Genomic DNA, 111,135 nt, shown 5'->3' on the forward strand with positions numbered 1-111,135 from the left:
TGACCACCGGCTCGCATCAGACAGCACCACATCCCACCCCATGCCCACCTCAACGAGCCCGCTGCCCACCCGTCACGGCAAAGACCGTTGCAGTACTAGGACGTCAGGTGCCTTGCCGTCGGACAAACGCTGTGCCCACGACATCTGCTGACACCTCGGAAGCACTGCCCGCGCTCCGCCATGAGCACGGCCGGCCTCCCAGGTTGCCGAAATCGGGCCATGGCTCCTACGGTGAGTCACGTGATGGACGAATCCACGCGCGCGGCACGGCTCCTGGATGCGCAAGCCAAGGCGGCGCTGCTGTTCGCGGAGGTCGAGGCACGCCGCCTGGTGACCGCCGGCCAGGGCGAACGCGCGGTCAGCGACCGGATCCGGGACCTGGCGAACGAGATGTTCGGAACCACGCACTACTGGCACAAACGCATCGTGCGGTCCGGGCCGAACACCCTCCTGCCCTACCGCGAGAACCCACCGGACCGGGTCATCGGCGCGGACGACATCGTCTTCGCCGACTTCGGGCCCATCTTCGAGGAGTTCGAGGCCGACTTCGGGAGGACCTTCGTCCTGGGTGACGACCCGCGCAAGCACCGCTTGCGCGACGACCTGTCGACCGTCTTCGCATCCGGACGGCGGGCCTTCGAAGCGGACCCGGGCATCACCGGCCGGCAGCTCTACGCCGAGGTTCAGCGGCTGGCCGCCGAGGCCGGCTGGCAGCTGGGGGGCTGGCACGTCGGCCACCTGGTGGGTGAGTTCCCGCCCGAGTACAACGACTGGGAGGACGTCGACTCCCACATCGTGCCCGCGAACGAGAAGCCACTGCGCCGGACGGACGAGGCGGGACAACCCCTGCACTGGATCCTGGAGATTCATCTCATCGACCGCGACGGGGGCTTCGGGGGATTCCACGAAGAGCTGCTGGATCTCTGAAGCGCACTGATGAAGGCCGGTTCCCGCAGCAATGTCACCGCCCGCGGGGGCGAACCCTGCCCGGGCGTCATGCAAGGTGAGCGCATAGGCTGAGCCGGAAAGCAGGCCGCGAGCAGGAGACGGAGAGAGGCCGCAGCCCTTGACCGCCGAGCAGTTCTCCGGGTCCGAAGCGTCCGGCCGTATCCCTCCGGGTCAGCGGCTTGTCCGGGGTTGGCCCGTCTCGCACTACGGCCCCGTCCCGCGTTTCCGCCCCGACCGCTGGAATCTGCGTGTCTTCGGCGCCACCGCCACCGGGGACCACCACGACTGGAATTTCGACCAGCTCGTCGATCTACCCCGCACCACGGTCGTCGCCGACCTCCACTGCGCGAGCGGCCCCAGCTCCATCGGACACGAGTGGTACGGAATCCCCGCCGCTGCCGTCCTGGACCTGGTCCCGCCGGCACCGGACGTCACGCACATCATGGCGTGGGCGGAGTACGGCTACTCCGCCAACCTGCGACTCGGCGACTTCACGTCGGCGCGGACCCTCATGGCCACGCACCGCAACGGCGAACCCCTCACTGCCGAGCACGGGTTCCCGCTGCGCTTGGTGGTTCCCCACCTCTTCGGCTACAAGGGCCCCAAATGGCTCCGCGGAATCGAGTACATGACGGCTGACCGGCGTGGGTTCTGGGAAGAGCGCGGTTTTCACAACATCGGGGATCCCTGGCGGGAGCAGCGCTACTCCTACGAGGAGCAAGAGGGCGACGGGCCGCAGCCGCACGGCGGCTAGTCCACCCGGGGCCGCAAGCTCGTGTCACGAACGGCTCAACGCGGGCTCCCGACGTCCGCGAAGGGGATCCGCGCCGACGGCCCCGCCTCCCCGCCGAACCGGTGCCGCCACAGCCCTTGTGCTTCCAGCCGGGGCAGGACGCCCTCGCCGAACCAGTACGCCTCCTCCAGGTGCGGATAGCCGGAGAGGACGAACTCCTCGATGCCGACCGCGGCGTACTCCTTGATGCGTTCGGCGACCTCGTCATGGCTCCCGACCAGCGCGGTGCCCGCGCCGCCGCGCACCAGGCCGATGCCCGCCCACAGGTTGGGGTGGATCTCCAGGCGTTCGCGGCTTCCGCCATGGTGCAGGGCGAGCATGCGGCGCTGGCCCTCGGACTCGCTGCGCGCCAGGCCGGCCTGGACGGCGGTGACGGTCCGCGGGTCGAAGCCGTCCAGGAGGCGGTCGGCCTCGGCCCAGGCCTGCGCGGAGGTGTCGCGCGTGATGACGTGCAGCCGGATGCCGAAGCGCAGGGTGCGTCCCTGTTCCGCCGCCAGTCGACGGATCCAGGCGACCTTCTCGGCGACCTGCGCCGGCGGCTCGCCCCAGGTGAGGTAGACGTCGGCGTACCGGGCGGCGACCTCGCCGGCCGCCGGGGACGATCCGCCGAAGTACACGTCGGGAACCGGATCGGGCACCTGGGCGAGCGTCGCGTTCTCGACGCGCAGGTGCTCACCGCGCAGGTCGACGGACTTCCCCTCCCACAGCCTCCGCACGATGTCGAGGAACTCACCGGTCCGCCGGTAGCGCGCGTCCTTGTCGAGGAAGTCGCCGTAGGCCCGCTGCTCGTGGCTCTCGCCTCCCGTGACGACGTTGAGCAGCAGCCGTCCGCCGGTCTGGCGCTGGAAGGTGGACGCCATCTGCGCGGCCAGCGTGGGCGAGACGAAACCGGGCCGGAAGGCCACCAGGAACTTCAGGCGTTCCGTGTGCTGGCTGACCATGGCCGTGGTCAGCCACGCGTCCTCGCACCATGCGCCGGTGGGGGTGAGCGCGCCGGTGAATCCGAGGTCCTCGGCGGCGCGGGCGATCTGGCTCAGATACGCGACGGTGGGCGGCCGGTCGCGGCCGGACCGGGTGGCGGGGGTGCCGTGGCCGCCGCCGACGACGTGGCGGCTGTCTCCGTTGGTCGGCAGGAACCAGTGGAAGTCGAGGGACACGTCAGTTCTCCGTTCGGGGTCGTCCGTCACAGCAGGCCGTGCCGGGGCGGCCTGGTGCCGTTCAGCACATGGCGGCCGATGTGCTGGACCTTCCAGCGGGGCGGGTCGTGCAGGGTGTGGGTGCGGGCGTCCCGCCAGAGGCGGTGCAGGCCCAGGGAGTCGAGCGCGGACCGGGTGCCGGAGACCTCGAAGAGGGCGCTCGCGACCTCGACCGCGGCTTCGCCCGCCACCACCTTGGCCGCGGCCACCGCGATCGACGCCTCGGCGGCCGAGTCGTCGGTCAGGTCGGCGCGGGCGGCGTCCACGGCCCTGGCCGCGGCGTCGAGCAGCGCGTCGGCTGAGCGGACCCGGATCGCCAGTTCGCCGAACCGCTGGATCAGCAGCGGGTCCTGGGCAGCGGTCCCGTGTCCCTCCTCGACGCTCTCGAACCACGGGCGGCTCTTGGTGCGGACGAACTCCACCGCCTCCGCCAGTGCCCCGAAGGCGATCCCGGCGTCAATGGCGGCGTGCAGCAACTGGGCGACCGCGCCGTGCAGTTGCGGCCCCTCGAAGGTGAGGTGGTGCGGCACGACCCGGTCCGCGTTGACGCGCACCGACTCCAGCCGGACCGTGCCGCTGGCGGTCGTGCGCTGCCCCATACCGTTCCAGTCGTCCACCACCGTCACACCCGGCGCGTCCCGCGGCACGTACGCCACGTGCAGCTTTTCGTCGTCGCCGCGGGCAAGGACGGGAATCCAGTCCGCGAACAGGGCACCCGTGGAGTAGTGCTTGACGCCGTCGAGCACGTACGCCCCGTCCGGCAGGCGCGCCAGCCGGGTACGGATGTCCTGCACGTGCTTGGTGCCCGCCTCGGACTGCGCGTTGCCGAACCGCTTCCCCCTCAGGACCTCGCCGAAGAAGAACTCCTTCTGCTCGGGCGTGCCCTGCCGGCGCAGCACATTGACGTACACGAAGTGGCTCTGCGGGATCTGGGCGAGGCTGGCGTCGGCGGCGGCCAGCAGCCGGAAGATCCGGGCGAGTGTCTCCGTGCCGACGTCGGCGCCGCCGAACTCGGCCGGCACCGTCACCGCGAGGATGCCGGAGGCGGACAGCCGCTCCAGCTCCGCGTACGGAAGCCGGCGCAGCGTGTCCCGCTCGGCGGCGCCTTTGCGGAAGTCGGCGGCCAGTTCGGTCGCGACGGCGAGGGCTTCGGCGGCGTCGGCTATCACCGTCACGGCGCTCACGCGGTGGCCGCCAGCCGGCTGGGACGTCCACCGAGCGCGAACGAGAACTGGTCCGTTACCTGGGCCAGCGCCTCGGCCGCGGCCGGCGCGACGGTCAGCGTGCCGTCGTCGCCGACCGTGATGTCCTTGTCGAGCGTGAACCAGCCCGGCGTGATGTGCGCGGGGTTCATGGAGCTCAGCACGGGCCGGAGCGCGTAGTCGATGGCCAGGACGTGGGCGGTGGTGCCGCCGGTGGCCAGGGGAAGGACGGTCTTGCCCGCGAGTGCGTACTGCGGGAGCAGGTCGAGCAGCGACTTGAGCAGTCCTGAGTAGGCGGCCTTGTAGACGGGGGTGCCGATGACGACGCCGTCCGCCTGTTCGAACAGGCGCGTGGCGGCGACGATCGCCGGATGCCCGAAGTCGGCGTGCAGCAGTGCCTCGGGCGGGAGGGTGCGGACGTCCAGTGGGACGGTCGTGTGTCCCTGGGCCGTGAGCCGGTGGTCCAGGTGGCGCAGCAGACGCGCGGTGCGGGACGTAGCGGAGGGACTTCCGGAAACAGACAGGACGGTCGCCATGCCGGTGCCTTTCCTTTCCAACGGGTCGGGTCGGTCGACGTCAGGGAGCGGTGCCGTGCTTCAGCGGCGGTGCCACTCCTCGGCCAGCAGCCGGTAGGAGCGCACGCGGTCGTCGTGGCCGTGGGTGATGGTGGTGACGATCAGCTCATCGGCCCCGGTGGCCTCTTCCAGCTGTTCGAGCTGGTCGGCGACGCGCCGCGGGGACCCGACGAACTGCGTCTCGAGGCGGTCGGCCACCAGAGCCTGGTCCTGCTCGGTCCATGCCTGGGCGCGTGCCTGTGCGGGGGTGGGGAACTCGATGGCGCCCTCGGCGGTGCGGATGCTGCGGACCCAGGGGCCGTAACCGGTGGCGAGTTCGCGGGCGGTCGCGTCGTCCTCGGCGACGACGACGTCGGCCGAGACGCTGATGTACGGCTTGTCGAGCACCTCCGACGGCTGGAACGCGGCCCGGTACCCGTCGACGGCCTCCAGAACGGTGCCGGGACTGACGTGGTAGTTCGCCGCGAAGCGGAGTCCGTTGCCGCCGGCGACCTCGGCGCTCTGGCCGCCGCTGCTGCCGAGGATCCACACCTGGAGGTCGGCGCCCTCACCGGGAACGGCGTGCGCCTCGATGCCGTCCGGGGAGCGGTAGGTGCCGCGCAGCAGCGCCAGGATGTCGTCGACCTGCTCCCCGTAGTCCTGGGACCGCGCGCCGGGCTGCTGGAGCAGTCGCTGCTGGAGTGCGATACGGGGTGAGCCGAGGAGGTGCCCGAAGGAGAACTTCGGCGGGATCCTGAGGCCGCCTGGCGTGCGTCCGTCGACGACGGGCGTCGTGGTCGGCAGCGGGCTGTCCGGGCCGGTGGGCGGGCGGCCTCCGGAGCGGCCCAGTCCCAGGTCGAGCCGCCCGGGGTGCAGGGCGTCGACGAGCCCGAACTCCTCCACGGTGGACAGGGCCGTGCGGTGGCCGAGTTGGACCGCCCCCGAGCCGAGCCGGATCGTGGACGTCGCGGCCGCCGTGAGGGCCAGGACCACGGCCGGGGAGGTGCCCGCGACACCGGGGTTGAGGTGGTGCTCGGCGAACCAGTAGCGGGCGTAACCGAACTCCTCGGCCTTCCGGGCGAGGTCGATGCTGTTGCGCAGCGCCTCGGTGGCGGTCGAACCGGAGGATATGGGAACGAGGTCGAGGACTCCGAGCGGTGTGCGCGACACGGTGCTTTCTCCTCAAGAACGGGCGGGCGACGGGCGGGTGGGTTCGGGCGCGCTCAGGGCGGGTGCCCAGGCAAAGGGCGGGTCGGGGATGTCGCGCCGCAGCACCGGGGCGACCTCGGACTGGAAACGCTCCAAGGAGGCGCGGTGCCGGTCACCGGTCAGTCCGCCCGCGTCGGCGTGGACGTGCAGGACCGTGTGGCCGAACTCCTCGTGGTAGCGGTGCACCTTGTCGACGACCTGCTGCGGGCTGCCGACCAGCGCCGAACTGCGCGCCACGAAGTCCTCCAGGGTCGCGAAGACCGGCTGGAGCCCGAGCTGCCGCTGGAACGCCAACTGCCCCTCGAACACGGGCCGGTAGTGCGCGAGCGCCTCCTGGGTCGTGCGGGCGACGTACAGGCCGGCCGTTCCCGCGCCGACGGCGATGCCCGCGGGGTCGTGGCCGTAGTGCCGCCGGCGTTCGCGGTAGTGGCGGATCAGCTCCGCGTACGGCTCGATGGGGTGGGAGACGTTCGCGGAGAACAGGGGGTCGCCGTAGCGGGCGGCGAGGTCCACCGACTCCTTGCTGGTGGCGCTGCCGTGCCAGACCCGGATCGCCCGTTGCAGCGGCCTCGGCCGGACCTCGGCGTCCTTCAGCGCCGGGCGGAAGCGGGTGTCGGCGGTGACCTTGTCCTGCCGCCACAGCCTGCGGAACACCTCGTAGCTCTCGGCGTTGCGGTCCCACTGGTCCTCGGGGGTGACGTGGAACAGTTCGCGCTGCGCGCTGCCGTTGCCCTTGCCGATGATCAGCTCCAGGCGCCCGCCGGACAGGTGGTCCAGCGTCGCGTAGTCCTCGTAGGCCCGTACGGGGTCCAGCAGGCTGAGTGTGGTCACGGCGGTGAAGAGCCGGATCCGCGAGGTGAGCGCGGCGATGTGGCTGAGCACGACCGGTGGCGAGGAGGAGAGGAACGGCCGCTCGTGCCGCTCCCCCACGCCGAAGCCGTCGAAGCCCAGTTCCTCGGCGAGCAGCGCGTTGTCCAGGACCTCGCGGAAGCGTGCGCCGGTCGGCTTCAGCACCCCGGTCACCGGGTCCGGGGTGTGCGCGATCAGGGTGATGGCCAGGAATCTCATGAGGCCGCCCGCTCGGCCGGCGGGACGTCGGGGTGGGCCAGGCCGAGGTGGTCGCGCAGCGTGGTGCCCTCGTAGTCGGACCGGAACACGCCCCGCTCCTGCAAGAGGGGGACGACCGTGTCGGCGAAGGCGTCCAGGCCTCCCGGGGTGATGTGCGGGACGAGGATGAAGCCGTCGGAGGCGTCGCTCTGCACGAAGTCGTCGATGGTCGAGGCGACCGTGGCCGGGGAGCCCACGAAGGACTGCCGGTTCCCCGTCTCGATGACGAGGTCGCGGATCGACCACTTGTTGGCGGCGGCCAGCGCCCGCCACTCGCGCGCGGTGGCCAGCGGATCGCGGTACATGCGGACCTGCGCGCGCCCCTGGGAGACGGTGTGCTCGCCGGGGTCGGGGTCGATGTCCGGCAGCGGGCCGTCGGGGTCGTAGCCGGACAGGTCGCGGTTCCAGACGAATTCCAGGTGCTTGATCGCGGTTGCCCCGCTGACCTGGCGGCGTCGCACCTCGTGGGCGATCTCCGCGGCCTCGGCGTCGGTGTCGCCGAGCACGAAGGTCGCGGCGGGCAGGATCAGCAACTGCTCGGGGGTGCGGCCGTACTTGGGGAGGCGGCCCTTGACGTCCCGGTAGAAGGCCCGGCCCTCGTTCAGCGTGCTGTACCGGCTGAAGATCGCGTCCGCGCCGGACGCGGCGAACTCGCGGCCCTGTTCGGAGTCGCCGGCCTGGAAGATCACGGGCCGCCCTTGGGGACTGCGCGGGACGTTGAACCGGCCCTGGATGTCGAAGTGCTGCCCCTTGTGGACGAAGGCCCCCGCCCCGGCGTCACTCAGGAAGACGCCCGCCGCCTGGTCGGCGACGACCTCGTCGCCGCGCCAGGAGTCGAAGAGTTCGCCGGCGGTGGCGAGGAACTCCCTCGCGCGCGAGTAGCGCTCCGTCTGCGGGAGGAAGCCGCCGCGGCGGAAGTTCTCGCCGGTGAAGGCGTCCCAGGAGGTGACGACGTTCCAGGCGGCACGCCCGTCCGACAGGTGGTCGAGGCTGGCGAACTGGCGCGCCACCTCGTAGGGCTCGTTGAAGGTGGAGTTGATGGTGCCGGTCAGACCGAGGCGTTCGGTGACGGCGGCGAGCGCGGCCAGGACGGTGAAGGTGTCGGGGCGGCCGACCACGTCCAGGTCGTGGATCCGCCCACCCTGTTCCCGCAGGCGCAGCCCCTCGGCGAGGAACAGGAAGTCGAACTTGGCCCGCTCCGCGGTCCGCGCGAAGTGTGCGAACGAGCTGAACTCGATGTGGCTGCCGGCCTCCGGGTCGCTCCACACCGTGGTGTTGTTGACACCGGGGAAGTGCGCGGCCAGATGGATCTGCTTCAGCGGCTTGCTCATGGCGTACAGGTCCTCCCGGTCAGGCGGTCGCGGCGGCGTAGCGGTTGGCGGGGCGGCCCATACCCAGCAGGCCGCGCAGGGTGTCGGCCTCGTACCGGGCGCGGAAGGCGCCGCGGCGTTGGAGTTCGGGGACGAGGCCCCGGGTGATCGCCGGCAGGTCGTGGCCGATCACGGCGGGGCGCAGCCGGTAACCGGTGAGTCCGGCGGCCTGCCACTCCAGCAGGAGGTCCGCGAGCGCGCCGGGGGTGCCCGTGAAGATCTTCGCGTCGCTGGTGTACGGGGACCCGGCGAGGCCGTCCAGGCGTTCCCTGCGGGCCCGGGCCGCGGCGGGGTCGTCGTCGAGGAAGACCACGAGGTCGCCGAAGATGTGCAAGGGCTCCCGCCCCCGGCCGGCCGCCTCCTGTTCGGCACGGATCTCGGCGACGACCGCGCTGGCCTGGTCGCCGTCGTGCGGGGTCACGTAGCCGATGTCCGCGGAGCGCGCCACGAGGCGGAACGGCACGGTGCGATGGGCGAGAGCGCTGACGACGGGCTGGCCCTGGGGCGGCCGGGGGGTGATGGAGGGTCCCTTGACGCTGAAGTGCGGGCCCTCGAAGTCGATGTAGTGCAGCTTGCTCGCGTCGATGAAGCGGCCGGTGGCGACGTCGCGGATCTCCGCGTCGTCCTCCCAGCTGTCCCAGAGCCGGCGGAGCACTTCGACGTAGTCGGCGGCCTCGTCGAAGAGGTCGGTGAGCAGTGCGTCGACGGTCGGGGTGCCGAGGTCGCCGGTGGCGAGGGCCGGGATCGTGCGTCGGCCGAAGTGCGCGGCCTCGTCGGGCCGTGCCGAGACCTGGACGCGCAGGCCGGCGCGGCCGGAGCTCACGTAGTCCAGCGTGGCGATGGCCTTGGAGAGGTGGAAGGGCTCGGTGTGGGTGGCGACCACGGTCGGGACGAGGCCGATGTGCCGGGTCAGGGGGGCGACGCGGGCGGCGACGAGGACGGCGTCGAGGCGGCCGCGTACCTGGTCGGTGCGTGTGTCCGGCTCGGTGGGGTGGGAGGACTGCGGGCCGAGGGAGTCCTCGATCGTCACGAAGTCCAGCAGTCCGCGTTCGGACTCGGTGACGACGTCGTGCCAGTAGCGGGCGGTGAGCAGTTCCCGGGGGCGGGACGCGGGCTCACGCCAGGCGGCCGGGTGCCAGCCGGCACCGTCGAGGGCCACGGCCAGGTGGAGTGGGTTGTCCGGGAGGGATGACGCGGGGTACGGCGAGGAGAAGTCCGAGGACACGGAGGGAGCCTTCCTGATCGACCACATGTCTCACCGGCCCTCGTCCGGAGGGCCGACGGCGGAGAAGGGGGTCAGGAACTACAGAGGGAGCCGGCGACGCGCTGCAGATCGATGTGCGCCCGGGAGTAGAGATGGACCCGGTGGATCCGGCGGGGTGGGACGGAGACCGTCGCGGGCACTCGGTTCGCTGTCGGCACGATCGTCACCTCCGCCGAGTACGGTCCGGGCAGGCGTCGAACCGCCTGCAGCGCTCCTTCCAGCACAACAGCGCTCATGCCCGACTCTGTTCCCCCGGAGCGCCCGGAGTGCGGACGATCAGGAACGTCGTGCGGCGGCGCAGAGTGAATCCGATGGACTCGTAGAGCCCGATCGCGCCGGAGTTGACGGCCGCCGCGTGCAGGAACGGGGTGTCCCCGCGGTCCCTGATGCCCGCGGCGACGGCCCGCACCAGCCGGGTCGCCAGGCCCCGGCCGCGTCGCGACGGATGCGTGCATACGGCGCTGATCTCCGTCCATCCCGGGGTCCGCAGCCGTTCGCCGGCCATGGCGACCAGCCGTCCGTGCTCCCGGATGCCGAGATAGGCCCCCAGCTCCACGGTCCGGGGAAGGAAGGGGCCCGGCTTGGTCAGGCCGACGAGGTCCAGGATCTCGGGCACGTCGGCGGGGCCGAGGGGTTCCGCCTCCGGTGCCGGCTCGGCGCGCAGCGAGGTGTCGACGAGCTGGACCCCTTCGCCGCTCTCGACGAGCTCCCACCCGTCGGGGATCGTGCGCGCCCCGCTGACCGCGACAGCGGCGCCCGCGCCGGCCAGGAGGGCCAGATCCTCCCAGGCCCTCGGATCGGCCGGGTCGGACAGCGCGGTGAACGGGGAGACGTCCGCGGGGTAGCGGGCGGCCAGGCCGACGCGTTCGGCGAACCGGGCGTGCGGACCGGTCAGTGCCGCCCATGCGGGGTTGTCGAGGACGTGCGGTGGCGCGGCCGGGCGCTGGGCGCGGTCCGCGGGGATGCTGAGGGACATGGCTGCCGGATCTCCGTACGGTCGTGCGGCGGACGGGGCGTCAGGAGTTGTCGAGCGGCAGGCCGGGCGGATCGACCTCCGAGGTGGCGACGGCCTCGTTGGACAGGTTCCAGGCGGCGAGCCACTTCGCGTACTGGCCGTTCTCGATCAGGTGGTTGATCGCGGCCGCGATGGGCTTCGCGAGGCCGCTGTCCTTCTTAGCGGTCGCGGCGATCAGGCCCTGCAGACTCGCGCCGGCGCCGGAGTACTTGCCCGCGTTGCGGGTGGGGTTCGGCGTGCCGGCGTCCTGGGTGATGTGGTAGGCGATGCCGGGATTGGGGCCGAAGTAGGCGTCGATCTTCTTGCCGCTGAGCGCCAGATAGGTGCTGTTGTTGTCGGGGAAGTACTTGACGGTCAGGTCCTTGCCCTCGCCCTGGAGCTTCTTGCGCCACTCGAGGAGGATCTTCTCCTGATTGGTGCCGGCGCCGACGGCGACCGTCCTGCCCGCGAGGTTCCGGTAGTCGTCCGCGAAGTCCCAGGTGCTGCTCTTCAGGACCTCGAACGCCAGATTGTCCTGCCGGTAGGAGGCGAACTCGTACTTGCGCTTGCGCTCCTCGGTGTCGGTGACGTTGGAGAACGCCACGTCGACCTTGCCGCTGTCGATGCCGACGAAGAGGTTCTCCCAGGTGGAGTTCTTCACCACGGGCTTGAGCCCGAGGACCGCGGCCACCAGCCGGCCGAGGTCGGGTTCCGCTCCGGTGAGGGTCCGCTGGTCGCTGCCGACGTACGCCAGCGGCGGGAATCCGGCCGGCAGCGCGCCGATGCCGACGACCAGCTCCCCCTTGGCCGCGATCTCCTTGGGCAGACCGGCGCTGATGGATGCCACCTCGGGCACCTTCAGCGTGGTCTCCTGGGCGGCGCCGTTGGACAGGCTGCCGACGGTGACCGTGCCGGCGGACGAGGAGCCTGAGCCGGTGGTGACGGACGTACCGCTGTCGTTCCCGCACGCGGCGAGTCCGCCGGTGAGGAGGGCGAGAACGCCGGCGGCCGTGACGGTACGGATGAGTCTGCCGCGAGGGCGGGGAAGGGTGCGCATGACCGTCCTTGGTCGTGGGTCGCAAGTGGGCGGGAAGAAGCGGCGGATCAGAGCACCTTGCTCAGGAACTCACGGGTCCGCTCGTGTTCGGGGTGGTTCAGCACCTGTTCGGGCGGGCCCTGTTCGACGATCCGTCCGTTGTCGAGGAAGACGATCCGGTCCGCGACCTCGCGGGCGAAGCCGATCTCGTGCGTCACGACCAGGAGGGTGGTGCCGCCGGTGGCCAGGTCCTTGATGACGGACAGCACCTCGCCGACCAGCTCGGGGTCCAGCGCGGACGTGGGCTCGTCGAAGAGGATGACGCCGGGACGGAGCGCCAGGGCCCGGGCGATGGCCACCCGCTGCTGCTGCCCGCCCGACAACTGCCTGGGGTACGCGTCGGCCTTGTCGGCGAGCCCCACCCGGCCGAGCAGGGTGCGGGCCAGTTCGCGGGCCTGCGGCCTGCGCAGCCTTCCGGTCGCCACGGGGGCGGCGGCCACGTTGTCCACCACGGTCAGATGCGGGAAGAGGTTGAAGTTCTGGAAGACGAAGCCGATCCGGCTGCGCTGGGTGAGGATGACCCGCTCGCTCAGCTCCCTGAGCCGCTCGCCGTGCCTGCGGACGCCGATCAGCTCGCCGTTCAGGCTGACGTGGCCGATCTCGGGCTTCTCCAGATGGTTGATCACACGCAGCAGGGTGGACTTTCCGGAGCCGGAGGGCCCGAGGACGACGGTGACCTCTCCCGGACGCACCGTCAGACTGACCCCGTCCAGCACCTGGTGGGCGCCGTACCACTTGTGCACGTCGTGGACCTCGACCGCGGCCGGCCGGATGTCGGTGCTCATGGAGTGGCCCCCGTCCGGATCCGGGCCGGCAGGTGGCGGAGCGCGGCACGGAGTTTCTGCACGGGAGTCGCGGGAACGATGCGCAGAGCGCCGCGCGAGTAGTACCGCTCGACGTAGAACTGGACGACGGAGACGACGCTGGTGAGGATCACGTACCAGACGGTGGCTACCAGCAGCAGCGGCACGATGTCGCCCGGGTAGGTGCTGCCCATGCTCTGCACCGAGCCGAAGAGGTCGAGCAGCGAGACGTAGAAGACCAGCGAGGTCCCCTTGATCAGGCCGATCAGCTGGTTGACGTAGTTGGGGACGACGGACCGCAGCGCCTGGGGAAGGACGATCCTGGCGAACTGGTAGCGCTTGGGCAGGCCGAGCGCCGCGGCCGCCTCGTGCTGGCCCTGGTCCACCGAGAGGATGCCGGCGCGCACCACTTCCGAGGCGTAGGCCGCTTCGTTGAGGCTCAGCCCGATGACGGCGACCACCATGTCGGTGGCGAGCCTGGACTCGTCGAAAGTGAGGAAGGCCGGGCCGAAGGGCACGCCGAGGCTCAACGTACGGTACAGAGCACTGAAGTTGTACAGGAACAGCAGCACGACGATCAGCGGGACCGACCGGAACAGCCAGGTGTAGGTCCAGCTGACGGCCCGCAGTACGGGACTGCCGGAGAGCCTGGCCAGCGCCAGCACGATGCCTCCGAGAAGACCGAGCACCGCGCTGTACGCCGTCACCTCCAGGGTGATGAGCAGTCCGTCGAGGATCACCGGGCGCACGAACCAGTATCCGAAGCGGTCCCATTGGAAGAAGGGGTTGCTCAACAGGCCGTGCCCGATCTGGGCGGCCAGGACGAGCACGACCGCCGTGGCGATCCACCGGCCGGGGCGGCGCAGGGGCAGCACCCGCTGTTCCGCCGGCGGTCGCGGTGCGGGACCACGCACGTCACCGGGCTCTTTCGCGGGCGCCCGGGCCGGTGGCGCCGAGCGGTCGGACACAGCGGTGCCGGGGGGTTCACTCATCGGGGACTCCAGCGGACGGGTGCACCCGGTCGCGCAGGCGACGGCCGACCGCAGGGCGAACGACACCTCGGCGGTACGGAGTGCACGGGGAGACGAGCGGAACGGGGCAGAACAGGCGGGCACACCCACCGCGTCAGCGGGAGGTGCCGGCGTTCAGGGAGTGATCGTCAGCCTTGACAGCGCGCGCGACAGGGCGCGGAACACAGGCGACACAGGGCACTGCTGACGCGGGCCAGACCGACGGGCCGCTGCGTGTACGCCGGGACGAGGCCGTGGCGCCGCCACGCTGCCGTCCCCGGGGTCGCGTACATCGCGTCACCGCCACCGTTCCGCCCCGCTCGGGGCCTCGCGCCTGCCGAAAAGTCGTCGGGACGGCCCGGACAGCCTTCCGCCTGGGAGGCGTTGGCGCGGCCGGCCTGAGCCTGCCGCCGACGTCCGGGACCGTTCTGCGGCGTAAGTTAGACACGGGCCGAAGAGAATGTCAACGACGCTGTCTCGCATGCCGGATGCCGCGGTGAGACGCCACTCGCCTTCTTGACGCGCCGCGTCCGGCGGCCCAACACTGGTGCCGACGGTCACGATTGTCAGCGCCCGTGGTGCCGTGTCGCGGCTCCCACGGGTCATCGGCCCCGGCCCGCTGACCGGCAACCCTCACATCGCGGTGGGGTGCCCCGGGTGACGACCTGGTCCCGCCGGCGCGGCGGGACAAGCGCGGTCCCGCGTCACGCGGGCCCCGAGCCGGGGAGGCGGACATGGCCACAGCACGGTCCGCGCTGCTCACCCGCCGGCTGCACATCGACTTCCTGCGTGTCTGCAGCGCGTTCGGCACGACCGGCTGACCTCGGCGAGTCCTCACGCAGTACCGACTCAGGGGCCGGGTGCGAGCACGCACCGGCCGTCAGCCGTCCCGCCCGCCGCTGCCCGAGGGCAACCGGGGGCCGCCACGCCCTGGAGAGCGCATGCCCGAGACGACGATCTCACGTGATCCCGGTTTCCCCGCGTCCTGTACCGCGCTGCCCCGCACGCCCCGTCCGGACCGCTTCCGCAGCCGGATCGGTGCCGACGCCGCCGGCGGCTTCTACCCGGCTCCGTGCCGCTACGAGCTGTTCCTTTCGGCGCGGTGCCCGCAATCGCGGCGGGTCGCCGTCACCCTCGACCTCCTGGGCCTCCGGGACACCGTCGTCACGACGGTCGTTCCGCCGGCGTCGCCCGACGCGGCCGCGCCCGCGGCATTGCGCGCGGCGTACGAGGCCACCTGGCACGGCTACGACGGGCCGCTCACCGTACCCGCCCTGTGCGACCGGTGGACCGGACGAGTCGTCAGCAACCACACCCCGGACATCCTCCGCGACCTCGCGGGCCGCCTGGGGGACGCGGCACGCCTGTGTCCCCTGGACCTTGTGACCGAGATCGGTGCGTTTCAGGACCTGGTGGAGCAGGACATCGTGCGCCCGGCGGAAGAGGCGGCCACGGGCGCACCTGCCGACCGTGCCCAGGCCCTGGAACAACTGCTCACCGCGCTCGGCCTGCTGGACCGCCGACTGGCATGCGGACCGGGCCCCTACGTCCTGGGCGAACGGCTGACCGCGGCGGACGTCGACCTGTGGGTCGCCCTGACGGACCTCACGGACGGTGTGCTCTCCCCGTACCGGCACCTCACGGCCTACGTCCGCCGCCTCCCACGGCAGTACGCGGCTTTCAGGTTTCCCCGGCCGGAGGAACGTACAACCCAGGGAGGCTGATGCCGCTCCCGGAGCACCCTCCGGACGGGCACCACTAGGGTGCTGGGTTCACAAGACCGCCGATGTCTCACGGGAGATCCACGATGCCGAACCCCATGGGGTCGACGTACGCCACCGTCCGACCGCGGGCGAAGGCCACCGAGGGAGCGGGCAGCAGGGCCACCGGTCCGGCCATGGTGTTCAAGCCGGTTGAGCCCGCCCCGGCGGTGGCGGCATGACCCGGCCGGCGGGCGGGATGCTGCACCACGTAGAGATCTGGGTGCCCGACCTGGAGCGGGCCGTCGCCTCCATGGGCTGGCTGCTGAAAGCCCTGGGGTACACGCTTTTCCAGAGCTGGGACGAGGGCCGCAGTTGGCGGCTCGGAGCGACTTACCTGGTATTCGAGGAGTCCCGCGCCCTGACCGCCGTCCGGCACGACCGGTGCCGGCCCGGACTGAACCATCTGGCGTTCCACGTCGAAGACCACCACACCGTGGAGAATCTGGCCTCCGAGGCAACGCGGCACGGCTGGAGCCTGATGTTTCCCGACCGCCACCCGCACGCCGGCGGCGAGCAGGCCTACGCCGCCTACCTGGAGAACACCGACGGTTTTGAGGTCGAGCTCGTCGCCGTCAACCCGTCGGAGCCGGACTGACGACGACCACCCGGGGCCGGAGGGACGTCAGCGCAACGGCAAGAAGATCGCCAGCGCGACGGAGGAGCCGATCAGGAACCCGACGACGGTCTGCGCGACAGTGTGGTCGCGCAGCACCACGCGGGACCAACCGACCGGTATCACCGCGAGGAGGAGGGGCACCATCGGTGCGCCGTAGACGGCGGTGAGTATGGCACCGGCCGCGCCGACCGCCGCGGTGTGACCGGACACCTTCCACCAGATCGTCACCAGGCCGCCGACCGTGAGTCCGCTCAGGATGGCCGCGACGAGCGCGGTGATTTCACGCGGTGCGCCCAGCAGAGCAAGAAGGAACACGCTGAGTACGGCGCAGGCGATCGCGGTCGCCAACGGGACCGCGCGCTGACGCCGGATCCGCACATGTACGTCCGTGAACCGTCCGGCCCGCACCCCGAGGACGACCACGGTCATCGGCACCCCGACGGCTCCCGCCGCCGCCCCCGCCGCCCAGGCGAGCCCAGAGCCGTGCCCGCTGTGCCACCCCACCGCGAGCAGCATCACGGTGAGGAGATACGCGGGTGCCAGGACGTCCGTGATGAGCTTGGCCAGGGACCGCACGGCGGGTCGCGGAGACGCGGGCCCTTCCTGCTCGAGGCGGACGGTACGGTCCCGTTCACGGATGATCACACCCGGCATTGTCGTACAGCGGAAATACCGCGCTTCAGCCGGGCCGCCCGCTGCTGGAGCACTCCACTCGGCGAACGCGCGTGACCGCCGGATTCTTCACTGAGGACCGCTCGCGTCAGGAAACGCGCGCTCGGGGTGGCAGCGGGGGCAGGGCGTGATGTCGGGCATCGCCAAAGCGATGCCGAGTTCGTTCTGGGAGAGCCAGCCGCCGGCCGCGTCCGGGCAGTCTCCCCGGTGGAGCACTGCACGGACGGAGCCGCCCTCGCCGTCCGGGAGATGCTGCAGGCGCCAGCCGGCCGAGCCCTCGGCGATCGGGCCGGCGCGGCGGGACGTAGCCGAAGGGGCGGCGGGTGGTGACGGCCCTTCGAGCTCGCGGATCCTCGCATCGACCGCGTCGAGCTGCAGTTGCAGGTACACACGGATGACCCGCAGCCGGTCCAGATCCGGAGGGAGGTCGCCCATGCGTTCGACGGTACGTTCGGCGGGCGTGTCAGGCCAGCGGGGCACCCCTCAGCTCCGCTGAGCGGGACCGCCCTCGAGGTGTGCCCGACGCCCCGCCGCACCCATGCCCGGCACCCGGGGTGACATCCCGCCGCGAACGGCGGACATCACCTGGGGCCCTGTTTGTGCGAAAGGGACACCGGTTACCCGGAGGCGACGGAGTTGCACGAGGACGAAGCTGGAGACATGCCATGGCCAATGAGCCGGGCCCTGTGAAGAAGATCGTCGACAAGGTGACGGAGGTGGCCGCCGAGCTCACCCCCGCGGGGCGTGCGGAGATCCCGGGGGTTCCGGCGAGCATGCCCCCCACAGTGGAAGAACCGGTCACCCCGCACGATCCGCTGCCGGCCAAGCCCGACCAGGCCGTTCCGACACCGCTCAGCGCGACGGGCCGCCCGGACGGGCCCTCCAAGACGGTAAGGGCCCAGGACGGGCCGTTCCTCACGAACGCGCAGGGCGCCCGTCTGCCGGACAGCGACCACTCGCTCAAGGCCGGACCGCGCGGCCCGGTGCTGCTCCAGGACCACCACCTGCGCGAGAAGGTCATGCACTTCGACCACGAGCGCATCCCGGAGCGGGTGGTGCACGCCCGGGGCGCCGCCGCGCACGGCGTCTTCCGCGGCTACGGCACAGCGACCGAGGTGTGCAAGGCGGCCTTCCTCGCCAAGGACGTCGACACGCCGGTGTTCGTGCGGTTCTCCACGGTCCTGGGCTCGCGCGGCTCGGCCGACACCGTGCGCGACACCCGCGGATTCGCCACCAAGTTCTACACGTCGGAGGGTGTTTTCGACCTGGTCGGCAACAACATCCCCGTGTTCTTCATCCAGGACGCGATCAAGTTCCCCGACGTCATCCACGCCGGCAAACCGCATCCGGACCGGGAGATCCCGCAGGCCCAGAGCGCCCACGACACGTTCTGGGACTTCGTGTCCCTGCACACCGAGGCCGCCCACCACACCATCTGGGCCATGTCCGACCGCGGCATCCCGCGGTCGTTCCGCACCATGGAAGGCTTCGGCATCCACACCTTCCGCCTGGTGAACGCCGACGGCGCCACGACGCTGGTGAAATTCCACTGGAAGCCGAAGGCCGGCGTGCACTCCCTGGTGTGGGAGGAGGCGCAGATGATCGGCGGCATGGACCCCGACTTCCACCGCCGCGACCTCGCCGACGCCATCGAGGCGGGCGCCTTCCCGCAGTGGGAGATGGGGATCCAGACCTTCCCCGACACCCCGGAGCAGACCTTCCAGGGGATCGACCTGCTGGATCCGACGAAGATCGTCCCCGAGGAGCTGGCACCGGTGCAGCCCGTCGGGCTGCTCACCTTGAACGCCAACCCCACCAACTTCTTCGCCGAGACCGAACAGGTCGCCTTCCACGTCGGTCACCTGGTGCCCGGTATCGACATCACCGACGACCCGCTGATGGCCGGACGTCTCTTCTCCTACCTCGACACCCAGATCACCCGGCTCGGCGGGCCGAACTTCGCGCAGATCCCGATCAACCGGCCGCACGCCCCGGTCAACGACATGTTGCGCGACGGCTTCCATCAGGACGCGGTGCACGTCGGTGCTGCTCCCTACAAGCCCAACTCCCTCGACGGCGGTTGCCCGTTCTTCGCCGGAGCCGAGGACCGCGGCTACATCGAGCACCCCACGCCGATCGCGGCGAGCGCCAAGGTGCGCGAGGCTCCGGCATCGTTCGACGACCACTTCAGCCAGCCCCGGCTGTTCTGGCACAGCCTGAGCGCCGTCGAGCGCGAGCACACCATCGCCGGCTTCACCTTCGAGCTCGGCAAGTGCTACGAGCAGGCCGTCAGGGAACGCGCCCTGAAGATGCTGGCCCACATCGATCCCTACCTGTGCCGGCAGGTCGCACAGGGACTGGGCCTGCCCGCCCCGGAGGCCGCGGAACCACTCGCCGACGTCCAGCCCAGCCCCGCGCTTTCGCAGGTCGGCCGCACCTGGCCGACCCCAGGCCGGGTCATCGGCATCATCGCCGACGGTGCGGCCGACCTGAGCGCTGTGGAAGCCGTCCGCCGCTCCGTGCTGGCCAACGGTATGGTCCCGCTGATCATCGGGCCCACCTGCGGCACCCTCACGCGACAGGGCGCCGATCCCGTCACGGTGCAGCGCAGCTTCGCCACGGCGCGTTCCGTGGAGTTCGACGCCCTGCTGCTGGCCGAAGCCCCCGGCCCGGCAGCCGATGCCCAAGGCAGCCGTGACGCGAAGGCAGGCGGCCCGTCTCCTGTCAGCGCCCCTGTCGACCCACGCGTAGTGCTGATGCTGCAGGAGGCCTATCGGCACGCCAAGCCGATCGGCGGCTGGGGCGCTTCGGACCCCGCCCTGCAGGCCGCCGGGATCGCCGTCGGCTCGGCCGGGGTCGTCACCGGCTCCGACGGCGAAGCGGTGCTGCGCGAGATCACCACGCTGCTGGGCGCCCACCGTGTCTGGGAGCGGTTCCCGGTCCCCTCGGATTCCGGCGCTGCCTGAGCACTCCGCCCCACCCTTCACGGCGGCGTCCTACCGCCCGGCACCCACCGGCGGCAGGACGCCGCTGTCCGACCGCGTGCCGGTACGCACCGCGCGATGCGCGCCCTCCCTCAACGGAGGGGGCTCTGGCGCCCGCGACGGCCCCGCGCGACGATGTAGACGAAATCGAGCACCAGCACCACGATGCCGATGATCAAGAGGTAGAACAGTCCGTGGGTGACCGCGCCGATCAGGCCCAGGACGACTGCCACGATGATGAGGAACAGGAAAAGCGCCATGTCCGTGCACCTCCTGGGCGCGGCGAATGCTGATCAGCGGCGGGCGAGCTTTCGTTCGCCGCCGGCGCCGGGCTGGTAGGCCATCTCGTAATACCGGAAGATCTCGATCTCCTGCTCCGCCGGCAGGATCTCGTCCGTCCCGATCGACGGGGCCTTCTTCACCAGCCCCTTGGAAAGTGCGACCCTGACGTAGCCGGGTCCCACCGTCACCTCGTCCAGGGGGACGAAGACCAGACGCTGCCGTGTGGGCAGGCCGGTACGGACCGTCGCCATGGCCGGTTCGTCGGTGGCCGTGTCCACGTAGACGGCCTCCAGCGCGCCGATCTTGTGACCCTTGGGGTCGACGACGTCGCGGTCGCGCCACTCGCGTATATCGGCTGAATGGATCATGTGCTGCTCCTTGCGGCCGCTTCCACCCGCAGCCCTATGAGGCCGCCGGACCGATTTCCCCTTCTTTGTCGCGCCAACCTTCGCCTACCCCCGACACGGGCGACAAACGGAACATCGGGCATCGGACCAGGGCAGGGCCCCACCACCACGTCACCTGTTCCAGTACTTGCTCAGCTGACCTTCCATGAACGGATGCGGACCCGCACTCACCTCGCCGGCGAAGGGATGTTCGAGGACGAGGACGAGCGTGAGGCTCAGACCCACCAGCAGGGCGATCGCGCCCACGAAAAGCAGCTGGACCTTGAGGTTCTCCACCCCGTAGAGCAGGCTGACGAGCATCACGATCAGCGCTCCACCGTAGGTGAGCACCTGCAGGAGAATGGGCAATTCCTGGGTCGCGGCCAGAATGCGGGTTCTTCGCTGCGCGGTCACATCGTTCAGCCGCTCGACCGACTCGCTGTAGAAGGCCTGCTCGGAAGCGCTTTTCGGCTCGTATTCCTGAAGGACTGCGTACAATCCCTCGAGCTTCCCCGAGGTCGCCTTGAGGCTGTTCTTCCCCTCGCGCATCAGCGGCCAGGCATCGTCCACGACGGCGTGGACGTAGCCCCCGATCGCCCGGTCCAGTTTCTCCTGCACGTCGTCCGGAAACGCATGCGCGTTGCGGGAAATGACCGCGAGATCCGTGGCCTCCGACGTCACCACGGCTTGCACCTGCTCGAGATCGGTCCACAAGGTCACGATGACGAAGGCGAGCACGATCCCGTAAATGGCGCCGAACAGTTCGAGTACCGTGCGGGACACATCATTGGTCACGCCGCTGATCAGCGCGGGAAACACACGGCGCGTCACCAGGCAGGCAGCGAGCGACACGACGACAACGCCGCCGACGATGAGGATCGCGAGGCTTGTCGTGTCCAGGTTGTTGAGCAGCCAGAGTCCCACACGGACGACCCTAGCCAGCGTGCGCGATCACCGCCTGTCGCCACGTCACCCACCCGGGCGGAGGCCGGAAGCCCGCCCCGCCGCACGGTTCAGCCAGGGGCCTGCCCAACTCCCTTGCCGCGGAGCATGATTGCCCATGACGTCAGCGATCCGCAGGGGGACATCATGCGCCGCTCCACGGTCACTGCCCTGGCCGCCGTCCTCGTGGCCGGAGCCGCCGTCGGCTGTACGGACAGCGGCGGCGGCCGGCACGTCGGCAAGAGGGAGAGATTCCTCGACGCGGCGCATTCGGCGCACTTCGAGAGCTGGGCGGAGAAGGGGCCCCCTGACGACGAGCTGGCTCCGTTCCCGCAGAAATGGTGCGATGCGCTGGCCGCCGGCCGCAGCACCGATGACATCCTCAATCCGAGAGTGCTGTATCCCAATGGGCCGCAGTGGGGCACGAAGCTGGAGGACGCGAAGAAGCTGCTCGTCCTCGGAGTCGGCGTGTACTGCCCGGAGATGAGCGCTCGGGTGGTGGAGGAGCTGGGTCCGGAGGACACGTCGTCACCGGTGGGCTGACGGCGGCGTGCGGGTCGGCGATGCACCGTCACGCCCGTCGGACGACCAGCACGGCGAGGTCGTCGAGGCGGTGCATCGCGATCGCGTCGTCGAGGATGCGGCCGGCGGTCTCGTCACAGCTGAGTCCCTCGCGGAGGGCCTGTGCGGCAAGGGTCCCGGTGCGCTTCAGACCGTCGTCGAGTGTGAGGTCCGGCGCTTCGACCACGCCGTCGGTGACCAGGACGAGCGCGGTGTCCTCGTCCAGGATGAAGATCTCCTGCGGGTAGTCGGCGTCCGGCATGATGCCCAGCACCGGCCCCACGGGCAGCGGGTGGATGTCAAAGCTTCCGTCGTCGTGCGCCCGCAGCAGGGGTACGTGGCCTGCGCTGGCGCCCGTCACCTGCCCGTCGCGGGGATCGATGTGCAGAATCGTGCAGCTGGCGAACCGTGACGCGCCCATCTCCACAAGCAGTTCGTTGGTGCGCGCCAGCACGGTGCCGGGGGCGGACTCGTGGGAGGCGATCGCGCGCATGGAGCCGCATATCCGTCCCATGCAGGCGGCCGCGTCCGCGTCGTGCCCCTGGGCGTCGCCGATCTCCAGGGTCACGGTGCCGTCCGCCACGGCGAAGACGTCGTACCAGTCGCCCCCGACGTCGAGGCCCGCACTGCAGGGCCGGTAGCGGGCAGCCACCTCCAGGCCGGGCAGGCGCTCGGGCAGTTTCGGCAGCATGGTGCGCTGGACCGCCGAGGCCAGATCGACACGGGCCTTCTGCGACCGGATCCGTTCCAGCGCCTGGCCCGCGAGCTCGGCCAGCGTGACCATGAAGGCACGCTCGTCGGGAGTCGGGTGGTGCTCCTTCCCGTACGCCACCAGCCACGCCCCGAGCGGCCGCTCACCGCCGGGCCCGAGGGGCGTGATCGACACGGCGCAGTCGGGCCCGGGCCAGTGCAGAGCCGGGTCGCCGGGAGAGGAGAGGCGGAGGTACTCGTCCTGGTCGGGGATGAACACCGGCGTGCCCGTACGCAGCGCCCGGGCCAGGGGGAGCCGGTCGTCCAGCGACACGTACTGCGAGGGAGCCGCGGACCGCCAGGCCGGCAGCCCCGCGTCCGTACAGAGCTTGATGTGCCGGTCGTCGACGAGCGCGAGCGCGGCGCCGGCGCCGTTGAAGGTCGCGGCGAGCCGGGTCAGCACGACCCGCTGCAGATCCTGCTCGGTGGCCGCGGTGACGAGCGCCGAGGCGAACTCGCGGATGCCGTCCGCGCGGCGCCGTTCCGCGCCCACGGCGGCCAGCATCTCCTGGCGGAGGGCTTCCTGGCGGGTGTCGTCGCGGATCGTGCCGAAGACCTGCTCCGGTCCGTCGAACCCCAATTGGATCCTGCGCGTCTGGCAGGCGAGGTCGTGCCAGTCACCGGACGCGCTCCGGAACCGCAGCGGCGTCCAGGGGTGGGTGTTCGAGTCCAGGAGCCGCCGCAGGGCACCCCAGTCGCCGGGGTGCACATGGCGCACCACCCACGGCAGCGACACCGAACCGTCCGGGATCAGCGCGCCGACGGCGTCCGCCCCTCCCATCCACTCGATCTGCCCCACCTCGGGCAGGTACGCGCACAGCCCCAGGCCGGCGGCCTTCGCCGACATCCCGTAGGGGATGAGCAGACTGCCCAGATCGTGGTGGACGTTGAGCGAGTGCAGCCACACCAGGGGCTCGCCCCCGGCCGCGGCCGTCAGCCGCGCCTCGACGAGGGTCACCACGGACACATTGCCGGGCTTGGGCAGCTCGAGCACCCGCATCGCCAGCCGCTGGTCCTTCGCGTGCTCGACGAGCCGGTGGACCGCGCTTCGCTGGCTCGCCGGGACCAGATCCCACATGCGACGGCCCACGATCCGGTCCACCGGCTTGCCGAGCGCTTTGGCCATCGGGTCGTTCAGGAAGCGAACGACACCGTCCGGGCACAGCAGCGCCGAGGCTTCCGCCCTCCGCAGAAGTTCGTCCGAGGCGTCCACCAGTCGCTCCCCGTGATCGTCACGCGATCACTCCACAGCTCCGGGTGCAATCGTGCTCCTCTCATTGTCCCAGAAGAGTGATGCGGGTCACATCCACGCAGGGAGGCCTCGGACGGACACGGTCGGTCACCGGCCGGACGGGGAGACTTGTCAGGGCGCGACCTGCGCACAGATGACATAGGCCACCAACCTGTTCGGCGCGGGGCCCGCCGGAATGGCGCCCACCGTCCAGGCCGTCGGGGTCGGTGCCCCGAACGGCCGGCTTTCCTGCGGGGTCGCAGCGAAGACGGTGGTGCCACCACCGGTGGCTGCTTCGCCCGCGGGGCAGCCGAACGTATGTGGATTGCCATCCGCGGGGAACTCCGTGGAAACGACATGGATCCCGGACAGACCCGGGGGTCCCGACGGTCCGGTAAGCCCACGCGGTCCAGTGGCACCGGCAGGCCCGGTCGGCCCCACCGCACCGGACGGACCGGCAGGGCCGCTCGGGCCCCTCGCACCGGCAAGGCCGGAGGGTCCCGCAGCACCGGACGGACCGGGAGGGCCGCTCGGGCCCGCAGCACCGGACGGACCCGGCGCGCCGGAAGGACCGGGGGGACCGCTCGGGCCCACGGCACCGGCAGGACCCACGGGTCCCGCAGCACCGGACGCACCCGGAGCACCCGAAGGGCCGGCGGGACCACTCGGACCCGCGGCGCCGGCAGACCCGGGAGGGCCGGACGGCCCGGCGGGCCCGGCAGGTCCGGGGGGTCCGGATGGACCCGGGCGGTCGGGCCGGTCCGGACAGCGACCGAGCGGGCTGGAGATCATGAGGCACGGACTCGCGGAGCTGCGCTCCGCGCTCTGCTCGACGGCGAGAGTCGCCGGTGTGCCCTTTCCGCTTCCCGCATACGCCATACCCGCCACCACGCCGGACGCGAGGATCGCGCTCCCGGCCAAGGACCAGCCGCGGCGACCCGACGCCGCGAACCTGGATATGCGCTTCACCACATCACCTCCACGGAAGAGGACCCGCGCAGAAGACGCGCTCCGGCGGCCCTGCCCCGGGAGGGTGGGGAACCGCCCCGCACGGCAGCGGGCCCTCAGCAAGAATCACTTCGCGGGGCGCGCCCTGCCTGTTCAGTAGCCACCCGAGTGATCGTCACGACGGGCCGCGCCGCCGCGCGGAGCCGGCATGCCGGCGGCGGGTGCGCCCGCCGCGCACCCACCGCTGGGTGAGGATCAGCCCTTGGCGGCGCTCTGCAGCATCTCGGCGAACGTGGTGACGTCCTTGGCCGGGGGCGCCTCGATGGCGGCGGTCCGGCCGTAGCCCGAGTACGTGATCGCCACCTTGGACGGGCCCTTGGCGGTCGTACCGGTTTCGAGCGTCTTGACGGCGAGGTCGTCGCCGCCGATCCACGCCTCGATCTTGACGGTGTCGTTCAGGCCGGTCGAGTGCAGTTCCTTGACGTAGGCGTCGCGTTCGTCCTTGGAGATGAGCTTCAGGACGGCGGTGTCCGCGGCGAGCTTCTTGATGTCCACGGTGCCCGTGTAGTGGGCGGTCTCGGCGCCGGCCACCTGCTCCTCACCGGCCTTGGCGAGGTCCGCGGCAGTGGACAGCGCGGCGAGCGCCGCGGCCGGGCCGTGCGGCAGGTCGTTCGCCGGGTTGTCCTGCCCGGCGGATCCGTCGAGTTGCAGCCACTTCTTGCCGCCTGCGGCTTCCGCCATCTCCCCCACGACCGGCAGGTACACGTGGCCGCTCGCCATGGTCATGTGCACCTTGCCGTCCGGGCCGGCCATGGCCTGGAGGTCGGCGTCGGAGCCGGGTGCCATGCTCAACTCGGCACCCTCGGAACCCGCCTTCCAGCTCAGCGTGCCTTCGGCCTTGGTAGTGCCGTCGGCCGGGTCGACGGAATCGACGGAGACCTTCGCGGACGCCTGCTGCTGAACCGCCTTCGCGGCGTTCTGCAGCCGTGCGGCCGGCGCGACCTCCTTCTGCGCCGGCTTGGCGCCCGAGCTCTGCGCCGGCTCGGCCGAGGACGTGTCCTGCGCGGCGTCACCGCACGCCGCGAGTCCGAACGTGAGCGTTCCGGCCACAGCAGCGGATGTCAGAAGACGGCTCATTCGCATAAAAAAGTTCCCTTTGGAAAGCAAAGTTTGTGCAAGATCAACGGCTGTGCACGATACATCAACCGTCGAACGTCCGAACGATCAAGGCTCCGCTCGCGCGGATCCGGCCGCCACCCCGGCATCCCCCGCTGCGACGGCCGGACGGACCCGGGCGCCGACGCCGGACGGCCTCGCCCCCGGCGAGCGGCCCCTGTGGGCCAGCCCGGCACAGCCCGGGACCCGTTGACGTCAAGAAGCGTCCGGTCGGCGGAGCGGTGAAGGGCCCCCGTACGGGCCGGAAACGGTTCGGAGTCAAGAAAGGGATCCCGTCCCGTCAGGGAATCGTCAGGGGATCTCGCTTGCGGCTGAGGCGTGGGCTTCAATGAAGCCGCTCGGTACCGGTCTCGGTATCGAACGTCAATGCCGGTGCCAGCGCGGTCAATTGACCGTGCACGCACCGTGGAGAGGAGTGGCCATGAAGATGATCCAGGCGATGGTGAAGAAGCTGAAGCCGGCCGAGAAGCTGGCGCGCAACGCGTGGCCCTACCACGTCATCTGATCCATCACCGCCGGTGGCGGGCCGATCCAGGGTTCGGCCCGCCACCGGCTGCGCCATGTCGGACGCACATTTGCCGACCGGCCCCGAGTTCTCTGCTTTTCGTGGGGAACGCATTCCCCTCGCCACCCCACCCACAAGGAAGCGGATTTCTCGTGGAAAAAACGATGACCACTGCGGCCCGCGACCATTCGGTCGTGTACGCGCCGCAGATTCAGGAGCTGCTGGCGAGAAAGGAAAAAGTCTTCCGGATCGACGCGACGACAGTGGGCGTGTCCGACGTGCAGCTGATCTCCGCCGTCGTCGCCGCGCGGCCCGTTCTGGCCTCGGAGCGCTCGGTGTTCAAGCCCGCCGCGGGCGCGGACATCGACCACGACAGCGCGACGCGGACGATTCGTGCGCTCGGGCAGGACGTCATCGCGGCGCTCCAGGCTCCCACTCCCCCGGCGCACCGGCTGTCCGGCCCGTGGCCCGACGCCGCCACCGCGTATCTGCGGCAATGGCTGTTCTCTTCGGACCCGCTGCCGGTCTCGCTGCTGTCCAAGCGCGGCGTCACCCGTTCCGACACGCTGTCCCGGATCGCCGACCGGGCCGCCACTGCCTGGCCGGGCGCCGACAACGGAGGCACGGCTCTGGCCCGGCAGATCCGGACCGCGCCGGACACCCAGGACAAGCGGCAGGCCGTCGCGCTGTACCGCCGCGCCTCCGCCACGCTCAGCGACGGTGTCGCCGCGCTGGCGACGAACGCCCTGTGGCTCATGAACCGCGCGGACCCGGAGGAGGTCGCCCGGTGCGGCCGCACCGCGGTGCTGTGGGAGACCCTTCGCCTCCTGCCGCCCGCGTGGATGCTCTTCCGTGCCGGCGGCGACGCCTATGCGCGGCTGCACCCCGCCATCGGCCCGCGGGACGACATCGCGCTCTTCCCGCTGCTGATGCACCGCGACCCGGAGTACTGGACGGACCCGCTGGTGTTCCGGCCCCAGCGATGGTCAGGGGTGGACGAGCCCGAGAGGACCCCGGGGTTCATGCCCTTCGGCTTCGACGGCGCGCGCTGCTGGGCGCGGCACATGGTCGTGCCCCTGGCCGAACGGCTGCTGGACGTCGCCCTGGAGCACCGGCTCACGATCCACGGCGCACAGCGGGGGACGCACGTTCCGCTGCGCCCGCTGCTGTCCGTCAGGTTCGAGGCGGGTGCCGCCCTATGAGCACGCCCTCGTCCACGCTGGCGGGCTGGGTCGGCGACGTCGGGACGTTCACCAGGGAGCGGTGGCAGCGCGGGCCCGCGTTCTTCACGCCGCAGAACGTCGTAGCGCCGTTCGGCCTCGGCGAGTTGGACGCCGCCTTCGACGGCGGGCTGCTGCGTACGCCGTACCTGGAGATGGTGCGCTCCGACAAGGTCGTCGTCCCGCCCACCGCGTACACCGCGCCCCGCGTGGTGCACGGCGCGACGTACGACGGCTTCGCCGACCGGGCGAAGGTCCTCTCCCTGCTGCGCGACGGGGCGACGCTGCTGCTGCGGCGCGTCGACCAGTGGCACCCCGCGACGGGCGAGCTGGTGGCCCGGCTGTCCGGGGAACTCGACCGCCGGGTCGAGGCGTTCTTCTTCGTCACCCCGATCGGCGGTCAGGGGCTGGCGGTGCACCGGGACGACGCCGACGTGTTCGTCCTCCAGGTCGCCGGACACAAGACCTGGTATGTCCACGACGCGCCGGCCGGACCCGACTGGGCCCCCGGGGAACTCGCCGACGACGAGCGCTCCCCGCGGCTGCTGCGCGGCGTCCTGGCTCCCGGCGACGTGCTGTACGTACCGCGGGGCTTCGCCCACCGGGCCGTGGGAGCCGCCGGGCTGTCGGCCCACCTGTCGCTGACGGTCCGCGACATCGGTCTGAGGGACCTCCGGTCGGCACTGGAACGGCTGGTGACCGAGGGCCTCGACCTCCCGGCACTGCCGCTGGGCGAGCCCGCGATCGCCGACGCCTGCGAGGCGCTGCTCACCCACTACCGGGCCAGGCTCGGGGCCGTCAGCGCGCAGGACGTGCGCGCGGCGGCGCGGGCACAGCAGGCGCACCCCCTGACCGGAACTGCCGGACACGCCGCGCCGGAAACCCTCGTCGAGGCGGCCCGCGCCTGGGAGACCGGATCCGCGGAGGCCCGGGTGGGCCTGGGGTCCGTCGGCCGCACGTGGCGCAAGCTGCGGGACGCCGCGAACGCCGAACGCTGAAGCGCCGCCGGCCCGCGTGCCGGCAGCCCCCCTCATCTCCGGAGACACCATGCCCGTCCATGTCACCGCGCTGACCGACCCCCACGCGACCGCCACCAGTCACCGCCTGGTGTGGCTGGCCTCCGACGACGACGGCATGCCCCTCGGTACGGCCTTCCTGCGCCTGTTCACACGGACCGGGCAGGAGCAGCTCGCCGATCTGCAACTCCACGTCCACGCCCAGGAGCAGTGCGAGGAGACCGGCATGCTCCTGCTGGAGCCGGCCCTTTCCGCCGCCCGCAAGCACGGCCGCCGCCGCGTGATCAGCCACGTCAGAGCCGACTCCCGGAGCGAACGGCTGCTGACCGCCCGTGACTTCCGCAGGGTGCTCGCGCTGACCTCCGCCCGCCTGCCCCTCCCCGTGGCGGACCCCGCCGCCCTGACCCGCTTCACCGAGGAGCCGCACCCGGGGTATCGCCTGGCGTCCTGGGACGGCATGGTCCCGGACCACTTGGCCGAGACGTTCGTCGCGTCACGCCACGCCATGAACGACACCCCCACCGGCGGGGTCGACTTCAGCGCCGTGCCGTGGAATCACGGCCGCGTACGCGCCGCGGTCGACGCCGTGGCGAAACGCGGGGACGTGCTGCACACGGTCGTCGCCGTCCACGTGGCCGACGAAACGATCGCCGGCTTCACCGAACTCGCTGTCCCCGGCGACGGCAAGGGCGACGCACGGCACTACGGAACCGCGGTCCTCCCCTCGCACCGCGGCCGCGGCCTGAGCCTGTGGATGAAGGCCGCCTCCATCCGCCACGCCGGGCTGCGGTACCCCCGCCTCGGCGGCCTGCTGACCGACACGGCCGACAGCAACCCGTACATCCGGCGCGTCAACGACCTGCTCGGGTACCGGGCCACGCACACGACGTACGAGTACCAACTCGACCTCGTGTCAGGCACATAGGGTGTCGGCATGTCGCTGGCTCAGATAGTCCTCTCGTCCGGTCGTTCGATCGAGCTCACCAAGCTGGTGATGTCCTCGACCTATGAGGGGATGCTGGAGGGCTACCCGTGCAAGCCGATCAACGAGATGCAGGTCCGCGGCCTCCAGCGGCAAGCCGAGCGTGCCTTCTCCTTCGCTCCGGTCCACCTTGTTCCGCCCTCCCCTGAGTACCCGGAGAGTGCGGCAGGCGCCTTCGGCCCTGTTGAGGTGCTGCCGGCCGTGGCCTGCATCGGCGTATTCCGCTCGACACCGGTCGATCCCGAGCTCGACCCGGTGCTGAACCGCTCCGCTCTCACCGTGGCCTGGTTCCAGCCCACCCCGGATGTCTTGTCGGGCGAGGAAACGGATCCCGCGCTGCGCGACCTTCCCTGGGAGGAACTGGCCGAGGACCACGAGCTCTGATGCGGTACCCCCTACGCTCAGCCGGCCCGTCCCGTCGTCGCGCGCGGCCGCACCGCCGGTTCGAGCAGTGACAACGTCCGCTGCCGCGCGTCGAGTCGGACGCGGATGCCGACAGGCATCGGCAGATTCGGGCCGGCATGCCCGAACTCGACGTTGCCCAGGACCGGGATGTCGCGGTCACCGAGGACGTCGAGGACTATCTCGGACAGGGTCGGGGACGCGCCGGGCTCGAGGCCACTGATCCCGCGCGGAACACCGACGACCATGCCGGCGATTCGATCGAGGATGCCGGAGTGGCGCAGCACCTGTAGGTAGCTCCACACGTACGATGCCAGGCCGCCCATCTCCTCCCAGAAGAGCACGGCGCCGTCGAACCGTTCGAGCGGCAGTGCCCAACGCGTCGCCTGCGCCAGCACGATGCGGTTGATCACCCCGCCGATGAGCCGGCCTTCGACACGACCGGGGCGCCAGCACTCCCAGGACGGGCTCGCTGGCAGCGTACCGATCGCCGCGGTGCTGGTCAGCAACGTGGAGTAGAGCCCAGCGAGTTCCGCCCGGCGCGCCATGGGCGCGGACTGCCAGTGCCCGCCGAAGCCGGGGACGGCCATATCGGCGTGGAAGCCGACCAGACCCGTGCGGGCATGGAGCACCAGATGAAGCAGCGAGATGTCGCTGTAGCCGAGGATCGGCTTGGGGTCCGCCATGACCGCCTCGACGTCGATCAGGTCGAGATAGCCGAGCGCCGTCTGGCCGCCGTCGCTCGCGACGATCGCGCGCACCTCGGGATCACGCAGAAGACCGTTGAGCTCCTCGGCGATCTCCGCCGGGGTGGCCGCGCTCCACCAATGGTGCTGCCCTGCTTCCAGCAGCGGAGCCCGACGGACGCGGAATCCCATCCGCTCGAGGACACCCACCGCCTGCTCGACGTTGGGCTCGTACGCGGCCGGCAGCGGGCCGGACAGCGATGCGATGACCACGAGGTCTCCGGGCCTCAGGGCACGCGGTCGAAGCAGTCGGGGCGGTGCGGAGCCGGTCACGGCGTCAGTGTCGCCGGTGCCCCTGGCGGGGTCACGCGATTTTCGCCGGTCGCGCGCCCCCGCCTCGGGTCCTTCTGCACACGGATGCGTCCTGGCTCGGGGCCGACGCCGCCCGGCGTCACGCCACCGGGGCGTGGAAGTCGATCGGGTACTGGAACTGCCAGGCGTTCTTCTCGGGCTTCATGAGCTTGAACATCGTCGGCAGCAGCGCGTCACGGACCACCCGGGCGACCGGGCCCGCGGCCTTGCGGGCGTTGGTGCGCGCGGTCTCCTTGATGATGCGCTCGACCCGGGGCCGGCGCAGGTCCTCGTAGCGGGTCAGTGCCTCGGGCAGGGGCAGGTCGCGCAGGCAGCGGGCGAGTTCGACGGCGCTCTCCGCGGCGAGCGAGGCGCCCTGGCCGGAGCTGGAGGAGGGCGCGTGGGCCGCGTCCCCGGTGAGGACCATCCGGCCGCGGCTCCAGCGCACCGACCGCGGCATGTTCTCGGTGCTGCCGGCGAAGAGCATCGTCTTGGGGTCGGTGGCCGCGAGCAGCGGCCCGGCCGGGGTGGCGTCGCCGTCGCAGAGCTCCGCCAGGTGCCCGAGCCAGTAGGCGCCGCCGCGTTCGCGCTGCTCGTTGACCGAGAGCGGTTGCGGCACCGGCAGGTTGATGAACCAGATGCCCGTGCCGTCGGCGAGGACCTGCCAGGCGAAGAAGCAGCGCTTGCCGAAGGTCATGTGCATCTTGCCGTCGGTGGGCGCGACGCCCGCGTCGGCGACCATCGCGCCGAACCCCGCGGTGCCGGCGAACTGCGGGGCGGAGGCGGCCGGGTCGATCAGGCGGCGGACCGTGGAGCGCAGTCCGTCCGCGCCGATCAGTACGTCCGCCTTCGCCGTGGTGCCGTCCTCGAAGTGCGCGGTGACACCGTCGGCGTCCTCGCTCGCGTCGACGATGCGCTTGCCGTAGACGGTGGTCACGCCCCGCTCCTCGGCCGCCTCGCGCAGGGTGCGGAACAGCTCCGCGCGGATCACGAAGCGCGTGGGGTCGATTCCGGGCAGCGTGCCGAACTCGGCAAGCTTCTTGCCGTTCCAGCTCTGCAGCACGATGCCGTTCATCTCGGTGCTGACCGCGCGGATCGCGTCGCCCACGCCGATCGCGTCGAACGCCTGGAATCCGTTGGGCGCGAGGCCCATGCCGCCGCCGACCTCGTCGGCCGGGCCGTCGTACGCCTCGAAGACCGTCGCCTCGATGCCCGCCTGATGCAGCGCCATCGCGGTGACCGGGCCGGCGACACCGCCGCCGATGACCAGTGCGGAGCGGGCCTTGCCGTTCGTCGTGCCAGTCGAGTTCGTCATGGATTGATAGTTGCACTGCAACTAGTCGCTAGTCAACTAGTTCGACCGTGGGTAGCATCGAACCATGAGTACAGCGCCCCGGAGTTCCCCCCTCGCCCTCACCGTCCTGGCCCTGCTGCACTACAAGCCGCTGCACCCCTACGGCATCCAGCGCCTGCTGAAGGAGTGGGGCAAGGACCAGGTCGTCAACGTCGGCCAGCGCGCCGGCCTGTACCGGACCATGGACCGGCTGCTCGGCGCCGGACTGATCGCCGTCCGCGAGACCGGCCGGGACGCGCAGTACCCGGAGCGCACGGTCTACGAGGTCACCGACGCGGGCAGCGAGACGGCACACCGCTGGCTGGACGAGATGCTCTCCACGCCGAAGCAGGAGTTCCCCGAGTTCCCCGCCGCGCTGTCGCTGCTGATGATGCTGACGCCGCAGGCGCTCCGCGATGCCCTGAGCCGCCGCGCCGAGGCCCTGGAGGCGGCCGTCGCCCGGCACGGGGCCGACCTCGCCCGGGAAGCGGACAGCGGGCTGCCGCGGATCGCGACGCTGGAGCTGGGGTACGTGCACACGATGGCGGCCGCGGAACTGGCATGGGTCCGCGGCGTGCTGGCCGACTTCGCGGACGGACGCCTGGCCTGGTCGCCCGAGGAACTGCTCGCGCACGCGGGCGAGGACGGGTGACCGCCGGCCGTCAGTGGGACGGCGGGGCGGTGGTGCGGCGCGGCACGAGGCCGGGAGAGAACTTGATCTGAGCGGTGGGGCGGGTCCGGTCGGCGATGCGGTCGATGAGGAGTTGGGCCGCGCTGACGCCGATGTGCCGGCCGGCCTGGTCGACGCTGGTGAGGGAGATGGGGCCCAGGGCGGCGAAGTTGGTGTTGTCGTACCCCGCGATGGAGATGTCCTCGGGCACCTGGAGGCCTGCTTCCGAGACGGCCTGCAGTACACCCATGGCGACGATGTCCGCGCCGGCGAAGACGGCGGTGGGCCGCGGCGACCTGGAGAGCAGTTGCTGTGCGCCCAGGTAACCGCCCTGCTGGGTGTAGGTGGTGGAGACGATGTCGATCTCGTCCTCGAGGCCGCGGGCCCGCATGGCCTGCCGGTAGCCGGCGGCCCGGATGGCGTTGGGCATCTCCTCGATGCGGCGCGGATCGGTCTCGTCGTGCTCGATGTGCGCGATGCGGCGGTGCCCGAGATCGGCGAGGTGGTCGACGACGAGCGCGGCTCCGGCCAAGTCGTCGTCGGAGACGGTGTCGTACGCGGCGGACTGGCCGTGCCGCCCGACCACCACGGTCGGCACGATGCCGGCGACGCGTTCGAGGTGGGACCGCGACGAGACGGGGGCGACCAGGATCATGCCGTCCATCCCGCGGTCGATCATGGCCTCGGTCACCTTGGCTTCGGCCGCTTCGCCGTTGCGTCCCGGCGCCATGAGGACCTGGTACTCGGTGTCCCACAGGGCGTCGGTGATCCCGTCGAGGATCTCGGGGAAGAACGGGTTGCGGATGTCGGGCAGCATCACCCCGACCGTGTAGGTCTGGCCGCGCATGCCCCGGGCCCCGGCGTAGGGACGGTATCCCAGGTCGTCTATCGCCTGACGGACCCTCGCACGCATCTGGGGGCTGGTCCCGTACGCGTTGCGCAACACCTTGGACACCGCGGTCGTGGACACCTGGGCATGCCGCGCGACGTCGACGATCGTGACGCGCTTGGACTGCGCGGGCGGTTCCATTCGTCTCCCTCCAGGACGTGAGGCGGGAAACGTTGCCCGTCGTGCGAACGACCCCTCAGGCGCTTCCCCGTCGCCGAACCGTACCGCCCACCACGGCGTTTCGGCAGCTCGTAGTGGAACTGAGCAAGCCCGGGTCTCCGAAACGGCTCCGTGTCGCGTCCGACGTCTTGACGTTGCGCCGCGGTCCTCCCTAGGGTCTGTCACACCTTTTGGGGAACGTTACCCATCGATTTGAAACGTTTAAGAAGGGGGGTGACGCCCGTGTCCACAGCCTCGCGCGATCAGCTGTCGCCACCGGCCCCCGCCGCCCCGGGGCGCCGCGTCGGCGGCCCGCGGGTCCGGCGTCACGCCGCTTCACCCTGGTGGTTCGCCGCCCCCGCGATGGTGCTGTTCGCCTTCGTCGTCCTCGTGCCGAGCGCCCGGGGCGTGTACTACGCCTTCACCGACTGGGACGGTCTCGGCCCGGACTTCTCGTTCGTCGGGCCGGCCAACTTCACCGGCCTTGCGCACGACCCGGACGCGGTGCAGGCCATCTGGCACACGCTGCTGATCGCGGTGTCGATCACGGTCGTCCAGAACGCGTTCGGGCTCCTGCTGGCGCTCGGGGTCAACAGCCTCATCGCGTCGCGCAACGTGCTCCGGGTCCTGCTCTTCGCGCCCGCCGTGATCACACCGATCGTGACCGCCTACCTGTGGCGCAACCTGCTCGGCCCGGACGGCGCGGTCAACAGCCTGCTCGGCGCGGTCGGCCTGGGCTCCCACGGACAGGACTGGCTCGGTGACCCGCAACTGGCCCTGTGGTCGGTCGTGGGCGTCGTCGTGTGGCAGTTCGGCGGATACTCCATGGTCATCTTCCTCGCCGGGCTGCAGTCGGTGCCGAAGGAGGTCCACGAGGCCGCCGACATCGACGGCGCCGGCCCGGTTCGCCGGTTCTGGTCGATCACCCGCCCGCTGCTGGCCCCGGCCTTCACCATCAACCTGATGCTGTCGGTCATCGGCGGGATCAAGCTCTTCGACCAGGTCTACGCCCTGACCGGCGGCGGCCCGGGCCACGCCACCGACACGCTGTCCACGCTCATCTACAAGGACGCCTTCACCCTGGGCGAGTTCGGATACAGCATCGCCCTCGCGGTCGTCCTCACGCTCATCGTGGCGGTGGCGTCGACCGGTCAGTACCTCGTGCTGGCCCGCGGCGAGAGGGCCGCCTCGTGAACCGCTACCGCAAGCGCACCCTGGCACTGGAACTGGTCATGATCGCCGTTGCCCTGGTGGTCGCCTTCCCGGTCTACGTCCTGGTCAACCTGGCTGTCCGGCCGGTGTCGGACAACTCCTCGCCGATCCGCCCGACGGCCTCGCCCACCGTCGACAACTTCATCCAGGCCTGGCGGCAAGGCGGCCTGGGCGGCGCGCTGTTCAACAGCGTGCTGGTCACCGCCGGCAGCGTGGCCGTCGTCCTGGCCTTGTCGTCGTTCGCCGCGTATCCGCTGGCCCGGTCGACCGCGCGCTGGTCGCGCGGACTGTTCCTGCTGGTGATGCTCGGGCTGGTCCTGCCCTTCCAACTCGCCGCGCTGCCGCTCTATCAGACGATGCGCGACCTGCGTCTGCTGGGCACTCCCTGGGCCCTGATCCTCTTCTACTCCGGCTTGCAGGTACCCTTCACCACCTTCCTCTACACCGGGTTCCTGCGCGCCCTGCCCCGCGAGTTCGAGGACGCCGCACTCATCGACGGCTGCACACCGGTGCAGTGCTTTCGCCTTGTGGTGCTGCCCCTGCTCAAACCCATCACCGTGACCGCGCTGGTCCTCAACGCCGTCGCGGTGTGGATCGACTTCTTCACACCGCTGCTGTACCTCAGCGGCAGCACCCAGCAGACCCTGCCCGTGGCGATCGCCGGATTCGTCGGCCAGTACGTCACCGACTGGAACCTTGTCTTCGCCGCCCTGGCGATCGGCATCGTGCCGGTCCTCGCCCTCTACTTCGCGCTGCAACGCAGCATCATCAGCGGCTTCGCCGGAGGGCTGAAGGGATGACCCACGCCGTGAACCCCTCGCTCCTCACCCCCTACGCGCCGCAGACGGAGCAGCGCACCGAACCCCTCGGGACGGGAGAGCGGCACCCGCGACTGTCCTGGAGGCTCCGCAGCCGACGCCGCGCTGCCGCCCAGAGCGCCTACCGCATCACCGTCGCGAGGCGCCCCTCGGATCTGGACGCCCCGAGCCTCCTGCTCTGGGACACCGGCCGCCGCACATCGTCCGACACCCTGCTGATCGGCTGGGACGGCCCGGTCCTGACCTCCGCCACGCGCTACCACTGGCGCGTGGAGGTCTGGGACGAGACCGGTGCCCGCGGAGGCAGTGCGCAGTCCTGGTTCGAAACGGGCCTGCTGCACCCGGACGACTGGACGGCCCAATGGGTGGGCCGGGACGTGGTCGACCTTCCGGCCTTCGACCCGCCCGAGAACGACGACCCGGAGAACTCGGCACTCCAGTCACCGCCCCTGCAACTGCGCCGCGCCTTCCGGGCACCCGGCCGTCCGCTGCGGGCCCGCCTGTACGCCACCGCGCGCGGCGTGTACGAGCCGCGGCTGAACGGCGCCCGGGTCGGCGACGCCGAACTCTCGCCCGGCTGGACCGAATACCACCGGCGGCTCCAGTACCAGACCTACGACGTCACGGGCCTGGTCACCGAGGGCCCCAACGTCCTGGCCGCCGTCGTTGCCGACGGCTGGTGGAGCGGATACGTCGGCTTCGACCCGCGGCGCGCGGCACAGCACTACGGCGAACGCCCCGCCTTCCTGGCCCAATTGGTGCTCGACTTCGCCGACGGCTCCCGACAGGTGGTCGCCACCGACCCGGAATGGACCGAGCGGCCGGGCGAGATCCGCGCCGCCGATCTGCTCATGGGACAGACCGTCGACGCCCGCCGCAGCACGCCCGGTTGGGACGCGCCGGGCCCGGAGCCCCTGGGCTTCTCCCCCGCCGCCGTCCTCGACACCGAGCCCGGCCCACTGGTCGCCGAACCCGACCACCCGATACGCGTCACCCAGGAGAAGCCGGCGATCGCCGTGCATCACCGTGGCCACGGCCGGTGGATCGTGGACTTCGGGCAGAACCTCGTCGGCCGGATCCGCCTGACCGTCCGCGACGCCGAGCCGGGCAGGCGCATCGTCCTGCGCCACGCGGAAGTCCTGGACGGCGGCGAGCTGCACCTGGACAACCTGCGCCGGGCCCGGGCCACCGACGTCTGCGTCACCGGCGGCGCGGGCACCGAGGTGTTCGAGCCGCAGTTCACCGTCCACGGCTTCCGGTACGCCGAGGTCGACCACTACCCCGGACACCTCGCGGCCGACGACGTGGTGGCCCGGGTGCTGCACAACGACACTCCCTGGACCGGGCACTTCGAGTGCTCCGATCCCACAGTCGGCCGGCTGCAGTCCAACATCGCCTGGGGTCAGCGCGGCAACTTCCTCGCCGTCCCCACGGACTGCCCGCAGCGCGACGAGCGCCTCGGCTGGCTCGCCGACGCGCAGATCTTCGCCCCGACGGCGAGCCGCAACGCCGACGTCTCCGCCTTCTTCGCCCGCTGGCTGCACGACGTACGCGACGGCCAGGGCGCCGACGGCGCCTTCCGCGACGTCGCCCCCGTCATGACGCTGGACCGCGAGGCGGCGCCTGCCTGGGGCGACGGCGCGGTGATCATTCCCTGGCACTTGTGGCGCACCTACGGCGACCGGCGCACCCTGGAGCGCTCCTTCGATGCGATGGCCGCATGGGTGGAGCACATCCGCCGGCACAACCCCGACCTGCGCTGGCGGCACCGGACCGGCAACTCCTACGGAGACTGGCTGCAGATCGCGGTCACCACCCCGCGGGACGTGCTGTCGACCGCGTACTTCGCCCGCAGCGCCGGGATCGTGGCCGACGCCGCGGAGGTCCTGGGGCGTTCGCGGGAAGCGGCACGGTTCCGGGAACTGCACGCCGCCGTCCGTGCCGCGTTCATCGAGTCATACGTCCACGACGACGGCAGCGTCGAGGGAGGGACCCAGACCGGCTACCTGCTGGCCCTGGGCTTCGGGCTGCTGCCGCAGCGGCTCGTGAGGGCCGCGGTCGGCCACCTGGCCGCCGACATCGAGAAGCGGAACACCACTTTGACCACCGGGTTCATCGGTACCGCCCTGCTCTGCCCGGTCCTGGCCGATCACGGCCGGGCCGATCTCGCGTACGCCCTCCTGCACCAGGAGGAGTACCCGTCGTGGGGGCACTCGGTCCGGCACGGCGCCACCACGATCTGGGAGCGCTGGGACGGATGGACCGCCCACGGCGGCTTCCAGTCCGCCGCGATGAACTCCTTCAACCACTACAGCCTGGGCAGCGTCGGCGACTGGCTGTTCGGCCGGGTCGCCGGCATCGACCAGGCGCCCTCGTCGGTCGCCTACGGCGAACTGCTCCTGCGTCCGCTGCCGGGCGGCCGCCTCACCTGGGCCCGTGCCGAACAGGAGACCGCCCGTGGGTTCGTCGCGTGCGGATGGCACCTGGCCGACGGGCTGCTGACCGTGACGTGCACCGTGCCTCCCGGCGCCACCGCCACGCTGCACATGCCCACGTCCGACCCCGGCAGCGTCCAGGAAGACGGAGCGCCCGCGGCCGGCCGGCCCGGCGTACTCGCCGTCGAACCGCACTCGGCAGGAGCCGCCGTACGGCTGGCGTCCGGCCACTACGCCGTCAGCGCCGCCGCCCCGGAACCGACTTGGCCGGTCCCCTCGTGATCGCCGCCCCTTCCCCGCGGGAGACACCATGAACAGACCCAGATCGTGCGCGCTGCTGGCGGCACTGACGGCTGCCGGCCTGCTGGCCGCCTGCAGTGGCGGCACCAATGCCGCAGGCGGGAACTCCTCTACCACCTTGACCCTTGCCTCGGTCGACCAGGGATCCATCGAGGACGTCGTCAAGGCCTTCGAGAAGGCCAACCCCGGCGTTGACGTGCGCTACACCACCAGCGGCGCCGACCAGTACCAGCAGCAGAACCGCACCAAGCTCGCATCCGGCACCGCACCGGATGTGATGTCGGTCTGGCCGGGCAACGGCAACCCCGCGGCCACCTACGTCCTGGCCAAGCCGGGATACCTCCTCGACCTCTCGGGACGGCCGTGGGCCGCCAAGCTGCCCGACGCGGTCAAGTCCGTCTCCCAGTACGAGGGGAAGACCTACAACGGGGTCTTCGGTCTCAACGGCATCGGCGCCGTGTACAACCAGGACGCACTGGACAGGGCAGGTCTCACCGCGCCCGGCACCTGGACCGAACTCCTGGACTTCTGCAACGACGCGAAGGCCAAGGGAACCCCCGCGTTCGCCCTCGGTATCCAGGACAACTGGGTCACCCAGCTCGTGCTCTACGCCCTGGCCGCCACCACCGTCTACGGCCCCGACCCCGACTTCGACCAGAAGATGCAGGCCGGCCAGGCCACTTTCGCGAACTCGCCGTGGATCACCGCCATGGCCAAGTACCAGCAGATGGACAAGGCGGGCTGCTTCCAGAAGAACCCGCTGGGCACCAGTTACGAGGCGAGCCAGGAACTCGCCGCCACGGGCAGGACGCTCGGCATCGTGCAGGGCAACTGGGTCATCGCGCTGCTCAAGGGCAAGAACCCGCAGGGGAAGTTCACCCTCAAGGCGCTGCCGGCCACCGACACGCCCTCGCAGTTCCTCATGCCCGCCGCGGCGGGCGCGGGCTACGGTGTCAACGCCAAGGCCAGGAACAAGGACCTCGCGGTGAAGTTCGTCGACTTCGTGATGTCACCGCAGGGCATGAACCTCTTCGTCACGGAGCAGGGCGGCCTTCCGGCTTTGGCGGACACCGGCTTCACCCCCGACCCGTCGCTGACCGAGCTCTCCGCCTTCCTCGGCGACGACCGCACCGTGCCCTTCATGGACCAGCTCTGGCCCCATCCCAAGGTGCAGCAGACCATGCTCAGCGGCCTCCAGGAGATCTTCAGCGACCAGTCCACCCCGGACAAGGTCCTCCAAGCCATGGACGCCGCCTACACGTCCGGCACCTGACAGACCACCGGCCGGCGCCCGAGGCGTCCCGGCCGGTTCGCCCCACCTCCGTACCCTTTCCTTCCCAGGGAGTTCGCACCATGATAATGAAACGATTCAGAAACGAGTCGGGCAGCCGCGGGCACCAGCGGCTGACCGTCGCCGTGGCACTGCTCGCCGCCATGGGTTCCGTCGCCGTGCAGGCCGAGGCCGCGGCACCCCAGGACCCTGCCTGGCACTCCTACGTCCTGGGGCCGGCCACCGCCCAGGTGCCCCCGGTCGACGTCGAGAGCCGGGGCACCGTCTCCCACCTCAACACCCTGGTCAAGGGGAAGGGACAGGCGACGACCCTGACGACGGTCGCCGGCGGCGCACCCGCGTCGGTGCTGCTGGACTTCGGCAAGGACGTCGCGGGCGCCCCCTGGTTCGACGTCACCGCGCTCAGCGGCTCCCCCACGCTCTCGCTGGCCACCTCCGAGGCCCGCCAGTACATCCGCACCCGCGCCGCCACCAGCCTCTCCACAGCGGCAGCCACCGGCGCCACACAGGTGACCGTCGCCTCGGCGGCGAACCTGGAAGTCGGCAACACGATCACCTTCGGCACCGGTGCGAGCGCCCAGACCCGCACCATCACCGCGTTCAACACCACGGCGCGAACCGTCTCGTTCACCCCCGCGCTGACCGCCGGCCTGCCGGCGCAAGCACCCGCGACGTCCGCGCCGGGCGCGCCCAGTTCTGATGAGTCCCGCAGCCTGGCGGGCGTCGGCGGCATCGACACCCTGCAGCCCACGGCGACCGGCCGGGTCTCCGGCAGCTACCACGGCGGCTTCCGCTTCGTACTGCTCACCCTGACCTCGCCGGGCAGCATCTCCCTCTCGGCCGCCGGTGTGGACTTCCAGGGCGTCCGGGCCACCCCCGCGGACTACAAGGGCTGGTTCCTGTCCAGCGACGACGAGCTCAACAAGATGTGGTACTCCGGCGCCTACACGCTGCAGCTGAACCTGAAGCCGGCCGGCCTCAACGGTCTGCTGGACCAGCGGATCTACGACGGCGCCAAGCGGGACCGCAGCATCTGGACCGGCGACCTCCTCGTCCAGGGCCCCACCGCGATGAGCACCCTCGGCGACCTGGGCGCCGGCTACGTGAAGTCCTCGCTCGACGTGCTGCTCGCCACCCAACGAGCGGACGGAGCCATCCCCGGCTCGCCCGACTTCAGCAAGGGCCGGAACCCGGCCGGCTCGCCGCTGTTCTACTCCAACAACTACTCCGGCTACGGCGCACGCGCCGTCATCGACTACTACCGGTACACCGCGGACCGGGACTACGCCGTCAAGGCCCTGCCCGCCCTGCGGGCCGAACTCGCCTACAACGACCGGTCCCTGACGGCGAACAACCTCGTGGCGTCGAACGACCGCGACTTCTGGCAGGCCAGTCAGACCGGCGAGGTCACCAAGTACAGCATCGACTACTACATCCTGCTCAAGGAGATGGCCTGGCTCGAGCGGCAGATCGGCTCCGCCGCCAATGCGGTCGCCGACGACGCCAAGGCCGAGGCGATCAAGCAGGCCGTCAACGCCAGGCTGTGGAACCCGCAGCTGGGCGCCTACGGACAGAGCAGCACCCACCCCGACGTGCTGGTCGAGGACGCCAACTCCCTCGCCCTGCAGTACGGCTTCGTCCCCGCCGACCGGCAAGCCAGCGTCCTCAACGCGCTCAAGACGCTCTGGACCCCGTACGGCGCCATCATGGGCCCCGGTCTGCTCGACCCGACGGGCCACACCATCGAGCCCTTCGGCAACGGCATGGAGACCGCGGGCCGCTTCACCGTCGGCGACGCGGACGGCGCTTTCGACCTGATGCGCCGCACCTGGGGGCCGATGGTCGACGAGGACAATCCGCTGTACACCGGAGGATTCTGGGAGTTCAAGAACAGCAACGGCGGCGTCAACCGCGCCACCGCCAGCCTCGCCCACGGCTGGGCCGCCTCCCCGACCGTCCAGCTCACCGAACAGGTCCTCGGCGTCAGCCCGGTCGACCCCGGCTACGCCACCTGGAACATCAAACCCCACACCGGAGACCTGAAGTGGGCCCAGGGCTCGGTACCGACGAAGTTCGGCGACGTCGCGGTGCAGTGGCAGTCCAACACCAAGACCGAGTGGTTCACCCTCCACGCCGAGACCCCGGAGACCACCGGCGGAACGATCTCCGTCCCCGTCGGTGACCGCGCCGCGGTCACCGTGAACGGCCGGACCGTGTGCACGGCAGGCAGCTGCACCGCCTACCAGGGCACCATCGCCGGCGGCTACGCCCAGCTCACCGTTCCCGGCGGCACGTACGACATCACCGTCAGCCGCGGCTGACGCATCACGGTCCGGTCCCCGCGCGTTCCTCCCCGCGCGCGGGGACCGGGTCCCTCCGGCGGCGCGCCACGGGGTCGGCGCCGGCAGCCCTCGCGACCGGGGTCGATCACCTACGATCGACAGTCAGCAAACCTGACATTTGTCACATAGTGCCATGAACAGCGCTTTTCGAGGGCGAGGCCCCCGTCCTGTTCGCGAACACGTGGCGGACCGGCCCAGCAAGGGAGTGACCCCATGACCCGCAGGCGTTTTCTCATCACGGGCGCCTCCAAAGGCATCGGCCGGGCCCTCGCCGAGCAGCTGGCCGAAGAGGGCCACACTCCGGTGGGCATCGCCCGCAGCGCGCCGAGCTCCTTTCCCGGCGAGTTCCACGAGGCGGACCTCGCCGACCGCGCGGTCACCGATCGGGTCCTGGAGGAGGTGCTGGGTACGGGACCGGTCGACGGCGTGGTCAACAATGTGGCCGCAGTGCGGCCCGCGCCCATCGGGGAGGTCGGGCTGCCGGACCTCGACGCGGTGCTCGACCTGAATGTGCGCACCGCGGTCCAGATCGTGCAGGCCGTCCTCCCCGGGATGACCGAACGATCGTGGGGCCGCGTCGTCAACATCACCAGTCTGGTCACCCTGGGCCTGCCCGATCGCACCTCGTACGGTGCGGCCAAGGGCGCGCTGGAGTTCCTGACGCGGGGGTGGGCCGGCGAGCTGGCCGCGCGGGGGATCACCGTGAACGCCGTCGCGCCCGGCCCCACCGAGACCGAGCTGTTCCAGGAGACCAACCCGCCCGGGTCGGTCTCGGCCGCCCGCTACCTGGCGACCGTGCCCATGGGGCGGCTGGGGCGCCCGGAGGAGCTCGCGGCCGCGATCGCCTTCCTGCTCTCCGACAGGGCGGGCTTCATCACCGGCCAGATCCTGCGCGTCGACGGCGGTGCGAGCCTCGGCCGCAATCGCGCCTGAGGACAGCCGCGGCAGGGGGCTCCGGGCCCGGCGGCGGCGTACGGCGCGCCGAGACCGTCGGGAAGGCGTCCGGTGACGTCCTTGATCAGCCCCGCGGTGCAGCCGAAGCCGGTCGCCATGGGCGCAGCAGAGCACACGCGCCCGGTGAGCCACGGGACGGCCGGCGGCGGGCCGGCTCCACCCAAGCGTGCGGCACCCACCCCCGAAGCTGTCACAAAAGCAACCACTCTCCGGTCTTTCGGGGCAAAGGCGGACAACCATCCGCCGTCATACCGCCGACACCTCCCCAGACCTCCGAGGGCAGCACTCGATGACCATGATGAGCAGCCGCGACGCAGTGACACTCGGTAAGCAGTTGAGCGCGTCCGACGACTTCGACACGGCCATCGCGCTGCTCGACGAGCGAGGGACAGTCGCCGCGTGGACCCACCCCGCCGAACAGCTCGTCGGGTACTCCGCCGGGGACGTCGTCGGCCGGTCCGCGGCACTCGTCCTGCCGTCCTTCACGGAAGCGACAACGACCGCGGCCTTCGTCGAGCGCTGCCGTGCCGAGAACGGCTGGTCAGGGACGACGGCCCTGCGCCATCGGGACGGCCGTGTGCTAGACGTCAGCGTGCGGATCACGATGGTGCGCGGGCAGAAGGGGACAGCCCGGTGGCTCGCGTCCATGACCGAGACCGTGCCATTGTCCGGGGACGCCGTGGACGGAACGGTGCGCGGGCCGCTCCTGGCCCGCGCACCGATCGCTGTCGGTATTCGCGACCGTCACCTGCGCTGCACCTATGTGAACGACATCGCCGAGAGCCACGACGGGGTCTCCCCCGACCGGCGGCTCGGAAGCCGGTTCACCGAAGCCGTGCCCGGTGCCAATGCCGAGGCGATCGAGGCGGTGATGCGGCAGGTCGTCCAGGGCAGTGACGCCAGGATCCACGAGTACCGGACTCGGGAGGAGACCTGCGGGGGCTCGGGCTCCCAGTACGCGGCCTCGTTCCAGTGCCTCCAGGGCGCCGACGGCGAATCGCTGGGGCTGTGTGTGATCAGCGCCGACGTCGCCGCGAGTCGGCAGGTCCGCGACCGGCTCGCCGTCCTCAGCCGGGCCAGCGCGCGACTGGGCAGCACCCTCGACACGATGCAGGCGGGCCAGGAGCTGGCCGACCTCGCCGTGCCCCTGCTCGCCGACTACGTCGCCGTGGACCTGGAGCACTCGGTCTCGTTCGGGGAGGAGCCCCCGCCCGGCGTCGCCCCGGTCGGCAAGCTCCCCACGTTCCGGCGGGCAGGGCTGGCTTCCCTCCGCCACGGCGTGCCGGAATCCCCTTGGGCGCGAGGCGAGTTGATCGAGGTGCCGGCCGATTCGCCCTTCACCGCGGCCGTGCGTGCCGGGAAGTCGCACATACAACCGGTCCTGGCCACCGCTGCCGGCACATGGGCCGACGACGTGCCGGACCTGGCGCACAGGGGCCGCGACCACGGCATGCACTCGATCATGGTCGTGCCCATCCAGGGCCGGCACACCCTGCTGGGCGTCGCACTGTTCGTCCGCACGACGGATCCCGCGCCCTTCGACCATGTCGATCTGCTGCTGGCCGAGGAACTCGTCGGCCGGACCGCCCGGACGCTGGACGCCGCCCGCCGGTACGCCAGTCGCCACACCCTCGCCCTCACGCTCCAACGCCACCTGCTGCCACGCCACTTGACGGGTGGCACGGCGGTCGACGTGGCGTCGCGCTATCTGCCCGCGGACGTGGACCACGGTGTGGGTGGCGACTGGTTCGACGTGATCCCGCTGTCGGGCGCCCGGGTGGCGCTGGTCGTCGGCGATGTGGTGGGGCACGGTCTTCAGGCCGCGGCGGCCATGGGCCGGCTCCGTACCGCCGTCCACACCCTCTCGGGCATGGAACTGCCGCCGGAGGAACTGCTGGCCCACCTCGACGACACGGTGCGGCGGCTGACCGAACAGGACGGCGATCCCCGGGACGGGGCCACACCGGTGGGGGGCGTCGCCACCTGCCTGTACGCCGTCTACGACCCGTCCACCCGCCGCTGCACCATGGCATCGGCGGGGCACCCGCCGCCCGTGGTCGTCGACCCTCAGGGGCGCTTCTCGTATCCCGACCTGCCCACCGGGGCACCTCTGGGTACCGGCCCGGGCGAACCATTCGAGTCCGTGGAACTGGAACTGGAGGAGGGAAGCCTCCTCGCCCTCTACACCGACGGCCTGATCGAAGCCGGCGGCCACGACATCGACGAGGGGATGCACCGGCTCGGCACCGCCCTCGCGCAACCGGGCCGGACCCTGGAGGACCTTTGCGACAACGCAACGCGGAGCGTGCCCGGCCGGACGCCGGGCGACGACGTGACGCTCCTCCTCGTCAGGACCGGATCGCTCAGCCCGAGCCGGGTGCTCTCCACGGCGCTGCCCAGTGACCGGTCGGCCGTGCGCAGCGCCCGGGACCTCGCGGCACGTCAGCTCGCGGAGTGGGGCCTCGAGGATCTCGAGGACGCGACGAAACTGATCGTCAGCGAACTCGTCACCAATGCGATTCGCCACACCTCCGGGCACATCGAGCTGCGGCTCATCCGGCACCAGGTCCTCACGTGCGAGGTGTCCGACGCCGGGCCGTGCATTCCGCGCCCGCGCCAGGCATGCACCACGGACGAGCACGGCCGCGGCCTGTCCCTCGTCACCAGCCTGTCCCGCAAGTGGGGCTCCCGTCCCGTCCCCGGCGGCAAGGTGGTCTGGGTCGACCAGGACCTCCCCGACGCGCGGCGCGCGGGCCTCAGCCGCTGACGGCCTCCGCGATCCGCCGGGCGGCCTCGGCGGGCGTGAGGTACGTGGTGTCGACGACCTCGGCCTCGGCGTGCAGCCATGTGCGGGCCGCCTCGGCGTAGGGCTCGAGATACCGCAGCCGGAAGGGCGAGGGGCCGAGCAGAGTGTCCCCCTCGATGCGGCCGCGAAGGGTGTCCTGGTCGGCATGGAGCACGAAGTGCCGTACCGGGACGGCGTGCCGCTCCAGTCCCGAGCTGATCTCGCGCCAGTACTCCTCGACCAGGACCGTCATGGGCACCACCAGAGTGCCGCCGGTGTAGTCGAGCACACGGCGGGCAGTCTCCACCACGAGCGGCCGCCACGGCGGCCAGTGCTGGAAGTTGTCCGTCGCGGGCAGCCCCGGCTTGATGTCCATGAGCGTCTCGCCGACCTTCTCGGCGTCGAACACCCGCGAATCCGGGATCAGTTGCTGCACCAGCCCACTGGTCGTCGTCTTGCCCGCGCCGTGGGTGCCGTTGAGCCATACGATCATGGGCCCCCACGCTAGTGCACTGGCCGGAAGCTTTCCTCATGTATTCGCTTTACCCAACAGCGAAAGCGAAAGCGAAGGCGACCAACCCGTATGCACACGACGGCACAACACGCAAGGCACCAGGACATTCGGGCAGTTCCTCGCCGAAAATGCGAAGGGATTGATGAAAGAGTAGTGTTTTCGAGGGCGCCAACACCGTGGATACACAATGCGTTGCGATAGTCACCGCTCGCAAGATCTGTCCGACGTGCTGGACAGCGCCTGGCCAGTGGGGCGAGAGGGGGCCCTGGATGAGCACGATCGAGATGCTCAGGTTCCGACGCGATCCGTTGGGGTTCATCGAGGACTTCTCTCACCGCAGTCCGTCGGGAGTATTCCGTCTGCCGTGGGGCACCTGGTGTGTGGGCGATTCGGACCTGGCGCTCATGGTGCTCCGCGACCCGGTCTTCAACGCGGAGAGGTCCACCTTCTTCGGGGACCTGCTGCCCTCGAGGTCAGCCCAGACCGAGTTCGGCCGCGCCGTACGAAAACTGATGCGGACGCGTTTGCCCGAATACCGGGACAACGTGGCCAGGGCCGTGGCGGGACTGCCCGAGACCAGTCATTGGCCGGCAGCCGGAACCAGGTTGGCGCACCAGTGCACTGCGGACATGCTCCTGCACCCCCATGTCTCACCACCGTTGCACCGGTTGATGGAGCACGCCGTACGCGTCGGCATATTGCTGCGCGCCCCCCGCCTGACGCAGCGGGCACGAGTGGAGATGCTGCGCCCGAAGCTGAAGCGAGCTCTGACCGAGCACGTGACACTTCGCCGGGAAGAAGGCATCCGCGCCGACGAGCCGCGCGACATGCTGGACACCGCGATCGGCGCGTGCCCCACCGAAGTCACCAGCCGTGCCCTGGCTGAGCTGTACTTGCAGATGTACTCGGCAATCGTCGAGACCGTCGGCCACTCGGTGGCGTGGTCACTGCTGCTGGCCTGCCTCCACAACACTCCGGGTTCCCCATGGCCATGGTCCGCCGACTGGATCGTCCGCGAGGCCGCACGCCACCGTCCGGTGGTCTGGATGGTCGGCCGCCCGGTCCCCCACCCCATCGAATTCGGCGGGATCTCCTTCCAGGCCGGCGCGGTCCTGTCTGTCAGCCCCTACCTCTTGCACCATGACACAAGCCGCTGGGCCCAGCCGGACATGTTCCGGCCGCAGCGCTGGGGCGAAACGGGTGAACACGGCCCCTACCTGCCCTACAGCGCCGGCCCGTTCATCTGCGCCGGAGCGGCGGTCGCGCACACCATGATCGTCGACACCGTGACCGCCCTCATGAGCGACGCACATCTCACTGTCACAGGCGGCAACATGTCCCCCTTCGTGACCAACGCCGCGATCTGCCGCCCCTTCGCCCTCCACCGAACCACCAAGACTCCCGCTCACACGCTTGAGAGGAGGTGAACAACCATGATCGCTGCTATCCGGCGCATCATCAGGAACACCCCCGTCTCCAACTGGGACCCGTCCTGGGGGTGACCCTGGCTGAGTGGCCTGCACGCCGAACGAAAGCGCGTGCAGGCCACTCGCCTTGACCCGCGACTCGGGTATGCCCGGCGAACTCTCCGGGTCTCGCGGAGGTCTAGGGTCGGCCGCATGGCTGAGCCCTCCTATCTGACCGCCGTCCGCGCGTCGTACGACACCGTCGCCGCCGCCTACGTCGAACGCGTGCCGCCTCCAGGCGCGATGGACCCGCTGTCGCGCGCGATGCTGGCGGCATTCGCCGAACTCGTACGGACGGACGGTCCGAGGCCGGTCGCGGACCTGGGATGCGGGCCCGGCCGTGTGACGGCGCACCTGGCCGCGCTGGGAGTGTCCGCCTTCGGCGTCGATCTGTCACCGAAGATGATCGAGCTGGCCCGCCACGCCTATCCGGAGCTGCGGTTCACCGAGGGCTCGATGACCGCGCTGGAGAGCGAAGACGACGAGCTCGGCGGCATCCTGGCCTGGTACTCCACCCACCACACGCCCCCGCGGTGGCTGCCGGCGGTGTTCGCCGAGTTCCACCGCACGCTCGCGCCCGGCGGACACCTGCTCTGGGGGGACTACACCGGCGATGAACTGCTGCAGCGGACGCACGGTTACGGCCATCCCGTGTCCTTCGAGTCGCACCTGCTGCCCCTGAACCGCATGATCGGCCTGCTGGAACAGGCCGGACTCGTCGTCACCGCGAAGCTGGAGCAGGAGCCCGGCGGCCGGGTGAGCAGACCGCACGCCTGCCTCCTGGCCCGCAAGCCCGAAAAGCCCTGACGGGCCCGTTCCGGCGGCGAGGCGGCAATCCACCGAGCCCGCCGGCGATACCGGTGCGGGCGACCAGCAGCGCCGTCCTGGGCAGGGAGCGGGGGCTCCGCACCGGTGCTCAGCGCGCAGGCAGTGGAAGCGCCACCCGTCGCCCCTGCCCGAGCTCCTCGGCCTTGTCGTCACTGACGACCGCGACGGTCCCCGCAGGGACCCCGGGCAACGCGGCGACGCGGGAGGCCACCGTCAGGAGATCCCCCTCACCGGCTCCGGCGACGAAGAAGACGTAGACATCCCCGTCCTCCTCTCCCTCGTCGAAGACTTCCATGTGACCTTGGTCTTCGAGAACTGACAAGAAGTCCTCGACCTCCTCGATCCAAGGAAACGGATAGGAGCCGTCCGGCAGGTCGGGCGTCGGCAGCAACGGGACATGGATCTCAACAACCATGGTGGGCACGAAGACATCCTGCCCACAGAGCCTACGGCCGGCTCAACCAGGGCGGAGCCGGGTCACCGGCCCTGCTGAGGGCGCGGACGGGTCCGCTGTGACCCCACCGGCGGCCCAGCGGCCGATTCGGCCGGTGGTCAGCGCTGGTCACGGCCTTCCCGCAGCCGGTTCGCCTGCGCGATCGCGGGGTGCACCAGGTCGCGCTGGTACCAGGTGCCCGGATTACCGCCGAGGTGGGCCGGGTCGACAGGACCGACGGGGACGAACCCGGCTTTGGTCAGCACCCTTTGGGACGCGGCATTCCGGAGGACGGTGGCCGCTCGCAGGGTGCGCAACCCGTACTGGTCCGCCGCCAGTCGGCACAGCTCCCGGACGGTTGCGGTCGCCACGCCCCCGCCGGTCGCGCGCTGCGCGACCCGGTAGCCGAGTTCCGCACGGTGGTCTTCGATGTCGACCAGGTTGAACCTGCCGAGCACCGAGCCGTCCTCGGCGGCGAGCACGTGGAAGGCGCAGACGCCGGCCTCCTGCTCGGCCAGCAAAGCGTTGAACCGGTCGGTGAACCGGTCGAAGAAGTCGTCGCCGCGGTCGGGGACCGAGGCGGCGAAGTAGGCGCGGTTCGCCAGCTCGAAGGCGAGCACCGCCGGGGCATGGCGGGCGTGCAGCCGCTGCAACTCGGGCATTGCCCGACCCTACCCGGATGGTGCGCCGAGGCGACCCGGTTTTCTCCTGCGCAGACAGCCTCACGCTCCCCGCGAATTCCGCTGCCGAGATGCGGGTCCGAGGCATGCGTACCTACGATCGAAGAGGGGCACATGTGGGCCGCTGACCAGGTCCGATGTCACCTCTCACAGCACCCCGCACCCCGGCGGACAGCCGGCGCGGGGTGGGCAGGGAAGGCCGAAGATGATCGACTTGCATGGCCGCAGCGCCTTGGTCACGGGATCGACCTCGGGAATCGGTGAGGCCATCGCCCGGAAGCTCGGCGATGTCGGAGCTGATGTGGTGGTCAACGGGCGCAAGGCCGACCGGGTGGACGAGGTGGCGAAGGATCTGGGCGCCCGTGGCGTCACCGGGGATGTCGGCACCGCACAGGGGGTCGCGGATCTGGTGGATCAGCTGCCGGACGTCGACATTCTCGTGAACAGCGCCGGCGTCTTCGGCACCACGCCCGTATTCGAGATCGAGGACGACGACTGGTTGAGGCTGTTCGAGGTCAACGTGCTCTCCGGGATACGGCTGACGCGGCACTATGCGCCACGCATGGTGGCCCGGGGCTGGGGTCGTGTCATTTTCGTCAGCAGCGAGGCGGGGGTGCAGACCCCGACGGAGATGGTGCACTACGGCGTGACGAAGTCCGCGCAATTGGCGTTGTCGCGGGGCACCGCTCAAGAGGTTGCCGGGACCGGTGTCACGGTGAACTGCGTGCTTCCGGGGCCGACCCTGACCAGGGGTGTGGAATCGATGCTGTCGCAGCTGTATCCGGATCTGTCCGACGAGGACCGCGAGCGCCGGTACGTGGCCGGTGGCCGGGCGTCGACGTCCCTGCTCAAGCGTCTGATACGCCCTGAGGAGATAGCCAGTCTCGTGACCTACGTGGCGTCTGACGAGGCGTCGGCCACCACCGGTGCGGCCTTGAGCGTGGACGGCGGTCTGGTGCCCACCATTTTCCCCTGAGTTCTCCCCCTGACCTGCGCGGTCGAAGTCCGCGCCATCGGAAGGGACACGTTGTGAAACTCGAACAGATCCTCCCGGCGCACCTGGGATTCGGATGCGCGCCGCTGGGAAACATGTTCCGCTCGGTTCCCGAGGACGAGGCCGCCGCCACCGTCGACGCGGCCTGGGACCAGGGCACCCGATACTTCGACACCGCACCGTTCTACGGCTCCGGACTGTCGGAAATACGTCTGGGCAAGGCCTTGTCCGGTCGCCCGCGCGACGACTACGTGCTCAGCACCAAGGTCGGCCGCGTCATCCTGGACGAGAAGGAGGATCCCAGCGCACGTGATCTCGGTGAGAAGGGCAACCTCTTCGCCCACGGACGCCCGAACAAAATGCTTCACGTATGGACCGCGGACGCCACGAAACGCTCCATCGACGACAGCCTGAAGCGCCTGCAGACCGACCGCCTGGACATCGTGTGGGTGCACGACATCGCCCAGGACTTCCACGGCGACATGTGGCTGCAGAAAATCGAGGAAGCCCGCACGGGCGCCTTCCGCGTCCTCACGAAGTTGCGCGACGAAGGCGTCATCAAGGCCTGGGGACTCGGCGTCAACCGCACCGAACCCATCGAGATCACCCTGGCCCTCGAAGAACCCCAGCCCGACGGGTTCCTGCTCGCCGGCCGCTACTCGCTCCTCGACCACGCACACGCCCTGCAGCGGCTGCTGCCCATGGCCGAGGAACAAGGTGTCGGGATGGTCGTCGGAGGCCCCTACAGCTCCGGCATCCTCGCCGGTGGCACCCACTTCGAATACGTCACCGCCCCACCCGACATCGTGGCCAAGGTCGCGCGGCTCAAAGAACTCACCGACAGGCACTGCATCGGCATCAAGGCCGCCGCCCTGCACTTCTCCCTCGCACACCCCGTCGCCAGAGCCGCCATCCCCGGCGCGACCCGGCCCGCCCACACCATCGAGGACCACGCCGCACTCAACGAGAAGGTACCGGCCGACTTCTGGACCGACCTGCGCGCTTCCGGCCTGGTCAGCCCCGCGGCCCCCCTGCCCGGCGGAGCGTGAGCGACCCCCGCCCCACGATTCTGGAGGAGCGATGGCATCGACATCCGTCAGCAGAGTCGTCCCGGCCACTCCCGCACGCGTGTGGGAAGTCGTCGGCGGCTTCGGATCACTGTCCGACTGGCTGCCCTACATCCCCGAAAGCACCTTCTCGGAAGGCGGCCGCGTACGGCATCTGAAGAACCCCGACGGCGAAACCATCGTGGAGCGCCTGATGGCGTTCGACGAGGAACACCGCTACTACAGCTACCACATCGTGCAGGCACCGTTCCCCGTCGTCGACTACCTGTCCACCCTGCGGGTCTACGAGATCAGCGGCAACGAGAACGCGGCCGAGGTCCAGTGGTCCGGCCGCTTCGTCCCCAAGGCCGGTGCCACGGACGACGAGGTCGTCGACCTCTTCACCGGCATCTACCGAGACGGCCTGGAAGCCCTGCACAAGACGCTCGGGGGCTGAGGGCCGTCCCACCGCCGGCCACGATTGGGCGGTCTGGCACGATCGCCGCTGTGACCGTACGCATGGACACCGCGGACTGGGCCCGGCTGTTCCACGCCCTGGGGCCCGCGTCCGACACGCCACGGCATCTGGAAGCGCTCCTCGGCGATGACCCAAAAGCGTTCGTCGACGGGTACACACACCTCTGGTCGACGACGATTCGTCGCGACGGCAGGGTTTGGCCCGCGACGGCCCCAACCGCGTTGCTGGTCAGCCGGTTCCTGGACGATGCGTCGCTGTGGCCGGACGATCCCTCGATGCCGGATGCCGTGCTCGCCTACCTGTACAAGGTCGGCGTCGCCGCCGATCTCGGCGACAAGGCCGCGGAGATCCGGGCCCGGGTGGCGGGCCGTGCGTCCGATCTGCGGGACTGGACGGCCGTCCACCTGTCGGCCGATGCCGACGGCCGGGCCCGGATGTGGGAGGACGGCGCAGGCCTGGGCGAGCTCGTTCTCGACCAGGCGGCGGTCGCCTGCTTCGACGTGGTTCCCGAGATCCTGGCACGAGTGCTGCCGCACCTGGCTTCGGGACGTACCAGGCGCAGGACGTGCGCAGCCGCTGCCGTCGGTGCACTGGCCCGGCATCCCTCGGCATCGGCGGTGCGGCCGGCGCTCGTGGAGCAGTTGGCTTCGATGGCCCGGGACGCCGATTCCCCCTACGACGTGGCTACCGTTCTGATCGCCATCGGCCAACTCGGCGGCGACACATGGGGCTGGCTCGGGCACCCGCATGCGGGCGTGCAAGGCTGCGCCGCCCTGGCGCCCGGGCTTGCCGGCGACGAGACGGCGGCCCAGGTCCTGCGGGAACTGGCACGGTCACCCCAGGCGTTCACCGAGTCGTTCGGCGACATGGCCCCGCCCTTGCAATTCCAGTCCGTGCCCTACCAGGACCTGCTCGCGCAGGGGTTCGTTCGACCGGGCTGAAGCGCCGGCAGGCGTCCGGCACCCGCTCGCCGCGGCCCGGGCGCACCTGCGGCCTCACGGCCGGGTGCCGAGGCCGCCCCGGGCCGAACCAGGCCCCAGCACAGGCAACTTGCGCACAAGCGCACATCACGCCGGAAACAACTCCGGCGGCGTTGCCGACCCTGGCGACTTCCCGTCGTGTGTCGTATTCACGCCCACAATACTTTCCGTGAACATTCATAGGCCACGGAAATCTGGTGTTCACGTAACGAACACATGAAGACACGCATTCCGCCCTGAACCTTCAGAAATCCCAGCTCACGTGATCCGTTCCAGCAACGACTCCCTCACGCACCGTCACCAACGCTGCCCAGCCTCCCCATTGACATGCTCAGGACTGATCTCGCTAATGGGCCCGGGTGAACGCCACGGCGTCCACCGCCGCCCGCGAGCCGTACACGGCTCGATCCCAGCAAGCACGCATGGGAGTTACGTTGCGCAGACCAGCGAGAACCAGAAACCCTGTCCGCCGGACGGTGACCAGGGGCCTGGCCGTCCTCGGCGCCGCCGCCATGGCGGTGCTCGGAGTGCAGGCACCGGCGTTAGCCACGGCTGTCGCGGACACACACTCCGCCACCCCGGCCGCCGCCGGCCGCGCGTCCTTCGAACCGACCTGTGACACACCCAAGCCCGGCCAGTTCAGCTGCTTCGCCCTGCGCCGCACCGATGTGAAGGCGTCCAAGGGCCTGATGCCGGCGGCAGAGACGCCGGCCGGCTACGGCGCCACCGACCTGCAGAGCGCCTACGACCTGCCCACCGACGGCGGCGGCGGGCAGACCGTCGCCATCGTGGACGCCTTCGACGACCCGACCGCCGAGGCGGACCTCGCCGTCTACCGTGCGCAGTACGGACTGCCGGCCTGCACCACCGACAACGGCTGCTTCCGCAAGGTGGACCAGCGCGGCGGGACCAACTACCCCACGCCGGACCCCGGCTGGGCCGGTGAGATCTCGCTCGACCTCGACATGGTCTCCGCGATCGCGCCCAACGCGCACATCCTGCTGGTCGAGGCCGACGACAACAGCTTCGAGAGCCTGTCCGCCGCCGTCGACCAGGCGGTCGCCCTCGGCGCGAAGTACGTCTCGAACTCCTACGGCACCGACTACCGCGGCGGGAACGGCGAGGACCCGTCCGAGACCACGGACCTGGACGCGCACTACAACCACCCCGGCGTGGCGATCACCGCGTCCACCGGTGACTACGGCTACGGCGTGAGCTACCCGGCCGCCTCGCAGTACGTCACCGCGGTCGGCGGCACCACGCTGACCCGCGCGCCGTCCACGACCCGCGGCTGGACCGAGGCCGCCTGGAACCTCGCCGGTTCGGGCTGCTCGCTGTACGAGCCCAAGCCCGCCTTCCAGCACGACACCGGCTGTGACAACCGGGCGCTGGCCGACGTCTCCGCCGTCGCGGAGGACGTGGCGGTCTACCAGACCTACGGCCACAACGGCTGGGCGGTCTACGGCGGCACCAGCGTCTCGTCGCCCATCATCGCCTCGGTGTACGCGGCCGCCGGCACCCCCGTCGCCGGCTCGTACCCGAACGCCTACCCGTACGCCGCGGGCACCGGGATCAACGACATCACCACCGGCAGCAACGGCAACTGCTCCCCGGCGTACCTCTGCACCGGCGGCACCGGCTACGACGGCCCGACCGGTCTCGGCACCCCGGCCGGTCTGTCGGCGTTCCGCAGCGGCCCGCACGGCGTCATCACCGGCAGCGTGACCGACAGCGCCACCGGCAAGGCGATCGCCGGCGCGACCGTCACCGCGGGCGACAGCGTCGCCCACACCGACGCCACGGGCGCGTACTCCCTGACCGTCGCCACCGGCACCTACGACATCTCCGTCGAGGCGTTCGGCTACTCCGACGGCTCGGCCGACGACGTCGCGGTCGACGACGACGCCACGGTGACCAAGAACTTCACCCTCGCCGCGGTGCCCAGCCAGACGATCGCCGGCAAGGTCACCGACGGCTCCGGCCACGGCTGGCCGCTGTACGCCAAGATCACCGCGGACGGCGTCCCCGGCGCGGTCTGGACCGACCCGGCCACCGGTTCGTACAGCCTGGAACTGCCCCAGGGGCACTCCTACACGCTGCACGTCGCCTCGGCCACCGCCGGATACCAGGCCGTCAGCAAGACGATCACCGTCGGCGGCTCCGCGCAGACGGTGGGCATCTCGGTCCCGGTCGACTCCTGGACGGGCACTCCGCCCGGCTACCGGATCGACGTGACCGGCACCAACGAGCCGTTCGACGCCACCGACGCCCCGCCCGCCGGCTGGAAGGTGGAGAACGCCGAGGGCACCACGGGCGGCTGGGAGTTCGACGACCCGGGCAGCCGCGGCAACCGCACCGGCGGTGACGGCGGATTCGCCGTCGCCGACAGCGACCACTTCGGCGGCGGGGCCACGCAGGACTCCTCGCTGCTCAGCCCGGTCTACGACTTCACCGGGAAGAACGACCCCGAGGTGGCCTTCAGCACCGAGTACAAGTCGTACAACAACCAGTCGGCGACCGTCGAGGCGACGGCCGACGGCGGCAGCACCTGGACCAAGATCTGGTCCGCCGGTCCGGACGTCACCGGTGACCGGATCGAGGCCTCGCTGTCCGACTTCGCCGGCAAGCCGGCGGTGCAGCTGCGCTTCCACTTCACCAGCAGCTTCGGATGGTGGTGGTCCGTCGACAACGTTTTCGTCGGCAACCGTCAGCTCACTCCCGTCCCCGCCGGCCTGGTCGTGGGCAACGTGACCGACGCCAACAGCGGTGACGGCATCGTCGGAGCCACCGTCACCAGCCAGGACAAGCCGTCCGAGAAGGCCATCACGGTCGCCACGCCCGACGACCCGAACCTGCCCGACGGCTTCTACTCGTTCGTCTCCACCGCCTTCGGCAGCCACCCCTTCACCGCGGCCAAGGCCAAGTACACCTCGCTGACCAAGAACGCCAAGACCGGGGCCGACAGCGCCGTCCAGGCGAACTTCAAGCTCAAGGCCGGCAAGGTCACGATCACTCCCGCCTCCGTCTCGGCGTCCGTCGCCTGGGGCGGCTCCGCGTCGCAGAAGCTGACCGTCAAGAACACCGGTGGCGCGGCCGCCACGGTCAAGCTCGGCGAGCAGTCCGGCGGCTTCACCCAGCAGGACAAGGGCGCCGCCCTGCGCACCGTCAAGGGTGACTACACCGCACTGTCCAGCAAGGCCCACGCGTCGTCCGCCAAGGCCGCGCCGTCCGCCGCGACCCCGGCCGACGACGCTTGGCAGACGGCCCCGGACCTCCCGACCGCCCTCATGGACAACGCCGTCGACACCCTCGACGGCAAGCTCTACTCGGCCTTCGGGTACAACGGCTCGACCGACGTCAAGGACCTGTACGTCCTCGACCCGGTCGCCGGCAGCTGGACGAAGCTGGCGAGCGCGTCCGACACCCGTGAGGACCCCGCGCACGGCTTCATCGACGGCAAGCTCTACGCCGTCGGCGGCTGGGGCCCGAGCGGCGCCCCTGACGCGAAGCTGGAGATCTACAACCCGCAGTCGAACAGCTGGACCACCGGTGCGTCCGCGCCCAAGCCGTACGCCGGCTCCGGCACGGCCGTCCTCGACGGCAAGCTGTACATGATCGGTGGCTGCGGCGCCGACTTCTGCGGCACCACGGACGCCAGCGTCTACGACGCGAGCACCGACAGCTGGTCCCAGATCGCCGCCTACCCCGAGGCCATCTCGTGGGAGGCGTGCGGCGCCATCGACGGCCAGATCTACTGCGCCGGTGGTCTGGGCGGCAACGAGAACGACGTCGTCCACACCTACTCCTACGACCCGGGCGCCAACAGCTGGACGCAGCTCGCCGACGTGCCGGCCGCCCAGTGGGGTTCCTCGTACGCCGCCGCCAACGGCCGTCTGATCCTGGTCGGCGGTGTCGGCAACAACGCCCTCACCAACCGCAGCCAGGCCTTCGACCCGAAGTCCGGCACCTGGGGCACCCTGCCCAACGCCAACGTCGCCACCTACCGCGGCGGCGGCGCGCCCGGCTTCTACAAGGCCGGCGGCGGCAACGCCCCCGGCTCGCCGATCAGCAAGGTCGAGGTGCTGCCCGGCTACGACCAGGGCGGCGCGAGCGACGTCGACTGGCTCGCGGAGAGCGTCCAGCAGCTCACCCTGCAGCCCGGCGCGAGCGCGGTCGTCACCGTCTCGCTCGACGCCACGGCCGCCTCGATCACCCAGCCCGGCGACCTGACCGCCGGTCTGAGCGTGGGCACCGACACGCCGTACTCCGTGCCGCGCATCCCGGTCGCCCTGCATGTCGCACCGCCCAAGACCTGGGGGAAGATCGCCGGTCTCGTCCTGGGCAACACGGCCACCGGCGGCACCGCGCCGCTGGCCGGGGCGACCGTCCAGATCGACAGCTGGGCCTCGTCCTACACCCTCACCACGGCCGCGGACGGCACGTACGGGCTGTGGCTCGACGTCCGCAACAACCCGCTCACCGTCATCGTCGCCAAGGACGGCTACCAGCCGACCGTCACGACGATCAAGCTGAAGAAGGGGGAGACGGTCACCGGCAACTTCACGCTGAAGCGCAAGTAGCCGCGGGAAGCGTCGGGAACCGCGCCGGCGGCACCGGAAACGGGCCGCCGGCGCGCCCCGGACGCGAACCCCGTTGAGGCAGGAGGGCCGGCCCCCGAAGGGCCGGCCCTCTCCCGTGGGCGAACCACTCCCGGAGCGCAGGTCGAGTGGTCAGACCGCCGCTCCCAGCAACTCCCGGAACGCCTCGGTCCCTTCGGGCGTCACCTTCACCGCCCGCCCGGAGCCGATGCGCCGCACCCATGTCCGTTCCAACGCCGTGCTGCACAGTGCCGCGCCCAGCGCTCCGGCGAGGTGGGGCCGACGCTCGGTCCAGTCCAGGCAGCTTCGCACCAGAGGCCGCCGGGCACCTGGAGGTTGCTCGAAGCCGAGATGCTCGCTCAGCCATGCCCGGCCCGCCGGGGTGACGGCGAGCCCGGAGTCGGCGGCGACCAGGTCTCGGGCGATCATCGCGTCCGCCAGGGCAACGCCCAGCTGCCCCGCCAGGTGGTCGTAGCAGGTGCGGGCCCGTGCTTCGGCACTGAACCGCACCGATTCCCGCAGATTCTGCGGGCTCGGGGTGTCCGATGCGTACGAGGCGAGGGCTTCGACGAGGGCGGCTGTCTCCGGGTCGGCCAGCCGGACATAGCGGTGCCGGCCCTGGCGTTCCTCGGTCAGCACTCCGCCGGCAATGAGGCGGGAGAGCTGCTCGCTGGCGGTGGAGGCCCGCACCCCTGCGTGCCGGGCAAGCTCGCCTGCGGTCCAGGCGCGTCCGTCGAGCAGCGCCTGGCAGAAGGCGGCCCGGGTGCGGTCGGCGAACAGGGCGGCGGTCTCGGCGAGTGGGGGCACAAGGTCATGATGCCGCAGGGACGGTTCGGGGAGCGGCGAACTGTCCCGGCCCTAGCGTCAGGGCCATGACGTCGACGACGATCCATGAGTTCGACCGCTATGAGGACGTGCGAGCGGCGCTCGCCGACCCCGCACTGGTCCCGGAGCTGCCTGCTGCCGACGACGGTCCCGTCGGGGCGAGTGTCGCGTGGCTGCGTGCCACCGTGGCCCGATTCAGCTCCGGTGAGCAGCACCGGCGGCGGCGCGCTCTGGTGGAGGCCGAACTGTCCCGGCTGGAGCCCGCCTCACTACGGCGGGCGGTGGCGGCGGGGCCGGAAGGGGAGGTACGCGTGCGGGTGGTGCGTATTCTCGCCGAGGCCCTGGGAATGCCGGAGCCCGGGATGGTCGCGGAGGCGGTGACCGTCATTGCCGGGGCCTACTTCGGGGGTACGGACGCAGCCGCTGACGAGGCGGTGGCCCATCTCATGGCGCGGCTGGCGCCACGGAACGCGGATGAGGACGGCATGGAGGCCGCTGCCAACCGCATCGGGCTGCTGGTGCAGGCCTGCGCGGCGACGGCTGCCCTGGTGGAGACCGCGGCCGACAGCGACGTACCGCTGGCCCGAGTGCTCCGGGAGGCTCCGCCCGTATCGGCGATGCGCCGGGTCGCCACGCGTTCCACCCGGGTCGCCGGTCGAGAGATCGCCGAGGGCGATGCGGTTCTCCTGGATCTCGCGGCCGCCCATCGCGTGCACCCCGTGCCGCTCACCTTCGGCGCACCACCGCGGGTCTGTCCCGGCCGGGCCCACGCACTTGCTCTGGCCGACGGCCTGCGCCGACGCCCGCTGACCGACTTCGCCCGCCTGCATCACCAGGCCACCCCGCTGCTGCTTCCCAACGCCTGGGACCACGCCTCTGCGGCCGCTCTGGCGGCGCAGGGCTTCGCGGCGATCGGCACCACGAGCCTGGGCGTGGCGGCAGCCGCCGGTCTGACGGACGGGGCGGCGGCGACCGCCGAAGCGACCTCGGCTCTGGCCCGCCGACTCGGACGCGGCTCCTTTCTGTTCACGGTCGATGCCGAAGGGGGCTTCAGCGAGGACCCGGAGGAAGTGGCTGAGCTGGCCCGGAAGCTCCACTCCGCAGGAGCCGCCGGGATCAACCTCGAAGACGGCCGCCCGGACGGCACCCTCGCCCCCGTGGAGTCGCACGCCGCGAAGATCGCCGCCGTCAAGGCCGCCGTGCCGGAGCTGTTCGTGAACGCCCGCACCGACACCTATTGGCTCGGACGTCAGGAGGAGGAGACAGCGGCGCGCCTCGCGGTGTACGAACAGGCCGGTGCGGACGGGGTGTTCGTGCCGGGGCTGTCGGACCCGGACGCGATCGCCGCGCTGACGGCAACCCTCGTCGTCCCGCTGAACATTCTGTACACGCCGACCGGACCCGCCCTCGCCGACCTGGCCGCACTGGGTGTGCGCAGGATCAGCCTCGGCTCGATGCTCTACCGCAGGGCCCTGGCGGCGGCTGTGACCACCGCGACGGCCATCCGCGACGGCCGGCCGGCGGACCTCACGACCCTCTCCTACGCGGAGGTGCAAGCATGGGGCGAGCCTGAAGGAATGCCGCGGGCTGCGCGTCCTGGGCCAACCCCGTAGAGGCCCCCTTCCGTCCGCTGCGGCAGTGCGCCGTCGCCGACTCCCACCACCGCAACCACACCGCCGGGCCTGGGCCCTGCACGCCTGCCTGCGATGGCGCAACCAGAACGCCCGGCACCCCGACGTCCTCGCCGCCCGGCGGAAGGAGCGTGCTCGCATCCGCAGCGAGAAGGGCCTGCACCGGGGCGGCCGGCCAGCGCACGTCGCGTGACCTCGACCAACTCACCGGCAACACTGGCGCCATGACCGCCGATCGTCAGGCCCTGCAGGCCGGCTGGAATCAGACCCGTGACCACCTCGACGCCGCCCGAGCCCACCTCACGCGCCTGCCGGACATCGATCTCTCATCGACGCTGGAGTTCCTGGAGCACAACGAGCTGGGACTCGCCTTCGACTGCCTGGTCGATCTCGGCGACGACCTAGACCTTCCCCTCACTTTTTGGCGACACTTGGATCGAGCGGCTCGTGAGATGCGGCTTTACAGCGATGCGCTGCACAGGCCCCACCTCACGGCTGCCGACTTCTGCCGCCGTCACCTTGCCGCTGCCTCCGAGCGGGAATGATCCGCCAACCCGGCAGACCTTCCCGGTCAGAGCAACTAGCGTGAACCCATGCTCTTCGAGACGGCGTGGACCTCGGTCGTACCGCGCGTGGAAGTGGCGGTGCTGGAGGGACATACCGATCTGGTGCGGAGCGTGTGCTCCTTCGAGGCGGCGGGCCGGACGCTTCTCGCCGGCGGCGGGCGGGACGCGACCGCACGCATCTGGGATCCCACGACCGGCCGTCCCGTGCGGACGCTGACCGGGCACAGCGGCGAGGTGTCCGCGGTGCTCTTCCTCGACGGTGTCCCCGTCAGCGCCGATGACAGGACGGTGCGGCTGCGGGACCCGGGCACCGGACGGTGCGTCCTGACGATCCCGGTCCACCACGAGGTGCTCGGCAGCGCCCACGCCGGCGGCGGGCTGCTGGCGGTCGCCGTTCCCTCCGGTGTCCTCGCCTACCGGATGCGGGCGCGATGACGGCGCCGATACCACCTGCTGCCGGCGGGGTCCGGCGATTCCGGCGATTCGGCCGCGTCCAAGGCGCCGGGCGCCGGGCGCCGCAAGGGGAATTCCGCGCGGCAGGCTTCTTTCCACCGGCCTGGCGCCGGCCGCATCAACCGGCACGTAATCCCGCTCCCGAAGGGGTCAGTAAGCCTTTCCCCGGGCGGATTTGCTGCCCGGGTCCGGGTCTGGGATCTTGTCCGGGGCGGCGACGTCGAGCGACGCACCCCACGGCCGGCACCGCTTGACCCCGAGGTCACCGCCGGGCCGCCGGGTGGGTCGCGGCCGAGCCGCGAAGAGCGGCCCGCCGCCCTGTCCTTGGCTGTACGGAGAAGGGAAACAGCGTGAATACCGAGAAGGTTGTGGCCCGGCGTCTCACCTCGGAAGAGGTCGCCGAGCTGAGCCACCAGGACGCGATATTCGTCTCGGCATCGACGGAAGACCTCCCGCTCGACTGCTACGCCCCGGCTTTCCTTGTGAAGCCGGGCAAGAGCTTCGAGGGCGGATCCTTCACCGCGAGGACGATCTTCGGTGAGGAAGTGCACGTTCTTCCGGACAATGCCGAAGAGCGCGGCATCTGGGTCGCCGACGAGGCCGGGGAGGAAATCGAGGTTCTCCAGAGTGCCGGTGTCCTGCTGAACCTGGCCCTCTTTGTGCCCGACGGGACCAAGGAATCCTTGGAGGCGCTCTACAACGCCGCGCGGGAGGCATTCGGCGCGGGAATCGTCCAGCGCTGGAACGAGGAAGTCGTCGCGGTGCCGGACGTCAAGGTCGACCTGTTCGAAGAGCCGGCGCGCGGGCGCAAGAGCACGAGCAGCCAGAATCGTGACCGCCGCGCCCTGGACATCTACCCCACCCGAGTGCGCTTCATGGAGCCCAGCGCCGGCTGGAGGTTCATCCTCGAACCGCACCAGGAGACCGTCGACGACATCCCGACGATCTGAGCTCACGGCGGCCCCGCTGGGGCGGCTCCGCGGCAGAAGGCCCCCTCGGACACGCAAGGCCGGAGGGGGCCTTCGCGTTTCCGCGCGTCAGGCGCCCGCCCCCGTGGCCGTGTTCGCGGCGCGGGAGGTGTCCCAGTCGATGCCGGTCAGCTGCTGCGAGCGCTCCCACAGGCGGCGTCCGAGCTCCGGGTCCTGAGCCGCCGCCGACAACGGCACCGGGTGGGGGTGCCCCGACCGTCCGCCCCGGCCGTCGGGCCCGATGTAGGTGCCGGTGGCGAGACCGGGCTCGGTCGCCGCGTACAGCTGCGGCAGGGCACCCATCTGCGGACTCTGCGCGAAGAGTCGACCGGACATGCGCATGAGCAGCCCCGTGATGCCGCTCCCCTTGCTCTGCATCGGCGTGTTGCTGTAACCCGGGTGTGCGACAAGGCTGGTGATCGGCGTCGGCGACGCCTGCTCACGCCGGGCCAGCTCCACGCCGAAGACCGCGTTCGCCAGCTTCGACGCCGAATAGGCCGCGAGGGGCGTGTACGTCCGTGTCCAGGCGACGTCGTCCATATCGAGTTCGCCCTTCTCGTGCAGGTACGAGGTCACGGTGACCACCCGCGGCGACGGCGAGCGCCGCAGCACCGGTGCCAGCAGCGCCGTGAGCGCGAAGTGGCCGAGGTGGTTCGCGGCGAAATGACGCTCGGCGCCCTGCGCGGTGACACCGTGCCCGACCATGGAGATGCCCGCGTTGTTGATCAGTGCGTCGACGGACTCCTCCCGGCCGATCTCCTCCGCCGCCCGGTGGATCGAGTCCAGGTCCAGCAGGTCGACCTGCCGCACCTCCGCCTCGGCCCCCGGGTATGCGCTGCGCAGTGCGGACGCCACCTGCTCTCCCCGTGCCGCGTCGCGCACGGCCAGCAGTACCCGGCCGCCGTGCGCCGCGAGCTCGCGCGCCGTCACCAGGCCGAGGCCGCTCGTCGCACCCGTCACGACGAAAGTCCGGCCCTTCTGCCCGGCCATGCGCTCCGCGGTCCATCCGCCGGCGCCCGGCTTGCCCTTGTCCGGCCTGGAACCCGTCGTCGTCATGTCGCGATCTCGCATTTCTCCTCGAAGCGGCCTCGGTCAACGCGCCTGAGCAGGGCTGGGCCGTGGAAAAAAGCTAAACCTTTCCATTAATGTGAAGGTCAACCGGCGCGCGATCGCCGGCCGACACCACGAAGGAGAGTGCATGAAGATCGGAGACCTTGCCGCAAGGACCGGCGTGGCACCGCGGCTGCTGCGGTACTACGAAGAGGTCGGCATCCTGCACCCCTTCCGGGGCGCCAACGGATACCGCACCTACGGCGAACCGGCCATCGACCGCGTCCTGCAGATCCGCGAACTCCTCGAGGCCGGCCTCACGACGGACATGATCCGCGAGGTGCTCCCCTGCCTGGAGGCCGGGAAGGTGAAGACCGACCCCTCGAACTGCCCGGCGGCCAAGGACCTGGACGGACTGCGCCGCCAGCTCAGCAGCATCGAACGCCGCATCGACGTGCTGCAGCGCAACCGGCAGGCCATCCAGACGTTCCTCCGTGCCTGGGAGGACTACGCCGTCGCCGCGCCCGCGTCCGCCACCGCGGCTTCGGACCCGGCCGCGGAGTGAGCGGGCTCGACGGGGACGCCCAGCCGCCCGGCGACGGTGGTGAGCGCCGTTCCCAGCGGGAGCGCGACCCGGGTGAGCGCATGGCGGTCGCCGCGCGTGACGTCCCGGTTGACGATCAGCACCGGCTTCCCCTCCTGGGCCGCCTGACGAACGAACCGCAGCCCGGACATCACCGTCAGCGATGATCCCAGCACCAGCAGCGAAGCCGCCTCGCTCACCAGCGCGCGGCACTGCTCGACCCGCTGCTGCGGCACGGCTTCGCCGAAGAAGACCACGTCGGGCTTGAGGACACCGCCGCAGACCACGCAGGGCACCACGTGGAAGTCCCCCACCTGATCGTCGGTGAGGTCGGCGTCGCCGTCCGGATTGATCGCCGCGGCCACCGGCTCGAAGCCCCGGTTGGCCTCCTCCAGCCGCCGGGCGAGCTCGCCGCGCGGGCTGAACGCGCCGCAGGAGAGGCAGACCACCCGGGCCAGGCTTCCGTGGAGTTCGACGACCCCCTCGCTGCCGGCGGCCTGGTGCAGGCCGTCCACGTTCTGGGTGATCACACCGGACAGCAGGCCGCGCCGCCCGAACGCCGCCACCGCCCGGTGACCCGCGTTGGGCCGGGCCCGGCCGAAGGTGCGCCACCCGAGATGGCTGCGCGCCCAGTACCGGCGCCGCGCCCGGGCGTCCCCGGTGAAGTCCTGGTAGGTCATCGGGGTGTGCCGGCTCAGGCTGCCGCCCTCGCCCCGGTAGTCCGGGATGCCCGACTCCGTGGAGATGCCGGCCCCGCTGAGCACCAGCACACCGCCGGCGCCCAGCGCGTCGGCGACCGGCTCCAGATCCGTGGTGGCCGCAGGCAGGTCCTCGGTGGGGGTCCAGCTCAAGGTGGGGCGCATACGCATGCCGCCAGGGTACGGAACGGACGGGCGCCGGCGGCTGCCGCCTCGGTACGCCGGCCGGTCAGGGGACGACGATGACCGGCCGCTGGGCGCGGTGGGCCAGGGTGCGGGAGATCGAGCCGAAAAGCCTGCTGCCGGGCCCCCGCGACTGACCCACGATGATGGCGCGTGCCCGGTACTTGCGGCCGGCCGTCTCCAGCTCGTCGGCGATGACACCGCTGCGCCGGACTAGGGTCCAGGGCACATCCGCCAGGTGCTCCTCGCGGGCGAGCCGGCGCGCCAGCGTGCGCATCCCGTCCGGCCCGCCCCGCTGGACGCGCGGCGCCTCGAACCCGAAGAAGGACGCGAGGGCGTTCTGCCTGGTGACATGGACGACGATGAGCACGGTGCCGGCACGCCGCGCCATCCCGGCCGCGTAGGACAGCGCCCTCCTGCTGGACACGGAGCCGCTGTAGCCGACCAGGACGCCGTACCTGTCCATGGTCGTGTGAACGCTGTCACAGCCGAACGCCTGCTCCCAGGCACCGGCCGACCACGGGAGCGGGCCGTCGCCGTCACGTTCGGGAGCATCATGGCCTGCCATGAGAAACCTTTCCGGGAACGTCGTCCGGGACGAAGCGCGACTGCTTCGCCGTCCTCAGGCACGACCGGGAACGCCGGTGATCCGTGACAACCGCCCGCCGGGAACGCGCGGGGCGTACCGACGCCCGGACGCCTCGACGCATGAGCGCCGAGGGAGTTGAACGCCCGGTGCCACCCCTGTGATCCAGTGGTGACACTCGGTTGCCCGCCTGTGACACCGGTCCGCAACCCGTCCCGTCAGGGGTGACGTCTTCTTGATCGAGAGCGCGGGTCGTGCCGGCGGACCGGACACACGCACCGCGGACCGTGTCCACCGAGGGCCGCGCTCCATCCGTTGCACCACGATCGGAGGACAACAGTGAAGTCTTCACCCCTGGCGATTGTCGGCCTGGTGCTCCTGGCCGCGACGGCCACCGCCTGCGGCTCGTCGGACACTTCTTCCTCGGCCTCGGGCACCTCCGCTCCGGCGACCGGAGCGGCCTCCGGCAAGGACTCCTCGCAGAGCGGCAAGAAGGTCGACGCCTGCACGCTGCTCAAGCCCGACGAGATCACGCCGATCATCGGCGAGAACGACGGCGGGCACCCTGATGCCGGTGTGGGCGAGAGCGTGTGCAACTGGGAGAACCCGGACACCTACCAGTCCGTGACGCTGAGCATCGGCTCCCCGAACACGGCCGGTTCGGAGCAGATCGACAACTCGATGATGACGGGGTTCACCCTCGACGACCGGCTCTGCACCATCCAGGTCGTCACCCTCAAGCGGGACGCGGACAAGAAGACCGAGGCGAAGCTCATCGCGCTGCTCCAGGACCGCATATGACCCCCTGATGCAGAGGCCGCGCAGACAGTCGTCGCCGAACACCTTTGACATGACAAGAGCGGATCGGGCCGGGTACGGCCATCGCGCCGTACCCGGCCGATCCGTCGTCCGGCACGCCGCCCATCACGCCTGCCCGGCGTCCTGCTCCCGCCCGGACGTGGCGGACCAGGCGGCGAGCAGCTTCAGGCCGTCCGCGGCCGCGGTCCCGGGAGGCGCGCTGTAGACGACCACGCTCAGGCCGCTGTCGTCCGGCAGGCTCATGGTCTCCTGGTCGAGTTCCAGGTCACCGACAAGCGGATGGTGGAGGCGTTTCGTGGTGTCGCGGAAGACATGCACGCTGTGGGACCCCCACAGCACCCGGAACGCGTCGCTGCGGGTGGACAGTTCACCGATCAGGTTCGACAGCTCGCGGTCGTGGGGGCTCTTCCCCGCCTCGACGCGCAGCGCGCCGACGGCGAAACGGGCCATGCGCTCCCAGTCGGTGTAGAACCGCGTGGCAGCGGCGTTGAGGAACGCGAACCGGGCGACGTTCGCCCCGCACACCGGGTCGGCGAACATCTCCGCATACAGGGCCCGGCCCAGCGGGTTGGCGGCCAGCGTGTCGAGCCGGTTGTTCATCACGTACGCCGGCATCTCCGGCATCCCCTCGACGATCCGCGCCACGCTGGGCCGCACCGCCGAACGGGTCTCCCGCCGCGGGGCCCGCACCTGGGGCGCCGGGCCCGCGGCGCGGGCGAGGTCGCGCAGGTACATGCGCTCGGTGTCGTCGAGCCGCAGCGCCCGGGCGAGGGCGTCCAGCACGCTGTCGGAGACGCCTTTCAGATTGCCGCGCTCCAGGCGTGTGTAGTACTCGACGCTCACCCCGGCGAGCGCGGCGACCTCGCCCCTGCGCAGCCCGGCCACCCGCCGCTGCCCGTACACCGGCAGACCCGCCTGCTCGGGCGTGATGCTGTCGCGTCGGGAACGGAGGAATGCGCTGACTGCGTCCCGGTTGTCCATGAGGACAGGGTAGGCAGGCAGCGTGAGGGGTGGGGGTCCCTGCCAGTACCCCTCACGGCAAGGACTCCCCCGGCGCCGCCGTCCGGCGTTGCATGGTGCGTGCCCCGATCCTCCGGGGCCCGAACGAAAGGACGCCCAAGATGAGCGAGCGGACCGAGGCCGTGACGGAGAACCCCGCGGACGTCGTACGCGGGCTGTACGACGCGTTGGCCAAGGGCGACGTGGCGGGTGTGCTGGCCAGGCTCGCCCCCGGGGTGATCGTCGACGAGCCGGCCCAACTCCCGTACGGCGGTGTCCACCGGGGCCGCGAGGCCTTCGCGCAGTCGGTCCTGGGCGCGATGACGGCCCACGCAGGCGTCGCCATCACCGATGCCCAGGTGTTCCAGGGCCCGGCCGGCGTCGTCGGAACACTCACGGGGACCCTCACCGCGCACACCACCGGCGAGGTGTTCCCGCTGACCATGGTGGAGATCCACCAGGTCGCCGGCGGCGTGGTGCACAAGATCGACGTCTACACCAAGAACCCCCACGAGCTCGCCGCGTTCTACGCCCGCGCCGCAACCCGGTAACCCGGAAGCCCCGGAGCCCGCTTCGGCCCCGGCTCCGGGGAAACTCCCCGTCTGGACCCGCAGAACATCCTCATCGGGGCGGGGCACCCCGTGTTCGACGGGGTCGAAGCCAAGCGCGTGGATCCGGCGGTCATCCTGGGACAGCTGATCGCTGCCATTCATCGGATTCCCTGGCGAGTGGACCTGGTGGAGGCGACGACCGTGTGGCCGGCCTCCCCCACTCCGGGCCCCCACGGCCTCGTGGACGAGGACAACCCGGGGGTGACGGGACCCTGGGTATCAGAACTCCGTCCCCCGACACGGGACGCTCTGGCGGCTTTACGCGACGCCGACATGCCCGCCGTTGTCGCCCGCTGGGTGCAGGCGGAGGAACTGCACGGAGCGGACGTGGAGGCCGTGCAGCCGCTGGCCGAAGAGCTCATCCTGCTTGCCAGGCGCGCTCGCCGAGTCGGCGAACAGCTCTACTGTGGGACATCTTTGCAAGGCCGCCGAGCCGGAAGAGCGAATGCACTACCGTCACGAGGATGAAGGTGCGGCACAGAGTTCGCGCGGTTCTCCTTGACCACGATCATCTGGTGTTCCTGCGACGCGGATGGCCGGGCGGGTCCGTCTACTACACAACTGTGGGCGGGGGCGTCGAACCCGGCGATGACAGCCTCGAAGGCGCCTTGCGTCGCGAGGTCATGGAGGAAATCGGCGGCACCATCGGCCCGGCCGGCGAGTTCCTGACCACGACCGAGCCCGGCGAGCGGATCACGGTCGTCCAGCACTATTTCCGTGCCGACCTCGTGGACATGGACGTGAGCCGCCGCAACGGCCCCGAGCTGGACGACCCGAATACGGGGGACTTCTCGCCGGTGCGCGTCGCGTTGGACGTGGCAGCCGTGGCGGCGCTCGACCTTCAACCGGTCGAGCTCGCCGATTACTTGCGGGACAACCTCACGTCGTGGAGCGTCTGACCGCCGCCTCTTCGGGAGACTGCAGACGTTCATGCCCTGCTTTTTGGGCTCTCGATCTGGCGACGAAACCGGAGTGGACACATGCAGGCCGCACGATGTCGCACCAACCATCTGCCAGGGAAGTCGGCAGGGCCTCAATGCGTGGAAAGCACCGATAGCATCGCAGCGTGTCCTCCCCGCCACAGCAGGGTCGTCAGCACGTATCGGCGGGCATCGCGGCTTTGGTTGGATTCGGCTCCTACGCTCTGCACCCGGTACGGGAAGCTTGCACGCTGACCTCCGATCCGTACGGCCCCGCCTCCAGCCTGAGCAGCGTCAAAGCCTCGGGCAGCGGCCGGTGCGGGGAAGAACGCAGGTGTTTCCTGACCTGGCTCAGGGCGACATGACGCGGGGCGTCGAGCGCATGCCTGGGCTGCAGCCCGCTGTCAGTGGGTGCGAATGCCGCAGGCCGCGAGTGCGAGGTGCAGTCGTTCCTCGGTCGCCTTCGTCAACGGCGGGACGAGCAGGGTGGGGATCCCGGCTTCGACGGCTGCGCCGTCGTGGCTGGGGCGATCGCCGACCATCAGTGCCTCTTCGGGCTGTACTCCGAGCCGGCTGAGGGCGACGCGGAAGATGGCGGGGTCGGGCTTGGCCACGCCGTGTTCAAAGGACAGGACAAAATCGTCGATATACGCATCAAGGCCGCGCTCCACGAATGCGGGGCGGATGTCGACGTGGATGTCGCTGATGATCGCCACTTTCAGGCGGGCTGCCTTGAGCGCCGCGAGAGTAGGTTCGACATCGGAGGCAAAGGCGTTGTCGACCGCATCGGACAGTGCGGTGTACATCTGGTCGCCCAGGGCCGAGTCCGCTCCTGCGGCATCGATCCACCGATCGTAGCTGTCGCGGTGTGCTGCCGCCGACAGGTCGGCTCCCGCCCAGCCCTGCACGACGTGAGGGAGCTCGCCTGCTGCACTCAGGGCCGCACTGATCCGCTGGATCTCCGCCTCGGAGGAGTCACGCCCAAGTTGCCGCAATGAGTGTCGGATCCACGAAGCCCCCCTGTGCCCGGTCCGGGTGGGACCCCACTTGGGGACGATGAGTGTTCCGACCCAGTCGAACAGAACGGCTTTGAAGAAGGGCATGTCTCCCCCGTGGTCATGCGGCCCGCGATCGCCGGCGAGGTGTCACCCGTCCTTGACCGCATCACTCTGGCGAAGTGGCTCACAGCGTACTCGCGGTGATCTTGTTCGGCTTCGCCTCACCCGGCGCCGCAGCCCGTCCCCCCGAAAAACCGCTGGCGCCGCATCCCCTCGCCGTGGAGGATCCGCAGGGCCGGGGGTGTCACTGCCAGAACTCACCCCCTCCGCCCGCCTGAGAGGACGTTGTGATGACCGTTGCCGAGTCCGGCCCGACCGGGTCGCGGCCCGAGGTTCTCGCGGTGGGTGGGAGGCTGCGCGGGAGCCGGGAGGCGGGCGTGGCGGTGTTCCGGGGCATTCCGTTCGCCGAGGCCCCGGTCGGGGCGCTGCGCCTGGGCGCGCCGCGACCGGCGGAGGGGTGGAGCGGGGTGCGGGAGGCGGTCTCGTACGGTCCGCCGCCCCCGCAGGGCGGCCACTTCGGCATGGACGCGCTCTCGGGGGACGCCGCGGGCGGCGACTGGCTGACGGTCAACGTCTGGTCGCCCGAGCCGGATCCCGGCGCGGACCTGCCGGTGATGGTGTGGATCCAGGGCGGCGGCTATGTGTTCGGCATGTCCGGCCTCCCCGAGTACGACGGCGGCCGGCTCGCGCGCGACGGCGGTGTCGTCGTCGTGACGTTCAACTACCGCGTGGGGATGGAGGGCTTCGCGCAGATCGAGGGGGCGCCCGCCAACCGGGGCCTGCTCGACCAGGTCGCGGCTCTGGAGTGGGTGCGCGACAACATCCGGGTCTTCGGCGGGGACCCGGGCCGGGTCACGGTGTTCGGCGAGTCGGCGGGCGGTGGGTCGGTCGCGGCGCTGCTGGCCATGGACCGTGCGGCCGGGCTCTTCCAGCGGGCCGTAGCGCAGAGCGTGCCCGGCACGTTCTTCTCGCCGGAGCTCGCCGCGGACATCACGGCCGCCTGTGCCGCCGAACTCGGGCTGCGGCCCACAGTGGCCGATCTGTCCGGCGTCGCGCCGGACCGGCTGTCCTCCGCCGGTGACGCGGTCGGCGCCAAGATGGGCCAGTGGGCCGCGCGGTGGGGCCTGCCCGCCCACCGGGCGATCGCCTTCTCCCCCGTCGTCGACGGCGACGTCCTGGCCGTCACGCCGTGGCAGGCCCTCGCCGGCGGCGCCGGCCGCGGCATCGAACTCCTCGTCGGCCACACCCGCGACGAGCACCGCCTGTTCACCCTCCTCGGCGGTCTGCTCGGCGAGGTGGACGAGGAGCAGGCCGCCGACGCGCTGCGCGTCTTCGCGCCCGGTCCCGACGGCGTGCGGCGCTACCGCGACGCCTTCCCGGCGGCGGGCCCGGACGAGCTGTACGAACTCGTCCACTCCGACTGGCTGTTCCGCATGCCGTCGCTGCACCTCGCCGAGGCGCAGTCGGCCGCCGGAGGCCGCGCGCACGTCTACGAGCTGGTGTGGCCCGCCCCCGGTATGGGCGGCATGCTCGGCGCCTGCCACGGCCTGGACGTACCGCTCGTCTTCGGCAACCTGGACCGCGGGCAGCCGGCCATGCTGATCGGTGAGGCGCCCTCCCCGGAGGCGGAGGGGCTGTCCGGCCGGATGCGGGCCGCTTGGACGTCGTTCGCCGCCGACGGCGACCCCGGATGGCCCGCGTACGACAGCGAGCAGCGCCTCGTGCGGCTCTTCGGCGGTGAGCCGGCCGTCGCCGCGTACCCGGAAGAGGCGTCCCGCCTCATCTGGCGGGACCACACCTTCGCCGCGCTGCCACTGCTCAGCCGCTGACGCCGCCCGGCCGGGCGGGCCCGGTGACCTGGCCTCCTTCGGCTTCGCGCCGGAACCGGGCCAGGGCATGGACCGTGTCGCGGGTCGCCGGATACAGGTCCCGGTACAGGCGGTGCAGCCCGTCGTACACGGCCCCCGCCTCCGGGTCCGGTGTGCGCCGCTCGCGCACCGGATTCCACATCGCGGTGTCCGCCTCGCCGGACAGGCCGGCGGCCAGCCGGGCGGCCCCGTAGGCGGCGCCGACCGTGATCGTGGGAATGTCCTGCGGCAGCCCGGTGACGTCGGAGACGATCCGCGTCCACAACTCGCCCTGCGTGCCCCCGCCCACCGCGACGACCCGCCGGATCCCGGCGCCCGCCTGCCGCATGGCCTCGATGTTGTGGCGCACTCCGTGCGCGGTCGCCTCCAGCGCGGCCCGGTAGAGGTCGCCGCGGGTGTGCTCGACGGTGAGACCGGCGATCACCCCGCGGGCGTCGGGGTCGGCGATCGGGGTGCGCTCCCCGGCGAGGTACGGGAGCATCGCGAGGCCGCGCGCACCGACGCCGCTGTCGGCGGCCTCCGCCAGCAGGGCGGCGTGGCCGGGTGACCCGAACAGGCCGCGCAGCCACTCGGTCACCGCTCCGGACGTGGCCATGCCGCCGGCGAGCGAGCGGGTGCCGGGGAACGCACCGACGGTGCTCCACAGTTCGGGCACGCGCAACTGCCCGGTGACGGTGGCGACGAGGAACATCGTCGTGCCGTACATCAGCATCAGGTCGCCCGGGTGTGTCGCGTCGACGCTGACGGCCTCGGTCCAGGCGTCGATGGTTCCCGTGATGACGGGCGTGCCCGGCAGGAGCCCGGTGGCCGCCGCCGCACCGGCCGTCACCGTTCCGGCCTGTTCCCCGGGCCAGCGCAGCTCAGGCAGCTCCGCGTGCGGCCATACGGCGTCCACCCACGGGCGGTACCAGTCCTGCGCCCGCGCGTCGTAGAACGGGACGGACTGGCTGGCCGAGTGGTGGTCGAGCACATAGGCGCCGGTCAGCCGGTGGGCGAGAAGGGAGGCCGGCATGAGCAGGCGCCGCGCGGCCGCGAACACCTCCGGCTCGTGCTCGGCCACCCAGGCCACCTTGGGCCCCACCGCCTGCGTCGACAGCACACTGCCGCACCGGTCGAGGACGGCCTCCCGGCCGAGCTCGGCGTCGAGCCGGGCGATCTGCGCGACGGCCCGCGTGTCCACACCGTAGAGCACGGCCGGGCGCAGCGGCCGGCCCGCGGCGTCGGCCAGGCAGACGCACGGGCCCATGCCGCTGACACCGACCGCCTCCACCCGCACGCCACCGGTCAGGAGCTCGCGCGTGATGCCGCGGAACTCCTGCCACCACACCTCGGCGTCCATCTCGGCGTGTCCCGGCCTCGGGCGGGAGACGGCGTGCTCGCGCACCGCGGTCGCGCGCACGGCGCCAGAAGCGTCGACCAGGACGCCCTTGCTGCTGGATGTGCCGACGTCGACACCGAGAAAGGCCATACCTGCATGTCCCCGCGCAGGTGGACCGTCACTCCGGGTACGCTGTCCCGCCCTGCGGACGGCGTGCGCCGGCCACAGGAACGCCGCAGGCGGTGCCCCGCCCCTCCAGGGCGGGAATACGGGCCCCTCGCTTGGCCTTTGCACGCGGTGGCACGGTCGGCGCCGGCTTCCCGGCGCCCGGCCGGCAGGTCTTGTCCGGACGAGAGAGTGCGGTGGTCACGCGATGCGGGCGGTGCGGTTTCACGAGTACGGCGGGATCGATGTGCTGCGGGTGGAGGAGGTCGAGCGGCCGGTGCCCGGGCCCGGGCAGGTGCTGGTCGAGGTCCGCGCGGCCGGGATCCAGCCCGGCGAGGCGCACATCCGCGCGGGCGCGCTGCACGCCCGCTGGCCGGCGGTGTTCCCGTCCGGGCAGGGCAGCGATCTGGCCGGTGTCGTGGTCGAGGCGGGCCCGCACCTCCGGGGCTTCGCCGTGGGCGACGAGGTCCTGGGCTTCACTCACCGGCGGGCCAGCCACGCGCAGTTCGTCGTGGTCGACGACGTGAATCTGGTGTCCCGTCCGGCGGGGCTGGCGTGGGAGGTGGCCGGGGCGCTGTACGTGGCCGGCACGACCGCCTACGCCACCGTGTTCGCGGTGGACCCCGGCCCGGAGGACACCGTCGTCGTCTCCGGTGCGGCGGGCGGCGTCGGATCGCTGGCCGTCCAGCTCGCGCGGCGGCGCGGCGCCACGGTGATCGGCCTGGCGAGCGAGCGGAACCACGCGTGGCTGAGGGACCACGGTGTCCTGCCGGTCGCGTACGGACCCGGTGTCGCCGAGCGGATCGGCCAGGCGGCCGGCGGCAAGGTCGACGCGTTCATCGACACCTTCGGCAACGGCTACGTGGCGCTGGCGGTCGAGCTGGGCGTGCGGCCCGAGCGGATCAACACCATCAGCGACTGGCAGGCCGCGGCCGAGGTCGGCGCACGGACGTACGGAGAGGGTGCGGCGGCGTCCGCGGTCGTGCTGGGCGAGCTGGCCCGGCTGGCCGTGTCCGGCGGGCTGGAGGTGCCGATCGCCCGCACGTACCCGCTGGACCAGGTGCGGGACGCCTTCCACGAGCTGGAGCAGCAGCACACCCACGGCAAGATCGTGCTCCTGCCCTGACCACGCGCACACCGGCCACGGTGGCTCCGCCGCGACGGGGGAGACACGGCGGAGCCACCACGGCCAGTGTGCGACGGGGACCGCGAGGGCGGGTCCGATTCGGCCAAGTGCCTGGTCACCGCGGTGCAGCGGGTTGACGCGGGGCACATCCCGCCCTTCAGGGGCAGACCACGCGTCGGTGAAGGCGCATGCTGAAGGTGCGGCCCCGCTCGCGCTTGCCGGGTCTCCATGCCCATCGCAGCGGGGTCGCCCGCCGTTGCCGCTTTCGGTGGTGCGTCACCGCGTACACGGGCCCCGCCAGTCCAGGCAGAGGATCGTGGCGTCGTCCCGCAGGTGCCCCAGGCACGCCTCCAGCACGGCGGCGGTGGCCGTGATGACCACTTCGCGGGGGTGCTCGGCGGCGGTGTCGCGGATCAGCGCCGCCAGGTCCACCGCGCCGGCCCGGCGTTCCTGCATGCCGTCGGTGTAGAGGACCAGCCGGTCGCCGGCCCGCAGGTCGAGGGGCTGGACGAGGAAGGGGGTGCGGGCGGGCACGCCGAAGGGCAGGTGGACGTCGACGCGGACCTCCTCGACCGCGCCGTCGCGCAGCCGCAGCGGCCACGGATGGCCCGCGTTGACCAGCTGCGCGCCGGTGCCGTCCATGGCGATCCGGATGAGCTGGCCGGTGGCGAAGCCGCTGCGGCTGTGGTCCAGGAGCGTCCGGTGCACCCGGTACGCCTGCTCGGCGAGGTCGCAGCCGGCTCTGCGGGCGCCCCGGGAGGCGTTGACCAGGAGCGTGGCCAGCAGCGCGGATTCGACGTCGTGGCCCATCGCGTCGGTGATGGAGACGTGCAGGATGTCGTGCTCGACCGCGTAGTCGTACGTGTCGCCCCCGATGGAGTCGGCGGGCACGAGCGCGCCCGCCAGGGCGAACCGGTCGCCCTCGCAGCTGGCGGCCGAGGGCAGCAGCCCGTGCTGGATCTCGGCGGCCAGGCTGATGGACGTGGTGCGCCCGGCCCAGTGGTAGAGGTCGGTGAAGCGCCGGTCGGTGACGATGAGGTACGCGAGCGCGTGGGCGGCCTCGCCGACCTGTGCCAGGACGTCCGCGTCGGCGCCGGGGAGCGTCAGTTCCAGCAGGCCGAGGGCTTCGCCCCGATGGCTCACCGGCACGACCAGGCGCAGGCCCTGCCCGTCGCCCGAGTGCTGCACGATCCGCTGGCCGCGCAGCGCCTCCTCGTACGGGGTGCCGGACAGCGGGATCTGCTCCGCGCCGCGGCCTCGCCGCGACTGGCCGCCGTCGCCGATCCGCACCAGCTTCCGGCCGATGACGTCGGCGAGGAGGAACGACACGGAACGCGCCCCGAACCGCTCCCGCAGGTTGCGGCCGATGACCTCGACGGAGTCGGCCGGCGCGACCGCCTCGGCCGCCGCGAGGACCTCGCCGAGTCGGAGCTGCTCGTGGGTCACAACGGTCTCCCTGCTGCCGGGGCCTTCGGCCACCCGCCCCGGCATCCCTGCCTCTGCCCACCGTCTACGGCCCATGCTGGCACGGCGCGGGCGTCCCCGCCGACGCGAAGCCGGCGCCGGGTCCGGCAGCCGTGTCACGGGTACGCCCGGACGGTCACGGTGGGTGACTACGGTTTCCGTGACCGTGACGGACCGGCTCGTCCGCGTCGGGGCCGCGGGTTCATGACCGGTCGCCTCTCGGGTACCGCGGCGGCGCCTCCGCCGCGTCGCCGGCATCGTGCGAGGCGACGTTGCCGAACCCCTTCATCGAGTGCGGACGGCGCCGGATCCCCGGCTCGGGCCACTCGTCCATCACGCGCCTCTGCCGGCCGCCGTGGCGGACGCCGTCCTGGTGCCCAGGACCGCGGTCCGACGACCGGCCCGTCTCGTGCTCGTCGTACGGGTGCCACGCTCCGGCCCGGGGTTGCGGCCGTTGTGCGGGCCCGGCTGCCGCGCGCGGTGACGGCGGCCGAGGACAACGGCGCCGACAAGGATCCCCGACGATCACGCCCACGATCAGCGGCACGATGCCGACCACGAGGTGTTGCGCGGCGGCAAGCTGAAACCCGTTCATCGATCCCGTACGTCGCGGCCACCCGTCCCGCACCGCTCAACGCCGTCTCCCCGAAGGGGGCTTGTGCGCGCCGAGCATGCTGTCGATGCCGGGGTCGCCGCGGGTCGGCCCGTCATGGACCATGGAAGCGGAGCCTCCTACGGGCCGCGGCCTGATCGCGGTGCCGCACCGGTCGACGGAGCTGGGCTCCGGACAGGACACGGCCACGGACTCGGCAGACCCCCGGGAGCTGCAGATGCCCACCCTTGACCGCCAGGAGAACGTCTTCGTGCTCGACATCGGGGACGGCGAGAACCGCTTCCATCCCGACTGGCTCGCCGCGGTCGGTGCCGCCCTCGACGAGGTGGAGAAGGCGGAGGGGCCGCGCGCCCTGGTGACCGCCGCGACGGGCAAATTCTTCTCCAACGGCCTGGACCTGGAGTGGCTCGGCGCCCACGCCGAGCAGCAGGAGAGCTACCGGAACTCCGTCCACGGGCTCTTCGCCCGCGTGCTGTCCCTGCCGATGGTCACGGTGGCCGCGCTGCAGGGGCACACCTTCGCCGCCGGCGCGATGCTCTCCCTCGCCCACGACTTCCGTGTGATGCGTGCCGACCGCGGCTTCTGGTGCCTGCCCGAGGCCGACATCAACATCCCCTTCACGCCCGGCATGTCCGCCCTGATCCGGTCCCGCCTCGCGCCGCAGACCGCGCACGAGGCCATGGTCACCGCCCGCCGGTACGGTGGCACGGACGCCGCGGCCGCCGGCATCGTGGACCGGGCGGTGGAGGAGGGCGCCGTGCGTTCCGCCGCCCTGGAGCTCGCCGCCGCGCAGGCGGGCAAGGCGGGCGACACCCTCGGCACCATCAAGGAACGGATGTACGCCTCGGCGCTGGCCGTCCTGCGCGGTACGACCGGCTGAGCGCTCACGCGACGGGCAGGCCCTGCTCCGCGTGCAGGACGAAGAACAGGAAGCACAGGAACCGCGGCTCGGCCGCGATGGCCTCGGGGAACAGCTCGCGGGCGGCGGGGTCGGGATCCGGCTCGCTGACGACCGTGATCCGGAAGCCCGCCGCGGTGAAGGCGTCGGTCATCGCGTGGAGGGGCCGGTGCCAGAGACTCATCAGGGCGGTTCGGCCGCCCATCGTCCATTCCTCGGTCCAGTTGGTCGTGTCGAAGTAGTTGTGCTCGGCCTGGCGGCCGGCCTCGCGGTGCATGAGCGCGATCACGAAGGGGTGGTCGACGGACACGAGCAGCCGGCCGCCCGGCTTCAGTACGCGCCGTAGCTCGGCCAGCGCCGGCCCCCAGTCCTCCAGGTAGTGCAGCACCAGGGAAGCGACGGCGTCGTCGAACGTGCCGTCGGCGTAGGGAAGGGGCCCGGCCAGGTCGGCGACCCGCAGGTCCGCGTCCGTACCGAGGCGGCGCCGGGCCAGCTCCAGCATCCCTGCGCTCGCGTCGAAGCCGCTCATGACGGCGCCGCGGTCGCGGAGCGCCGCGGACAGCGCCCCGGCGCCGCAGCCCACGTCGAGGATCCGCCGGCCGGCCACGTCCCCGGCAAGAGCCAGCATCGCGGGCCGTTCGTAGTGGGCGTTGACGAGGTTGGTCTCGTTCTCGCTCGTGTACGCCTCGGCGAAGCCGGTGTAGTCGTTGACCGCGGCGCGCTCCGCGTGGCTCGTGGGCGCTTGCCGATCGTCGGAAGTCATGGAGCGAGGGACGTTCGCCGCGGCGGTTCGGTTCCCCGCCCGCCCGCGCGCCCGCGCGCCCGTGCACGGCCACGACCATGTCCCCCGTCTTCCGCCGGCAGTTCCGCGCGGACGAGAACTTTCCGCGTCCCGGGTGCATCTGAACGGATCAACAGGTGCGCCGAGGATCAACGGCGCCCGGCGGCTTGTACGGCGAAGGGCAGTGGGGCGTGGCGTGCTGGGGGTCTCCGCAGAAGACGAACGCGACCGCTGCCCCGGGCCGGGGAGCCGCGTCGCACCGGGCCGCACGGCCCGGCTTCAAGTGGAGAGGATTCATGGACGCGTGAGCAGATTCATGTCGCGGGACCGGATCGCGCGGATGCGGGGAACGTTGCCGAACCGCTTCGCCAAGGTCTCGCTGGTGGCGGTGGCCGCCGCGGCGCTGACCGCCGCCACCTTGCACCCCGGGCTCGCCGCGGCCTCGTCGCCGTCGCCGTCCCCGGTGCCGACCGGCACGGCCGGCGCGCCCTCCAACGCCCGTGCCAACAGCGGCGAGAGCGTGTCCGCGCTGCGCCAGGCGGTGGGCACCGGACGGCTGCTGGACTCGCACGGTGTGCGTTCGGTGTGCCCGCGATGCCATGCCGAGGTGGTCACGGAGCACAAGGGCAGTGACGCGCCGCTGCGTTCCCCGCTGCCCGCCGGCTACGGTCCCGCCGACCTGGGCAAGGCGTACGGACTGCCCCGTACCTCGTCCGGCAGGGGCATCATCGCCGTCATCAACGCCGGCGTCGACCCGGCCCTGGAGAGCGACCTGGCCGCCTACCGGCGGACGTACGGACTGCCGCCCTGCACGAGGGCGTCCGGCTGCCTGCAACTGCTGGACTACACCGGTGGTGCCCAGCCCGCCCCGCAGACGGACCCCCACGGCGCCTTCGTGGAGGAGGAGGTGGCGCTGGAAACCTCGCTCGACCTCGACATGGCCTCGGCCGCCTGCCCGTCCTGCCGCCTGATGGAGATATCGGTGCCGTGGCAGGACGCCGAGGACGACAACGACGTGTCCACCGGTGACTTCGCCCGGGCGGTGAACACCGCGGTGGCGCACCACGCTTCGGCCGTCAGCATCAGCTACGGGTACTCAGCGGACGTGACGAACACCAGCGGCCGCACGCTCGCCGCCCTCCACCACAAGGGGGTGGCGATCACCGCGTCCACCGGGGACTCCGGCTTCAACGGCGGCATCCACCAGTCGTGGCCGTCGAACCTCCCGTCGGTCATCAGCGTCGGGGGCGTCACCTTGCCGGCTTCCGGCCCGGCGACCGCGTGGTGGGCCGGCGGCAGCGGATGCGAGACGCGGTTCCCCGCGGCCGGCGGCCAGCCGTCCTCGGTGACCGCGGCCTGCGGCGGGCACCGTGCCGCGGCGGACGTGTCGGCGGACGCCGACGCCGCCACGGGCGTGGCGGTCTACGACACGTACGCGCCAAGCACGGGCGAACCCTACAACTGGGTGATCGCCGGCGGGACCAGTGCCTCCGCGCCGTACATCGCGGGCCTGTTCACCCGGGTGGGCCACCTCGCCGCGGTCGACGGACCCCGGACCCTCTACCGCGCCCCTGCCGCCGCCTTCACCGACATCACCAGCGGCAACAACGAGGCGTACCACACGTGCGCCGACTACCCCGGGCTCAGCGCGTCGGTCTGCAACGCGCGCGCCGGCTGGGACGGTCCGACCGGCCGGGGCATGCCGCACGGCCTCGGCGCCTTCTGAACACCCCTCTCCCACCCCTAGGAACTCCCATGCGTCGAATGACCCTTGCCGCAGCGGGCGCGGCGGCGATCGCCGCGGCCGTACTGACCGTTCCCGGCATCGCGAGCGCGAAAGTCTCCGGTACGTCGACGACACCGCGGCCCTGCCGCACCAGTGACGTCTCGTTCTACTTCGGCGGGCTCACCTCGGGCCTCAGCCGCCGCGCCTTCGACATCACCCTGCTGGCGCACGACGGCATCGCCTGCACGCTCAGCGACACCCCCCAAATAAGCCTGAGCGGACCTCCCGACCAGACCGCGGCGATCCCGCTGTACGTCAGCGGCCGGGGCGGCACGCTCGTGCTGCGCCCGGACTCCCCTCTGCACGCCACCGTCCGCTACAGCAAGCCGGACCTGCCGGAGCACACGCTCAAGGTCAACGCGCTGCATCTGTCGATGCCGGACCACAGCTCGCTCTCCACGTACTTCGCCGTCCCCGGCGAGACCGACATCAGCCAGGGCGGCGTGGTGATCACGTCCTGGACGACGGGCATCGGTCTGGGCCAGGGCGAGGAGTTCGAGTGACGGGGCCCCTCGACGGGCCGGCGTGACACGCCCGCGGACGCGGAGGCGGCATCGGCCTCCGCGTCCGCGGGCGCCGGGGTCTCAGACGGAGGCCTTGGCGACGACGCCCTCGATCTCGTCCCGCCCGAAGGCCCGCATCGTCGTGCTGCGGACGTTGCCCACCACCCCGAGGCGCAGCAGCGCGGCGGCGGCGGTCTCGTCGTCGGGCGCCTCGACGATGGCCACGAGGTCGTGCGGGCCCACCGTCCAGTAGATGCCGACGAGCCGCGCCCCGGCCCGCTGCAGTGCGGCACCGAAGGCGTCGGCACGCTCCGCGGTGTCCGCAGAGGCGCGGATCCCCTGGTCGGTCCAGTTCAGCAGCGTGATGTAGGTCGGCACGGTCACTCACCCCGGAAAGAGAGATATGTCCGGCAAGAGCCTATGCGCGCCACCGGGCCGTCGCATCCGACGCCGGTCGGACCGGCCGCTCCGGCGCCCGAGGGGGTGCGCCACCCGCGCGGGCGCCCCGCGTCAGACGGCCGGGCGCGGGGGGAAGCGGGTTCTGGCGTCCTTGGTGTGGGCGCGCATGACGCGCTGGGCGCGGGCGTCGTCGCGGGCGGCGATCGCGGCGATGAGCTCGCGGTGCTCGGCCCAGGCCTGGTGGACGATGGGCGTGTAGTAGCGGCGCACCCGGTTCTCGACACGGGCCGCCAGGTCCGCGAGGACCGCGTTGCCGGCCAGTTCCATGACGCACGCGTGGAACGTGGCGTTCGCGGCGACCGCCCCGTCCACGTCGTCCGCGGCGACCGCCGCCTCGCCCGTCGCGCACAGCTCGCCGAGCCGTTCGATGCCCTCGGCGGACGGGCCGGCCGCGGCCAGGCGCGCCCCCTCGGTCTCCAGCAGGGTGCGGACGACGAAGAGCTGGTCGGTCTCCTCCCCGGTCGGCTCGTGGACGAAGGCGCCCTGCGCGGGGCGGAGGTCGACCCACCCTTCGGTGTTCAGCCGTTGCAGCGCCTCGTGCACGGGCTGCCGGGAGACCCCGAGCCGGGCCGCGAGCTCGCTCTCCACCAGGTGCTGCCCCGGACGCAGCGACCGTGAGCCGACGAGATCCAGCAGGGCCTGGTAGACCTGCTCGCGCAGCGGTCCGGGGCGCTCCAGCCTGGGCACGGATCCGTGCGGCAGCCCGTTGAACGGCATCGCGGCCTCCAGTGTCCCTACTCCCGCGCCTTCACCCGGCGTTGGGCAACGTACCGACCCCCGGCGCCTCAGCTCAAGCGCGGGGGCGGCTGCGTGCGGTGCTCGTCCGCGGCCCGCGCCCGGGACCACGTCACCAGCGCGCCGACGTCGACACCGTGGGGCGACGTGCCGGCGTAGGGCGTGAGCCCGTCGGCCGCTCGGGACAGCAAGGCCGTGGCGCCCTTGGTGTTCCCGCGCGCGGCGTGCGTCAGGCCCACCGCGAGCTGGGCGAGTGCGCGCCACAGGGCCCGCTCCTCGCCCGGGGCGGCCTTCCACATGTCCTCCAGGACCTCGTGGGCGTGGAACGGGCGGCCGGCGTCGAGCAGCCGCTGCGCCTCCACGAGCGTCTCCTCCGGGGAGCGGGGCACTCCCTCCGGCTGCCGGGCGACCCCTTCGGCACCGTACGGCAGGGGCCTGCCCAGGCCGTCCCTCGGCCGGGCGTTGCGTGCCCGGCCGGCGCTGTCGCGGTCGCGGTCGGCCGCGTCCGGCCCGGGCTCGTCCCCCAGGCGCACGCCGCAGTGCTCGCAGACGGCGCTGCCCGGCCGTTCGCGGACCCGGCCGCACTCGGGACACACCAGGTGCAGCATGCAGGCGGGCTCACCGCCCTGGTGCCACGGCTCATCGCTCATGAGCCCATTGTCGCGCGGTCCGCCCGGTGTGCGGCGCCCGGCCGGCGGGCCGGGCGCCGCGACCGCGTGCGTCAGGCGGTCGAGGGGACCGTCCGGCCGAGGTGCCGGGCGAAGAACCTCACCGCGCTGTCGGCCTCGAACCGGGGCAGTTCCTTGTGCCGTCCCGCGTTGGCGTGCAACGTCTTCTCCTTCGAGGCGAAGGCGTCGAACAGCGCGAGACCGGCCTCGCGCGGGATGTGCTCGTCGTCCCACTGCAGGGCGAACTCGACGGGCACCGTGATCCGCCTCGCGTGCGCGGCCAGGGCATCGGGCCAGTGCTGGCCGAAGACCGCGGCCGTGATGCGGGGTTCGGCGGCCACGAACGGCACTCCGATGGCGGTGCCCATGTTGATGCCGTAGTAGCCGACGGGCCCGTCCGCGCCGATCTCGGGAAGTGCCTGGAGGGCGTCCAGGGTCGCCCGCCACTCGGGGACGGCGAGGTCGGCCAGGTGGGCGTTGTAGCGGACGACGACCGGCCCTTCCGGTTCGCCCGCCGCCCTGGCCCGGTACAGCTCGGCGATCTCCGCGTCGTCGTGGGCCGTGCGCGGCCGGTCGCCGTGACCGGGCGCGTCGACGACGGCGACGTGGAAACCGCAGCCGGTCACCAGGAGCCGGGCGCGGCCCGACATCGCCGCGTGCTTCTTGTGGGTGCCCCCGCCGTGGCCCATCAGGATCAAGGGCGCGCGATCGGCGCCGGAAACCGGCGACCAGAGGACTCCGGGGACGCCGCCCACGGTGAAGTCCCGCTCGCGCATGCCGTCGGACGGGACGTCGGCGGTGAACTGGGGAGAGTGCACAGGTGTTGCCTTTCGGGAGTGCCTTGGTGTCGAGGCGCTCCCGGCGACGCCTGCGTCAGTCGCCGGCCATGACGGGAAGGGGGAGCACCCATGCCGATACAGCGTTCACGGGTCTCACCTCCTCGGGCGGTGTCACGGTCAACTGCAAGGTAGCAGGCCGGGCATGGTCCGCTCCACCCCCTTTTCCAGCGGCAAGTGCACGGCCCTTGCGGAGAATTCCGTCCGCGGACGACCACGGAACGCTACCCTGGGGATCTCGTTCAGTGACCAGGCGCAGTGCGGCAACGGGGGCCTTCGGTGGATGCAGACGTGACGCGACGCGTCGTCAACCGCCTACGGGCGCTGGACGACTGGTTCCTGTCGGCCGAGGGCTGGCTCGACGTGGGAAGAGTGCTCGGGGAGTTGGACGCGGCGGTCGCCGCGGACTCTCCGGGCGCGGTCAACGAGGCTCTCACAGGGTTGCAGGCGCTGGAGTCCGCCTATCGCGCCCAGGCCCTGCCCGGTACGCGCAAGACCCTCATCCCCCCGGACCGGCGCGAGCAGCGCAACGTCCTGGTGGGCAGGCTCACCCTCGATCTGGACGGCCCCGCTCAGCGGGGCGGCACGACGGGCACGACACCCTCCGCCGACTGAGCGGCTCCCGCCCCCGCCCGGAAGCAGGTAACGCCTGGTGCACGGCATGGTGAAACCGTCACTGATCATCACCTGCTTCGTGCCGGCCGTCCCGGAGCCGGGGGACTCCGCGCCCCTCGACCACCTCGCACGCCTGTGGGCCGCGTGCGGCCGGCTCGGGATGACGTCGGCGTTCGGCGGCCTGCCGCTGCCCGACCGGCCCTTCCCCGATCCGCCGGTCCCCGCGGCGGACTTCACCGTCCTGGCAGCGGCGGCACGCGACGACACCTCCCCCGGCCTGCACGCCGCCTTCCTGTTCGCCGAGCACGACGTGCTCGGGCTGGTGGCCCTCCTCGCGCCCAACGACCTGGATGCCGGACTGCCGCAGTGGACCACCCTGCTCGGCGAGTGGACGGCGGCCTCGGCCGGGGCAGGCGTCACCGGTCCCCCGCCGGACGGGATCCTGGGCGAGTTCCGGGTGTTCACCGCCCTGTACCGGAACGAGTCGCCCCGCTCCCGTCAGTCGACTGCCGAACTGGTCCGCCGCCATGGGCCGTTGCCCGGCGAGAGCGACGACACCTGGTGGCGTGGGCACGACGTGACGGAGCACGGGTTCTCGATCTGGCGCACCGGCCGGGGAGATCCGAGGGACGCGCTCGCGCACTTCTGCGTGCTGGCGCCGATGCGGGCGGAGCGCGCACTGGACGAGTGGGCGTGGGCGGCGGAGGGCGAGAACGGCCTGCGCCCGCTGACGCACTATCTGATGCATGCCTCCAAGGCGGGCTACGAGGCGCGCCGGTACGAGGAGTACGTCTCCGGGGAGCCCCTCCACGCGCGCCGCGCCCGCAGCGACCGGGAGGCGCTCGCGCTGCTGCGGGCACTGGAACCCAGTGCGTCCGGCCACCCGGTGAGCCTGCGCGCCGTCCTGGCCGCGGCCGCCGTGCTCGACCGGACCCAACTCGGGCCGCAGGGCGCGCTGTGGACGATCACCCGCCACCGGGAGCTGGCCCGTACGGTGGCCATCGCGGTCGCGAACATGCGCCTTCACGCGCCCCGGCTGCGCCGCGTCGGGGAGGGGAGTTCCTGGCCCGCGCGCGACCTGGCCGCCGCCGACGCCCTCATCACCCAGATCGAGAACGACCAGGAGTACCTCACGGCCGCCCGCGAACGGGCCGAGGCGGCGCGCGCGGCGGCCACCGCGGTCACCGACCGGGCGCTCAACGAGTACCGGAACCGGCTGAGCCTGGTGCAGACCTCGGTCCTGGGCTCCGTGCTGACCGCGCTGACCGTGGTGCAGACCCTCGGCTACCACCTGCCGCTCCCGCACGCCGCCCAGTCACCGACGATCCTCGTCCTCGCGGCCGTGGCGCTCTTCCTGCCGCTGGCCGTGCTCAGGCAGGCCGCGATCCCGGCGGTCGCCCTTCCCTACCGCTGGATCGACACGCTCGCCTCGGGCCTGCTCGGATCCTCCCTGTGCTGGCTGGCGCTGACGGCCTGGGGCATCCAGCACGGCGACGGCCTGCTGCCGGCCGTCGTGACGGCGCCGGTCTGCGTCGCCGTGGGGCTGGCCGCCGCCCTCGCCCACCGCCGGGCGGAGCAGCGCGGTTGAGCCCCCGGCCGTCCGCCCCCGGCGACCGCTGCCCGTCATCACACCCGTCCTCACAGAAACGGGAGCCGCAGACGCCATGACCCTGTCGACGAGCCCGCAGCCGGAAGGTTCTTCCCCCACGGTTGCCGCGATCCTCGCCCTCATCGGCGAACTGGACGTCGAGGACCTCGTCCTCCGTTTCGACGTCGACTTCGACGTCCCCATGCGCCAGGAGGACGCCTTGCGCCTCCTGACGCTGACCGGGGTCCTCGACCGGTCGCCGCAGGGCGACGTCAGGGACACCGCGCGCCGGGTGGGGGCCCACTGGTGCGAGATCGTCCGCGCGGACGTGGCGTACCGGCTCTTCTCCGGCCTGCAGCTGATCAAGGCCTCGCGCGCCGACGCCCAATGGCTCCACGATCTCCACCGCCGCGGCGGCCTGCCGGCCGACGACCTGTTCGCCCCCTACGCGCTCGCCCGGTGGTTCGACGCGGAGGGGCGGATCCGGTACCGGCTGGGCAGCTTCACCTCCGCCCGGATCTCGTTCGGCACCGCCGTCGACATCGCGCGGGAGGCGGGCCTGTGGTGGGCCCTGCCGGATCTGCGCAGCAACCGCGAGCGGGCCCGGTTCGAGGAGCAGGGGCAGCCCGCCCGGGAGGGCGGGAAGGGATCGGCCGCCGCCGGGTTCGTCGCGGAACTCGAGGCGGTCATCGGCGGGATCGAGGACCTGGCGCGGCGGCACGGGGTCGATGTCGCCGTACCTCCCGTGCCCGGCACTCCCGCCCGGCACCGGGAGTTCCTCCGGGGCTACTCCAACGCGCTGCACAATCTGGCCATCGCCCTGCGGGAGGCCGGGCGGCCGGACCGGTCGCTGGAGGTGACCGCGCGGTCCCTGGCGATCTCGCAGGGGCTCGGGGACTCCTACCGGATCGCGCAGTCACGCACCAACCAGGTGCTGTGCGACCCGGACAACGCCCGGTCGCACTTCGAGGAACTGCTGACCCTGCCCTGGGAACGCGGGAAGTCCATCGCCCGGCAGAACCTCGCCCTGCGCGACGGCGGCGCCTCGGGACTGGCGGAACTGGGACGGCTGCTCGACGAGGCGGAACGGTACGACTCCGCGGACGGGCACCACGCGGGTCTCGACGTCGACTTCTACGCCTACACCGTGCGCGGTTACCAGCGGACCGCCGCGGCGCTTCCGCCCGCCGACCGCCCGGACGACGTTCTGGCGCGGCGGCTGCGCCTGGCGCGTTCGGTCCGGTCGGCCATCGCCCTGCCCGCGTACAAACGGGCGTACGCCCGCCACATGCGGCCGGCGTTCCTCCATGCGATCGCCGACGCCGTCGTCCGCGGCGACGGCTCCCAGGGGGACCAGGAGAAGATCCTCTCCCTGGTCGAGGAGTCCTCCGGCCGTGAACTGCTGGACCTGCTCGGCTCCTCGCGCCCTTCTTCTTCCGGGCCGCCGGCCCACCGCATCGCCGGAGCCCCGACGCCCGCGCCCGCCGGCGGCGGCGGACCGAGGGTGCGCGCCGCGCTCCAGCCCGCTTCGCCCGAGCTGGCGCGTGCGCTGCGCGAGGTGCTGGCGGAACGCGAGCGGGAGTACGAGGAACGCTTCCTGGACGCCCCGTTGACGTCCGTCGCCCACGACGAGGACGTCGCACACCGTCTCGTCCAGTACACACTGAACCACCCGGGTTCCTGCGTAGTGCGCTACTTCCGCTACGCCGCCCCCGACGGCGCCGGGCCGGGCGCCGCGGCGGTGCCCGACGCGCTCGGCATGATGGTCTGCCGGGACGGACGCCTGACCACCGTGCCCGGCATCCCCTACGAGAACGTCGCCCGCCTGGCCGACCAGGTGTGGGCGGACATCTCCGACCCCGCCTCCCCGTGGCCCTCCGAGCAGACCTGCCGCCGGATGTGGGACCTGCTCGTCGCGCCCGTGTGGGACCGCGTCGGCGACGGCGGCGCCACGACCCACCTCACCCTGATCCCCACCGACCACCTCTTCGCCCTGCCGCTCCACGTCGCGGTCGGCCCCGGCGACACACGGCCGCTGGCGGCGCGCGTCCCGCTCTCCCATTCTGTCAGCGTGGCCGCCTTCGTCACCCAGGGCAGGCATCTGCTCAAGCGCCAGCTCATGGAGGACGACGACGACCTGGCGGCCCTGCTGTCCACCGACTCCGACGCCTCGGGCCGTGAACTCGTCGGCACCGGGTGGCGCGGCGAGCACGTGGTCGTGGCCGGAACGCCTCCCGAGGGGCTGGAGTTCGCCCGGCCGGCGCACGCCGCCGACTGGGACGGTCTCGGCACCCTCGTCGCCCGCGAGCCGGAGTTCTTCGTGTACGCGGGCCACGGGACCTACCTGGACGGGCCGGAGGCCGCCGGCCCGCTGCTGCACCTCGGCGGCCAGGACGTGCTCACCCAGTTCGACCTCGCCCTGCACCTGAGCCTGCCCCGCAACAAGCTGACCGTCCTCGGTGCCTGCGTGGCGGGGCAGGGCATGCGCTCCGACGGGGGCGACGTGCTGGGCTTCATGCGCTCCCTCGTCATCAGCGGCGCCGGAGCCGTGTGCCTGCCCCTGTGGTACGTCCTGGACACCGCGATGGTCGGGACCGTCCGCGCGCTGCTCGCCGGGAGCCGGCAGGTCCTGGGGGACGCCGATGCCGCGCCCTTCGACGTCGTCCAGGCCCTCCACGAGCACTACCTCTCCGTCGCGCTCGACTATCCGGACCTGGCCGGCCGGATCCAGCACATGCCCCTGGCCCTCTATCTGTGAGACCCCGACACGGCACCACGAGAGACGAGGCGGACACATGACGGAGACCGACAGCGAGGACATGCGGGCCCGGGAGCGCAGGGAAGCACGGCTGAGCGCCTACGCCGCCCTGCGGGAGCAGCGGCCGGAGCTCTTCGTCAACCCTCCCGGAGCCGCCTACGAGATCCTGCTCGACCGCGGGGACCAGGACCGCGTGGCCCGCGAAGTGGGCGAACTGGCGGTCGCCTTCGGATTCCCCGAGGAGTGCGCGGACATCGGCGTCGTCTACCGGGACCCCTACGTCTGCCTGGTCCGCGACGCCGTGCGCTTCCGCTCCGGGCGCGTCAACACCTATATCCGCTTCGTGTCCGGGGCCGAGGGGGGAGGCGCCGCCGTCCTGCCCGTCCTGGACGACGGAAGGATCGTCCTGCTCCACCACTTCCGGCACGCCGACCGGGACTGGCACTGGGAGATCCCCCGCGGATTCGGCGAACCGGGCGAGGGCGGTGCCACGACCGCGCGCCGCGAACTGCTGGAGGAACTGGGCGGCGACATCACGGAGATGATCCGCCTGGGCGAGTACAGCGCCGACACGGGACTGCACGGTGGCCGCGACCAGCTCTACCTGGCGCGGCTCGCCTCGTCCTCGTTCTCCGGGAGCCTCGGCCCCGACGCGCACGAGGAGGGGATCGACTCCCTCCGGGCGCTGTCCCCCGGCGAGATGCGCACCATGCTCGCCGAGGGCCGCATCCACGACGGCTTCACCCTGGCGGCCTGGGGCCTGGCCACCGCCCGCGGGTTGCTGGGCCCGGCGGGCGGCGCCTGACCGGCACGGCGGTCTCCGGCTTTACGCCCGGGGCAGTCGGGTGACGGTGTCGAGGTAGAAGGCGTCGATGCTCTGCACGGCCCGTTCGAAGTCGTCGAGGTTGACAGGCTTGGTGACGTAGGCGTTCGCGTGCCGCCGGTAGGCGGCGGTGACGTCGTCGGGCGCCGACGACGTCGTCAGCACCACCACCGGGATGGTCCGCAGGTCCTCGTCGGCCTTGATGACGGAGAGGAGCTCGCGGCCGTTCATGCGCGGCATGTTCAGATCCAGCACGATCAGGTCCGGCCGCGGGTTGGCCGGGTCGCGCAGGTACTCCAGGGCGGCGGCGCCGTCCTGGGCCTTGCCCGGACGGCGGGTGCCGCGCGCGGTGAGGGCGTCCTCGATGAGCATCACGTCGGCGGGATCGTCCTCGACCAGCAGCACGTCGTGGGGGCGAACGGGGGCGAACGTCATCGGGAGCTCTGGGAGTCGGGCGTTGCCGTGGGCGACGAGGTGTTCAGCCCCGGCCAGCGGCGACGGGCGCCCTGCCGGGTCATGTTGGACGCCCTGCCGATCTGCGGGTAGCCGGCGCCCGCGTCGGCCGCCTCGTGGGCGGCGGTCTCCTCGAGACGCTCGACGGCCTGCCTCAGGTGGATGAGCATGTGCAGGTGCGCCAGGGCCTCCGCCTGGGCCGGCGCCTGCTCGCCCCGGCCGGGAAGCGGCTGGAAGGCACGTCGGACCAGGTCGCGGACGAGGTCGTCGACCGCGCTCGTGGCGAGAGCGGCGATCTCCTCCTCACTCATCCGCAGCGAGAAGTGAATGCCGGGCATGCCCACACAGTAGGCGACACCGGTATCGATGGACAACATCGGTTGTCAGGGGACGCCGAGCGGCGTATACGCACCGTCGCCGTCCCCATGGCCCTGACCGGCGCCGCGCCGGTTGCCGTCGCTCCCCCGCCCTTCGGGACAATGGACCCATGACCGAGATCCAGACCCCCCGCCTTCTCCTGCGCCGCTGGCAGGACGACGACCTGGTCCCCATGGCCGAGATCAACTCCGACCCGGGCGTGATGCGCTGGGTCGGCGACGGCTCCGTGCGCGACCTGGAACAGACGGCGGAGGCCGTCGAGCGGTGGGAGGAGGAGTGGGACGAGGAGGGCTTCGGCCTCTTCGCGGTCGAGCTGCTGGCCTCCGGCGAACTGGCCGGGTTCACCGGCCTGACCCTGCCGGAGTTCCTGCCGGAGGTGATGCCCGAGGTGTCCGTCTGCTGGCGGCTGGGCCGGCAGTTCTGGGGTCAGGGCTACGCCTCGGAGGCCGCCCACGCCGCGATGGAGTTCGCGCTCCAGGACCGGGGCCTGGAGCGCCTGCTCGGCATCGCCCGGATCGGTGACACCGCCTCGGAGAACGTCATGGGCAAACTCGGCATGACGCCGCTGCGCGAGACCACCCACCCCGAGTACGGCCTCCCCTTGCGTATCCACGCCATCGACCTCACCGAGTTCCAGGCCTGATACGCGGCACCCGCGCGGACCCGGACCCGGGCAGGGGTCCGGGTCCGGGTCCGGGCCGGCGGGCACAACGCGAGCCGCGGGCGCTCAGTCCAGGCGCGCGTCGAAGGCGAGCGCCCGCGCCAGTTCCTCGACACGTCGTTCCGCCAGCCCGCGGGAGACGAACCAGGCGCCGACGTTGCGGACGTCCCGCTCCAGGAACGAGCGGCCCCGCGGGTTGGCGATGACATCGACGATCTGGGGCACGTCGATGACGACCAGACGCCCCTCGTGGACCAGGATGTTGTAGGCCGAGAGGTCGCCGTGCGCGTATCCGTCGCGTGCGAGCAGCGACAGGCTGCGGCCGAGCTGCTCCCACAGGTCGTCCAGCTCGGCTTCCTGCGCGCGGATCTGGGCCAGGCGCGGAGCGGCCGTCCCCGACGGGTCCCCGATGAACTCCATCAGGATCTCGGTCCCGAGGATCTGCACGGGGTAGGGCACGGCCACCCCCGCCGACCACAGCCGGGACAGCGCCGCGAACTCGGCGCCGGCCCACTGGCCGGCGATGGCCTCCTTGCCGAAGGCCGTGCGCTTGGCCATGGCCCGGCTGACCCGTGACTCCTTGTGGCTGCGCCCCTCCAGGTATCCGGAGTCGCGGTGGAACATGCGGTGCTGCCCGTCGCGGTAGCGCTTGGCGGCCATCAGGGTGCGGCGGCCGGTTCCGGGCACCGACCGCTCGATCAGGAAGACGTCGGCCTCCTTGCCCGTCTTGACGATGCCGAGCTCGGTGTCGACGGCGGCCAGGTCCGTCACCACCCACGAGGGGCGCGGCTCGGGGCCCTTCTCGGTCGGGGTCGACCGGTCCCAGGTGGACCAGCGGTCGCCCTGGGGAGGCCCGTCGGGCGAGGCGGTGGTGTCCTGGCCGTAGGTGTCCTCGTCGCCTTCGGCGAAGGCATCGGCGGTGCTGTCGGCACTCCCGGCTGCGACGGGCCACCGCTCCGCGTACTCGGGGAAGGCCCCCTCGAACGCGGCTTCGTCGTCACGGCCGTTGCGCCGGTTCTTGCCCTTGGGGCGGATACGGGCGAAGGACTCGCCGTCGGCAAAGCGCTCACGCACTGTGGTGATCTCCTGTGGAAAGGACCCACCGGAGGGCGCGTCAGCGAACGCGCGGTATCAGCCGGTGGGAAGGCAACGAGGGAAGGCGTCTGGCGCGCACACGAGGGCGCGCCGCATCACGGCGGCAACCACGACGACGCACCCCCTCTCTCTCGTCACGACCGGGCCGCATTCCGCGCCCGGCACTCCAGGATCGTCAGGATCCTAGCGGGCGCCTCACACCGCGCAACCGATTTGTTTCCGGCCCGCATGTATTCGCCCCCTGGCGTGCCCCGGCCCGGTCGGGCCCCCTCCACGCTGCGGTGGGCGTCGAGGTATCGGAAGGCGATCTGCATCGTCACGGTCGTCCTGGGAGCCTGCGCGACGGGGGTGCTGATCGGCCCGGTGTCCTTCAGCCGCCTGGCGTCGGGGCGGCGCATCGAGCCCGAAGCCGTCCGCTGGACGGCGCGGCTCACGTTGGCCGGGTGGTCCTGCTCCGGTACCTGCTGTGCCGGTTCGTGCTCCCGCTCTGGGCCCGCATCCGGCTCGCCGCGGACTGAGGCCCGCGGCAGTGACGGACGCGTGCCCGCCGCGAGACCGGGCAGCCGACTGAGAGGAAGCCTCCGTCCGGAAAGGAGATCGTGATGGGACACGGCGGCAACGTCATCGCAGAGCTCACGGCGGACCACCGCGAGGTCGAGGAGTACTTCACCCGCCTGCGGGCCCTCCCCCTCGGCGACAAGCAGCGCCGCGACGTGCTCGACGACCTGACCATCGAGCTCGTACGGCACTCGGTCGCCGAGGAGATGTACCTGTACCCGGCCGTCCGCGAGCACGTACCCGGCGGCGGGCCGATGGCCGACAAGGAGATCCAGGAGCACGCCGAGGTCGAACAGGTCCTGAAGGACCTGGAGGACGTCGACGTGGACGACACGCGGTTCGACGCCCTGGTGCTCAAGCTGATCACCGACGTCACGGAGCATGTGCGCGAGGAGGAGCAGCAGCTCTTCCCCAGCCTGGCCCGGGCCTGCACCTCCGAACGGCTCATGGAACTGGGAAACCAGGTCCGCCGGGCCAAGAAGGTCGCGCCCACCAGGCCGCACCCGAGCGCACCGGACACCCCTCCGGTCAACAAGCTCCTCGCCCCCGGCGCAGGCCTCGTCGACCGGGTCCGGGACTTCGTCGGCGGACGCGGCACGTCCTGACCGGCCCCGGCACCGGCGCCGGCCCGCCTCTCAGGACAGGAGGGCGGCCACGATCCGCAGGTCGGCGACCAGCCCCTGGAACATCGCCTCCCGGTCCTCGCCGGCGCGCAGCACCGCCGCCGGGTGGACGGTCGCGAGGAGGCGCGCGCCGTCGAGCGGCACACCCGGCGTCAGCAGCTCGCCGCGTTGGCGGGTGACCCGGAACTCCGGTCCCATCAGGGCCTTGGCGGCGGTGGCGCCGAGGGCCACCACGATGTCCGGGGAGAGCAGTTCGAGCTCGGCGGTCAGCCAGGGTCGGCATGCGGAGACCTCGCGCAGGGTCGGCTGCTTGTGGATGCGCCGCTTGCCGCGCTCGGGCACGGTGAACTTGAAGTGCTTGACGGCGCTGGTCACGTAGACCTCGCCGGGATCGATCCCGGCCTCCGCCAGCGCACGGTCCAGGACCTTCCCGGCGGGACCGACGAAGGGTCTGCCCTGACGGTCCTCCTGGTCCCCCGGCTGCTCCCCCACCAGCACCGCGCGCGCCGACGGCTCACCCCGGCCGAAGACGGTCTGCGTGGCATCGGCGTACAGCGGGCAGCCACGGCACCCGGCCGCCGCCCGCCGCAGTCCGGCCAGGTCGACGCCGCGGGGGACGTAGGGGCCGGCGTCGTATGCGGCCATGACGGGCGCCTACCCGGTACGACCCGCGCAAAGCGTACATCCGGGGCATCCGATGCCGACCGGGGTGGTGACCGGGGCCTCGATCCTCGCCGCGGTCGATCCGGTGTCCCTTGTCGGACCGGACTCCAGCCCTGAGGTGGCGGGCCGTGAGGTGCCGCTCCGTCACCCGTCGGGCCGATGACAAGGTGACACGCCGTGCGGGAACGGGACTCGGCCCTTATGGTCGAAGAGCAGGCAGGACTGGCACTGGAACACTGCATCCACGAACGGCCGCCCCTCGTCGGGGGCGGCCGTTCGTTGTGCGCGTCCGGCCCGGGCCGGACGCACGTGTGCGGGGCCGTCCCCCGGAGAGGGCGGCCCCGCACGAAGTTCTCGCCCGGAGGGGCAGGAGTCAGCCGCGGACGATGTTCTCCGCCTGCGGGCCCTTCTGTCCCTGCGTCACGTCGAAGGTGACCTGCTCACCCTCGACGAGCTCGCGATAGCCGTTGCCGGAGATGTTGGAGTAGTGGGCGAAGACGTCCGGCCCACCTCCGTCTTGAGCGATGAAGCCGAAGCCCTTCTCCGAGTTGAACCACTTCACGACGCCTGATGCCACTGTGTTCGTCCCTCACATCATGCTGATGCGACGCACCCGATGGGTACGCCGGCGGATCCCGTATGGGGTCCTGGTATCTACTTACCCGATGATCCAGTTCCTCCGCCACCAAATACGCCGCGTCGTGTCCCACACACGCAGGGAAACGGGCGAAACGGGTGGTCGTCCGCCGTCCCTGCCGGAGGTGGGACGGCCGCGGCCGGAGCCGGCCGGAGGCGGTCCACTAGCATGCCCTGGTCCTGCTTCCGAGTCCGGTGAGGCAGGGCGGGGGTGACCGGGTGGGGGTTGGCGTGGGGCGCGTTCTGGCGGGCCGGTACGAGTTGCGGGCCGAGTTGGGCCGGGGCGGGATGGGCGAGGTCTGGTCGGCCCGTGACCGGGTGATCGGCCGCGACGTCGCGGTCAAACTGCTGCGGTCGCACGCGACGGGTGACAACGCGACGCAGCTGTTCTTCCGTGAGGCGCGGACGGCCGGCGCGCTCAACCATCCCGGTGTGGTCACCGTCTTCGATCTGGGCCAGGACGCGGACGGGACGCTGCTCCTGGTGATGGAGCTGGTCAAGGGGCGCAATCTGCGGCAGGTGCTGAACGAGGCCGGGACGCCTTCGATCGCCGAGGCCGTCACCTGGGCGGCGCTCATCGCCGACGCCCTGGCGGCCGCCCATGAGGCGGGCATCGTCCATCGCGATCTGAAGCCGGCCAATGTGATGCTGACCGGGTCCGGGGGCGTGAAGGTCCTGGACTTCGGCATCGCCCGCCACGTGGACACCGGCACGCTGTCCGACACCCGGGTCATGGGCACCTTGGCGTACATGCCGCCGGAGCGGTTCGACAAGGGCCGCCAGGACGCCCGGGGCGACCTGTACGCGCTCGGGTGCGTTCTGCACGAGCTCCTCACGGGCAGCAGCCCTTTCGGCGACCTGTCGACGAGTGCGCTGATGTTCGCCCATGTGCACCGGGAGCCGGAGGCGCCCAGTGCCCGGCGGCCGGAGGTCCCCGCGGTCCTCGACGAGCTGATCGCGCGACTGCTGGCGAAGAAGCCCGATGACAGGCCCGCTTCTGCCGTGGAGGTGCGTGACATCCTTCGCGCCATGACGCCCTCCGGGGCCGCGGCGTCGACGGCGGAGCCGGGGAAGGAACCCGCACGGACGGCCCCGCTCACCGAGGCGGACCCGGGCGCCGGCGCGGTGTCCTCCGACACGGACCACCCGCCGGATCGCCCCCCGGGCCGTCGCGCGCGCCGGCTCGTGACGGCGTGTGCCGCGCTGCTCCTGACGGCGGGTGCGGGCGTGGGAGTGGCCGCCTGGGTCGGGGGCGGTGACCACGGAAGGGGCGATCGGCACGACCCGGTGGGCGCCGGGAAGAAGCCGCAGGTGAAGCAGGTGTGGGCCGTCAGCCTCGGGGAGAAGGTGTCCGCCAGGCCCGTGGTGGCCGGCGGGACCGTGTACGCGGGAGGTGAGGACGGCACGGTGTACGCGCTGGACGCGGCCACCGGCCGGACGAAGTGGTCGTACGGCGCCGGAAGCTGGAAGGACGCGTCCCCCGCGGTGGACGGCGGCACCGTGTACGTCGGCGGCAAGGACGGCAGCCTGTACGCGCTCGACGCGGCGACCGGCCGGCTGAAGTGGAAGTCCTTCACCCCCTTCGGGGTCCGGTCCACTCCGGCGGTGGCCGGCGGTGCCGTGTACTTCGCGACCGACAACGGTGAGGTCCACGCGGTGGACGCCGTCACCGGCAAGGAGAAGTGGACCTACCGCACCGGCGCGAAGATCATGTCCTCGCCCGCGGTGGCCGACGGTGCCGTCTACATCGGCAGTTACGACTACCGTCTGTACGCGCTGGACGCGGCCACGGGCCGGAGGAAGTGGTCGTACGACACACGGAGTTACCTCGACGCAACCCCCACCGTCGCCGACGGCACCGTGTACGTGTACAGCAATTACCGGCACACCACGTACGCGCTCCGCGCCGACACCGGGCAGCCGCGGTGGACGAACGAGGGCGTCGACGTGCAGGCGGGCGCGGGCGGCGTGATGTTCGGCTGGGCGGCCGGGGCGCTCGACGACACGGGGACCGCCGGGAAGTTCGCGGCGGTCGACGCGGCCGACGGCGGCAAGCGGTGGCTCGTCAGGCTCACGGACGCCGCCTTCGCGACAGGCTCCGCGGCGGTGGGCGACACCGTTTACGCGGGCGACGGCAAGCTGTACGCGGTGGACACGGCCTCGGGCAAGGTCCGCTGGTCCTACGCCGCCGGCGGTCAGGTCACTTCGGCACCGGCCGTGGCGGACGGCGTCGTCTACGTGGCCGGGGACGACGAGAAGGTGTATGCGCTGACCGCCGGGGACTGACCGCGCGCTCCGTTCACGGCCGCTCGAAGGTGCCGTGCATCATGGCCCTGGCGACGGCGTGGTCGAACAGAAGGAAGTCCATGTAGGCGGGGGTTGATGTCGCGGAGATCTCCAGCCGTTCCACGTCGACGGCGTGCACGACGAGGAAGTAGCGGTCCGGGCCGTTGCCCGGAGGCGTCGCCGGGCCGAGGTATCTCCGGTGCCCCGCGTCGTTCAGCAACGTCATCGCGCCACCGGGCAGATCCCCGCCGTCACCGGCCCCGGCCGGGAGAGCGGTCACGGAGGCGGGCAGCCCGGCCACCGCCCAGTGCCAGAAGCCCGAGGCGGTGGGGACGTCGGGGTCGAACATCGCCACCGTGAAGCTGCGCGTCCCCTCGGGGAAGCCGGACCAGCTCAGCTGGGGCGAGACATCCGACCCGCCCGCTCCCAGGATGCCGCTCACCTGCTCGCGGGCCAGTCGCCCGCCGTCGGCCACGGACTCGGAGGTCACGGTGAATTCCGGGATGGGCGGCAGGAAATCGTAGGGGCCGTACGGTTTGATCATGGCAATCCTTCGGGAACGCCGAATCGGGCAGTCCCGACCCCGGGAAGCGGGCGGCGAATCCTGGTCAAGAACCACCATTTTACCGCCCCCTCGCATCGCCGCACGTCACCACGGGTGCCGGCCGGGCACCGGATGCGGGGCACGAACAGGCACGCGAGCATGGAGGTATCCGGAGCGGCGGGCGCGGCGGCCGCGGCACTGCGGGTTCCAACGCTGCCTGCCGGTGAAAGCGAGGCACATTCCATGCAGATGCGAGCAGCCCGGATGTACGGATATCAGGAACCCCTTCGAATCGACGAGGTGCCCGTGCCCCAGCCCGGGGCGGACGAGATTCTGCTGAAGGTCGCCGCGACAGGCATGTGCCGGAGCGACTACCAGCTCCTCGACGGCTACTTCAAGGTCCCGTTCCCCGTCGAGCTCCCCTACATCCCCGGTCATGAGGTCACGGGACGCGTGGCGGGACTCGGCAGCGGCGTGCCGAAGACGGCGGGCTACTCCGAGGGGGACATGGTCGTGGTCAACCCCAGCTGGGGAGACGGCACCTGCCGGCAGTGCCGCGAGGGCAACGAGCAGTTGTGCAGCGGCGACGGCCGCTGGGTGGGCTTCGGCCCGCCCGGGGGCTTCGCCGAGTACATGGCCGTGGAGTACCGCCACGCGATCCCGGTCTCGGAGGAGGCCGCGAAGACCCCCGAGCTCCTGGCCCCGATGACCGACGCGGGCATGACCCCGTACCGCGGGATGCGAAAGCTCCGCGACGCGGGCAAGCTCGGGCCCGGCCGCACCGTCGCGGTCACGGGCATCGGCGGGCTGGGGAGTTACGCGGTCCAGTACGCGAAACTGCTCGGCGGCGGCGCGACGGTGGTGGCGCTGGCCCGCAAGGACAGCAAGCTGGACGTGGCGAAGGAGAACGGCGCGGACTACGGGATCAACGTCAAGGACAAGTCCGCGCAGGCCATCCAGGACGAGCTGGAGCAGCTGACCGGCCGGCGGACGATCGACGCCGTCCTGGACTGCGTCGGCAGCACGGAGTCCGTCTCCATGGGGTTCGACCTGCTCGGCCCGGAGGGCGCGCTGGCAGCGGTCGGCCTCATGAGCCACCGCGTCGAGCACAAGCAGTTCCCCTTCATCGGCACGGAGCTGACCTATCTCGGCTCCTTCTGGGGCAACCACCTGGACCTCGTCGAGGTGCTGTCCCTCGCCGACGCCGGACTCGTCAAGCACAACGTCACCAAGGTCGAGCTCGAGGACGTCAACGAGAACCTCGAGGCCCTGGGCCGCGGTGACGTGGTCGGCCGCCGGGTCATCGTCTTCGACTGACGTCCGCCGAGGCGTCATTGCGCCGCCCGGCCCGACCGCGCAGGGAACTCGCCCGGCACCGCCGTGATCGGAGGCAACGCGATGGGGGAGCAGGAGAACCGGGCGGCGCTGGACCGGCACTGGGCGGCGTCGGCCGCCGGGGACCAGGACGCCGAGCACGAGATCTACCACGACGACGTGATCACCGACTATCCCCAGTCCGGTGAGCGCATCCAGGGCCGCCGCGATCTGCAGGCGCTGCGCTCGCATCATCCGGCCGAACTCGACTTCACCGTCCGCAGGATTCTCGGCAGTGGCGATCTCTGGATCACCGAGTACGTGATCGCGTACGACGGGAGGCCCGCGTTCACCGTCAGCATCATGGAGTTCCGCGAGGGCAAGGTCGCCCACGAGACCCAGTACTTCGCCGATCCGTTCGCCCGGCCCGACTGGCGTGCTCAGTGGGTGGAGTCGATGCCGGGTCCGTGACGACGCCGCGCTCAAGGCGGCAACAGCCGCCCAACGTGTCAATCTTCCACTGATGTGCACGGATTTTGCTGCGCCTGCTCGGAACCTTGCAACCCCCGGTAACGGTCGGTACGTTCGGGTCGCCGGTTCTCCACGTTCCTGAAGGAGCTTCAGATGCGGGCGATCCCCAGACGTTCGCGCGGCGCACGCCGCGCCGGGCACAGGTTGGTGGCGATCGCCCTCGCGGCGGCCGCCACCCTGTGCGTTTCCGCCTTACCCGCGGGCGCCGCCGCGCAGCGGGCCGACCAGGCGGCGTCGAGCACGGCCGGCGCCGCCGCAGCCGGTGCGACGACCGCGTTCAGGATCTACGAGGCCGAGGCCGGCACACCGGGCGGCGGCGCGACCGTCACCTCGCTGACGTCGCCGCCCACCACGCAGTACTCCAGCGCCGCCCTCGAAGCGTCCGGCCACGCCTATGTGCACCTGAGCGGTACCGGGAACTCCGTCCAGTGGACCAACACCACCGGGGCGCCCATCAGCTTCCTCAACGTCCGCGCCGCCATCCCCGACTCCCCCTCCGGCGGCGGCACGACCGCGACGCTGAACCTGTACGTGGACGGCGTCTTCCGGCAGGCCCTCAGCCTCAACTCCAAGCAGACCTGGGTGTACGAGGGCAACAACAACTACAACACCAGCGACAACCAGAACCCGGCGGACGGCAGTCCCCGGGTCTTCTGGGACGAGTCGCACGCCTTCGTCACCGGCGCGCCGATCCCGGCCGGCGCCACGTTCTCGCTCCGGAAGGACGCGGCGAACAGCGCGTCCTTCTACGACGTGGACTCCGTCGACGTGGAGAACCCGCCGGCTCCCCTCGCCCAGCCGGCGAACTCGATATCAATTGCCAGTTGCGGTGCGGTCCCCGACAACACCCCGACCAACGGCGCCGCCGACAGCCAGGCGGTGGACAGCCGGGCCGCGATCCAGAACTGCATCGACCAGGCCCAGTCGCAGGGCAAGGTCCTCTGGATCCCGCAGGGCACCTTCTACGTGAAGGGCACCACCGGCCTGACCGCGCGGGGCATCACCATCGCGGGCGCGGGCCTCTGGTACAGCACCGTCTACCGCGACGTCCCGGTCCCCAACAGCACGCCGCTGGCGGCGCTGTTCGACGTGACCTCCTGCACGGTGCAGAACTTCCACATCGACGCCAACGCGGTCAGCCGCAGCACCATCGGCGGCGACGGCGGCGCGATGGACACCACCGGCACCAACTGGGTCGCCGACGGCATCTGGACCCAGCACACCATGTCCGGCTTCTGGGCCTCGGGCACCGGCGGCACCGTCCGCAACAGCCGGCTGACCGCGATCTGGGCGGACGGCATCAACGTCAACAACGTCTCGCTCGGCGCCGACACCGGCAACAACCTCACCGTCACGAACAACTTCGTCCGCGGCACCGGGGACGACGCCATCGCCATCAACTCGGTCCGCTACAACACCAACGGCGACGGCTCCCAGACCTTCTACCAGCCGATGACCGACGTCACCGTCAGCAACAACACCTCGATCGCGCCATGGGGCGGCAAGGGCATCGGCATCTACGGCGGCAGCGGCCACCACGTCACCGGCAACTACATCAGCGACACCGCCCGCTACATCGGCCTGGGCGCGGGCCGGTTCGGTGTCAACGGCAGCGACCTGCTGTCCGCGGAGGTCTCCGGCAACACCGTGGTCCGCTCCGGCGGCAACGCCTACAGCCAGGGGCAGCCCGCGTTCCACATCGGCAACGGCGGCGACGGGCAGAACACCGGCGTCGTCGACCATGTCACCGCCACCGGCAACACAGTCGCCGACTCGCTCTACGACGGCATCGGCTTCTCCACATCGGCCAACACCCTGCTGCAGGACAACACCGTCACCGGCCCCGGCCGCAACGGCATCGCCGTCTCACCGCCGTTCTACCCCGCGCCGACCGGCTCCGCCGCCATCACCGGCAACACCGTCACGGGCCTGCGCGCCGGAGCCACGGCCTTCGTCAACAACTCCGGCGGCTTCACCGCCACGCTGACCGGCAACAACTGGGAGCCCTCCGGACCGGAGGGCCCCTACGGCGGCACTCCCGCGGCGGTCCCCGGCACCGTCCGGGCGGAGAACTACGACACGGGCGGCCAGGGCGTCGCCTACAACGTCACGAGCGTCAACGGCACCGCCAACGGCTACCGCGCCGACGGCGTCGACCTGGAGGCGACCTCGGACACCGGAGGCGGCCACAACCTCGGCTGGACCGCGGGCGGGCAGTGGTTCCGCTACACCGTCGACGTCGCCGCGGCGGGAACGTACACGGTGGGCCTGCGCGTGGCGGCACCCTCGGCGGTGACCGGAGCCCTGCACCTGTCGAATGCCTCGGGTGCCGACCTCAGCGGTGCCGTCGGCATCCCCGCCACCGGCGACTGGCAGAACTGGGCCACCGCCACCACCAGGGTGACCCTGCCGGCGGGCCGCCAGGTCCTGACCCTCCAGCAGGACAACGGCGGCTGGAATCTCAACTCCTTCACCTTCACCGCGGCAGACGGCTCCCCTCCTGCCACTCTGTCGGCCTCGCCCACCTCGCTCGCCTTCGGCGGCCAGACGCTGAACACCACCAGCGCCGCGCAGTCCGTCACCGTCACCAACACCGGCGGCACCGCGGCCTCGATCTCCTCGGTCACCGCCGGCGGCGACTTCGCACGGACCAGCACCTGCGGGACGTCCATCGCCGCCGGGGCCTCCTGCACGATCGGCATCACCTTCACCCCGACGGCCACCGGCACCCGCACCGGTACGGTCACCGTCACCAGCAACGCGGCCAACAGCCCGACCACCATCGCACTGTCGGGCACCGGAACCGGGGGCACGGGCGGCAACCTGGCCGCGGGACGGCCGACGAGCGAGTCCAGCCACACCGACGTCTATCCCTCGTCGAACGTGACCGACGGCTCCCGGTCGACCTACTGGGAGAGCGCCAACAACGCGTTCCCGCAGTGGGTGCAGGTCGACCTCGGGGCCGCCCGCAGCGTGTCCAGGATCGTGCTGCAACTGCCCGCCGGCTGGGGGGCGCGGACCCAGACCCTGTCCGTGCTGGGCGGCACCGACCCGTCCAATCCGACCACCGTCAAGTCCTCGGCCGCGTACACCTTCGACCCGGCCACCGACAACACGGTCACGATCACCTTCCCCGCCACCACCCAGCGCTACATCCGCCTGAACATCGGCGCCAACACCGGCTGGCCGGCCGGTCAGCTCTCGGAGTTCCAGGTCTGGTCCACCTGACCGGCCGCAGGACCCGCCGCACAACGGCTCCCTGCCCCCGGACGCAGGCCGCGTCCGGGGGCAGGGGCGTCCGTACGCGCCCGCGGTACTCAGCCGGCCGCCGCGGGCACGAAGGACTCCCAGCGGTCGAGCTCGGCCAGACGGGAGCGCAGCGACGCCCGGATCTGCTCGACGGCGTCCGCGCCGACGGCCAGGCGCAGGGGCGGCTCGTCCATCGACGCGACCGCCATGATCGCGTCCGCCACCTTCCCGGCGTCGCCGAACGCCGACGGGGGCAGCGCGGAGAAGTCGTCGAGGAACTTCCCGACGGTCGGCGCGTACGCCTCGTGCGGGGGGACGACCAGCAGGCTGGTGGCGAACTCGGTCGCGAAGATGCCGGGTTCGACGATGGTCACCTTCGCACCCGTGGGGGCGAGTTCGTGCGCGAGCGCTTCGCTGGCGAGTTCCACGGCGGCCTTGGAGGCCGAGTACAGACCGGAGGAGGCCCATGCGAGCTGGCCGTTGAGCGAGGAGATCTGAATGATCCGGCCGCGGGACGCGCGCAGTGCCGGGAGTACGGCGCGCAGCACGGCGAGGTTGGCCAGCACGTTGGTGTCGAAGATCGCGCGCGCGTTGTCGGCGTCGATCTGCTCGACGGGGCCGAACAGCCCGTAACCGGCGTTGTTCACCAGGACGTCCAGCCCGCCCGCCGTCCGTACGGCGTCGGCCAGTGCCTGCTCCGCGCCGGGCGCGGTGATGTCCAGCGGGAGCGTGGTGACCCGTCCCCGCGGGGCCCGGTCCGCCAGGTCGTCGAGCCGGTCGCCGCGCCGACCGACGGCGATCACGAAGGCGCCGCCGGCGAGCGCGCGCTCGGCGACCATGCGGCCGAAGCCCGAGGTCGCGCCGGTGATGAGCCAGGTCGAAGTCATGTCGGAAGCTCCCTGCGAAAGGCCGTGCGGCGTGCACGGCGGCGTTGGCTGCGGGACCGGAAGTGGCGTCCCGCACCCCAGCCAAGCGCCGGCGGAGACCGGTGGCGGGCCGGGAACCGGCCCGCTGCTTCCTGGGATCCGGAGGGCCAGGTTCGCCGGGGCACGCCGCCCCGGCAGGAGGGACCATGGGGGAATGGACCGCAACGAAGGGCTCGGCGACTTCCTGCGCGCCCGGCGCGCGGCGATGGATCCGGAGCGACTCGGTCTGCACGACGCGGCGCCGCGGCGGGTCCCCGGGCTGCGCCGGGAGGAACTGGCGGCGCTGGCGGGTGTCAGCGTGGACTACTACACGCGCCTGGAGCAGGGCCGGCCCATCACTCCCTCGGAGTCCGTCCTCGACGCCCTGGCGAACGCCTTCCAGCTCGATCCGGCGGAACGCAGCTACCTGCACGCGGTGGCGCGTCCGCAGGCCGCCGGGACGGTCCGCCGGACCCCACGCGCCGGGCAGAAGGTACGTCCGGGGATCCACGCGCTTCTCGCCCGGCTCGAGGACACCCCGGCCCTGGTCCTGGGGCGGCGTACCGACATCCTGGTCAGCAACCGGATGGGCCGTGCGCTGCTCGCCGACTTCGACGCGATGCCCGCCAGGGACCGCAACGCCACGCGCTGGATCGTGCTCGACGAGACGGCGCGCTCGCTCTTCGGCGACCGGTGGGAGAAGGTCGCCTCCGAGTTCGTGGGAACGCTGCGCATGGACGCCGCCCGGCACCCCGACGACCCCCGCACCGCCGAGCTGGTGGGCGAACTGTCCATGAAGAGCGAGCGTTTCCGCCGGTGGTGGGCCGCGCAGAAGGTGGTGCGGTTCAGCCACCACACCAAGTACCTGCACCATCCGGTCGTCGGCCCCCTCACGCTGCGCACCGAGGCGCTGGCCTTCCCCGGCGACCCGGACCAGACCCTGCTGACGTTCCTCGCCGATCCCGGCTCGCGCTCGGACGAGGCCCTGACGGTGCTGGCCTCGTGGGCCGCCGGCCGCAGCGGTGCGGACGGCGGCGTGCCGGCCCGCGGGGTGCCGCACGACTGAGCCGTACGGCCGCCCCGCGGGCCCGGCGCCTCCGCCCTACCAGTCGAGAGCGGCCGGCATGAACGGCTCGTTCTCGGGCGCCTCCTTGCGGGCCTTCAGGGCCCGTTCCGCGGGAGCGCCGGCGGGCACGCGCAGGGGAGGGTCGGGCTGTTCGATCGTGTCGGCAACGACGACGGCGACCTCCTCGGAGGTGATGACCTCGCCGCGCAGGGTGGGGAGTTGCCGGTACAGCGGGGCGTACGGGCTGTCCTCCGGGACGAACGACCGCGCCTGTGTGACGCCGGTCGTGGCCACGGCGCCCGGCTGCACGATGCTCACCTTGACGCCGAAGTGGCCGGTCTCGATGGCCAGGGTCTCGGCCATGGCCTCCAGGGCCCATTTGCTGGCGCCGTACGGTCCGATGATCGGCAGCACGAGACGTCCCTGGATGCTGGAGACGAAGACGAGGCGGCCGGATCGCCGTTCCCGCATCGCCGGCAGCACCCCCTGCGCCACGCGCAGTGCTCCGAGGGCGTTGAGCTGGTAGAGCCGTTCGACCTCGGCGAGCGGGGCGGTCTCCAGCGGTGCGCGCACCGTCGCGCCGGCGTTGCTGACCAGCACGTCGATCTCGCCGGCGGCCGCCAGGGCCCGGTCGACGCTGTCCTGATCGGTGACGTCGAGGCGCAGGCGCTCGGCCACGGGGAGATCGGCCAGAACCTCCGGGCGGCGGGCGGTGGCGATCACCCGATGGCCGCGGTGCGCCAGTTCGACGGCGATGGCCCGGCCGATTCCTTGGGAAGCGCCGGTGATCAGCACGGAAGACATGCGGTTCTCCTTATTGGTGAAAGTCGATGGGTGGTGGTTGCGCGCGGGGCCACGGACGGCCGCGCGTCAGGGGGCGGGCACGTAGTAGGGGCCGCTGGTGTCGAAGTCGTGCCTGTGCTCACCGACGAACTGCTCGACGGACAGCGGGGTCCGGCCGCCGATCCGCTCGACGTTGTCGTTCGTGCCGGCGAACACGCCGTTCCGGTAGTCGACGGCGACGTTGCTCAGGTGCTGGACGCGGTGGGCGTCCATCCCGCGTTCCGCCATGGCCGAGGCGAACTCCTCGACGCTGATCGGTTCGTAGCGCACCGGGACACCGAGTGTCCTGGTCATGACCTCGGCGATGGCGTAGTGGTCCAGTTGGGCCGGGCCGTGCAGGGTGAGGACGGCGCGGTCGTGCGGCTCGGGGTCGAGCAGCAGGGCGGCGATCACGTACGACTGGTCGGCCGCGGCGATCGGGGCGTGGCGGCCCTCGCCGAACGGGAGCCGCAGGCGTCCCCCGCCGTCGCGCCGCTCCCACCACAGCGGGAGCCACTCGGCGAAGAAGGTCGGCCGGATGTGTGCCGTGAGCAGGCCGGTCGCGTCCAGCAGCCGCTCGGACATCCAGTGCTGCCGGGCGGCGTCGCTGCCCGCCTCGGCGCGGGCGGAGATCTGCGACATGCCGACCACGGAACGGACTCCCGCGTCGGTCGCCGCCTTGGCGAAGCAGGTGGTCGCCTCGATCAGGCCCGGGAGGACCGGATAGCACAGGTAGGCCCCCGTGACGCCCCGCATGGCCTGGCTCACGGCGCCGAAGTCGCGCAGGTCCGCCACGGCGATCTCGGCGCCGGCCTTCGCGAGCGCCTGGGAGCGCCCGTCCTCGCGGTGCACCAGGGCGCGGACGCGGTGACCGCGCTCCAGCAGCAGCTGGACCGTTCCGACCCCGGTCCTGCCGGTCGCACCGGTGATCAGGAACAGCCTGTCGTCATTGATCATCAGAACCCTCTCCGGCATACCCGCCCCACGCGCCCGACAATGCAGTTCAGTCAGTGAACTAAGGTCACCGTAACACCGGCCAGTTCAGTGAGTGAACCAATGGAGGTAAAATGCGGGTATGACGCTTCCCAGCACCTACCCGGACAGCAACTGCTCGCTGGCACGAGCGATGGAGGTCATCGGCGAACGATGGACCCTTCTCATCGTCCGCAACGCCTTCTACGGGGTGCGCCGCTTCGGGGACCTCGCCACCCAGCTGCGGATCCCCCGTGCCGTCCTCACCGGCCGGCTGAAGCTGCTCGTCAGGGAGGGCGTGCTCACCAGGGACGACGACGGGGCGGGAACCGTCGAGTACCGGCTGACGGCCAAGGGCATCGCGCTGTGGCCGATCGTGCGCGCCATGATGGCCTGGGGCGATGCGTACTACTCCCCCGCCGGCGTGAAGCGCGCCTGGCACCACGACGCGGACGGCGGCCTCCTCGACGGCGAAGGCCGCTGCCAGGCATGCGGCTCCGTCGCGGCGGTCCCCGAGATCCGGATGGAACCCGGCCCCGGCTTCCACGTGGCCGCCGACGCGGACCTCGATCCCGTGTCCGCCCAACTCGTCCGCCCCCGGCGGCTTCTCGAACCGCTCCCGGCCTCCCGTACGCGCCGGACCGACGACGACAGCGCCGCCGGCTGAACCCTGCGCCGGCAGGTCCGCCCCATAGGGTCGGGGGCATGACGCCATCCCTTGTCAGCAGTGCATTCGACTCGCTCCGCCTCGACGCCGTACGCGACCAGGAGGCGCTGCGCCAGGCCTACGCGCTCCCCGGCGACGCCGCCGTGCGCAAGCAGATGACCGAACTCACCGAGCAGACCGGGCGGCTGATCGCCTGCGCGTCGCTGGTCCTGGTCGCCAGCGCGGACGAGGAGGGCAACTGCGACGTCTCACCGCGCGGCGGTCCCCCCGGATTCGTCTCCGTCCTGGACGCACGAACGGTGGCGATACCGGACGCGACCGGCAACAAGCGCCTGGACACCCTCCAGAACGTCGTCGCCACCGGCCGGGCCGGGCTGCTGTTCGTCATCCCGGGACGCACCACCACGCTCAGGGTGAACGGCCGCGCCTGCGTCTCCACCCGCCCGGAGCTGCTGTCGCAGCTGACCGCCGTGGGCAAGCCGCCGGCCAGCGCGCTGGTGGTGGGGATCGAGGAGGTCTACCCGCACTGCCCCAAGGCGCTCCTGCGCAGCGCGGCCTGGAAGCCGGAGCAGTGGCTGCCGGCGGACGCCCAGCCGACCTCGGCCGAGGTGACACTGGCCCAGCTGCGGATGCCGGAGCTGACGATCGCCGACATCGAGCGGACGGAGGCGGATTCGCTGAAGTACCGGTACGAGTGACGGTCCGGCGAGGCGCCGGGGTGGCCCCCCGTGGCCGGTGCCCGCGCGGTGGCCGCACGGGTACCGGTACCTGCCTACGTGATCCTGCCCGCCGCGTTCACCCGGCGGCCCCGTGCAGGGCCTCACCCACGGGCTGGAGCCGCGCGGCCGCACCCGGTCCCTCCAGGCGGGTCAGCGCGACCATCGCGAGGTCGTCCGCCGGAAGCGTGCCCGAGTGGGCGACGAGGTCCTGGAGGATCTCCCCGAGCACGGCGGGCAGGGAGTCGTGGTGTGCCGCGTCCTGCCGGGTCCACCCCCAGTCCCGTGCGCGCTCCAGCAGCGGATAGTGGCGCCCGGCGGCGTCGCGGGCCTCGATCAGGCCGTCCGTGTAGAGCAACAGCGTGTCCCCCACGGCCAGTTCGAAGGACTCCTCGATCGCGCCCAAGCCGGGCAGACCGTGCAGTCCCAGCGGCAGCGACGGGCGGCCCGGCACCAGGTCGACACCCCCCTCGCGGGCCCGTACCGGCGACGGATGTCCGTGATTGACCATGCGGGCGAACCGCTCGCCGTCCGGGATCTCCAGGAGCAGCGCCGTCACGAAGCGCTCGTTCGTGTCGCGGGCGCCGTCGTCGGCCTCCGCCAGGTGGCGCAGGAAGCTCTCCTCCAGACGTGCCGACAACTCGGGCAGGCCCTCGGCCCGCGGGGCCCACTCCCGGAAAGCGCCGAGCACGGCCGCGACGTCCTCGAACGTGGGCAGGCCCTTGCCGCACACGTCGCCGATGATCAACCGCGTCGCCCCACCCGTGCGCGCGACCGCGTACAGGTCGCCGCCGACCTGACCGCGACCGCCGCAGGCACGGTAGACGGACGCGAGCCCGAGAGCGCCGATGCGCCGGGGAAGGGGCCGCAGCAGGACCCGCCGCACGGTGTCGGACACGGCACACGCCTGCGCCGCCCGATGGCGGTAGCGGTCTTTCAGACGGCCCAGCACGACGGCCACGGCCCCCGCGGTGAGAAGCGGCGCGATGCCGCACGCGAGGCTGGGATGGCCCAGCGGCAGAATGGCGAGCACCGCGCACACCACGCTGGCCGCGAGGACGGAGGCCAGGAGACCCGCGACGGTCAGGCGATGAAGCGGCCGGCCCTCCTCCCCCGCTCCCTCGAACTGTTCGATCTCCGTCATCGATCTCACTCCCTCATGGTTGGTGCGCCGGGTCCGGGAACCGCGGGGGTCCGTGAGCGGCCGCAGCCCTGCGCATCGGGTCCCTTTCGTGGCGGGACACCTCGACCGTAGGTCCGGCCCGGGCGACCCTCCTTGCCCCGTTGCGCACGGCGCATTGCCCGCCCGCGCAGTCCCCGGCAGTGGCCGCGTACACCGACCGGAGACGCAACGGCCAACTGCGCATAACGGGCCCGTCGCACGGAAGCCGGCGACAGGTGCATAAGCTGCGCCGGCCATCCCGTTCAGCCCGACAGATCAGTCGCCACCTGCAAGGAACCCTTTGTCCCACCGCAAGCTCGTCCACATCGTCGGAACGCTCCTGTTCACCGCCGCTCTCGCCGCCTGCAGCTCCACCACGCCCCCGGCCTCCGCGGGCGCCCCGCCCGCGACGCGGAGCACCCCCGGTTCCCCCGCGGCCGGCACACCCGGCGCGGCCCCGCCCGGCCCCGGTGCGCACTTCCTGGCGAAGGAGAAACTGGGTGCGGCCCTGCTGCCCCTGTCGGACCTGCCCGCCGGCTGGTCCGCGGGCAAGGGCGACGGGCTCGGCGCGAACCAGAGCTTCTGCGACTACACGCAGCCCCACGAGGCGCAGGTCACCGTGGACAGCACCTTCCGGAACGGCACCGGGGGCACCGCGGCGGTCGCGACCGTCCAACTGCGGCAGTACGCCACCCCGAGCGACGCCGCCGAGGTGCTGGACGCGATGGAGCAGGCACTGCAGTCCTGCCGCGAGCGGACGCACAACGGCTCCGTCGTCACGTACACGCGCACGGGCGTCGACAAGCTCGGCGAGCGTTCCCTCGGCGTACGCGTCAAGGACGGCGGGTCCACCACCCTCCAGCAGTTCGTCCTCGACGGACCCGCGCTCGTCAACGCCGGCACCCGGACCACGTCGGACGCCGACGCGGACACCACCGCGCTGCTGCTCCGCAAGCAGGTCGACCGCTACGAGGCCGCGGCCCTCCGCTGACCGCCCGCCGACCGGGCCCCGCACAGGAAGCCTGGGACTTGTCCAGCCGATGCGAATACTCGCCGTCCACGTCGGCCTACGCCTACGGGCCCGTACGCGAGCTGTTGCGACGCCGGGGCATCCGGCACACCCTCCCGGAGACGACCGACAGCCAGGCTGCCCGCCGGCACAAAGGCTCACGCGGCGGACGGCCACCCGGCTTCGACGAGGAGCGGTACAAGAAGCGCAACACCGTCGAGCGAGCGACCAACCGTGGCCGCCCCGCCGGGCACAGTCGCAGCGGCGACCAACCGGGCACCGACCGCGCGTCTGACACCACCTCGCCGGGAACGGATCGATCAGGAGGCGGGGGGGACGTTTTCCCGCAGACGGTCCAGCAGGCGATCGAGGCTGTCGAGGTCCTGCTCCCCGAATCCGGCGAAGACATCCCGCAGGTTGCGTGCGTGCGCGACGGAGGCCCGGTTCACCACCTCACGGCCGGACGGGGTGACCACTGCGTACACCACCCGGCGGTCGGCCGGGAGAAGACGGCGCTCCACGTATCCTGCGGCTGCCATGCGATCGATCAGCCGGGTCACACCGCCACTGGTCAACGCGATCTGCTCGCCGAGAACGCCCATCGTCATCTGCCCGTTCTCCGAGCGGGCGAGACGGAGCAGGACCTCGAACCACACGTGAGGCAGTCCGGCCTCCGCCTGCAGGGCGCCGCCCAGCCGGCGTTCAAGTCGACTGTAGGCCTCTACCAGACGACCGAATGTGGTGATCAGGCGGTCGTCGATCGCATCCGAAGAGGTCATCCGAGGAATATACAGCGGAGCCTTTCGGGCACCGGTGGCCACGGCTTCGCATGTGCCTGTCCGTGCACGCCCGGCATGGTGATGATGCGACAGGCTTCGATGCCGCCCGGTGTGCGTCGGGGACGGGCCGCTCCCGCCGCCGGAGCCCGGCATCGCGGACTCCGGCAGCGACCCGAGCGGCCCGGCAACTCAGCTTGTTCCGTGGGGATCAGTTGACAGTGTCGGGGTCCGGCCCGGTGCGGGTACCGTTGCCGAGCCCGCCGATCACGGCCATATCCGCGTTGGTGAGTTCGAAGCCGAAGACATCGAAGTTCTGGCGGATGCGCTCGGGTGTCGCCGACTTGGGGATGACGACATTGCCGAGCTGCAGGTGCCAGCGCAGGACGACCTGGGCCGGGGTCCTGCCGAGCCGGCCGGCGATGGCCGTGATGACCGGGTGCCCCAGAAGGCCGCCGCGGGCGAGCGGGCCCCATGCCTCGGTCACGATGCCGTGTCGGTCGTGGAGCGCCCGCAGCTCTGTCTGCTGCAGATAGGGATGCAGCTCGATCTGGTTGACCGCCGGGACGGTTCCGCTGTCGTCCAGCAGGCGCCGCAGGTCCGCAGTCCGGAAGTTGGAGACCCCGATGGCGCGCACCCGGCCGTCTGCGAGGATCTTCTCCAGTGCCCGCCATGTGTCCAGGTAGGCATTGCGTGCCGGGGCAGGCCAGTGGACGAGGTACAGGTCCACGTAGTCCAGTTGGAGCCGGGCGATCGAGGCCTCGAAGGCGGCAAGGGTGCTTTCGTAGCCCTGGTCGCTGTTCCACACCTTGGTCGTGACGAACACGAGGTCCCGGGCTATGCCGGACGAGCGCAGCGCCCGCCCGACGTC

103 protein-coding genes, 1 pseudogene and 1 riboswitch (1 of these 105 only partly in view) are annotated in these 111,135 nt (G+C 71.5%); of the genes and pseudogenes, 54 read left to right on the forward strand and 50 right to left on the reverse strand.

The features are described from left to right. Window positions 1-243: 243 nt before the first annotated feature. Window positions 244-927 carry a M24 family metallopeptidase gene (locus ACIP9H_RS05495; RefSeq protein WP_401581300.1) on the forward strand — a complete coding sequence of 228 codons (684 nt, stop codon included), beginning with the start codon at window positions 244-246 and terminating at the stop codon, window positions 925-927. Between the two features lie 139 nt (window positions 928-1,066). Beyond that, window positions 1,067-1,702 carry a molybdopterin-dependent oxidoreductase gene (locus tag ACIP9H_RS05500; protein WP_401957651.1) on the forward strand — a complete coding sequence of 212 codons (636 nt, stop codon included), beginning with the start codon at window positions 1,067-1,069 and terminating at the stop codon, window positions 1,700-1,702. 35 nt (window positions 1,703-1,737) lie between these two features. Here ACIP9H_RS05500 and ACIP9H_RS05505 read toward each other — a convergent pair whose 3' ends face one another. The 12 genes from ACIP9H_RS05505 to ACIP9H_RS05560 are packed head-to-tail and all read right to left on the reverse strand — an operon-like array spanning window position 1,738 to window position 13,528. After that, window positions 1,738-2,898, reverse strand: a complete 1,161-nt coding sequence (locus tag ACIP9H_RS05505; protein WP_401957654.1) for an LLM class flavin-dependent oxidoreductase — start codon at window positions 2,896-2,898, stop codon at window positions 1,738-1,740. Window positions 2,899-2,924: 26 nt separating this feature from the next. Next, window positions 2,925-4,121, reverse strand: a complete 1,197-nt coding sequence (locus tag ACIP9H_RS05510; RefSeq protein ID WP_401957656.1) for an SfnB family sulfur acquisition oxidoreductase — start codon at window positions 4,119-4,121, stop codon at window positions 2,925-2,927. Continuing rightward, the gene (gene ssuE / locus ACIP9H_RS05515; protein ID WP_401581310.1) at window positions 4,118-4,675 is read right to left on the reverse strand and encodes an NADPH-dependent FMN reductase; all 558 of its coding nucleotides are present in this window, start codon (window positions 4,673-4,675) and stop codon (window positions 4,118-4,120) included. The genes ACIP9H_RS05510 and ssuE overlap by 4 nt, the downstream gene beginning before the upstream one ends. 60 nt (window positions 4,676-4,735) lie before the next feature. Further along, a complete protein-coding gene (locus ACIP9H_RS05520) occupies window positions 4,736-5,863 on the reverse strand; it encodes an LLM class flavin-dependent oxidoreductase (RefSeq protein ID WP_401957659.1) in 1,128 nt (375 codons plus the stop codon). A 12-nt stretch (window positions 5,864-5,875) separates the two neighbouring features. Further along, on the reverse strand, window positions 5,876-6,970 hold the full coding sequence (locus ACIP9H_RS05525) for an LLM class flavin-dependent oxidoreductase (RefSeq protein WP_401957662.1): 1,095 nt from the start codon (window positions 6,968-6,970) through the stop codon (window positions 5,876-5,878). After that, the gene (locus tag ACIP9H_RS05530; RefSeq protein ID WP_401581317.1) at window positions 6,967-8,340 is read right to left on the reverse strand and encodes an NtaA/DmoA family FMN-dependent monooxygenase; all 1,374 of its coding nucleotides are present in this window, start codon (window positions 8,338-8,340) and stop codon (window positions 6,967-6,969) included. Before ACIP9H_RS05530 ends, ACIP9H_RS05525 begins: the two co-directional genes overlap by 4 nt. Window positions 8,341-8,359: 19 nt before the next feature. Next, window positions 8,360-9,631 (reverse strand): LLM class flavin-dependent oxidoreductase, encoded by a 1,272-nt coding sequence (locus tag ACIP9H_RS05535; RefSeq protein WP_401957665.1) that lies wholly within the window; start codon window positions 9,629-9,631, stop codon window positions 8,360-8,362. A gap of 44 nt (window positions 9,632-9,675) precedes the next feature. Then, window positions 9,676-9,879 (reverse strand): putative leader peptide, encoded by a 204-nt coding sequence (locus ACIP9H_RS05540; protein ID WP_401581322.1) that lies wholly within the window; start codon window positions 9,877-9,879, stop codon window positions 9,676-9,678. Continuing rightward, a complete protein-coding gene (locus ACIP9H_RS05545) occupies window positions 9,876-10,619 on the reverse strand; it encodes a GNAT family N-acetyltransferase (protein ID WP_401581324.1) in 744 nt (247 codons plus the stop codon). Before ACIP9H_RS05545 ends, ACIP9H_RS05540 begins: the two co-directional genes overlap by 4 nt. 40 nt (window positions 10,620-10,659) lie before the next feature. After that, complete coding sequence (locus ACIP9H_RS05550; protein WP_401581326.1) at window positions 10,660-11,694, reverse strand: transporter substrate-binding domain-containing protein; 1,035 nt, start codon at window positions 11,692-11,694, stop codon at window positions 10,660-10,662. 47 nt (window positions 11,695-11,741) lie between these two features. After that, on the reverse strand, window positions 11,742-12,518 hold the full coding sequence (locus ACIP9H_RS05555; RefSeq protein ID WP_360913098.1) for an amino acid ABC transporter ATP-binding protein: 777 nt from the start codon (window positions 12,516-12,518) through the stop codon (window positions 11,742-11,744). Continuing rightward, on the reverse strand, window positions 12,515-13,528 hold the full coding sequence (locus ACIP9H_RS05560; protein WP_401957669.1) for an amino acid ABC transporter permease: 1,014 nt from the start codon (window positions 13,526-13,528) through the stop codon (window positions 12,515-12,517). The genes ACIP9H_RS05555 and ACIP9H_RS05560 overlap by 4 nt, the downstream gene beginning before the upstream one ends. 609 nt (window positions 13,529-14,137) lie before the next feature. Then, window positions 14,138-14,246, forward strand: a riboswitch (SAM riboswitch). 241 nt (window positions 14,247-14,487) lie between these two features. Between ACIP9H_RS05560 and ACIP9H_RS05565 the strand changes: the two genes are divergently transcribed. Further along, on the forward strand, window positions 14,488-15,270 hold the full coding sequence (locus ACIP9H_RS05565) for a glutathione S-transferase C-terminal domain-containing protein (RefSeq protein WP_401957672.1): 783 nt from the start codon (window positions 14,488-14,490) through the stop codon (window positions 15,268-15,270). A 214-nt stretch (window positions 15,271-15,484) separates the two neighbouring features. Then, on the forward strand, window positions 15,485-15,904 hold the full coding sequence (locus ACIP9H_RS05570; RefSeq protein ID WP_401957674.1) for a VOC family protein: 420 nt from the start codon (window positions 15,485-15,487) through the stop codon (window positions 15,902-15,904). Window positions 15,905-15,931: 27 nt separating this feature from the next. Here ACIP9H_RS05570 and ACIP9H_RS05575 read toward each other — a convergent pair whose 3' ends face one another. Then, window positions 15,932-16,570, reverse strand: coding sequence for a phosphatase PAP2 family protein (locus ACIP9H_RS05575; RefSeq protein ID WP_401957678.1), 639 nt, complete (start codon window positions 16,568-16,570; stop codon window positions 15,932-15,934). A 96-nt stretch (window positions 16,571-16,666) separates the two neighbouring features. Beyond that, window positions 16,667-17,032, reverse strand: coding sequence for a DUF6233 domain-containing protein (locus ACIP9H_RS05580; protein ID WP_401581338.1), 366 nt, complete (start codon window positions 17,030-17,032; stop codon window positions 16,667-16,669). A 230-nt stretch (window positions 17,033-17,262) separates the two neighbouring features. Between ACIP9H_RS05580 and ACIP9H_RS05585 the strand changes: the two genes are divergently transcribed. After that, window positions 17,263-19,563, forward strand: a complete 2,301-nt coding sequence (locus tag ACIP9H_RS05585; protein WP_401957680.1) for a catalase — start codon at window positions 17,263-17,265, stop codon at window positions 19,561-19,563. Window positions 19,564-19,673: 110 nt separating this feature from the next. Here ACIP9H_RS05585 and ACIP9H_RS05590 read toward each other — a convergent pair whose 3' ends face one another. From ACIP9H_RS05590 to ACIP9H_RS05600, 3 genes are all read right to left on the reverse strand, one after another. After that, the gene (locus tag ACIP9H_RS05590; protein ID WP_401581343.1) at window positions 19,674-19,841 is read right to left on the reverse strand and encodes a hypothetical protein; all 168 of its coding nucleotides are present in this window, start codon (window positions 19,839-19,841) and stop codon (window positions 19,674-19,676) included. 33 nt (window positions 19,842-19,874) lie between these two features. Beyond that, window positions 19,875-20,231: a PRC-barrel domain-containing protein gene (locus ACIP9H_RS05595; RefSeq protein WP_360913084.1), complete on the reverse strand. Its 357-nt coding sequence runs from the start codon at window positions 20,229-20,231 to the stop codon at window positions 19,875-19,877. A 150-nt stretch (window positions 20,232-20,381) separates the two neighbouring features. Beyond that, complete coding sequence (locus ACIP9H_RS05600; protein WP_401581346.1) at window positions 20,382-21,173, reverse strand: DUF4239 domain-containing protein; 792 nt, start codon at window positions 21,171-21,173, stop codon at window positions 20,382-20,384. Window positions 21,174-21,299: 126 nt separating this feature from the next. On the opposite strand from ACIP9H_RS05600, the gene ACIP9H_RS05605 reads away from it, so the two are divergent. Next, the gene (locus tag ACIP9H_RS05605) at window positions 21,300-21,734 is read left to right on the forward strand and encodes a DUF732 domain-containing protein (RefSeq protein ID WP_401581349.1); all 435 of its coding nucleotides are present in this window, start codon (window positions 21,300-21,302) and stop codon (window positions 21,732-21,734) included. Between the two features lie 28 nt (window positions 21,735-21,762). Here ACIP9H_RS05605 and ACIP9H_RS05610 read toward each other — a convergent pair whose 3' ends face one another. Together ACIP9H_RS05610 and ACIP9H_RS05615 are read right to left on the reverse strand one after the other, a co-directional pair. Next, entirely contained in the window at window positions 21,763-23,715 is a 1,953-nt protein-coding gene (locus tag ACIP9H_RS05610; protein ID WP_401581352.1) for a SpoIIE family protein phosphatase, read from the reverse strand. A 1,221-nt stretch (window positions 23,716-24,936) separates the two neighbouring features. Next, window positions 24,937-25,818, reverse strand: coding sequence for a hypothetical protein (locus tag ACIP9H_RS05615; RefSeq protein WP_401581355.1), 882 nt, complete (start codon window positions 25,816-25,818; stop codon window positions 24,937-24,939). A gap of 708 nt (window positions 25,819-26,526) precedes the next feature. On the opposite strand from ACIP9H_RS05615, the gene ACIP9H_RS05620 reads away from it, so the two are divergent. Genes ACIP9H_RS05620 through ACIP9H_RS05635 form a run of 4 tightly spaced genes read left to right on the forward strand, consistent with a single transcriptional unit; the run spans window position 26,527 to window position 29,964 of the window. Further along, window positions 26,527-27,564, forward strand: a complete 1,038-nt coding sequence (locus ACIP9H_RS05620) for a cytochrome P450 (RefSeq protein ID WP_401957685.1) — start codon at window positions 26,527-26,529, stop codon at window positions 27,562-27,564. Further along, window positions 27,561-28,580 carry a JmjC domain-containing protein gene (locus tag ACIP9H_RS05625; RefSeq protein WP_401957688.1) on the forward strand — a complete coding sequence of 340 codons (1,020 nt, stop codon included), beginning with the start codon at window positions 27,561-27,563 and terminating at the stop codon, window positions 28,578-28,580. Before ACIP9H_RS05620 ends, ACIP9H_RS05625 begins: the two co-directional genes overlap by 4 nt. A gap of 49 nt (window positions 28,581-28,629) precedes the next feature. Continuing rightward, entirely contained in the window at window positions 28,630-29,523 is an 894-nt protein-coding gene (locus ACIP9H_RS05630; RefSeq protein WP_401581364.1) for a GNAT family N-acetyltransferase, read from the forward strand. A gap of 9 nt (window positions 29,524-29,532) precedes the next feature. Further along, the gene (locus tag ACIP9H_RS05635; RefSeq protein WP_401957691.1) at window positions 29,533-29,964 is read left to right on the forward strand and encodes a hypothetical protein; all 432 of its coding nucleotides are present in this window, start codon (window positions 29,533-29,535) and stop codon (window positions 29,962-29,964) included. A 17-nt stretch (window positions 29,965-29,981) separates the two neighbouring features. Here ACIP9H_RS05635 and ACIP9H_RS05640 read toward each other — a convergent pair whose 3' ends face one another. Beyond that, a complete protein-coding gene (locus ACIP9H_RS05640; protein WP_401957694.1) occupies window positions 29,982-31,001 on the reverse strand; it encodes an LD-carboxypeptidase in 1,020 nt (339 codons plus the stop codon). 118 nt (window positions 31,002-31,119) lie between these two features. Beyond that, window positions 31,120-32,334 (reverse strand): FAD-dependent oxidoreductase, encoded by a 1,215-nt coding sequence (locus ACIP9H_RS05645; RefSeq protein WP_401957697.1) that lies wholly within the window; start codon window positions 32,332-32,334, stop codon window positions 31,120-31,122. Between the two features lie 64 nt (window positions 32,335-32,398). On the opposite strand from ACIP9H_RS05645, the gene ACIP9H_RS05650 reads away from it, so the two are divergent. Then, entirely contained in the window at window positions 32,399-33,004 is a 606-nt protein-coding gene (locus ACIP9H_RS05650) for a PadR family transcriptional regulator (RefSeq protein WP_401581373.1), read from the forward strand. A gap of 10 nt (window positions 33,005-33,014) precedes the next feature. Here ACIP9H_RS05650 and ACIP9H_RS05655 read toward each other — a convergent pair whose 3' ends face one another. After that, on the reverse strand, window positions 33,015-34,052 hold the full coding sequence (locus ACIP9H_RS05655; protein ID WP_401581376.1) for a LacI family DNA-binding transcriptional regulator: 1,038 nt from the start codon (window positions 34,050-34,052) through the stop codon (window positions 33,015-33,017). 261 nt (window positions 34,053-34,313) lie between these two features. Between ACIP9H_RS05655 and ACIP9H_RS05660 the strand changes: the two genes are divergently transcribed. The 7 genes from ACIP9H_RS05660 (at window position 34,314) to ACIP9H_RS05690 (ending at window position 46,189) form a co-directional block, all read left to right on the forward strand. Continuing rightward, window positions 34,314-35,264, forward strand: a complete 951-nt coding sequence (locus ACIP9H_RS05660; protein ID WP_401581378.1) for a carbohydrate ABC transporter permease — start codon at window positions 34,314-34,316, stop codon at window positions 35,262-35,264. Beyond that, the gene (locus tag ACIP9H_RS05665) at window positions 35,261-36,082 is read left to right on the forward strand and encodes a carbohydrate ABC transporter permease (RefSeq protein WP_401957701.1); all 822 of its coding nucleotides are present in this window, start codon (window positions 35,261-35,263) and stop codon (window positions 36,080-36,082) included. The genes ACIP9H_RS05660 and ACIP9H_RS05665 overlap by 4 nt, the downstream gene beginning before the upstream one ends. Further along, entirely contained in the window at window positions 36,079-38,817 is a 2,739-nt protein-coding gene (locus ACIP9H_RS05670) for a family 78 glycoside hydrolase catalytic domain (RefSeq protein WP_401581384.1), read from the forward strand. The genes ACIP9H_RS05665 and ACIP9H_RS05670 overlap by 4 nt, the downstream gene beginning before the upstream one ends. Window positions 38,818-38,845: 28 nt before the next feature. Continuing rightward, on the forward strand, window positions 38,846-40,108 hold the full coding sequence (locus ACIP9H_RS05675; protein ID WP_401581386.1) for an ABC transporter substrate-binding protein: 1,263 nt from the start codon (window positions 38,846-38,848) through the stop codon (window positions 40,106-40,108). A gap of 86 nt (window positions 40,109-40,194) precedes the next feature. After that, complete coding sequence (locus ACIP9H_RS05680; protein ID WP_401957706.1) at window positions 40,195-42,447, forward strand: alpha-L-rhamnosidase C-terminal domain-containing protein; 2,253 nt, start codon at window positions 40,195-40,197, stop codon at window positions 42,445-42,447. A 234-nt stretch (window positions 42,448-42,681) separates the two neighbouring features. Next, window positions 42,682-43,401: an SDR family oxidoreductase gene (locus ACIP9H_RS05685; protein ID WP_401957709.1), complete on the forward strand. Its 720-nt coding sequence runs from the start codon at window positions 42,682-42,684 to the stop codon at window positions 43,399-43,401. Between the two features lie 310 nt (window positions 43,402-43,711). Beyond that, on the forward strand, window positions 43,712-46,189 hold the full coding sequence (locus ACIP9H_RS05690) for a SpoIIE family protein phosphatase (RefSeq protein WP_401581395.1): 2,478 nt from the start codon (window positions 43,712-43,714) through the stop codon (window positions 46,187-46,189). On the opposite strand, the gene ACIP9H_RS05695 is transcribed toward ACIP9H_RS05690, so the two are convergent. Beyond that, on the reverse strand, window positions 46,179-46,700 hold the full coding sequence (locus ACIP9H_RS05695) for an AAA family ATPase (protein ID WP_401581397.1): 522 nt from the start codon (window positions 46,698-46,700) through the stop codon (window positions 46,179-46,181). The genes ACIP9H_RS05690 and ACIP9H_RS05695 overlap by 11 nt on opposite strands. 290 nt (window positions 46,701-46,990) lie before the next feature. Between ACIP9H_RS05695 and ACIP9H_RS05700 the strand changes: the two genes are divergently transcribed. After that, on the forward strand, window positions 46,991-48,148 hold the full coding sequence (locus ACIP9H_RS05700; protein ID WP_401581399.1) for a cytochrome P450: 1,158 nt from the start codon (window positions 46,991-46,993) through the stop codon (window positions 48,146-48,148). A gap of 192 nt (window positions 48,149-48,340) precedes the next feature. Then, a complete protein-coding gene (locus ACIP9H_RS05705) occupies window positions 48,341-48,994 on the forward strand; it encodes a class I SAM-dependent methyltransferase (protein ID WP_401581401.1) in 654 nt (217 codons plus the stop codon). 109 nt (window positions 48,995-49,103) lie between these two features. Here the strand turns inward: ACIP9H_RS05705 and ACIP9H_RS05710 are convergent, their stop codons facing one another. Beyond that, window positions 49,104-49,430: a hypothetical protein gene (locus ACIP9H_RS05710; protein ID WP_401582378.1), complete on the reverse strand. Its 327-nt coding sequence runs from the start codon at window positions 49,428-49,430 to the stop codon at window positions 49,104-49,106. 137 nt (window positions 49,431-49,567) lie between these two features. Beyond that, on the reverse strand, window positions 49,568-50,110 hold the full coding sequence (locus ACIP9H_RS05715) for a GNAT family N-acetyltransferase (protein ID WP_401581403.1): 543 nt from the start codon (window positions 50,108-50,110) through the stop codon (window positions 49,568-49,570). A 223-nt stretch (window positions 50,111-50,333) separates the two neighbouring features. On the opposite strand from ACIP9H_RS05715, the gene ACIP9H_RS05720 reads away from it, so the two are divergent. From ACIP9H_RS05720 to ACIP9H_RS05740, 5 genes are all read left to right on the forward strand, one after another. Then, entirely contained in the window at window positions 50,334-51,104 is a 771-nt protein-coding gene (locus tag ACIP9H_RS05720; RefSeq protein WP_401581406.1) for an SDR family NAD(P)-dependent oxidoreductase, read from the forward strand. Window positions 51,105-51,157: 53 nt separating this feature from the next. After that, the gene (locus ACIP9H_RS05725; RefSeq protein ID WP_401581409.1) at window positions 51,158-52,171 is read left to right on the forward strand and encodes an aldo/keto reductase; all 1,014 of its coding nucleotides are present in this window, start codon (window positions 51,158-51,160) and stop codon (window positions 52,169-52,171) included. A 31-nt stretch (window positions 52,172-52,202) separates the two neighbouring features. After that, on the forward strand, window positions 52,203-52,625 hold the full coding sequence (locus tag ACIP9H_RS05730) for an SRPBCC family protein (RefSeq protein ID WP_401581411.1): 423 nt from the start codon (window positions 52,203-52,205) through the stop codon (window positions 52,623-52,625). Window positions 52,626-52,675: 50 nt separating this feature from the next. Next, entirely contained in the window at window positions 52,676-53,587 is a 912-nt protein-coding gene (locus ACIP9H_RS05735) for a hypothetical protein (protein WP_401581413.1), read from the forward strand. Window positions 53,588-54,102: 515 nt separating this feature from the next. After that, on the forward strand, window positions 54,103-58,206 hold the full coding sequence (locus ACIP9H_RS05740) for a carboxypeptidase regulatory-like domain-containing protein (protein ID WP_401581415.1): 4,104 nt from the start codon (window positions 54,103-54,105) through the stop codon (window positions 58,204-58,206). 150 nt (window positions 58,207-58,356) lie between these two features. Here the strand turns inward: ACIP9H_RS05740 and ACIP9H_RS05745 are convergent, their stop codons facing one another. Then, window positions 58,357-59,031 (reverse strand): ArsR/SmtB family transcription factor, encoded by a 675-nt coding sequence (locus ACIP9H_RS05745; protein WP_401581418.1) that lies wholly within the window; start codon window positions 59,029-59,031, stop codon window positions 58,357-58,359. A 65-nt stretch (window positions 59,032-59,096) separates the two neighbouring features. On the opposite strand from ACIP9H_RS05745, the gene ACIP9H_RS05750 reads away from it, so the two are divergent. The 5 genes and pseudogenes from ACIP9H_RS05750 to ACIP9H_RS05770 all read left to right on the forward strand — a co-directional run bounded on the left by ACIP9H_RS05750 (window position 59,097) and on the right by ACIP9H_RS05770 (window position 62,649). After that, window positions 59,097-60,662, forward strand: a complete 1,566-nt coding sequence (locus ACIP9H_RS05750; protein ID WP_401581421.1) for an isocitrate lyase/phosphoenolpyruvate mutase family protein — start codon at window positions 59,097-59,099, stop codon at window positions 60,660-60,662. Continuing rightward, window positions 60,641-60,873, forward strand: a pseudogene (locus ACIP9H_RS05755) (IS630 family transposase); the annotation flags it as partial. The gene ACIP9H_RS05750 and the pseudogene ACIP9H_RS05755, both read left to right, overlap by 22 nt. A 31-nt stretch (window positions 60,874-60,904) precedes the next feature. Beyond that, on the forward strand, window positions 60,905-61,225 hold the full coding sequence (locus ACIP9H_RS05760) for a MafI family immunity protein (RefSeq protein ID WP_401581423.1): 321 nt from the start codon (window positions 60,905-60,907) through the stop codon (window positions 61,223-61,225). A gap of 48 nt (window positions 61,226-61,273) precedes the next feature. Further along, window positions 61,274-61,681 carry a hypothetical protein gene (locus ACIP9H_RS05765; protein WP_401957719.1) on the forward strand — a complete coding sequence of 136 codons (408 nt, stop codon included), beginning with the start codon at window positions 61,274-61,276 and terminating at the stop codon, window positions 61,679-61,681. A gap of 368 nt (window positions 61,682-62,049) precedes the next feature. Continuing rightward, entirely contained in the window at window positions 62,050-62,649 is a 600-nt protein-coding gene (locus ACIP9H_RS05770; RefSeq protein WP_401581428.1) for a hypothetical protein, read from the forward strand. Window positions 62,650-62,736: 87 nt separating this feature from the next. Here ACIP9H_RS05770 and ACIP9H_RS05775 read toward each other — a convergent pair whose 3' ends face one another. Next, window positions 62,737-63,738: an oxidoreductase gene (locus ACIP9H_RS05775; RefSeq protein WP_401581431.1), complete on the reverse strand. Its 1,002-nt coding sequence runs from the start codon at window positions 63,736-63,738 to the stop codon at window positions 62,737-62,739. 127 nt (window positions 63,739-63,865) lie between these two features. Here ACIP9H_RS05775 and ACIP9H_RS05780 point away from each other — a divergent pair, with 127 nt between their 5' ends. After that, window positions 63,866-64,282: a MerR family transcriptional regulator gene (locus ACIP9H_RS05780; RefSeq protein ID WP_401581433.1), complete on the forward strand. Its 417-nt coding sequence runs from the start codon at window positions 63,866-63,868 to the stop codon at window positions 64,280-64,282. Here the strand turns inward: ACIP9H_RS05780 and ACIP9H_RS05785 are convergent. Together ACIP9H_RS05785 and ACIP9H_RS05790 are read right to left on the reverse strand one after the other, a co-directional pair. Continuing rightward, window positions 64,225-65,169 (reverse strand): NAD-dependent protein deacetylase, encoded by a 945-nt coding sequence (locus ACIP9H_RS05785; protein ID WP_401581436.1) that lies wholly within the window; start codon window positions 65,167-65,169, stop codon window positions 64,225-64,227. The genes ACIP9H_RS05780 and ACIP9H_RS05785 overlap by 58 nt on opposite strands. A 58-nt stretch (window positions 65,170-65,227) precedes the next feature. Next, window positions 65,228-65,749: a universal stress protein gene (locus ACIP9H_RS05790; protein WP_401581439.1), complete on the reverse strand. Its 522-nt coding sequence runs from the start codon at window positions 65,747-65,749 to the stop codon at window positions 65,228-65,230. A gap of 357 nt (window positions 65,750-66,106) precedes the next feature. Here ACIP9H_RS05790 and ACIP9H_RS05795 point away from each other — a divergent pair, with 357 nt between their 5' ends. Beyond that, a complete protein-coding gene (locus tag ACIP9H_RS05795) occupies window positions 66,107-66,568 on the forward strand; it encodes a DUF3558 family protein (protein ID WP_401581442.1) in 462 nt (153 codons plus the stop codon). Between the two features lie 123 nt (window positions 66,569-66,691). On the opposite strand, the gene ACIP9H_RS05800 is transcribed toward ACIP9H_RS05795, so the two are convergent. Continuing rightward, a complete protein-coding gene (locus ACIP9H_RS05800; RefSeq protein WP_401581443.1) occupies window positions 66,692-67,567 on the reverse strand; it encodes a helix-turn-helix transcriptional regulator in 876 nt (291 codons plus the stop codon). A 140-nt stretch (window positions 67,568-67,707) separates the two neighbouring features. Here ACIP9H_RS05800 and ACIP9H_RS05805 point away from each other — a divergent pair, with 140 nt between their 5' ends. Together ACIP9H_RS05805 and ACIP9H_RS05810 are read left to right on the forward strand one after the other, a co-directional pair. Next, complete coding sequence (locus tag ACIP9H_RS05805; protein ID WP_401581445.1) at window positions 67,708-68,136, forward strand: nuclear transport factor 2 family protein; 429 nt, start codon at window positions 67,708-67,710, stop codon at window positions 68,134-68,136. A gap of 524 nt (window positions 68,137-68,660) precedes the next feature. Then, window positions 68,661-69,095, forward strand: a complete 435-nt coding sequence (locus ACIP9H_RS05810) for an NUDIX domain-containing protein (protein WP_401581448.1) — start codon at window positions 68,661-68,663, stop codon at window positions 69,093-69,095. Window positions 69,096-69,520: 425 nt separating this feature from the next. Here ACIP9H_RS05810 and ACIP9H_RS05815 read toward each other — a convergent pair whose 3' ends face one another. After that, window positions 69,521-70,219 (reverse strand): HAD family hydrolase, encoded by a 699-nt coding sequence (locus tag ACIP9H_RS05815; RefSeq protein ID WP_401957725.1) that lies wholly within the window; start codon window positions 70,217-70,219, stop codon window positions 69,521-69,523. A gap of 245 nt (window positions 70,220-70,464) precedes the next feature. Here ACIP9H_RS05815 and ACIP9H_RS05820 point away from each other — a divergent pair, with 245 nt between their 5' ends. After that, on the forward strand, window positions 70,465-72,003 hold the full coding sequence (locus ACIP9H_RS05820) for a carboxylesterase/lipase family protein (RefSeq protein ID WP_401581454.1): 1,539 nt from the start codon (window positions 70,465-70,467) through the stop codon (window positions 72,001-72,003). Here the strand turns inward: ACIP9H_RS05820 and ACIP9H_RS05825 are convergent. Continuing rightward, complete coding sequence (locus tag ACIP9H_RS05825; RefSeq protein ID WP_401581457.1) at window positions 71,993-73,510, reverse strand: FGGY-family carbohydrate kinase; 1,518 nt, start codon at window positions 73,508-73,510, stop codon at window positions 71,993-71,995. The genes ACIP9H_RS05820 and ACIP9H_RS05825 overlap by 11 nt on opposite strands. A 223-nt stretch (window positions 73,511-73,733) precedes the next feature. Here ACIP9H_RS05825 and ACIP9H_RS05830 point away from each other — a divergent pair, with 223 nt between their 5' ends. Then, on the forward strand, window positions 73,734-74,651 hold the full coding sequence (locus tag ACIP9H_RS05830) for an NADP-dependent oxidoreductase (RefSeq protein ID WP_401581459.1): 918 nt from the start codon (window positions 73,734-73,736) through the stop codon (window positions 74,649-74,651). 276 nt (window positions 74,652-74,927) lie between these two features. Here the strand turns inward: ACIP9H_RS05830 and ACIP9H_RS05835 are convergent, their stop codons facing one another. Further along, entirely contained in the window at window positions 74,928-76,097 is a 1,170-nt protein-coding gene (locus ACIP9H_RS05835) for a PP2C family protein-serine/threonine phosphatase (protein ID WP_401581462.1), read from the reverse strand. Window positions 76,098-76,945: 848 nt separating this feature from the next. Between ACIP9H_RS05835 and ACIP9H_RS05840 the strand changes: the two genes are divergently transcribed. Further along, a complete protein-coding gene (locus ACIP9H_RS05840) occupies window positions 76,946-77,608 on the forward strand; it encodes an enoyl-CoA hydratase-related protein (protein ID WP_401581465.1) in 663 nt (220 codons plus the stop codon). Between the two features lie 4 nt (window positions 77,609-77,612). Here ACIP9H_RS05840 and ACIP9H_RS05845 read toward each other — a convergent pair whose 3' ends face one another. Continuing rightward, window positions 77,613-78,389 carry a class I SAM-dependent methyltransferase gene (locus ACIP9H_RS05845; protein ID WP_401581468.1) on the reverse strand — a complete coding sequence of 259 codons (777 nt, stop codon included), beginning with the start codon at window positions 78,387-78,389 and terminating at the stop codon, window positions 77,613-77,615. A 322-nt stretch (window positions 78,390-78,711) separates the two neighbouring features. Between ACIP9H_RS05845 and ACIP9H_RS05850 the strand changes: the two genes are divergently transcribed. Both ACIP9H_RS05850 and ACIP9H_RS05855 read left to right on the forward strand, forming a co-directional pair. Further along, window positions 78,712-80,133 carry a hypothetical protein gene (locus ACIP9H_RS05850; RefSeq protein ID WP_401581470.1) on the forward strand — a complete coding sequence of 474 codons (1,422 nt, stop codon included), beginning with the start codon at window positions 78,712-78,714 and terminating at the stop codon, window positions 80,131-80,133. 38 nt (window positions 80,134-80,171) lie between these two features. Next, window positions 80,172-80,696, forward strand: coding sequence for a DUF4232 domain-containing protein (locus tag ACIP9H_RS05855; RefSeq protein WP_401957730.1), 525 nt, complete (start codon window positions 80,172-80,174; stop codon window positions 80,694-80,696). A gap of 81 nt (window positions 80,697-80,777) precedes the next feature. Here ACIP9H_RS05855 and ACIP9H_RS05860 read toward each other — a convergent pair whose 3' ends face one another. From ACIP9H_RS05860 to ACIP9H_RS05875, 4 genes are all read right to left on the reverse strand, one after another. Next, complete coding sequence (locus ACIP9H_RS05860) at window positions 80,778-81,074, reverse strand: GYD domain-containing protein (protein WP_401581474.1); 297 nt, start codon at window positions 81,072-81,074, stop codon at window positions 80,778-80,780. Window positions 81,075-81,206: 132 nt separating this feature from the next. Next, window positions 81,207-81,872 carry a GntR family transcriptional regulator gene (locus ACIP9H_RS05865; protein WP_401581477.1) on the reverse strand — a complete coding sequence of 222 codons (666 nt, stop codon included), beginning with the start codon at window positions 81,870-81,872 and terminating at the stop codon, window positions 81,207-81,209. Between the two features lie 68 nt (window positions 81,873-81,940). After that, on the reverse strand, window positions 81,941-82,540 hold the full coding sequence (locus ACIP9H_RS05870; RefSeq protein ID WP_401581479.1) for a DUF309 domain-containing protein: 600 nt from the start codon (window positions 82,538-82,540) through the stop codon (window positions 81,941-81,943). A gap of 71 nt (window positions 82,541-82,611) precedes the next feature. Then, window positions 82,612-83,376, reverse strand: coding sequence for an alpha/beta hydrolase (locus ACIP9H_RS05875; RefSeq protein ID WP_401581482.1), 765 nt, complete (start codon window positions 83,374-83,376; stop codon window positions 82,612-82,614). A 309-nt stretch (window positions 83,377-83,685) separates the two neighbouring features. On the opposite strand from ACIP9H_RS05875, the gene ACIP9H_RS05880 reads away from it, so the two are divergent. From ACIP9H_RS05880 to ACIP9H_RS05895, 4 genes are all read left to right on the forward strand, one after another. Continuing rightward, window positions 83,686-84,009 carry a CATRA system-associated protein gene (locus tag ACIP9H_RS05880; protein ID WP_401957735.1) on the forward strand — a complete coding sequence of 108 codons (324 nt, stop codon included), beginning with the start codon at window positions 83,686-83,688 and terminating at the stop codon, window positions 84,007-84,009. Window positions 84,010-84,055: 46 nt separating this feature from the next. Beyond that, on the forward strand, window positions 84,056-85,597 hold the full coding sequence (locus tag ACIP9H_RS05885) for a CATRA conflict system CASPASE/TPR repeat-associated protein (protein WP_401581485.1): 1,542 nt from the start codon (window positions 84,056-84,058) through the stop codon (window positions 85,595-85,597). Window positions 85,598-85,673: 76 nt separating this feature from the next. Beyond that, window positions 85,674-88,355 (forward strand): CHAT domain-containing protein, encoded by a 2,682-nt coding sequence (locus tag ACIP9H_RS05890; RefSeq protein WP_401957738.1) that lies wholly within the window; start codon window positions 85,674-85,676, stop codon window positions 88,353-88,355. A gap of 37 nt (window positions 88,356-88,392) precedes the next feature. Next, window positions 88,393-89,160, forward strand: a complete 768-nt coding sequence (locus tag ACIP9H_RS05895; RefSeq protein WP_401581489.1) for an NUDIX hydrolase — start codon at window positions 88,393-88,395, stop codon at window positions 89,158-89,160. A 21-nt stretch (window positions 89,161-89,181) separates the two neighbouring features. On the opposite strand, the gene ACIP9H_RS05900 is transcribed toward ACIP9H_RS05895, so the two are convergent. Next, window positions 89,182-89,613: a response regulator gene (locus ACIP9H_RS05900; protein ID WP_401581492.1), complete on the reverse strand. Its 432-nt coding sequence runs from the start codon at window positions 89,611-89,613 to the stop codon at window positions 89,182-89,184. After that, complete coding sequence (locus tag ACIP9H_RS05905; protein ID WP_401581494.1) at window positions 89,610-89,969, reverse strand: hypothetical protein; 360 nt, start codon at window positions 89,967-89,969, stop codon at window positions 89,610-89,612. Before ACIP9H_RS05905 ends, ACIP9H_RS05900 begins: the two co-directional genes overlap by 4 nt. Before the next feature lie 149 nt (window positions 89,970-90,118). Between ACIP9H_RS05905 and ACIP9H_RS05910 the strand changes: the two genes are divergently transcribed. Beyond that, window positions 90,119-90,652: a GNAT family N-acetyltransferase gene (locus ACIP9H_RS05910; RefSeq protein ID WP_401581497.1), complete on the forward strand. Its 534-nt coding sequence runs from the start codon at window positions 90,119-90,121 to the stop codon at window positions 90,650-90,652. Between the two features lie 84 nt (window positions 90,653-90,736). On the opposite strand, the gene ACIP9H_RS05915 is transcribed toward ACIP9H_RS05910, so the two are convergent. Then, on the reverse strand, window positions 90,737-91,744 hold the full coding sequence (locus ACIP9H_RS05915; protein WP_401581498.1) for a serine protein kinase RIO: 1,008 nt from the start codon (window positions 91,742-91,744) through the stop codon (window positions 90,737-90,739). Between the two features lie 249 nt (window positions 91,745-91,993). Here ACIP9H_RS05915 and ACIP9H_RS05920 point away from each other — a divergent pair, with 249 nt between their 5' ends. Next, complete coding sequence (locus tag ACIP9H_RS05920) at window positions 91,994-92,368, forward strand: DUF6328 family protein (protein WP_401581500.1); 375 nt, start codon at window positions 91,994-91,996, stop codon at window positions 92,366-92,368. Further along, the gene (locus tag ACIP9H_RS05925; protein WP_401581502.1) at window positions 92,368-92,928 is read left to right on the forward strand and encodes a hemerythrin domain-containing protein; all 561 of its coding nucleotides are present in this window, start codon (window positions 92,368-92,370) and stop codon (window positions 92,926-92,928) included. The genes ACIP9H_RS05920 and ACIP9H_RS05925 overlap by 1 nt, the downstream gene beginning before the upstream one ends. Window positions 92,929-92,958: 30 nt before the next feature. Here ACIP9H_RS05925 and ACIP9H_RS05930 read toward each other — a convergent pair whose 3' ends face one another. Both ACIP9H_RS05930 and ACIP9H_RS05935 read right to left on the reverse strand, forming a co-directional pair. Next, on the reverse strand, window positions 92,959-93,591 hold the full coding sequence (locus tag ACIP9H_RS05930) for a UdgX family uracil-DNA binding protein (RefSeq protein ID WP_401581504.1): 633 nt from the start codon (window positions 93,589-93,591) through the stop codon (window positions 92,959-92,961). A 391-nt stretch (window positions 93,592-93,982) separates the two neighbouring features. After that, window positions 93,983-94,186, reverse strand: a complete 204-nt coding sequence (locus tag ACIP9H_RS05935; RefSeq protein WP_319662387.1) for a cold-shock protein — start codon at window positions 94,184-94,186, stop codon at window positions 93,983-93,985. A 290-nt stretch (window positions 94,187-94,476) separates the two neighbouring features. Between ACIP9H_RS05935 and ACIP9H_RS05940 the strand changes: the two genes are divergently transcribed. Next, a complete protein-coding gene (locus ACIP9H_RS05940) occupies window positions 94,477-96,531 on the forward strand; it encodes a PQQ-binding-like beta-propeller repeat protein (protein ID WP_401957746.1) in 2,055 nt (684 codons plus the stop codon). A gap of 13 nt (window positions 96,532-96,544) precedes the next feature. On the opposite strand, the gene ACIP9H_RS05945 is transcribed toward ACIP9H_RS05940, so the two are convergent. Continuing rightward, window positions 96,545-97,075, reverse strand: coding sequence for a YbhB/YbcL family Raf kinase inhibitor-like protein (locus tag ACIP9H_RS05945; RefSeq protein WP_401957749.1), 531 nt, complete (start codon window positions 97,073-97,075; stop codon window positions 96,545-96,547). 243 nt (window positions 97,076-97,318) lie between these two features. Between ACIP9H_RS05945 and ACIP9H_RS05950 the strand changes: the two genes are divergently transcribed. From ACIP9H_RS05950 to ACIP9H_RS05960, 3 genes are all read left to right on the forward strand, one after another. Then, a complete protein-coding gene (locus tag ACIP9H_RS05950) occupies window positions 97,319-98,392 on the forward strand; it encodes an NAD(P)-dependent alcohol dehydrogenase (RefSeq protein ID WP_401581512.1) in 1,074 nt (357 codons plus the stop codon). Window positions 98,393-98,473: 81 nt separating this feature from the next. After that, window positions 98,474-98,860 (forward strand): nuclear transport factor 2 family protein, encoded by a 387-nt coding sequence (locus tag ACIP9H_RS05955; RefSeq protein WP_401957752.1) that lies wholly within the window; start codon window positions 98,474-98,476, stop codon window positions 98,858-98,860. 153 nt (window positions 98,861-99,013) lie between these two features. Continuing rightward, on the forward strand, window positions 99,014-102,148 hold the full coding sequence (locus tag ACIP9H_RS05960) for a discoidin domain-containing protein (protein WP_401957755.1): 3,135 nt from the start codon (window positions 99,014-99,016) through the stop codon (window positions 102,146-102,148). Between the two features lie 89 nt (window positions 102,149-102,237). Here ACIP9H_RS05960 and ACIP9H_RS05965 read toward each other — a convergent pair whose 3' ends face one another. Further along, on the reverse strand, window positions 102,238-103,056 hold the full coding sequence (locus ACIP9H_RS05965) for an SDR family NAD(P)-dependent oxidoreductase (RefSeq protein WP_401581519.1): 819 nt from the start codon (window positions 103,054-103,056) through the stop codon (window positions 102,238-102,240). A gap of 193 nt (window positions 103,057-103,249) precedes the next feature. Between ACIP9H_RS05965 and ACIP9H_RS05970 the strand changes: the two genes are divergently transcribed. Continuing rightward, on the forward strand, window positions 103,250-104,140 hold the full coding sequence (locus tag ACIP9H_RS05970; protein ID WP_401581521.1) for a helix-turn-helix transcriptional regulator: 891 nt from the start codon (window positions 103,250-103,252) through the stop codon (window positions 104,138-104,140). A gap of 36 nt (window positions 104,141-104,176) precedes the next feature. Here ACIP9H_RS05970 and ACIP9H_RS05975 read toward each other — a convergent pair whose 3' ends face one another. Continuing rightward, window positions 104,177-104,944 (reverse strand): SDR family oxidoreductase, encoded by a 768-nt coding sequence (locus ACIP9H_RS05975; RefSeq protein ID WP_401581524.1) that lies wholly within the window; start codon window positions 104,942-104,944, stop codon window positions 104,177-104,179. 66 nt (window positions 104,945-105,010) lie between these two features. Then, window positions 105,011-105,919, reverse strand: a complete 909-nt coding sequence (locus ACIP9H_RS05980) for an NmrA family NAD(P)-binding protein (RefSeq protein WP_401581526.1) — start codon at window positions 105,917-105,919, stop codon at window positions 105,011-105,013. A gap of 118 nt (window positions 105,920-106,037) precedes the next feature. Between ACIP9H_RS05980 and ACIP9H_RS05985 the strand changes: the two genes are divergently transcribed. Both ACIP9H_RS05985 and ACIP9H_RS05990 read left to right on the forward strand, forming a co-directional pair. Next, window positions 106,038-106,601: a winged helix-turn-helix transcriptional regulator gene (locus tag ACIP9H_RS05985; RefSeq protein ID WP_401581529.1), complete on the forward strand. Its 564-nt coding sequence runs from the start codon at window positions 106,038-106,040 to the stop codon at window positions 106,599-106,601. 38 nt (window positions 106,602-106,639) lie between these two features. Then, window positions 106,640-107,299 carry an MSMEG_1061 family FMN-dependent PPOX-type flavoprotein gene (locus tag ACIP9H_RS05990; RefSeq protein ID WP_401581531.1) on the forward strand — a complete coding sequence of 220 codons (660 nt, stop codon included), beginning with the start codon at window positions 106,640-106,642 and terminating at the stop codon, window positions 107,297-107,299. Window positions 107,300-107,396: 97 nt separating this feature from the next. Here ACIP9H_RS05990 and ACIP9H_RS05995 read toward each other — a convergent pair whose 3' ends face one another. Continuing rightward, window positions 107,397-108,461 carry a PP2C family protein-serine/threonine phosphatase gene (locus ACIP9H_RS05995; protein WP_401581534.1) on the reverse strand — a complete coding sequence of 355 codons (1,065 nt, stop codon included), beginning with the start codon at window positions 108,459-108,461 and terminating at the stop codon, window positions 107,397-107,399. Window positions 108,462-108,780: 319 nt separating this feature from the next. Here ACIP9H_RS05995 and ACIP9H_RS06000 point away from each other — a divergent pair, with 319 nt between their 5' ends. Next, complete coding sequence (locus ACIP9H_RS06000) at window positions 108,781-109,470, forward strand: hypothetical protein (protein ID WP_401581537.1); 690 nt, start codon at window positions 108,781-108,783, stop codon at window positions 109,468-109,470. A gap of 338 nt (window positions 109,471-109,808) precedes the next feature. Here the strand turns inward: ACIP9H_RS06000 and ACIP9H_RS06005 are convergent, their stop codons facing one another. Then, on the reverse strand, window positions 109,809-110,267 hold the full coding sequence (locus tag ACIP9H_RS06005) for a MarR family winged helix-turn-helix transcriptional regulator (protein ID WP_401581539.1): 459 nt from the start codon (window positions 110,265-110,267) through the stop codon (window positions 109,809-109,811). A gap of 208 nt (window positions 110,268-110,475) precedes the next feature. Further along, window positions 110,476-111,135 carry the 3' portion of an aldo/keto reductase gene (locus ACIP9H_RS06010; RefSeq protein WP_401581542.1) on the reverse strand. The gene runs 156 nt beyond the window's last position, so the window shows 660 of its 816 coding nt (coding positions 157-816); its start codon lies beyond the right edge, outside the window; the stop codon is at window positions 110,476-110,478.

Source organism: Streptomyces sp. NPDC088732, from assembly GCF_044751205.1.
Taxonomy (GTDB): domain Bacteria; phylum Actinomycetota; class Actinomycetes; order Streptomycetales; family Streptomycetaceae; genus Actinacidiphila.

Bases quoted from the DNA above. Each gene is read 5' to 3' on its own strand.
- ACIP9H_RS05495 (WP_401581300.1), top strand. From the start codon at position 244: ATGGACGAATCCACGCGCGCGGCACGGCTCCTGGATGCGCAAGCCAAG.
- ssuE (WP_401581310.1), bottom strand. From the start codon at position 4,675: ATGGCGACCGTCCTGTCTGTTTCCGGAAGTCCCTCCGCTACGTCCCGC.
- ACIP9H_RS05525 (WP_401957662.1), bottom strand. From the start codon at position 6,970: ATGAGATTCCTGGCCATCACCCTGATCGCGCACACCCCGGACCCGGTG.
- ACIP9H_RS05530 (WP_401581317.1), bottom strand. From the start codon at position 8,340: ATGAGCAAGCCGCTGAAGCAGATCCATCTGGCCGCGCACTTCCCCGGT.
- ACIP9H_RS05535 (WP_401957665.1), bottom strand. From the start codon at position 9,631: ATGTGGTCGATCAGGAAGGCTCCCTCCGTGTCCTCGGACTTCTCCTCG.
- ACIP9H_RS05540 (WP_401581322.1), bottom strand. From the start codon at position 9,879: ATGAGCGCTGTTGTGCTGGAAGGAGCGCTGCAGGCGGTTCGACGCCTG.
- ACIP9H_RS05545 (WP_401581324.1), bottom strand. From the start codon at position 10,619: ATGTCCCTCAGCATCCCCGCGGACCGCGCCCAGCGCCCGGCCGCGCCA.
- ACIP9H_RS05550 (WP_401581326.1), bottom strand. From the start codon at position 11,694: ATGCGCACCCTTCCCCGCCCTCGCGGCAGACTCATCCGTACCGTCACG.
- ACIP9H_RS05555 (WP_360913098.1), bottom strand. From the start codon at position 12,518: ATGAGCACCGACATCCGGCCGGCCGCGGTCGAGGTCCACGACGTGCAC.
- ACIP9H_RS05560 (WP_401957669.1), bottom strand. From the start codon at position 13,528: ATGAGTGAACCCCCCGGCACCGCTGTGTCCGACCGCTCGGCGCCACCG.
- ACIP9H_RS05565 (WP_401957672.1), top strand. From the start codon at position 14,488: ATGCCCGAGACGACGATCTCACGTGATCCCGGTTTCCCCGCGTCCTGT.
- ACIP9H_RS05570 (WP_401957674.1), top strand. From the start codon at position 15,485: ATGACCCGGCCGGCGGGCGGGATGCTGCACCACGTAGAGATCTGGGTG.
- ACIP9H_RS05580 (WP_401581338.1), bottom strand. From the start codon at position 17,032: ATGGGCGACCTCCCTCCGGATCTGGACCGGCTGCGGGTCATCCGTGTG.
- ACIP9H_RS05585 (WP_401957680.1), top strand. From the start codon at position 17,263: ATGGCCAATGAGCCGGGCCCTGTGAAGAAGATCGTCGACAAGGTGACG.
- ACIP9H_RS05590 (WP_401581343.1), bottom strand. From the start codon at position 19,841: ATGGCGCTTTTCCTGTTCCTCATCATCGTGGCAGTCGTCCTGGGCCTG.
- ACIP9H_RS05595 (WP_360913084.1), bottom strand. From the start codon at position 20,231: ATGATCCATTCAGCCGATATACGCGAGTGGCGCGACCGCGACGTCGTC.
- ACIP9H_RS05605 (WP_401581349.1), top strand. From the start codon at position 21,300: ATGATTGCCCATGACGTCAGCGATCCGCAGGGGGACATCATGCGCCGC.
- ACIP9H_RS05615 (WP_401581355.1), bottom strand. From the start codon at position 25,818: ATGAGCCGTCTTCTGACATCCGCTGCTGTGGCCGGAACGCTCACGTTC.
- ACIP9H_RS05620 (WP_401957685.1), top strand. From the start codon at position 26,527: ATGACCACTGCGGCCCGCGACCATTCGGTCGTGTACGCGCCGCAGATT.
- ACIP9H_RS05625 (WP_401957688.1), top strand. From the start codon at position 27,561: ATGAGCACGCCCTCGTCCACGCTGGCGGGCTGGGTCGGCGACGTCGGG.
- ACIP9H_RS05630 (WP_401581364.1), top strand. From the start codon at position 28,630: ATGCCCGTCCATGTCACCGCGCTGACCGACCCCCACGCGACCGCCACC.
- ACIP9H_RS05635 (WP_401957691.1), top strand. From the start codon at position 29,533: ATGTCGCTGGCTCAGATAGTCCTCTCGTCCGGTCGTTCGATCGAGCTC.
- ACIP9H_RS05645 (WP_401957697.1), bottom strand. From the start codon at position 32,334: ATGACGAACTCGACTGGCACGACGAACGGCAAGGCCCGCTCCGCACTG.
- ACIP9H_RS05650 (WP_401581373.1), top strand. From the start codon at position 32,399: ATGAGTACAGCGCCCCGGAGTTCCCCCCTCGCCCTCACCGTCCTGGCC.
- ACIP9H_RS05655 (WP_401581376.1), bottom strand. From the start codon at position 34,052: ATGGAACCGCCCGCGCAGTCCAAGCGCGTCACGATCGTCGACGTCGCG.
- ACIP9H_RS05670 (WP_401581384.1), top strand. From the start codon at position 36,079: ATGACCCACGCCGTGAACCCCTCGCTCCTCACCCCCTACGCGCCGCAG.
- ACIP9H_RS05675 (WP_401581386.1), top strand. From the start codon at position 38,846: ATGAACAGACCCAGATCGTGCGCGCTGCTGGCGGCACTGACGGCTGCC.
- ACIP9H_RS05680 (WP_401957706.1), top strand. From the start codon at position 40,195: ATGAAACGATTCAGAAACGAGTCGGGCAGCCGCGGGCACCAGCGGCTG.
- ACIP9H_RS05685 (WP_401957709.1), top strand. From the start codon at position 42,682: ATGACCCGCAGGCGTTTTCTCATCACGGGCGCCTCCAAAGGCATCGGC.
- ACIP9H_RS05690 (WP_401581395.1), top strand. From the start codon at position 43,712: ATGACCATGATGAGCAGCCGCGACGCAGTGACACTCGGTAAGCAGTTG.
- ACIP9H_RS05695 (WP_401581397.1), bottom strand. From the start codon at position 46,700: ATGATCGTATGGCTCAACGGCACCCACGGCGCGGGCAAGACGACGACC.
- ACIP9H_RS05700 (WP_401581399.1), top strand. From the start codon at position 46,991: ATGAGCACGATCGAGATGCTCAGGTTCCGACGCGATCCGTTGGGGTTC.
- ACIP9H_RS05705 (WP_401581401.1), top strand. From the start codon at position 48,341: ATGGCTGAGCCCTCCTATCTGACCGCCGTCCGCGCGTCGTACGACACC.
- ACIP9H_RS05710 (WP_401582378.1), bottom strand. From the start codon at position 49,430: ATGGTTGTTGAGATCCATGTCCCGTTGCTGCCGACGCCCGACCTGCCG.
- ACIP9H_RS05715 (WP_401581403.1), bottom strand. From the start codon at position 50,110: ATGCCCGAGTTGCAGCGGCTGCACGCCCGCCATGCCCCGGCGGTGCTC.
- ACIP9H_RS05720 (WP_401581406.1), top strand. From the start codon at position 50,334: ATGATCGACTTGCATGGCCGCAGCGCCTTGGTCACGGGATCGACCTCG.
- ACIP9H_RS05730 (WP_401581411.1), top strand. From the start codon at position 52,203: ATGGCATCGACATCCGTCAGCAGAGTCGTCCCGGCCACTCCCGCACGC.
- ACIP9H_RS05750 (WP_401581421.1), top strand. From the start codon at position 59,097: ATGACGTCGACGACGATCCATGAGTTCGACCGCTATGAGGACGTGCGA.
- ACIP9H_RS05760 (WP_401581423.1), top strand. From the start codon at position 60,905: ATGACCGCCGATCGTCAGGCCCTGCAGGCCGGCTGGAATCAGACCCGT.
- ACIP9H_RS05765 (WP_401957719.1), top strand. From the start codon at position 61,274: ATGCTCTTCGAGACGGCGTGGACCTCGGTCGTACCGCGCGTGGAAGTG.
- ACIP9H_RS05775 (WP_401581431.1), bottom strand. From the start codon at position 63,738: ATGCGAGATCGCGACATGACGACGACGGGTTCCAGGCCGGACAAGGGC.
- ACIP9H_RS05780 (WP_401581433.1), top strand. From the start codon at position 63,866: ATGAAGATCGGAGACCTTGCCGCAAGGACCGGCGTGGCACCGCGGCTG.
- ACIP9H_RS05785 (WP_401581436.1), bottom strand. From the start codon at position 65,169: ATGCGTATGCGCCCCACCTTGAGCTGGACCCCCACCGAGGACCTGCCT.
- ACIP9H_RS05790 (WP_401581439.1), bottom strand. From the start codon at position 65,749: ATGGCAGGCCATGATGCTCCCGAACGTGACGGCGACGGCCCGCTCCCG.
- ACIP9H_RS05800 (WP_401581443.1), bottom strand. From the start codon at position 67,567: ATGGACAACCGGGACGCAGTCAGCGCATTCCTCCGTTCCCGACGCGAC.
- ACIP9H_RS05805 (WP_401581445.1), top strand. From the start codon at position 67,708: ATGAGCGAGCGGACCGAGGCCGTGACGGAGAACCCCGCGGACGTCGTA.
- ACIP9H_RS05810 (WP_401581448.1), top strand. From the start codon at position 68,661: ATGAAGGTGCGGCACAGAGTTCGCGCGGTTCTCCTTGACCACGATCAT.
- ACIP9H_RS05815 (WP_401957725.1), bottom strand. From the start codon at position 70,219: ATGCCCTTCTTCAAAGCCGTTCTGTTCGACTGGGTCGGAACACTCATC.
- ACIP9H_RS05820 (WP_401581454.1), top strand. From the start codon at position 70,465: ATGACCGTTGCCGAGTCCGGCCCGACCGGGTCGCGGCCCGAGGTTCTC.
- ACIP9H_RS05825 (WP_401581457.1), bottom strand. From the start codon at position 73,510: ATGGCCTTTCTCGGTGTCGACGTCGGCACATCCAGCAGCAAGGGCGTC.
- ACIP9H_RS05830 (WP_401581459.1), top strand. From the start codon at position 73,734: ATGCGGGCGGTGCGGTTTCACGAGTACGGCGGGATCGATGTGCTGCGG.
- ACIP9H_RS05840 (WP_401581465.1), top strand. From the start codon at position 76,946: ATGCCCACCCTTGACCGCCAGGAGAACGTCTTCGTGCTCGACATCGGG.
- ACIP9H_RS05845 (WP_401581468.1), bottom strand. From the start codon at position 78,389: ATGACTTCCGACGATCGGCAAGCGCCCACGAGCCACGCGGAGCGCGCC.
- ACIP9H_RS05855 (WP_401957730.1), top strand. From the start codon at position 80,172: ATGACCCTTGCCGCAGCGGGCGCGGCGGCGATCGCCGCGGCCGTACTG.
- ACIP9H_RS05865 (WP_401581477.1), bottom strand. From the start codon at position 81,872: ATGCCGTTCAACGGGCTGCCGCACGGATCCGTGCCCAGGCTGGAGCGC.
- ACIP9H_RS05870 (WP_401581479.1), bottom strand. From the start codon at position 82,540: ATGAGCGATGAGCCGTGGCACCAGGGCGGTGAGCCCGCCTGCATGCTG.
- ACIP9H_RS05885 (WP_401581485.1), top strand. From the start codon at position 84,056: ATGGTGAAACCGTCACTGATCATCACCTGCTTCGTGCCGGCCGTCCCG.
- ACIP9H_RS05890 (WP_401957738.1), top strand. From the start codon at position 85,674: ATGACCCTGTCGACGAGCCCGCAGCCGGAAGGTTCTTCCCCCACGGTT.
- ACIP9H_RS05895 (WP_401581489.1), top strand. From the start codon at position 88,393: ATGACGGAGACCGACAGCGAGGACATGCGGGCCCGGGAGCGCAGGGAA.
- ACIP9H_RS05900 (WP_401581492.1), bottom strand. From the start codon at position 89,613: ATGACGTTCGCCCCCGTTCGCCCCCACGACGTGCTGCTGGTCGAGGAC.
- ACIP9H_RS05905 (WP_401581494.1), bottom strand. From the start codon at position 89,969: ATGCCCGGCATTCACTTCTCGCTGCGGATGAGTGAGGAGGAGATCGCC.
- ACIP9H_RS05910 (WP_401581497.1), top strand. From the start codon at position 90,119: ATGACCGAGATCCAGACCCCCCGCCTTCTCCTGCGCCGCTGGCAGGAC.
- ACIP9H_RS05920 (WP_401581500.1), top strand. From the start codon at position 91,994: ATGTATTCGCCCCCTGGCGTGCCCCGGCCCGGTCGGGCCCCCTCCACG.
- ACIP9H_RS05925 (WP_401581502.1), top strand. From the start codon at position 92,368: ATGGGACACGGCGGCAACGTCATCGCAGAGCTCACGGCGGACCACCGC.
- ACIP9H_RS05930 (WP_401581504.1), bottom strand. From the start codon at position 93,591: ATGGCCGCATACGACGCCGGCCCCTACGTCCCCCGCGGCGTCGACCTG.
- ACIP9H_RS05945 (WP_401957749.1), bottom strand. From the start codon at position 97,075: ATGATCAAACCGTACGGCCCCTACGATTTCCTGCCGCCCATCCCGGAA.
- ACIP9H_RS05950 (WP_401581512.1), top strand. From the start codon at position 97,319: ATGCAGATGCGAGCAGCCCGGATGTACGGATATCAGGAACCCCTTCGA.
- ACIP9H_RS05955 (WP_401957752.1), top strand. From the start codon at position 98,474: ATGGGGGAGCAGGAGAACCGGGCGGCGCTGGACCGGCACTGGGCGGCG.
- ACIP9H_RS05960 (WP_401957755.1), top strand. From the start codon at position 99,014: ATGCGGGCGATCCCCAGACGTTCGCGCGGCGCACGCCGCGCCGGGCAC.
- ACIP9H_RS05965 (WP_401581519.1), bottom strand. From the start codon at position 103,056: ATGACTTCGACCTGGCTCATCACCGGCGCGACCTCGGGCTTCGGCCGC.
- ACIP9H_RS05970 (WP_401581521.1), top strand. From the start codon at position 103,250: ATGGACCGCAACGAAGGGCTCGGCGACTTCCTGCGCGCCCGGCGCGCG.
- ACIP9H_RS05975 (WP_401581524.1), bottom strand. From the start codon at position 104,944: ATGTCTTCCGTGCTGATCACCGGCGCTTCCCAAGGAATCGGCCGGGCC.
- ACIP9H_RS05980 (WP_401581526.1), bottom strand. From the start codon at position 105,919: ATGATCAATGACGACAGGCTGTTCCTGATCACCGGTGCGACCGGCAGG.
- ACIP9H_RS05985 (WP_401581529.1), top strand. From the start codon at position 106,038: ATGACGCTTCCCAGCACCTACCCGGACAGCAACTGCTCGCTGGCACGA.
- ACIP9H_RS05990 (WP_401581531.1), top strand. From the start codon at position 106,640: ATGACGCCATCCCTTGTCAGCAGTGCATTCGACTCGCTCCGCCTCGAC.
- ACIP9H_RS05995 (WP_401581534.1), bottom strand. From the start codon at position 108,461: ATGACGGAGATCGAACAGTTCGAGGGAGCGGGGGAGGAGGGCCGGCCG.
- ACIP9H_RS06005 (WP_401581539.1), bottom strand. From the start codon at position 110,267: ATGACCTCTTCGGATGCGATCGACGACCGCCTGATCACCACATTCGGT.